85 protein-coding genes, 4 tRNA genes and 2 pseudogenes are annotated in these 99,297 nt (G+C 71.9%); 44 read left to right on the top strand and 47 right to left on the bottom strand.

The features are described from left to right. On the bottom strand, positions 1-784 hold a 784-nt coding region (locus ACL02U_RS16560; protein ID WP_412791597.1), incomplete at its 3' end, for a trypsin-like peptidase domain-containing protein. Positions 785-1,607: 823 nt separating this feature from the next. Between ACL02U_RS16560 and ACL02U_RS16555 the strand changes: the two genes are divergently transcribed. Further along, positions 1,608-2,087, top strand: coding sequence for a diadenosine tetraphosphate hydrolase (locus ACL02U_RS16555; protein WP_412791596.1), 480 nt, complete (start codon positions 1,608-1,610; stop codon positions 2,085-2,087). 378 nt (positions 2,088-2,465) lie between these two features. Then, complete coding sequence (locus tag ACL02U_RS16550) at positions 2,466-3,635, top strand: pyridoxal phosphate-dependent aminotransferase (protein WP_412791595.1); 1,170 nt, start codon at positions 2,466-2,468, stop codon at positions 3,633-3,635. A 387-nt stretch (positions 3,636-4,022) separates the two neighbouring features. Here ACL02U_RS16550 and ACL02U_RS16545 read toward each other — a convergent pair whose 3' ends face one another. Both ACL02U_RS16545 and ACL02U_RS16540 read right to left on the bottom strand, forming a co-directional pair. After that, positions 4,023-4,313 (bottom strand): type II toxin-antitoxin system RelE family toxin, encoded by a 291-nt coding sequence (locus ACL02U_RS16545; RefSeq protein WP_412791594.1) that lies wholly within the window; start codon positions 4,311-4,313, stop codon positions 4,023-4,025. Further along, positions 4,306-4,575, bottom strand: a complete 270-nt coding sequence (locus ACL02U_RS16540) for a type II toxin-antitoxin system Phd/YefM family antitoxin (RefSeq protein ID WP_412791593.1) — start codon at positions 4,573-4,575, stop codon at positions 4,306-4,308. Before ACL02U_RS16540 ends, ACL02U_RS16545 begins: the two co-directional genes overlap by 8 nt. Positions 4,576-4,672: 97 nt before the next feature. On the opposite strand from ACL02U_RS16540, the gene ACL02U_RS16535 reads away from it, so the two are divergent. The 3 genes and pseudogenes from ACL02U_RS16535 to ACL02U_RS16525 all read left to right on the top strand — a co-directional run. Next, positions 4,673-5,236: a prevent-host-death protein gene (locus ACL02U_RS16535; protein ID WP_412791592.1), complete on the top strand. Its 564-nt coding sequence runs from the start codon at positions 4,673-4,675 to the stop codon at positions 5,234-5,236. Further along, positions 5,233-5,658, top strand: coding sequence for a cytotoxic translational repressor of toxin-antitoxin stability system (locus tag ACL02U_RS16530; protein ID WP_412791591.1), 426 nt, complete (start codon positions 5,233-5,235; stop codon positions 5,656-5,658). The genes ACL02U_RS16535 and ACL02U_RS16530 overlap by 4 nt, the downstream gene beginning before the upstream one ends. Positions 5,659-5,903: 245 nt before the next feature. Continuing rightward, a pseudogene (locus tag ACL02U_RS16525) lies at positions 5,904-6,341 on the top strand (aminotransferase class I/II-fold pyridoxal phosphate-dependent enzyme); the annotation flags it as partial. A gap of 111 nt (positions 6,342-6,452) precedes the next feature. Here the strand turns inward: ACL02U_RS16525 and ACL02U_RS16520 are convergent. From ACL02U_RS16520 to dndD, 12 genes are all read right to left on the bottom strand, one after another. Then, complete coding sequence (locus ACL02U_RS16520) at positions 6,453-6,866, bottom strand: hypothetical protein (RefSeq protein ID WP_412791590.1); 414 nt, start codon at positions 6,864-6,866, stop codon at positions 6,453-6,455. A 57-nt stretch (positions 6,867-6,923) separates the two neighbouring features. After that, positions 6,924-9,320 (bottom strand): UvrD-helicase domain-containing protein, encoded by a 2,397-nt coding sequence (locus ACL02U_RS16515; protein WP_412791589.1) that lies wholly within the window; start codon positions 9,318-9,320, stop codon positions 6,924-6,926. Between the two features lie 52 nt (positions 9,321-9,372). Beyond that, complete coding sequence (locus tag ACL02U_RS16510) at positions 9,373-12,030, bottom strand: hypothetical protein (RefSeq protein WP_412791588.1); 2,658 nt, start codon at positions 12,028-12,030, stop codon at positions 9,373-9,375. 167 nt (positions 12,031-12,197) lie between these two features. Next, positions 12,198-12,662, bottom strand: a complete 465-nt coding sequence (locus ACL02U_RS16505) for a DNA phosphorothioation-associated protein 4 (protein ID WP_412791587.1) — start codon at positions 12,660-12,662, stop codon at positions 12,198-12,200. After that, a complete protein-coding gene (locus ACL02U_RS16500; protein ID WP_412791586.1) occupies positions 12,662-14,719 on the bottom strand; it encodes an AAA family ATPase in 2,058 nt (685 codons plus the stop codon). The genes ACL02U_RS16505 and ACL02U_RS16500 overlap by 1 nt, the downstream gene beginning before the upstream one ends. After that, positions 14,716-14,880 (bottom strand): hypothetical protein, encoded by a 165-nt coding sequence (locus tag ACL02U_RS16495; protein ID WP_190152738.1) that lies wholly within the window; start codon positions 14,878-14,880, stop codon positions 14,716-14,718. Before ACL02U_RS16495 ends, ACL02U_RS16500 begins: the two co-directional genes overlap by 4 nt. A 46-nt stretch (positions 14,881-14,926) precedes the next feature. Beyond that, complete coding sequence (locus ACL02U_RS16490) at positions 14,927-17,077, bottom strand: DEAD/DEAH box helicase family protein (protein ID WP_412791601.1); 2,151 nt, start codon at positions 17,075-17,077, stop codon at positions 14,927-14,929. Next, entirely contained in the window at positions 17,077-19,062 is a 1,986-nt protein-coding gene (locus ACL02U_RS16485; RefSeq protein WP_412791585.1) for a hypothetical protein, read from the bottom strand. The genes ACL02U_RS16490 and ACL02U_RS16485 overlap by 1 nt, the downstream gene beginning before the upstream one ends. A gap of 83 nt (positions 19,063-19,145) precedes the next feature. Further along, positions 19,146-21,377, bottom strand: a complete 2,232-nt coding sequence (locus ACL02U_RS16480; protein WP_412791584.1) for a hypothetical protein — start codon at positions 21,375-21,377, stop codon at positions 19,146-19,148. Between the two features lie 6 nt (positions 21,378-21,383). Further along, positions 21,384-22,124 carry a hypothetical protein gene (locus ACL02U_RS16475; RefSeq protein WP_412791583.1) on the bottom strand — a complete coding sequence of 247 codons (741 nt, stop codon included), beginning with the start codon at positions 22,122-22,124 and terminating at the stop codon, positions 21,384-21,386. Positions 22,125-22,617: 493 nt separating this feature from the next. After that, a complete protein-coding gene (gene dndE / locus ACL02U_RS16470) occupies positions 22,618-22,995 on the bottom strand; it encodes a DNA sulfur modification protein DndE (protein ID WP_412791582.1) in 378 nt (125 codons plus the stop codon). Continuing rightward, positions 22,985-24,967, bottom strand: a complete 1,983-nt coding sequence (gene dndD, locus ACL02U_RS16465) for a DNA sulfur modification protein DndD (RefSeq protein WP_412791581.1) — start codon at positions 24,965-24,967, stop codon at positions 22,985-22,987. Before dndD ends, dndE begins: the two co-directional genes overlap by 11 nt. Positions 24,968-25,040: 73 nt before the next feature. Between dndD and ACL02U_RS16460 the strand changes: the two genes are divergently transcribed. The 3 genes from ACL02U_RS16460 to ACL02U_RS16450 all read left to right on the top strand — a co-directional run bounded on the left by ACL02U_RS16460 (position 25,041) and on the right by ACL02U_RS16450 (position 28,478). Beyond that, complete coding sequence (locus tag ACL02U_RS16460; protein WP_412791600.1) at positions 25,041-25,934, top strand: carbohydrate ABC transporter permease; 894 nt, start codon at positions 25,041-25,043, stop codon at positions 25,932-25,934. Further along, on the top strand, positions 25,931-26,833 hold the full coding sequence (locus ACL02U_RS16455) for a carbohydrate ABC transporter permease (RefSeq protein WP_412791580.1): 903 nt from the start codon (positions 25,931-25,933) through the stop codon (positions 26,831-26,833). Before ACL02U_RS16460 ends, ACL02U_RS16455 begins: the two co-directional genes overlap by 4 nt. A gap of 190 nt (positions 26,834-27,023) precedes the next feature. After that, positions 27,024-28,478, top strand: coding sequence for a GH1 family beta-glucosidase (locus ACL02U_RS16450; protein WP_412791599.1), 1,455 nt, complete (start codon positions 27,024-27,026; stop codon positions 28,476-28,478). A gap of 291 nt (positions 28,479-28,769) precedes the next feature. Here ACL02U_RS16450 and ACL02U_RS16445 read toward each other — a convergent pair whose 3' ends face one another. The 3 genes from ACL02U_RS16445 to ACL02U_RS16435 all read right to left on the bottom strand — a co-directional run bounded on the left by ACL02U_RS16445 (position 28,770) and on the right by ACL02U_RS16435 (position 32,560). Next, positions 28,770-30,269: a cellulose binding domain-containing protein gene (locus tag ACL02U_RS16445; protein ID WP_412791579.1), complete on the bottom strand. Its 1,500-nt coding sequence runs from the start codon at positions 30,267-30,269 to the stop codon at positions 28,770-28,772. A 207-nt stretch (positions 30,270-30,476) separates the two neighbouring features. Beyond that, positions 30,477-31,856 (bottom strand): sensor histidine kinase, encoded by a 1,380-nt coding sequence (locus ACL02U_RS16440; RefSeq protein ID WP_412791578.1) that lies wholly within the window; start codon positions 31,854-31,856, stop codon positions 30,477-30,479. Beyond that, on the bottom strand, positions 31,853-32,560 hold the full coding sequence (locus ACL02U_RS16435; protein WP_412791577.1) for a response regulator transcription factor: 708 nt from the start codon (positions 32,558-32,560) through the stop codon (positions 31,853-31,855). The genes ACL02U_RS16440 and ACL02U_RS16435 overlap by 4 nt, the downstream gene beginning before the upstream one ends. Positions 32,561-32,758: 198 nt before the next feature. Here ACL02U_RS16435 and ACL02U_RS16430 point away from each other — a divergent pair, with 198 nt between their 5' ends. Further along, on the top strand, positions 32,759-33,295 hold the full coding sequence (locus ACL02U_RS16430) for a hypothetical protein (protein WP_412791576.1): 537 nt from the start codon (positions 32,759-32,761) through the stop codon (positions 33,293-33,295). Between the two features lie 145 nt (positions 33,296-33,440). Here ACL02U_RS16430 and ACL02U_RS16425 read toward each other — a convergent pair whose 3' ends face one another. Together ACL02U_RS16425 and ACL02U_RS16420 are read right to left on the bottom strand one after the other, a co-directional pair. Beyond that, entirely contained in the window at positions 33,441-34,310 is an 870-nt protein-coding gene (locus ACL02U_RS16425; RefSeq protein WP_412791575.1) for a spermidine synthase, read from the bottom strand. Positions 34,311-34,543: 233 nt separating this feature from the next. Further along, entirely contained in the window at positions 34,544-34,957 is a 414-nt protein-coding gene (locus ACL02U_RS16420) for a hypothetical protein (protein ID WP_412791574.1), read from the bottom strand. Between the two features lie 309 nt (positions 34,958-35,266). Between ACL02U_RS16420 and ACL02U_RS16415 the strand changes: the two genes are divergently transcribed. Continuing rightward, positions 35,267-36,817, top strand: a complete 1,551-nt coding sequence (locus tag ACL02U_RS16415) for a hypothetical protein (protein ID WP_412791573.1) — start codon at positions 35,267-35,269, stop codon at positions 36,815-36,817. A 231-nt stretch (positions 36,818-37,048) separates the two neighbouring features. On the opposite strand, the gene ACL02U_RS16410 is transcribed toward ACL02U_RS16415, so the two are convergent. Continuing rightward, a complete protein-coding gene (locus ACL02U_RS16410) occupies positions 37,049-37,645 on the bottom strand; it encodes a histidine phosphatase family protein (RefSeq protein ID WP_412791572.1) in 597 nt (198 codons plus the stop codon). Positions 37,646-37,845: 200 nt separating this feature from the next. Here ACL02U_RS16410 and ACL02U_RS16405 point away from each other — a divergent pair, with 200 nt between their 5' ends. From ACL02U_RS16405 to ACL02U_RS16375, 7 genes are all read left to right on the top strand, one after another. Then, a complete protein-coding gene (locus ACL02U_RS16405; RefSeq protein ID WP_412791571.1) occupies positions 37,846-38,835 on the top strand; it encodes a phosphatase PAP2 family protein in 990 nt (329 codons plus the stop codon). Further along, entirely contained in the window at positions 38,786-39,937 is a 1,152-nt protein-coding gene (locus ACL02U_RS16400) for a hypothetical protein (RefSeq protein WP_412791570.1), read from the top strand. Before ACL02U_RS16405 ends, ACL02U_RS16400 begins: the two co-directional genes overlap by 50 nt. Next, positions 39,928-41,520 carry a hypothetical protein gene (locus tag ACL02U_RS16395; RefSeq protein WP_412791569.1) on the top strand — a complete coding sequence of 531 codons (1,593 nt, stop codon included), beginning with the start codon at positions 39,928-39,930 and terminating at the stop codon, positions 41,518-41,520. Before ACL02U_RS16400 ends, ACL02U_RS16395 begins: the two co-directional genes overlap by 10 nt. Then, complete coding sequence (locus ACL02U_RS16390) at positions 41,517-42,860, top strand: AAA domain-containing protein (RefSeq protein ID WP_412791568.1); 1,344 nt, start codon at positions 41,517-41,519, stop codon at positions 42,858-42,860. The genes ACL02U_RS16395 and ACL02U_RS16390 overlap by 4 nt, the downstream gene beginning before the upstream one ends. A gap of 217 nt (positions 42,861-43,077) precedes the next feature. Next, a complete protein-coding gene (locus ACL02U_RS16385; protein ID WP_412791567.1) occupies positions 43,078-43,449 on the top strand; it encodes a hypothetical protein in 372 nt (123 codons plus the stop codon). A gap of 109 nt (positions 43,450-43,558) precedes the next feature. Then, positions 43,559-44,134, top strand: a complete 576-nt coding sequence (locus tag ACL02U_RS16380) for a bifunctional DNA primase/polymerase (protein WP_412791566.1) — start codon at positions 43,559-43,561, stop codon at positions 44,132-44,134. Next, positions 44,125-44,198: transfer RNA gene (locus ACL02U_RS16375), tRNA-Lys, on the top strand. The genes ACL02U_RS16380 and ACL02U_RS16375 overlap by 10 nt, the downstream gene beginning before the upstream one ends. 124 nt (positions 44,199-44,322) lie before the next feature. Here the strand turns inward: ACL02U_RS16375 and ACL02U_RS16370 are convergent. Then, complete coding sequence (locus ACL02U_RS16370) at positions 44,323-45,657, bottom strand: M6 family metalloprotease domain-containing protein (protein WP_412791565.1); 1,335 nt, start codon at positions 45,655-45,657, stop codon at positions 44,323-44,325. Between the two features lie 326 nt (positions 45,658-45,983). On the opposite strand from ACL02U_RS16370, the gene ACL02U_RS16365 reads away from it, so the two are divergent. Continuing rightward, positions 45,984-47,822 carry a putative bifunctional diguanylate cyclase/phosphodiesterase gene (locus tag ACL02U_RS16365; protein WP_412791564.1) on the top strand — a complete coding sequence of 613 codons (1,839 nt, stop codon included), beginning with the start codon at positions 45,984-45,986 and terminating at the stop codon, positions 47,820-47,822. A 114-nt stretch (positions 47,823-47,936) separates the two neighbouring features. On the opposite strand, the gene ACL02U_RS16360 is transcribed toward ACL02U_RS16365, so the two are convergent. The 3 genes from ACL02U_RS16360 to ACL02U_RS16350 all read right to left on the bottom strand — a co-directional run bounded on the left by ACL02U_RS16360 (position 47,937) and on the right by ACL02U_RS16350 (position 50,949). Next, positions 47,937-49,085 (bottom strand): LLM class flavin-dependent oxidoreductase, encoded by a 1,149-nt coding sequence (locus ACL02U_RS16360; protein WP_412791563.1) that lies wholly within the window; start codon positions 49,083-49,085, stop codon positions 47,937-47,939. Positions 49,086-49,414: 329 nt separating this feature from the next. Beyond that, positions 49,415-50,146 (bottom strand): decarboxylase, encoded by a 732-nt coding sequence (locus tag ACL02U_RS16355; RefSeq protein ID WP_412791562.1) that lies wholly within the window; start codon positions 50,144-50,146, stop codon positions 49,415-49,417. After that, on the bottom strand, positions 50,143-50,949 hold the full coding sequence (locus ACL02U_RS16350) for a decarboxylase (RefSeq protein ID WP_412791561.1): 807 nt from the start codon (positions 50,947-50,949) through the stop codon (positions 50,143-50,145). Before ACL02U_RS16350 ends, ACL02U_RS16355 begins: the two co-directional genes overlap by 4 nt. A 292-nt stretch (positions 50,950-51,241) precedes the next feature. On the opposite strand from ACL02U_RS16350, the gene ACL02U_RS16345 reads away from it, so the two are divergent. Together ACL02U_RS16345 and ACL02U_RS16340 are read left to right on the top strand one after the other, a co-directional pair. Continuing rightward, a complete protein-coding gene (locus tag ACL02U_RS16345) occupies positions 51,242-52,189 on the top strand; it encodes a D-2-hydroxyacid dehydrogenase (RefSeq protein ID WP_412791560.1) in 948 nt (315 codons plus the stop codon). Positions 52,190-52,208: 19 nt separating this feature from the next. Beyond that, entirely contained in the window at positions 52,209-53,615 is a 1,407-nt protein-coding gene (locus ACL02U_RS16340; RefSeq protein WP_412791559.1) for an amidase, read from the top strand. 63 nt (positions 53,616-53,678) lie between these two features. On the opposite strand, the gene ACL02U_RS16335 is transcribed toward ACL02U_RS16340, so the two are convergent. Next, the gene (locus ACL02U_RS16335; RefSeq protein ID WP_412791558.1) at positions 53,679-54,173 is read right to left on the bottom strand and encodes a DUF3830 family protein; all 495 of its coding nucleotides are present in this window, start codon (positions 54,171-54,173) and stop codon (positions 53,679-53,681) included. A 193-nt stretch (positions 54,174-54,366) separates the two neighbouring features. Between ACL02U_RS16335 and ehuB the strand changes: the two genes are divergently transcribed. From ehuB to ACL02U_RS16305, 6 genes are all read left to right on the top strand, one after another. Further along, a complete protein-coding gene (ehuB, locus tag ACL02U_RS16330; RefSeq protein ID WP_412791557.1) occupies positions 54,367-55,257 on the top strand; it encodes an ectoine/hydroxyectoine ABC transporter substrate-binding protein EhuB in 891 nt (296 codons plus the stop codon). A 15-nt stretch (positions 55,258-55,272) separates the two neighbouring features. Beyond that, positions 55,273-56,016 (top strand): ectoine/hydroxyectoine ABC transporter permease subunit EhuC, encoded by a 744-nt coding sequence (ehuC, locus tag ACL02U_RS16325; RefSeq protein WP_412791556.1) that lies wholly within the window; start codon positions 55,273-55,275, stop codon positions 56,014-56,016. Next, positions 56,013-56,657, top strand: a complete 645-nt coding sequence (gene ehuD / locus ACL02U_RS16320; RefSeq protein ID WP_412791555.1) for an ectoine/hydroxyectoine ABC transporter permease subunit EhuD — start codon at positions 56,013-56,015, stop codon at positions 56,655-56,657. Before ehuC ends, ehuD begins: the two co-directional genes overlap by 4 nt. Next, positions 56,647-57,474: an ectoine/hydroxyectoine ABC transporter ATP-binding protein EhuA gene (gene ehuA, locus ACL02U_RS16315; protein ID WP_412791554.1), complete on the top strand. Its 828-nt coding sequence runs from the start codon at positions 56,647-56,649 to the stop codon at positions 57,472-57,474. Before ehuD ends, ehuA begins: the two co-directional genes overlap by 11 nt. A gap of 195 nt (positions 57,475-57,669) precedes the next feature. Beyond that, the gene (locus ACL02U_RS16310; protein ID WP_412791553.1) at positions 57,670-58,428 is read left to right on the top strand and encodes an IclR family transcriptional regulator; all 759 of its coding nucleotides are present in this window, start codon (positions 57,670-57,672) and stop codon (positions 58,426-58,428) included. 222 nt (positions 58,429-58,650) lie between these two features. After that, positions 58,651-58,724: transfer RNA gene (locus ACL02U_RS16305), tRNA-Lys, on the top strand. Positions 58,725-58,794: 70 nt separating this feature from the next. On the opposite strand, the gene ACL02U_RS16300 is transcribed toward ACL02U_RS16305, so the two are convergent. The 3 genes from ACL02U_RS16300 to ACL02U_RS16290 form a co-directional block, all read right to left on the bottom strand. Next, a complete protein-coding gene (locus ACL02U_RS16300) occupies positions 58,795-59,412 on the bottom strand; it encodes a lytic polysaccharide monooxygenase (RefSeq protein WP_412791552.1) in 618 nt (205 codons plus the stop codon). 228 nt (positions 59,413-59,640) lie between these two features. After that, entirely contained in the window at positions 59,641-60,750 is a 1,110-nt protein-coding gene (locus ACL02U_RS16295; RefSeq protein ID WP_412791551.1) for an SPFH domain-containing protein, read from the bottom strand. A 53-nt stretch (positions 60,751-60,803) separates the two neighbouring features. Further along, on the bottom strand, positions 60,804-62,153 hold the full coding sequence (locus ACL02U_RS16290; RefSeq protein ID WP_412791550.1) for a peptidoglycan-binding protein: 1,350 nt from the start codon (positions 62,151-62,153) through the stop codon (positions 60,804-60,806). Positions 62,154-62,349: 196 nt separating this feature from the next. Between ACL02U_RS16290 and ACL02U_RS16285 the strand changes: the two genes are divergently transcribed. After that, positions 62,350-62,423 (top strand) — tRNA-Lys (locus ACL02U_RS16285). 459 nt (positions 62,424-62,882) lie between these two features. Here the strand turns inward: ACL02U_RS16285 and ACL02U_RS16280 are convergent. From ACL02U_RS16280 to ACL02U_RS16265, 4 genes are all read right to left on the bottom strand, one after another. After that, positions 62,883-63,542 (bottom strand): hypothetical protein, encoded by a 660-nt coding sequence (locus ACL02U_RS16280; RefSeq protein ID WP_412791549.1) that lies wholly within the window; start codon positions 63,540-63,542, stop codon positions 62,883-62,885. A gap of 234 nt (positions 63,543-63,776) precedes the next feature. Further along, the gene (locus tag ACL02U_RS16275; RefSeq protein WP_412791548.1) at positions 63,777-64,556 is read right to left on the bottom strand and encodes an HAD-IIA family hydrolase; all 780 of its coding nucleotides are present in this window, start codon (positions 64,554-64,556) and stop codon (positions 63,777-63,779) included. A gap of 233 nt (positions 64,557-64,789) precedes the next feature. Next, positions 64,790-65,761, bottom strand: a complete 972-nt coding sequence (locus ACL02U_RS16270) for a hypothetical protein (protein WP_412791547.1) — start codon at positions 65,759-65,761, stop codon at positions 64,790-64,792. A gap of 191 nt (positions 65,762-65,952) precedes the next feature. Next, positions 65,953-67,203, bottom strand: coding sequence for an ROK family transcriptional regulator (locus ACL02U_RS16265; protein WP_412791546.1), 1,251 nt, complete (start codon positions 67,201-67,203; stop codon positions 65,953-65,955). 47 nt (positions 67,204-67,250) lie between these two features. Here ACL02U_RS16265 and ACL02U_RS16260 point away from each other — a divergent pair, with 47 nt between their 5' ends. From ACL02U_RS16260 to ACL02U_RS16250, 3 genes are all read left to right on the top strand, one after another. After that, positions 67,251-68,351, top strand: coding sequence for a Gfo/Idh/MocA family oxidoreductase (locus ACL02U_RS16260; protein WP_412791545.1), 1,101 nt, complete (start codon positions 67,251-67,253; stop codon positions 68,349-68,351). Beyond that, positions 68,348-68,857, top strand: coding sequence for a heme-degrading domain-containing protein (locus ACL02U_RS16255; protein ID WP_412791544.1), 510 nt, complete (start codon positions 68,348-68,350; stop codon positions 68,855-68,857). Before ACL02U_RS16260 ends, ACL02U_RS16255 begins: the two co-directional genes overlap by 4 nt. A gap of 319 nt (positions 68,858-69,176) precedes the next feature. Beyond that, on the top strand, positions 69,177-70,043 hold the full coding sequence (locus tag ACL02U_RS16250) for an LLM class F420-dependent oxidoreductase (RefSeq protein ID WP_412791543.1): 867 nt from the start codon (positions 69,177-69,179) through the stop codon (positions 70,041-70,043). A 148-nt stretch (positions 70,044-70,191) separates the two neighbouring features. Here ACL02U_RS16250 and ACL02U_RS16245 read toward each other — a convergent pair whose 3' ends face one another. From ACL02U_RS16245 to ACL02U_RS16230, 4 genes are all read right to left on the bottom strand, one after another. Then, positions 70,192-71,049, bottom strand: coding sequence for a fumarylacetoacetate hydrolase family protein (locus tag ACL02U_RS16245; RefSeq protein WP_412791542.1), 858 nt, complete (start codon positions 71,047-71,049; stop codon positions 70,192-70,194). Between the two features lie 230 nt (positions 71,050-71,279). Continuing rightward, positions 71,280-72,020 carry a membrane protein insertase YidC gene (gene yidC / locus ACL02U_RS16240; protein ID WP_412791541.1) on the bottom strand — a complete coding sequence of 247 codons (741 nt, stop codon included), beginning with the start codon at positions 72,018-72,020 and terminating at the stop codon, positions 71,280-71,282. A 149-nt stretch (positions 72,021-72,169) separates the two neighbouring features. Further along, entirely contained in the window at positions 72,170-72,487 is a 318-nt protein-coding gene (locus ACL02U_RS16235) for a DUF6412 domain-containing protein (protein WP_412791540.1), read from the bottom strand. Between the two features lie 384 nt (positions 72,488-72,871). Continuing rightward, positions 72,872-73,465, bottom strand: coding sequence for a maltokinase N-terminal cap-like domain-containing protein (locus ACL02U_RS16230; protein ID WP_412791539.1), 594 nt, complete (start codon positions 73,463-73,465; stop codon positions 72,872-72,874). A 182-nt stretch (positions 73,466-73,647) separates the two neighbouring features. Between ACL02U_RS16230 and ACL02U_RS16225 the strand changes: the two genes are divergently transcribed. The 3 genes and pseudogenes from ACL02U_RS16225 (at position 73,648) to ACL02U_RS16215 (ending at position 75,780) form a co-directional block, all read left to right on the top strand. Further along, positions 73,648-74,661, top strand: coding sequence for an SEC-C domain-containing protein (locus tag ACL02U_RS16225; protein WP_412791538.1), 1,014 nt, complete (start codon positions 73,648-73,650; stop codon positions 74,659-74,661). Positions 74,662-74,719: 58 nt separating this feature from the next. Next, positions 74,720-75,075 (top strand): annotated as a pseudogene (locus ACL02U_RS16220) (hypothetical protein); the annotation flags it as partial. A 354-nt stretch (positions 75,076-75,429) separates the two neighbouring features. After that, a complete protein-coding gene (locus ACL02U_RS16215; RefSeq protein WP_412791537.1) occupies positions 75,430-75,780 on the top strand; it encodes a hypothetical protein in 351 nt (116 codons plus the stop codon). 162 nt (positions 75,781-75,942) lie between these two features. Here ACL02U_RS16215 and ACL02U_RS16210 read toward each other — a convergent pair whose 3' ends face one another. Beyond that, the gene (locus tag ACL02U_RS16210) at positions 75,943-77,100 is read right to left on the bottom strand and encodes a hypothetical protein (RefSeq protein WP_412791536.1); all 1,158 of its coding nucleotides are present in this window, start codon (positions 77,098-77,100) and stop codon (positions 75,943-75,945) included. A gap of 313 nt (positions 77,101-77,413) precedes the next feature. Here ACL02U_RS16210 and ACL02U_RS16205 point away from each other — a divergent pair, with 313 nt between their 5' ends. From ACL02U_RS16205 to ACL02U_RS16185, 5 genes are all read left to right on the top strand, one after another. After that, complete coding sequence (locus ACL02U_RS16205; protein WP_412791535.1) at positions 77,414-80,164, top strand: ATP-binding protein; 2,751 nt, start codon at positions 77,414-77,416, stop codon at positions 80,162-80,164. A gap of 751 nt (positions 80,165-80,915) precedes the next feature. Further along, positions 80,916-82,076, top strand: a complete 1,161-nt coding sequence (locus tag ACL02U_RS16200; protein ID WP_412791534.1) for a polyprenyl synthetase family protein — start codon at positions 80,916-80,918, stop codon at positions 82,074-82,076. A 237-nt stretch (positions 82,077-82,313) separates the two neighbouring features. Further along, complete coding sequence (locus ACL02U_RS16195; RefSeq protein ID WP_412791533.1) at positions 82,314-83,702, top strand: terpene synthase family protein; 1,389 nt, start codon at positions 82,314-82,316, stop codon at positions 83,700-83,702. Continuing rightward, a complete protein-coding gene (locus tag ACL02U_RS16190; RefSeq protein WP_412791532.1) occupies positions 83,699-85,072 on the top strand; it encodes a cytochrome P450 in 1,374 nt (457 codons plus the stop codon). Before ACL02U_RS16195 ends, ACL02U_RS16190 begins: the two co-directional genes overlap by 4 nt. A 72-nt stretch (positions 85,073-85,144) precedes the next feature. Beyond that, complete coding sequence (locus ACL02U_RS16185) at positions 85,145-85,447, top strand: hypothetical protein (protein ID WP_412791531.1); 303 nt, start codon at positions 85,145-85,147, stop codon at positions 85,445-85,447. Positions 85,448-85,624: 177 nt separating this feature from the next. On the opposite strand, the gene ACL02U_RS16180 is transcribed toward ACL02U_RS16185, so the two are convergent. Next, on the bottom strand, positions 85,625-87,001 hold the full coding sequence (locus ACL02U_RS16180) for a DUF445 domain-containing protein (RefSeq protein ID WP_412791530.1): 1,377 nt from the start codon (positions 86,999-87,001) through the stop codon (positions 85,625-85,627). A 146-nt stretch (positions 87,002-87,147) separates the two neighbouring features. Here ACL02U_RS16180 and ACL02U_RS16175 point away from each other — a divergent pair, with 146 nt between their 5' ends. Further along, a complete protein-coding gene (locus ACL02U_RS16175) occupies positions 87,148-88,479 on the top strand; it encodes an SGNH/GDSL hydrolase family protein (RefSeq protein WP_412791529.1) in 1,332 nt (443 codons plus the stop codon). 112 nt (positions 88,480-88,591) lie between these two features. Here ACL02U_RS16175 and ACL02U_RS16170 read toward each other — a convergent pair whose 3' ends face one another. From ACL02U_RS16170 to ACL02U_RS16155, 4 genes are all read right to left on the bottom strand, one after another. Then, positions 88,592-89,281, bottom strand: coding sequence for a DUF1707 SHOCT-like domain-containing protein (locus ACL02U_RS16170; protein WP_412791528.1), 690 nt, complete (start codon positions 89,279-89,281; stop codon positions 88,592-88,594). A gap of 186 nt (positions 89,282-89,467) precedes the next feature. Beyond that, positions 89,468-90,463, bottom strand: a complete 996-nt coding sequence (locus ACL02U_RS16165; RefSeq protein ID WP_412791527.1) for an ATP-binding cassette domain-containing protein — start codon at positions 90,461-90,463, stop codon at positions 89,468-89,470. After that, complete coding sequence (locus ACL02U_RS16160) at positions 90,460-91,302, bottom strand: ABC transporter permease (RefSeq protein WP_412791526.1); 843 nt, start codon at positions 91,300-91,302, stop codon at positions 90,460-90,462. The genes ACL02U_RS16165 and ACL02U_RS16160 overlap by 4 nt, the downstream gene beginning before the upstream one ends. Further along, positions 91,295-92,119 carry an ABC transporter permease gene (locus ACL02U_RS16155; RefSeq protein ID WP_412791525.1) on the bottom strand — a complete coding sequence of 275 codons (825 nt, stop codon included), beginning with the start codon at positions 92,117-92,119 and terminating at the stop codon, positions 91,295-91,297. The genes ACL02U_RS16160 and ACL02U_RS16155 overlap by 8 nt, the downstream gene beginning before the upstream one ends. Before the next feature lie 177 nt (positions 92,120-92,296). Between ACL02U_RS16155 and ACL02U_RS16150 the strand changes: the two genes are divergently transcribed. Beyond that, entirely contained in the window at positions 92,297-94,753 is a 2,457-nt protein-coding gene (locus ACL02U_RS16150; protein ID WP_412791524.1) for a transglycosylase domain-containing protein, read from the top strand. Between the two features lie 189 nt (positions 94,754-94,942). Here ACL02U_RS16150 and ACL02U_RS16145 read toward each other — a convergent pair whose 3' ends face one another. Both ACL02U_RS16145 and ACL02U_RS16140 read right to left on the bottom strand, forming a co-directional pair. Beyond that, positions 94,943-95,299: a GroES family chaperonin gene (locus ACL02U_RS16145; protein WP_412791523.1), complete on the bottom strand. Its 357-nt coding sequence runs from the start codon at positions 95,297-95,299 to the stop codon at positions 94,943-94,945. A 44-nt stretch (positions 95,300-95,343) separates the two neighbouring features. Beyond that, positions 95,344-95,682, bottom strand: coding sequence for a DUF3618 domain-containing protein (locus tag ACL02U_RS16140; protein ID WP_412791522.1), 339 nt, complete (start codon positions 95,680-95,682; stop codon positions 95,344-95,346). A 94-nt stretch (positions 95,683-95,776) separates the two neighbouring features. Here ACL02U_RS16140 and bcp point away from each other — a divergent pair, with 94 nt between their 5' ends. From bcp to ACL02U_RS16120, 4 genes are all read left to right on the top strand, one after another. Continuing rightward, positions 95,777-96,244 (top strand): thioredoxin-dependent thiol peroxidase, encoded by a 468-nt coding sequence (bcp, locus tag ACL02U_RS16135; RefSeq protein WP_412791521.1) that lies wholly within the window; start codon positions 95,777-95,779, stop codon positions 96,242-96,244. Positions 96,245-96,407: 163 nt separating this feature from the next. Then, complete coding sequence (locus tag ACL02U_RS16130) at positions 96,408-97,034, top strand: HNH endonuclease (RefSeq protein ID WP_412791520.1); 627 nt, start codon at positions 96,408-96,410, stop codon at positions 97,032-97,034. A gap of 56 nt (positions 97,035-97,090) precedes the next feature. Continuing rightward, positions 97,091-97,891, top strand: a complete 801-nt coding sequence (locus ACL02U_RS16125) for an HNH endonuclease (protein ID WP_412791598.1) — start codon at positions 97,091-97,093, stop codon at positions 97,889-97,891. A 10-nt stretch (positions 97,892-97,901) separates the two neighbouring features. Then, positions 97,902-97,977: transfer RNA gene (locus ACL02U_RS16120), tRNA-Leu, on the top strand. A 55-nt stretch (positions 97,978-98,032) separates the two neighbouring features. Here the strand turns inward: ACL02U_RS16120 and rdgB are convergent. Next, a complete protein-coding gene (gene rdgB / locus ACL02U_RS16115) occupies positions 98,033-98,635 on the bottom strand; it encodes an RdgB/HAM1 family non-canonical purine NTP pyrophosphatase (protein WP_412791519.1) in 603 nt (200 codons plus the stop codon). A gap of 119 nt (positions 98,636-98,754) precedes the next feature. Then, a complete protein-coding gene (locus tag ACL02U_RS16110; protein WP_412791518.1) occupies positions 98,755-99,165 on the bottom strand; it encodes a hypothetical protein in 411 nt (136 codons plus the stop codon). Between the last annotated feature and the right edge of the window lie 132 nt (positions 99,166-99,297).

Raw genomic sequence — 99,297 nt, 5'->3', positions numbered from 1 at the left:
CGATGGTCTCCTTGATAGCGCGCGCATTGAATGCCACCCCGAGATTGAGCTCTTGGGCGATCTTCACGTGATTCGCGTTGGCGACCTCGACCGGAAGCTGTGCGTGGCGGACCATCGTTGCTGAGATTATGCCAACGAGCACGATGCGAGTACCGATGGTCAGGCCGCCGACTCCGCTGCGGTAGGTCCCCTCGTTGAAGAGAAAGACTGGGCTTCCGCTACTGCCTCCGAACACGGACCCGTCAACGAGAAAGGCGGGGTCACCTCCCATGTCGAGGTCCAGCGGTGTTGCAGTGATGCCGCGCCGAACGATGGGCGTGAAGTGCTTCGGGTCTCGGTGGCCGTTGGGATACCCGATGAATGTGATCTCTTCGACGGCGTCTACATAGAGGTTCGCGACCTCCGTGGCCAGCAGGGACAGCGGGAGCGCCCTCATGAAGAGCTGCGTTCCGAACTGCTGGAGGATGCCTGCCAGTGGCAGGACAGCGATGTCGACAGCAGGGTTCGGATGTCCAAAACAGGCGGCGGGGGGCAAGGAGACCTCAGCTGCCTGCCCAAGGTTTGGCTCGTCGGCGTCCGGCTTGCGCGTTATGAAGTGCGCGGAGAGACGGGCCGCATTTGCTACGACATGTTTGTTGGTGACCAGAAGAGGGCACATGCTGCCATTCTCAAGATCGGCGAACAGGACGAAGCCCGTACCCGTTGAAGAGTTGCCCGAGGTCATAACGTTGTCTATGCGTACGGTTGAGAAGAGCAGCTGTCTGCCCGGAGTGTCCACATTCACGGCCGTAGCATCCCACCACCAGGGTGAAAATGTGGCCATGATCAGAAATATTTGCCGTTCCTCGCAGGCTCGACGCCCACGGTGGCAACTGTCAAGCGGTCGACCGTTGTCTGACATCAACGGCTGACACCAACAGGCACGTACATACGCGGTCAGTGCCAGCCTTGGACAGACCGTCACCCCAGCCGTCCCGCGGGTTGGACGATGTCGTCTACTCCCGATGATCGACCTGATAAGGATGAGGCCGGATCTCAAAGCCTGAAGGTGTATGAGCGCTGGGCCGTGTGTGGGCCGTCCGAGGGTGGCCAACGACGACAGATGACGCCAGTCGGCGACGGCCCCGTCCCCGCTCAGAGACGGTGCTTCCGGCGCCCGCGCAGGTGCTCATCGACGAAGCATTGTTGAGGAAGATCTGAGGGTCAAGCTACGCAAAGGGGCTCCTGACCTGCATCGAAGAACAAGTTCTCCGGTTCTTCCGGGGACTGGGCCTCAAGAGCGGGCGCCGCACCGGCGCAGCACTGCCCCTCAGACCGCACCTGTCCGACCCGAACAGCGTCCGGACGGCAGGAGCAGAGCGGCGCAGCCTGCTTGCGGGTTGGGCGATCCGGATCAGGACGACTGCGTGATGGCCGGTGTGGCCGAGTCGCACGACGAGGATGCGTTCTCCCTTGTTGGTTTGCGACTTCGAGAAGCCCGACGCACTGACGGCGAATCCTGAAGACGTCCGGGGCCGCTCCTCGCCCCGCTTGGTTCGTCCTTGAAGTGAGTGGGGACGGTGGGGAGCGAAGTGCAGGTCTTGATCACCTGCGGATAGGCTCGGGCCATGACCGGCGACTGGCGGATGGACCGGATCGGGGCTGCTCTTCGAGGCGAGAACCCCACTGTGCTGCGGCGGCTTGAGGCTGGCTTCGCGGCGATCGGCGACGTTCAGTTCCTGCCCGGGTACTCAGTTCTCCTCACGGACGAGCCGGGTGTTCAACGGCTGTCTGATCTGCCGAGGGCCAAGAGGCTGTCGTTTCTGTCCGGCATGGACCAGCTCGGAGAAGCGGTTGAGGGGGCCTGCCGACGGCTGGATCCCGGTTTCCGCCGGGTCAACCTGGAGATCCTCGGCAACACGGACCCGTTCTTGCATGCCCATGTTTGGCCGCGGTTTGAGTGGGAGCCGGCTGAGCTGGTGGGCGGGCCGGTGTGGCTGTATCCGCGTGAACGGTGGAGTGACGAGCGGTTCATGCTCGCTCCGCAGCACGATGTGCTGCGGGATGCGATCGGCAGCGAACTGGACCGGCTGCGGTCGATGCTCTGAGGGCCCGGGCCCTCGGACCTGAAGGTCGGCGGGCCCGGTGATCGGTGACCGTCGGTGGACGTCACGGAGTCCTTCGCAGTGGAACGATGTCGGGGATGGTCGTGGGGACGGTGGGGCGGACAGCTTCCGGGGTCGCCGGAAGCGCGACGATGGTGACCGGTTGCCGGCAGTACGGACTGCACGATCTGCGGGACGCGCTCCTGCGCGACATCTCCGCGAAGGCGGGCGTTCTCCAGGAACCTGCGGAGGAATCGGGAGAGCAGGACGCCGGTGCCCTTCGCCCCACCGGGGTGCCCGGTCCCCGCGATGGCAGAAGGGGCGATGCGCCAGGATGGTCCCCTCAGGCTCGACGGGCACCCTAGTGAGGACGGTGGGGACATGAGCACCAGGCCATTGCTGAACCGCAGGCTGGACGGGCTCGGGACGACGATCTTCGCGGAGATGTCGGCCCTGGCGACCGCGACCGGCGCGATCAACCTCGGCCAGGGCTTCCCCGACACCGACGGCCCGGAATCCGTGCGCGAGGCGGCGGTACGAGCGCTGCGGGACGGCCGCGGCAACCAGTACCCTCCGGGCCCCGGCGTTCCGGAGCTGCGCACCGCCGTCAGCGACCACCAGCAGCGCTTCTACGGCCTGACCGTCGATCCCGACACCGAGGTCCTGGTCACCGCCGGCGCGACGGAGGCGATCGCCGCGGCCATGCTCGCCCTGCTGGAGCCCGGCGACGAGGTGATCGCCTTCGAGCCCTACTACGACTCCTACGTCGCCTGCATCTCGATGGCCGGCGCGAAGCGCGTCCCGCTCACCCTCCGCGCCCCGTCCTTCCGCCCCGACCTGGACGAACTGCGGTCGAAGATCACCTCGCGCACCCGCCTCCTGCTCCTGAACACCCCGCACAACCCGACCGGGACCGTCCTCACCGCCGAGGAGAGCCGGGCGATCGCCGCCCTCGCCGTCGAGCACGACCTCCTCGTGGTCACCGACGAGGTGTACGAGCACCTGACCTTCGACGGCGCCCGGCACATCCCGCTCGCGACCCTCCCCGGCATGCGTGAGCGCACCGTCTCCGTCTCGTCCGCGGGCAAGACGTTCTCCTTCACCGGCTGGAAGGTCGGCTGGGTCACAGGGCCCCGGGAACTCGTCTCGGCCGTCCGCTCGGCCAAGCAGTTCCTGACGTATGTCGCCTCCGGGCCCTTCCAGTACGCCGTGGCCGAGGCCCTGCGCCTGCCCGACGCGTACTTCGCGGACTTCCGCGCGACCATGCTCGCCAGGCGGGACCTGCTCGCGAACGGCCTGGAACGGGCGGGCTTCAAGGTCTTCCGCCCGGCCGGCACCTACTTCATCACCACCGACATCCGCCCCCTCGGCGAAAGCGACGGCTTCGCCTTCTGCCGCACCCTGCCCGAACGCGCGGGCGTCGTGGCCATCCCCAACGCCGTCTTCTACGACCACCGTGAGCAGGGTGCGCCCTTCGTGCGGTTCGCCTTCTGCAAGCAGACGGCAGTGCTGGAGGAGGCCGCCTCCCGCCTCAAGACACTGGGTGCATAAGGCCCTGGACCATCGGGCTATTCCGTGTCCTTCGGGTGCCGCGGAGAGGCACACCAGGATCACAGTCGAGGTCTCCGGGCTGACCAGATAGCGGACCCGGCGGCCAATGGTGATCTCGTACTCCCACTGCTCCAGCTCGGAACCCTTCCTCCCTGGTGGCGTGCCTGCCTCGTAGGCCGCCTCCGCCCTGCTTCGGACGGGCCGTGGCAGCGGCGCGCCTGCTGGCGGTGGTACCCGAGGTGCGGGTCTTCGGGTCGGCCTTCGGAGCCATTCCTGCCTCCCTTCCCATCGGGTATGACAAATGTCGTACATCCAGCCGTGTCCTCGTGTCCCGGCTGGTCAAGCGCTCCGAATCGGACGACTCAGGCGCTCGCTGGCAGACGTTCCTCATGTGCTGACCCGGCGCCAGGAGTGCTCAGGTGTCGTGACGGTGGAGCGATGCCCGACGTGTACGACCCACACCACCAGCTCGCCGTTGTCGATTGTGTAGATCACGCGGTAATCGCCTACCCGTAGGCGGCGCCGGTCGGGCTGGGAGACGAGGGCCGTGGTGTTGAACCCCATCGGGTCGCTCTCCAGCTCAGTCAGCTTGGCCAGAATACGGAGGGCCATATCTCGCGGGACCTTGCGGAGTTCGGCCTGAGCCTCGGCCCGGAAGACGGTGCGGTACTCACTCACTGCGCGCCAGCGTCTCCCTCATGATGTCCTCGATCGGGATGCCGGGTGCCGGGTTGGTCATGCGCTCGTCGATGATCCGGTTGATCTCGCGCTCTTCCCACTCCTGGTACTTGCGCAGCACCTCGATGGACACCACGGCGGCGATCTGCTTACCGCGCCGGGTGATGACGGTAGGTACGTCGTCTCGGTCGGCCCGCTCCACGACCTCGGCCAGGTGTGCCCGGACATCGCGGATGGACTCTATGGGCATTGGCTGTGTCATGTGCCCAAGCGTACCGAGTGTCTCATGTGTACACAAAGGCACGCTGTAGCTCGGGGGTGTAGCCCTGTGGGCCCGCATGCGAATGAGTGTGTGAACGATGCTGCGCCGGGACGAGGCGGACGACCGGCGACTCCGGAGCAACCCCGCCTCCAGCGACCGTACCCACGTCACGTACGTGAAGTACTTGACGTACGTGACGGATGAGTGCACGCTGGAGACGTCGGGACGAGCAAGGAGGCAGGTCATGGCCGCGGTCCACTACGAGAGCTACACCCAGGCGCGCGCACACCTGAAGGACCTCCTCGACGCGGCCGACGAGGGACGGGTGGCGACGGTACGCCGTGACTCCGGGCACTCGGCGGTCGTGGACGTGGAGCGGCTGCGCCACTATCTGTCACTGGTGTGCCCCTCGAAGGCGGAGGTGGTCGCCGAGGCGGGCGGCTGGTCCGTCTTTATGTCCGGCCTGCCGCTGGCCGCCGACGGGGCCACCTTCGACGAAGCCATAGGGGAGATGGTCCAAGTCCTGCGCGAGTATGCCGAGGACTGGCAGGACCGGCTGCGGACCGCCCCCAACCACGCAGACAACTGGGGCCTGGTACAGCTGATCGCCCTCAGCGACGACGGACAGCTGCGCGACTGGCTGGTGGGTGCTCCACGGTGACCTGGCCCCAGCCCGACCGCGAGAACCATGACCGTTTCTGCCGTGCCGAGAAGTGGGAGCGCGTCCGGGACGCACGCGGGCGCACCGGTACACATCACGTGACCTACGAACTCACCCTGCACGACGGCCGGATCCTGCGGACCAGAATCTCGCACCCGGTGGACCGCACCGCGTACGGCGCCGCGATGTGGCGGCACATCCTGCGGGACCAACTGGACGTCACCGAGGACGAGTTCTGGGCCTGCGCACAGCAGGGCAAGCTGCCGGACCGAGGCGCTCCCGAGCCGCCGAGCGAGGCCCTTCCCGCTGACCTGGTGCATCTGCTCATCCACCGCGTGGGCGTTGGTGAGGACACCGTGGCGGGGATGACCAAGGAGGAGGCGGTCGCGAGACTCCAGAAGTACTGGACGGAAGGGGGCTGAGCCCCCGCCCTCGACGCCCTTCGTCAGCAGGCGTCTGCCTCGGGCTCCGGGCGCGGTCGGCTCCGTACCACTGCCGGCACACTCGGCGCCCGGGGGGCAGATGGTGTGGACAGTGCCGCGTCACCGAGCCCGTCGGTACGGCCGACAGACCCGACCGGACAGGGTGTGCGGCCCGCTCACCGCCAGTGCCGGAGATCCGCAGCGGGGCCTGCCGCACGACATGGGAACAGGTAGGCCAACGAGGTGTCGGCTGGGTCACGGCGAGCGGCCCGCTCGTCGCCGCCGTCCGGACGGCCAAGCAGTACCTGACGTACGTCAGCGCGGGCCCCTTCCAGTACGCGATCGCCGAAGCGCTGCGCCTGCCGGACGCGTACTTCGACGGCTTCCGCGCCGACCTGCGCCGCAAGCGCGACCTGCTCGGCGACGGCCTGCACGCGGCCGGGTTCACGGTCTACGAGCCCCAGGGCACGTACTTCATCACCACCGACATCGCTGCCTTCGGCGAGAAGGACACCTACGACTTCTGCCGCCGCCTCCCCGAACGCTGCGGCGTCGTCGCCGTCCTCAACTCCGTCTTCTACGACGACCCCGACGCCGGCCGCAGCCAGGTCCGCTTCACCTTCTGCAAGAAGGACGACGTTCTCGCCGAGGCCACCAGCCGCCTGCAACGCCTCGAGTCTTGATTCCGGCGTCGGCTGACTGGTGGGCTCGCATGTTGCGGTGTCGCGTATTCCCTGTCGCCGAGAGCTCGGTCTCGCGTTGAGTAACGTAAGGCCGAACTGCGGGCGGCACCCCTACTCCTCGTCGAGGAGGATGTTGGCGAGTTCTTCCACCTTCTCGGTGATGACCTGGAGCTTCTCAGCGTCCCGCGAGGTGTTCATGCGGCGGAGTGCGACCTCGGCCGCCTTGCTGCTACCGTCGCGAAACACGGCGTCGACGACTGCGGCAGCCGGAGTGCCGCGCTTGTAGAGAGTAATGACGGCGTACTGCTCACCGGGAATATCGGCAGGCAGGTGGGCGAGTCCGAGACCGTCGAGGCGTCGACTGATGCTGGCACGGACATGAACGCCGAGGCGGCCAGCTTGCTCTAGGTCACGCAGAAGCCACATGACGACGCGAAGAACGCCGCCTGACTCTTCGACGGCATGCCGCAGCTCCTCCCAGCTCTCGACCTGGCTGCCAGCGTCGACTGCGGTGAGGTCGAGCACAGGTGCAGCCATAAGAATCCCCCAAATTTGAAGCCAAAGAAAAATTCTAACTCTAGATTATCCTTGCGGATTTGATTCGTCCAGAGGGTAGCGCCGACCGGTCGATCGTTGGTTCTTCCGTTCAGTCTCTGGCTCCACAAGAAACGGGCTGGGATCACCATGCCAGGTGATGGTGAGGGCGTCACGGGCGCGCGTGGCGGCGACGAACAGCATCGAGCGGGCCTTGCGCAACTCCCGGCGGTAGCGTGTCGGATCCTCGGTGCGGTACCGGTCGATCGAGTCCATGCGCGGAACGAGCCTGTCGCTGGCGCCCACGATGACGAGGCGCTGGTACTCCAACCCCTTGAAGCGGGGCATAGTTCCCACGTGGATCTCGCCGTCACCGCGAGGGCCATCCGAGGTCAGCTGGGCGTAGCCGAAGCCCGATTTCGTGGCGAGGTGATAGATCACTTGGCTCACCTTGTCTCGGTCGGGGACCGCTACGGCGACCAGACCGCGGAAGTCGCGTGCCGCACCGCTTTCGTCGGTGGCAAGCTCGTCGCGCCAGGCACGCAAAGTGGAAGCGAGGCCGTCGAGTTCCTCCTCCCAGGTGGTGTAGCCGGAAAGCTTGGGGGCAGGCCCGTGCAGAACGGAGCGGTAGCCCGACAGTGTGTCGGTTCCGTCGTCGAGGTCGTCATATGTCTCGCCGGACATGACCGTCAGGGCATGGGCGAGGATCTCCTTCGTGGTGCGATAGCTCAGGGACAGTCGGGCGGAGCGACCTCTGACGTTGATTCCGAGAGAGCCGAGGGAGACATGGTTGTCGTAGACCCGTTGGTGCGTGTCGCCGGCGATGAACATGTCGTTGTCGCCGGGGGCGACCATGGCTCGCAGCATCTTCCAGTGTGCCGCGCGCAGGTCCTGTGCCTCGTCGACGACGATGTGCTTATAGCGGTACTTCAGGTCGCTCAGTGATGCCTCGGCGTCGCGATGGATCAGGTCGCGACCGCCGACCTGACCCTTGTACGCATGACGGGCCTGGATACGGGCGGCACGCTCCATCTCGTAGCGGGCGGCGCGTTCGGCGGCTTGGCCCCAGGTCTCGATGTCCTTCTTGTCGAGGCGGGCGGTGAACTCGTCGAGGATCTTCCAGACGGCGGCTCGTTCGGGGCGAGTGAGCGGGCGTCCACGACCGGCTCGGCGCGTCTGGAAATAGGCGGTGCGCGTGGCCACGGACTGGCCGAGGATGACCTGCTCCCACTCCTCGATGAGAAACTCGGGTTCCCAGGATCCCTGATGGCCGAGTTCGGCGAGCACAGTGCGCAGCTCGGCGAGGGCCGTGCGGTCATCGACGCGGCGCTTGACGCGGCCCGAGAGCGAGTTCTCGCTGACGACCTTGTAGGCGAGTTCGTCGATGTGTGCGATCTCCACGCGGGCGAGGAGATCAGGGTCCCCGATGAGATCGGTAAGGCGAGCCCGCAGGTCAGCCGTGAGGTTCTTGGTGAAAGTTGTCAGCAGGATGGGCTTGTCCCGGCCCGGCTTCAGCTGCCGCACGAGGTGGTGGATCCGATGCAGGGCGACGATGGTCTTGCCGGTGCCAGGGCCGCCGGAGACTCGGGCGGGGCCGTTGTAGTCGCGGTCGACCAGTCGAGCCTGGCTGGGGTGGAGGAACACCTTCCATGCCTGGAAATCGCCGTCTTCCAGGACTTTCTGCAGAGCGTCATCGACGGTGGTGACGGTGGTGCGGGCGAGGGCTGCGCCGAAGTCTCCGAGGTCAATCTGGTCGCTTGAGGCAACCGCAGCGGTGATCTCGGCACGTACTTCGTCCGGGCTCATTCCGGCGGCCAGGCCATACAGGACGTCCTGGGACAGCAGCGGTGCCCCCGCTACCAGGCGGTCGAGGTCGGCAGTGTCGGTGAGGGTGAGCGCGAGGTCGATGAGGGGTTCAGCGACGCCAAGTTCGCGGAGCAGCTGCCGGGAATGCCCGGCAAGCAGCACAGTTGCCGGGGCAGTCGGCTCGGCGTCGGGCTGTGCACCCCGTCTGGAGGCGGGGGCGGCCCCGGCCTCTGCGGCGGTGGTCGCGTCAGGTTCGGCCGGGACGAGTTGGATGCCGGCGCGGCGCAGGGCGCTTTCGCCGACGACGGAGAGGTCGACGAACTCGATCTCTCCGGAGACGCGGTTGATGGCGACGGATAGTTGCTCGTAGACGTCTCGACGGTGTCGAACCGCGATGACCAGCCAACTCTCATCCCCCGTCTCGTCCGTCCCGGTGCGGGTGAGCAAGGCGCGGTAGGAGTCGTCAATCCGAGCGGAGAAGATTTGTGAGTCGCCCTTGAGCGCCTTCAACTGCAGGCCGTTGCTGTGCGGGTTCTCCCGGAAGCGGTGGGAGAAATCGTAGAACTTGGCCTTCACCGAGCGGTCGAGCTTGTAAAGCTCTTGCTCGGCTTTCTGGTACAGGCTGAGCCGGGCAGTCATCAGGTGGCGCCTCCAGGTCGTCGATGGGATTACATGGCGTGCTGGCGCCTCTTCAGCTGCCGGGAACCGCGTCCGGGAGCAGGACGAGCAGCTCGTCGAACTGGGCGAGCCAGTCGACGGCGCTGCGGATGGTCCAGCCGGCGGCCCGGTAGGCGGCGTCGCGGCGCTCGGCTTCTGGGTCGGTGCGGCCGTGTTGCACTGCTGGGACGACGGCAACCTTGGCGGTGTCCTGATCCCAGGCGAAGTCGGCTTGCCATCCGCCTTCACCAAGCTCGAAACCGAAGACTGGGGCGGTCTTGCCCCGGTTGGCGACTGCCTGCGCGAGGCGAATCAGGTCGGCTTCGCTGCCCTCGTCGAGCAGTGGGATGATCTCCTCGTCCCACGCTGGGTCCCGAAACTCAGCCTCGGCGGGCTGCTTGGCCGCATTCTCAGTGTTGCCTGTTGTCTGCGGATCGGGCGCACTGTGCTGGGGAGTCGGCGCGCTGCTGAGCTCTCCTGCGGGCATTGCCGGGACGCTCAACTCTTCTCCCAGCGCGGCTGTACCGCTGAGCCCGGGCTCGTACTGCTCTCTCAATAGTTCCAGGATGTCCTTGTCGCCTCGAACTCGTAGGTGAGCGAGTACCTCATCCATGGTCGTCGCGTCTGCGAGACCAATGCGCCGGCCCAGAACTGCGGGCATGTCCTTCTCCGTGACCTGGCCGGACAGGGCCATGAGCCGCAGGGCTCGCTGCGTGTCCGTGAGGTTGAGTTCCGGTTCGTCAGCCAGGCGCAGTGCCTTGAGACGACCGTCCTTTGCCGCCACGAAGACGTAGTCCCCCTCGACCGCATCCATGCGTTCGAGCAGGGGGCGGATTGAACCGCAGCTGGGCTGGTTGCGCCAGACGAGTTGGATGTCACCGACGTCGTGGGACAGTTCCAATCGACCGCCGGGACTGAGGCCCAGGTGCGCTGCGAAGCCGGCCGGGATGGTGAACCCGGATCCGCGCAGGTGTTCGCCGTTCACGTCGAGTCGGTACCACCAGATGCCTTGGCCGGTTTGGAAACAGCGCCGGGTCTGTGCGACGTCGCGCCGCGGCTGGTAATCGGCCGTGCCGGTCTCGGTGGAGGCCGCTACGCGGATCCAGCCTCGCTTGAAGCGCTCGAATTCCGGAGCGGCGAGGTAGGCGCGCACGGACTTGTCAGAAACGTCGAACTGCGAGCAGAGCGAGGTGACGATGTCCTCGGACTTGGCTTCGCCACCGACGGATTCGAGTTCTCGGGTGATCATCTCTCGGATGCCGAGGTACTCGACACCGCCCCAACGCCGCAGGCCGTACAGATCCCGGTCGCGCCGCATGAAGCGATCGTCGGTCTGAATCTGGTTGCGCAGGCTGGCGAGCGCCGTTCCGTCGTCCAGGCGTGCCAGAAGGTCCTCCATCGCGAGAGGGCGCCCGACGAGCATGAGAACCGCTTCGGCCCGGTCGTTGACAGAGCGGCCCCAGGGCAGCAGGTGTCCTTCGGTGACGCGGAAGCCCTTGACCGCCAGTAGCCATTCTTCCGCGGCTGCCTCGCGAATGCCGAGTTGCCCTAGCAGCTCCACAACCTCGGCCCAGACCGGGGCCGACTCACTGCAGCAACGTGTCAGCTCTGCTCGCGTCTGTTCGATGCGCTCGTCGAGATCGCCCTCCACCAGCCAGCCGCTCGTCCAGGTGCGGTCGGGAAGCAGGGAGGCAATGAGCTGCCAGAGAGGACGGCCGAGAGCGGGGACGGCGAGTTCGTGGACCGGGTGGAGTTCGCGTAGTTCGGTCTCGGTGGCCACCGGTCCAAGAAGTTCCTGGACAGCGAGGAGGTGGCCGAGGAACGGCTGACCGGCGGCTGAGTGGAGCCACAGCTGGAGCTTCTTCTCCAGCTCAACCTGGATCTGCCGGGCTCGCTCCCGGCTCACCCCGAACTGCTCGCCGAGGGTCTCCAAGGAGGTTCGGTTCTGGCCGAAGGTACGTCCTGCCGCGACGGACAGCTGACGTTCGCCCCAGTCGTTGATGAGGGTCTCGAGCGCGTCGAGCGGCTCCTCCAACAGTGCCGACTCGGCTGCCGGACCAGCTTTCCCACCAGGCGTCGCTTCGCTCTGCTCATCTGCGTCCCGGGCAGAGGCGCTGCTCTCCTCTTCTGGGTGTTCCTGGGCCCAAGTTCGCAGGGTGTCAACGGCGGTGCGGATAGCGGGCGGTGCGTCGGCCGGGATCAGGCGTACCAGCATGTTTGTGAGAGCCCGGACGTCCTGGTCTGGCTCTGCGGTCGATTCGTCGTCGGAAGCGGCGGCGATAGGTTCCATCAGGTTCCGCCCGCCGATGAGGAAAGGCCGAAGGAGTGGCCGGACCAGCCGCGCGACTGCCTCAACACCTTCCTCGGTGCCTGCGTCCGAAGCCGCTTGCTCGATCGTGACCCGCAAGTCCGCTTCCTGGCCCTCTGGGCAGAAGCACAGGTTGGGGAGCGCCACGCCGAGGGTCAGGTGCGGCCAGTGGGCGCGCAGGGCCTGCGCAGCGCGGTGGGCCACTTCCTCGGCGCTGATGGTGGCCGTGACGTCGGTGAGCGACGTGTCGTTCCACCACGTTCCAGGCAGGCGGGGATCTTCCAGCAGCGGGCCCAGTTGACGTGGATCACCCCAGCGCAGGGCCGGCAGCAGGTCGACGAGCGCTATACAGAGGGGCGACTTGGATTCGATCGGGTCAGTCACGTGAGGATCCACATCTCGTGCGTTCGGGCGTGTTTCAGGTCAACGGTTGCCAACCAGCTGGGGCCGGAGCACGGACCGTGGCTCTGTGAGCTGCGAAAACTTGCAGCTCAACACCAGTAAGCGCGCGCTGCGGGGCGACCCGACGGGCCGCCCGCGGCGGCGTCCTGCTACCACTCCAGGGCGTCCAGCATGTCCTTGACGGGGTCGTCGTCCTGGTCAGGCGCCGGCGTGAGCGCCTCCAGCACGAGCGAACTGACGATCGCGACGAGGTCCCGGCTGCCCCGGGTGTTGATCTCGCCTTGGAGGAAGTGCAGCCCACCGTTGGCGTATTCCTCGAAGATCTTCAATCGGTCGGCGAGCCGGTCGTCACCCAGGATCTTCGCATCGTCGGGCACCTCGGCAGCGGCGATCAGGTCGATGAGCACATCGCCGTAGGGCCGGTTCTCAACGAGGGCATAGCGGATCATTTCACCCGACTTCTTGAACTCGACACGCCGTTCCTTCCTGCGGCCGAGAGCGGCGGCGAACAACAGCGCCTCGTAGTTGGCTCGGAAGGGACCGTCCTTGCCAGTGAGGAGGGCCAGCAACTGCTCGTGTTCGGCAGGGCGCCGGAACCGGATCTCAACGGCCATCAGGCAGTCACCTCTTCAAGGACGGTGTGGTTGAACTCGCCGTGTGAGACGTAGGGGAACTCACGACCGTGGATGGTGATGCTGTCCTCGTCTGCGTCCGAGTTCGTGGTGTATGAACGCAGCACATACATGCGCGATGCGGCCTGCCCGAGGTGTTCCAGCACCATGCCACGGGACTGGGACTTCGACAGCAGGGTGATGATCTGGGACGTCAGCTTCGGCAGCGACTCGGCGATGTCGTTCTGGTATGCCACATCGAGGTTCCCGAACGGAGCGTCCATGACGACGGGATACACTCCGCCACCCCCCAGGACAGTGTCTGTGGCCTTCTGCTTGCGGTCGTACGTCTCCTTCGTCAATTCGGAGACGGCGCCAACGAACGACAGGCCCAGGATCTGGTTCTCACCTGTACTGCGGGCCGCCGCGACGCCCGCCGAGTGATTGACGAGTTCAAGGGCGAAGGAGGTGGTCAGGCTGGGCGTGAAGGGCCTGATGCAGATTCGTCCGAAGACGCTTTTGACCTTGGCGTCGAGCTGCTGGCGGACCTCCTCGGTCTTCACTGCCAAGATCCTCTGGAATGCGTCGAGGACTTCGTCGACCAGCAGGACCTGACGCTGGATTCGCTTGGACTCCTCGTCCTGCACACGCGCCGAGTGGAACTGCCGCCGCACCTTTTCGATCTGCTCGTCCAGCTCCGTCAGCTGTGACTGGGCTTCCCGGTGCTGCTGCAGCGCGTCCAGGCGCTTTCGGTCGAACTCCTTGCGCCGCTCCTCCAGGCGCTGCACGTCCATCACGTCGACGCCCTCGAGCTCGCGGGCGATGTCGCTCATTTCAGCGTCGATCTGCTTGATCGACGCTTCGATGTCCTCGATGTCGGCAACGCACTCACGCAGTTTCGCGAGCAGATCAGCACGGGCCAGGGTGAGATCGGCGGTCTTGCCGCGCAGGTACATCCAGCGGCTCTCGACATCAGCGAGTCCTGCATTGTAGCGGCGTTCTTCCAACGCTATACGTGCTTCAGAGCCCTCGGGCAGGTCACGCCCGCACATGCACTGCCCGTCCTCGAGCAGGCCGTCGATGTAGTCACGCTGGATACCCGCGGGCAGTTCTCGGCGCTTGCGCATACCTTCGGCCAGGTCCAGCACCGTGCTGTCGATGCCGCCAGTGAACGCCAGGAAGCTGTTCTTGGCCAGGAGGTCCCGCTTTCGCTCCTGGCGCTCGATGCGCTTGGCCACCAGTTCATCGAGTCGGAACTTGAGTTTGGCCCGCTGACGCTGCAACGGAGCGGCCTTACCGTTGGCCAGAAGTGCTCGGTTCGCCGCCTCGACTTCGCGTTCATAGCCGGCAGCGTTTTCCGAGAGCTGGAGCAGCTCCTTGTGCACGTCGATCTTCTGCTGCTCCAGCCGGTCCTGCTCGGCGGTCAGCGCCTGCAGCCGCCCGTCGCCGTTGCTACCCACCTGACGGCTCAGCTTGCGGGAGGCGGCCGGCAGGTGGGTACCGATCGCACGTTCGATCTCTTCCAGGCCCATCAGGGTCTTGATCGCCTGCTGGACCTCATCCGTACGGTCGCCGGTGAACATTCGTTCCATGCGTTCACCGTTGAAGAAGTAGAACTGGCGCAGACCCTCGGGAAGAATCTTCTGGATACGGTCCTGACCGTTCTGGACCGTTGTGCTGGCTCCATGCTCGGATTGGGTGACAGTGAGCTTCGGGGTCAGCGCGCTCTGCACGTCGGCGTTCTTGGTTGTGGTGACCGCGCGGTGCACGGTGAAGTTCAGCCCCTCGTGCTCGAACTCAAGTTTCACCGAAGCGCTGACCAGTCCGCCGAAGGGGGTCTGCGCCCACGCGTGGTCGTTGATCACACGCTCTTGGCGCTCCACGTCGTCGGAGAAAGCGCCGTACAAGGCCCACGTGAAAGCATTGAGCAGGGTTGTCTTGCCGGCACCGTTCATGCCGAAGACGAGGACAGCGGGCTTGTCCTCTGAGACCTCGAGATCGAGCTTCTGAGTGCCGTGGAAGACACGGAAGTTTTCCAACGTGAGCTTGAGCAGTTTCATTTGGCCAGCTCCTTGGCGGCACGGACGATCTCATCGGTGAGCAGGGTCGGGTTCTTGACATGCAGGTGCTCACGTTCGAGTTGCCACACCTTGGCCACAAGCTTCCTGGCCTCTGGCGACAGGCCATCCATAATGTCCTTCAAGCTCTCCGTCGTTCCCATGACCTCTCTCCACACTTCGGGCTGTACTGGCGCTGCTTACATTGCTTCAGGTGTCCAAGAGCCCGTAGCGCAGGCGTAGCGGGCGCAGGATGTCCAGGGTGCGTGCCTCGTTGTCGGCGAGCCGAGCGAACTCAGTGACCCGTGTCAGCTCACGGGCGACCATTCGGCGTTCGGTCTCGTGCTGCAGATCGCCTGCTCCGTCCGGTGGGACGACGATGAAGTCAACGATGTCAGCGCGTTCCTTCCCAGGTGCCTTGCGCAGGACGCGACCTCGGCGCTGGATGAACTGCCGCGGATTGGAGGAGCTGGCGAGCAGGTAGGCAGTGCGTGCCGCCGGCACGTCGACGCCCTCGTCGAGGCACTTCATCGACAGCAGGACCTGAAGTTCTCTCCCTGCGGCGAATCGGTGCAGCAGATTCTGTCGCTCACCGCGCCTAGTTTCGGCGGTGTACGGAGCTGCAGGCATACGCAAGTCCTTGCCAACCAGGGACAGCGCCTGCTGAAGTTGGGTCGGCTCATCGATGTCGCCGGTCTCGTAGGCCAGGGGATGGCGACCCTCGGCGCAGTACAGCAGCTGGTACCAGTCGTCGCGGCGCGCAGTGATCTCACGGCGCAGGGCAGGCAGCTTGGCGCGTGCGTGCCCCAGGATGTTCGAGCGCTTGCGCAGGAGTTTGCCGAGCGGGCTGTCGTCGTCCGTATCGTCTGAGAAGCCTTGGGCCGCGATGATCCTGGCGATCTTCTCGGTCACCTCCGCATAGAGAAATGCCTCCTCGTCGTCCAGCTCGACCAGGACCGGAGTGTAGGTGTAGCGGCAGAGTGCGCCCGCGCGGATGGCGTCGCCGATGCCCATTTCGAAAACGACATCGCCAAAGTAGTCCGTTAGCGCGGCAGTGCCTAGGTCGTCGAACCAACGCTCCGGCGTGGCCGACAGCCCGAGCCGGTAGCCGGCTGAGGCGGGAAGCTTCTCTCGCAGGCGTTTGGCGCCAAGATTGTGGCACTCGTCCGCGATGACGAGCAGGCGACCGCGGTAGCGGGCCAGGATTCCCTGCAACGGGTCTGCAGCGAAGGTGGTGTTGGTGGTGACGATGACGCCGCCCTTTGCCGTCCCCAGCGCGAGGGCGTCGAGGAGTGACGAGGCTCTCCCGTACCAGCTAGTGGTGGACTCGTAGGCGCGGACCGGCTGCATGCCGAACCACGCAATGTCCTTTGACCACTGGTCGACCAAGTGCTGATAGGGGGCGATGACGAGGGTCAGCAGCGGTTCGTTGCGGCTGCGCAGCATGCGGGTCAACTGTGCTGCGGCGGACAGCGCAGTCAGCGTCTTGCCCGTGCCGGTGGCCATGCGCAGGATGCCGCGACCACCTTTGGCGAACCACCGCTTGACGGCCTGTTTCTGGTAGTCCCGCACGGTCAGCTCGCCGGGGATGACGAGCCGTCCGGATGCCTCCGGGCGGGGCAGGGTGATGACAGCACCGTCAATGGTCGGCAGCTCGGGCTCAGTCTGAGATGCGGTGCGGTTCGCGCACTCCTCGATGACTCCTTTTGCCGCCGCGGTGAAGTCGATCACCCGTAGCAGCGGGGTTCGATCGTCCCAGAGATCTTCGAAGTCCTGGCTGATCCGCACGGCGCGTGTGCTGTCTCCCGGCTCCCAGGTGCGGAATACCTCAATGGACTCAAAATTGCCGACCAGTCCTGGCATTGTCTCGTTGGCGCTGCCTTTGAAGGCCACCAGGTCGTGTCCGTCGCGGAAAATTCCGATCTTCTCGTGGTAGATACCGATCCTGTCGCCCGAGCTGATGTAGGCGAGCTTGATGTCGAGTCGGCCGTCCGCCACCAGCAGGCCGAGCTTGCCAAGCCCCTGGGCTGCCCGCGGGTCCTGAGTTGCCTGCTCGATGTCGCGCAGAGCCGCCTGCTCCAACACGGCACGCAACTCGTATCCGGCTTGTATCTGCTTCACGTCCTCTGCGTTGAGCTGCGGGGAAGCGACGATGCGCATCGTCCCGCCGCGAGCCGCGAAGTCATCTAGTCCCCGGCCGAGCACGGCCAGCACCGATGCGCTGAAGTATCCGACCGCCCGGTCGTAGGAGGTAGCAGCGGCCAGGGCGGGGACGTAGAAGTCGCGGGCGATGTCGCAGCGGTCGCTGCGATAGTCAGCGAGCAGATCGGCCGCGCGGAGCACGGAATCCTGTCTGTTCATCACAGCCCCATCAGATCGATCAGGTCGTCCGGTGACGGCCCATCATCATCAGGACTCTCAGCACTGCTGTTTGTCGAGGCCCGCTCGTCGTTCTCCTCACGCCGGACATCGCTGAGACGACGTACCACGCCGCCACGCGCAGTGAAGGGAGGGGAGGATGCGACCTGACGCACGCTGGATTCGTTGATGGTGAACTCGCGGGTCAGGATGGCGACCAGCTCATCTGTCGGAATCGAACCGTTAGCCAGGTCCACCTCCTCCGTGACGAGCTCCTTGATCGTGGTGTACGGGCGCAGTCCCCACTCGGTCAGCGCCCAGGAGTCCACGTCGCTCCGCACGAACCGTGAATCCTTGGGCAGCTGCGCTTTCAGCGAGCGGATGTTCACGTCGGAGCCCATACGCTCGACCAGCAGTTTCGAGTCCAGAGGATGACCGAGCTCGTTGAGCACGTTCCAAGCTCGGTCGTTGAGTGTCTCGCGCCGGGAACCGCTCCCGGCGGCGGAATCAGCAACAAGCGTGCGGGCAGGTGCCACAGAAGCACCGCTGGAAAGGGATTCGTCAGGCAGCTCCCAGCCGTCAGCTCGCGCGACTGCAGCGAGGATGCGTGCCATCAGCGTCCGCAACGGTTCGGGGAACTCGTCGCTGTCGCGCAGCAGATCGGCCAGCTGCTCGCCACGTCGATGCTCGCAGGCGAACTCGCGGAGCTGCTCGAGTACGTCAATCAACTCCGGCGTCGTCGCATCGTCAGACTGCGCGGGAGTCGGGAGAGAGTCCCCGTACCTCTGAGTAGGCAACCCACTCAGAGCCTCTTCCAGGGAAGCTGCTTCGGTGGCAGTCCGCGGCGGAGCGAGTACGTAGTCGCCCTCCACCGCTGAGGCGCCCGTCTGATCAGTGACGGGCTGGGAGGTTCCGTCGAGTTCGACCTGGCGGTCGTCTACCAGCCGCAACCCGCAGTAGCGAATCCACTCCTCTGTGGCCTTGAGGGACTCGCTAGTGCCTTCGAGTAGCCGCCTGGTTGCGGCCCAGGACAAGCACTCTCCCGCTTCTAGGTCAAGTGTGTCTCGGGTGAGCTTGCGCATTTCCTCAAGTGAGCCGCTGAACAGCCACTCTCCATCCATGCTCCCGGACCAGTGAAGAGCGACCAACAGCTCCAACACCACCACGTTGCTGCCCGGCAGCTTGACCGCGAGCCAAGGATGTTGCTCAAGCAGGTCGCTGCGTGTGACGGGGGCCACTGTAGCGGTGCTGAACAGCTTCAAGGCAGAACGGATCCCGGCGGAGTCCAAGGCTGCGGTCTCCAGCTGCTGGGGCAGTTCGTCAAGCAACCGTGTCATCCACGGCCGCATGGTTCGGTAGCGCGCGGCAAGCTCGTCGACCGGCAACGGGGACACTGCACACAGATGCAGGGTGATTAGATCTTGCTGTCGAGCGTCCAGACCGACGAACCACTCACAGATCGCGGTGTCCGGCTCTGCGCTCGAACTTGATCCTGCTGCTGCCGGCACCGGGGACTCCTCGGTTCGATCCCGCTGCGGGAACGTGACACCCGCGCGCACGAGAGCGGCGAGTACTTCGCGCTTTATCTCGATGCGGACCTTCGGCAGGTTGAGGATGTCCATCGCGGCCAGTTGCCCCACTTCGCCCAGCGTCCTGCCGCCCGCCGCTTCCAGCACTTCCAGCACCCTTACGTCCAACGCCAACTCCGCCGTCGGCATGTCCTTAGGCAGAAACGGAAGCAGGAGGAGCAACTGCTTCTCATCCAGCAGCACTGCACCACTGCCCCAGCACAGGAAAGACGCGAACAAATCGAAGACGTCGTCCATGTACGGACGCCGCGAGCTTGTCTCTTCCGGCGTCTCACGCAGCCACCACTGCGCTGGCCCTCCCAGCCTCTGGAGTGCTAGCAACTCCTCGGGCGCCAGCTGGTCCAGCCACGGCAGCACGACCTGCCACGTCGACGTGGGCGACGAGAACGAGGGCGACATCTTTCCTACCTTTTACGTGCCAGCGGAACATCTACCGGGGTCGGCGACGAAGACTGAAACGGCCCCCGCCGCCGAACCGCGGCTCACTCATCAAGCAGGTCGTCCACACTGGTCACCGGCTCATCCTCAGCTCCCTCTGCGCTACCCGCGAGGTTCTCGGCATCGCCAGCAGCATCGTCCGGCTGCTGCGCGGGCACTTCTTCCTGGGCGAACTGAGCCAGCCAGCTCTTGTACGGCTCGTCGGTGCCGTAGAACCACTCCTTGAGCGCGCGTCCGAGCGCAGCACGAGCCGTCTTCTCCGCCTCGGGCCGCAGCTTCGTGTCGATGGCCTCGGGCCTGCCGGTCTTAAGCGCCTTGAACTGCTGGTCTTGGCACAGTCCCAGGTAGAGGCCGCGTGCTGTGCTGAGCATGTCCTCATACACCGCCCGATTCACGACCCATGGAGCCATGTGAGCCCATGCCTCAGGCGTGTCCAGCACCTGGAGCCAGAAGTACCGGAAGTAGACCGCCTGCGGGGTGTCCATATTGGCGATCTGGTTCAGAGGGTGGCTGACCTCGGTCTTATTGAATGCGAGCCGACGGTCCTTGGCCTTACCTGATTCCAAGGCGAAGTAGGCGTTCCACGCTGCCACAAGCGCATCAGCGAACTGCGGGAGCTCGTTGAGATCGGCACCGCCTGGCTGCTTCTTGCGCAGCTCCCACAGCGACCCGAGGGTCATCATCATGCCCAGCTGGCAGGCATGCGTATTGAACACCGCGTACGCGGCCTTCGACTTCTTGAGCGCACCAGTGCGTCCGGAGTCCAGATAAGCCTGAGCCCGGTAGGTCTCGAAATCCTCTTCGCGACCCTTCAACGCCTCCCAGGCGCGGATCACGTCGGACTTAGTCGCCTTCGCACCCGCGGCCTTCTTCTCCAGGTAGTGCTCGTAGCTGTCTCGCAGCGTCCAGAACACGCCCACTCCGCCGAACAGAGCGTCGTGGGCGAGAGACAGACCCGTGTCATCGACATGCCACTCATCCTTCGACTGCGTCAGCGCCTTGGCGTGGGCAGCGTAGGGGGCGGTCTGCGAGAGGAGGGTGAGGATGGCCCGCCCCCAAGTAGCCGCGAACCGATCGCTGATGACGTCCAGCTGCCCCAGGGGAAACTCGGTGTTACCGATCTTTTCCCGTTGGTAAGTGAAGCCGCCATCCTCGAACTGATCAGGGAAAAGACTGAGGACGTCCAGCTGTTCCTGCATGAAGGTGTCCAGATCCGTCTGGCTGAGCCGGCCTCCGAACTTCTGCGCGACGTTGTTCAGGTACTTCGGGGGCCCGAAGACGCAACGGTCCACGGCAAATTTGAGGAGGTGGATGTTGGTCAGCACCGACCACCTGGCCGGCCGGGTGGAGTTCACCTCCGGGTTGTCGTACTCGACAGCGTAGATGGGCAGCAGAGAATCACTGGTGTCGTTGCGCAGCTCGCTGAGCATGCGACGGGTCAGCACGTTGCTCAGTTCAGCGTCGGACAGCAAGATGATCCGCGACTCGGAGGGCGGACGCGCTTCCTTGTTGACGTCGACAAAGAGCTTACGGGCTGCCTCATGGGGTTTTGCCTGCTCGCCCGTCTCTTCAGGGAACCAGCACACCGTCACTGGAACCTCTATACGGCTCAGGTCTACATCGCCGAAGTCGCGGAGGGCCTGGATGACCTGATTCTCGTAGAAGGAACGGAAGCGTCCGCCTACCCCGGAGTTCTGCCAGCTCTTGGTCATGGTGCGCTCCACCGCCAGCAGGGCCATGGCACGGTGCTGGCCGTCAAGGACCACGAGCTGCGCCTTGGTATCGTCCCACCACAACTTGCCGAGGTTCGCCGAGTGGAGGCGGTCGTCAGCACCGACCAGACGCTGGACGCGGAAAGACACGCCCGCCTGCTCCTGCTGCCAGCGGGCACCGTCGTCCTCAACCACGGCCTGCTGGCCGAGAGACTCGAAGAACGAAGGGCGCTTGCTGCGGAAGGGCAGTAGGACCGCGACGATCGGGGGAAAGAACGCTGGCCCAGTGGGCTTGAGATCCAACAGGTAGGGGATGAGGTTTACCGCGACCCGGTGGTCGTCCAGATCGCGTTGCAGGAGCTGGTTGAAGTCCAGGTCACCTGCTTCCATGACCTCACGGACCGGCGCGAGGCTCTTGGTGAGCCGCCGCTCGGGATCGTTGGTCTCCTCGCCAAGTCGGGCCTTGGTCATGATGTAGTCCACGCGGCCGGCCGGCGTGGCGAAGGTGCCCCACGTCCCCTGGACGTAGTTATGGAAGGTGAGTTTGGTTCCTGAGCCGAACATCGTGTCCTACTGCCTTCCGAGAATCGGCGCGTACAGCCGGTGGAGCAGCCATTCGGCTGACTCTGCGGTGTTTCGCAGATGCTTGATGGTCACAGTGTTGTCCGCTTGGTCGCCTAGGTCGATGACCCAGGCTTCGAGGTGGCCCATGGCCATATTGCGAGCGGCTGCCCGCGCGCCGAAGGTCTTTCCCTTCATCCGGACGGCCTCCGCGTCCTCAGGGTGTTCACGCAGCCAGTCGTACGCCTTGGTGAAGTCACGGCGGTGGGTGCGTAGGCGCTCGCGCAGATTTTCAGCGACACCGATGTACAGCGGCGAGGAAAACACCGGGGCCGCCATCTCCAAGATGGTGGCCATCACCCGCCGTCTTTCCTCACTGCCCAAGGAGTCCATGAGTATCGCGAGACGCTTGTCCTCCTCCACAGAGGCAGCGTGGCTTCCCTCGTCCGGATCACGCAGGGGAGTGTCGAGTTCGAGCTCGCCCTCCCATGCGGCGCCGTACGAACCGCGCCCGCGCAGAGCGATGGGCAACGGCTCGTAGTAGCCAGCGTACTTTCTGAGCAAGCGCAGGAAGCCCTCAATCGCCTGATCACCCTCCGGGCTGGGCTTCATCTTCCAGTCGTGCGGACTAGCTCGAAAGCTCACGTACCAGGCGTACAGCCCAGGGGTCTCAGGCGCCTGGTCGACGTCCAGCATGGAGTAGTGGCTATGCGAAAGAGCATTGGTCAAAGCCGGAAATCCCTTGCTCATGCCGCGCTTCTGGACCCGCTCACCCGGGCTGAGCGCCAATCGGGCTGGAGTGCAGGCTACGAGCCGGTGGTCGAAAGTGCAGGTCGAGTGGCGAGGTAGACGACTATCGAAGGGTGCTGCGCATGAACCCGGGACACACTGACGGCACTCCGATCAGTGACCGGTTGACTACCACGCGGGGCGCAGCAAAAGATCTTGCAGCCTGTGCGCACTCGTGATCAGTCCTCCCCCGACGCGAAGGCGTCCCCGCGGCTTGCGCCTACAGCCTTTTGTGAAAAATTATCGTAAGCGACACCACTGACACGCGGGGACCCATCGGATGGTTCCCCCTCTGTACGGCACTCGCGGGATTACAGCGCGGTGGGCGGGTGCGAGACCAGCCTGGGCCCAGCAGCGCTGGGTGAGCATCGCTTGCTCACATGCGATCGGCCCAGGGCAGAAGGCTGTGGTGCCGCCTTTTGCCCTGGGCCGGTCATGTGCCCGCAAGTGGGGTCTAATCGCAGGCCGAGCCGACGAGCTCACGGATCGTGCGGATCTCCTGATTACCAGAGAGGTAGCCGATGCCGCGGTGCAGATGGATCGTCAGCATTCGACTCAAGGACTCGTCCGTCAGCGGTTCGCCGTCGACCGCGCAGCGCTGCCGCAGCAGTGCGAGGTAGATGTCCCCGTACGTGCCCGCGAAGGTTTTCCAGGACATCTCGACGTTCGAGTCCGTAATGATCTCCTTGACCAAGGGGGCAGAAGGCTCACGCAGGGACATGGCCAGCGCCCAGCGGCAGAGGACGTTCCAGTTCTTGATCCCGGTGGTGCGCTTGAGCCAGACCAGCTGATCACGCGCTGGCTGGGACAGTCGGATGGTCTCAAGCGACATGCGCTGCTCCGGAGGTCCACCAGTAGCCCGGCTGCACGGATGTGGTGAACGTAGTGTCGTCGTGAACGAGGGTGTAGGTGTGAGCGAGCGAGGACTTGAGGCGGCCTAGAAGCCGCTCGTCGATCTCCTCATCAGTTGACAGCAGCAGGACCTGGTGGCTGGCATGAGGGAAGTAGCGGTCCACCAGGTGCTCGCGATGCCGACTGTCGAGTCGCCCAAGGGGGGTGTCAATGACACTGGGAAGCCAGTTGCCGGCCACACGTGCGAGACCCCACACCAGGGAGACCGCCAGTAGTTGGCGCTCGCCGGCGCTGAGGCGTCCGGGGTCAAGAGGCTCGCCATCGGTATCGATCAGGGTCAGCCGGTAACGGTCCGTGTCCATGCGCAGGTCGCTGACAAGACCTCGCTTACGCATCAGCTTGGAGAAACTGTCCAGGACCGCGACTTCGAGCCTGTTGATGTGCCGATTCAGCAGAGCGGCACCAAACTTGTCGAGGACGGCACGCTGTCGGTCGCAGTAGGCGATGACGCGTGCCACTTCCTCGGCCTTGACCAAGGTCTTAACCCGCGCTTCGTGGGCTCGTTGCAGCTCGGCAGTCAGCGCCTCGCGACGGCCCTTGCTGGTGCTGTGCGCCGCGAGGGCACTGTCGAGGTCTGCCTCCAGCTGGTGAACCCGACGCAGTGCCTGTTCCCGCTCAGCAATCCGGGTGGCGATTTGCTTCTCATCCGGGACGCCGGCCAGTTGCCGGTCCAGCGCCTCGGCCGTAGCTGCTTGCTCTGCGGCTTGAGCGCGCAGCTCCCTTCCACGTCGCAGCTCATGAGCCAGGACCTGGCCGATGCCTGCTAGCTGGGCATACCCGTCAGGCGTGAGCTCGAGAATGCGCTCGGCACTTCCGGCGAGCTCGCGCTCGCTGCGGTCCCGCTCCAAGTGGGCGCGGAAGACATGCAGATCATCGGTGGACAGGAGCCCATTCAGCCGGTCAAGGATGTCACCGTCGCGGTCAGCGAGGACGCCAAGAATCTGGGCCGATTCATCGGCCTGTTGTTCGGCGATCGCCTGCTTGTGGGCAGCATTGAGCTGGTCGCCCACGAGCAACAGCGGCAGGGGGCCAGCGGCGAGGTCAACCAGGGCTGCCTCAGTGGCCGCGAGGGCCTTGGCGACGTCCTTACGGCGGTTCTCCAGTTCACGGCGGCGTTCGTAGAGCTCTCCGCCGTCCTGCTGGAAGGAATACTCGGCGTTGTCCAGGACCACCTTGGCCGCGTCAAGGCGGGACCGCAGCTCGGCGACCTTTGCGTTGGTGGCGTCGACCTCCTCTTGGATGGTGTCGTGCCGGGCTTCCAGGGCGCGGATATGGGCGACCGTCTCTTGTTCCTCGCCGGTGAGTTTCTGGCGGCGCTGCAGTGCAAGAAGATCGGTGCGCAACTGCTGGACGGTGTTCACGCCAAGCAGGGAGTGCACAGCGGACTCAATGACAGCAGAGGCGCGGTCCGGGTCGGCGAGGGATTCAATCTTTTCCCCGTCGAAGAAGAAGAGGGAACCAATCTCCAGGGGAAGCAGGTCCTCCACGTGGTCGGCCCAGCTTTCGCTGATGGCCTTGCTGAAGTTGCCGTCGACGAGCACATTGACGTACTCGTGCAAAGACTTGCCGCTGGTGGCCCACTTGCGGCACACCTTGTAGACGCGCTCCTCGCCTTCGACTGTGATGGCGAACTCAAGCTCGATCTCAGCACCGGTGGCGGGGTCGGCCTGGCGGTTGATGCACTCTCGCAGGTAAGTCTCGTACGGGCGGCCCCCAGCCCCCCCCCCCCCCCCCCCCCACCCCCCCCCACCCCCCCCCCCCCCCCCCCCCCCCCCCCTCCCCCCCCCCCCCCCCCCCCCCCCCCCCCCCCCCCCCCCCCCCCCCCCCCCCCCACCCCCCCCACCCCCCCCCCCCCCCCCCCCCCCTCTCCTCCCCCCCCCCCCCCCCCCCACCCCCCCCCCCCCCCCCCGCCGCGCTCACGGTCGCGGCGGTCCGGCTCACGGAGGAGACTCCCGGCGCAGCCGGCTGTACCGCTGGGACATGAAGGCGTCGCCGTACGTGTTCATCTCCCCCTTCTTCCTGATCTTCGGCGCCTTCTCGCTGGTGCCGCTGCTCTACACCGCCTGGTACTCGCTGCACCACGTGCAGCTGTCGAGTCTGGACCAGCAGACCTGGGCGGGACTGGACAACTACGCCAACCTCTTCTCCTCGGAGTTCTTCTGGAACGCCCTGGAGAACACCTTCACCATCGGCCTGATCTCCACCGTCCCGCAGCTGATGGCGGCGATCTGGCTGGCGCACATGCTGAACTACCGGCTGCGCGGCTCGACCGTCTGGCGCGTGGTGATGCTCACCCCGTACGCCACCTCGGTGGCCGCCGCGACCCTGGTCTTCACGCTGCTCTACGCGCCCGAGAGCGGCATGTTCAACTGGATCCTCGACTCGATCGGCCTGCACCCGGTCAACTGGCGTGAGTCCGACTGGGGTTCGCAGCTCGCGGTGTCCTCCATCGTCGTGTGGCGGTGGACCGGCTACAACGCGCTCATCTACCTGGCGGCCATGCAGGCGATCCCGGCCGACCTGTACGAGTCGGCGGCGATCGACGGCGCCAACCGCTGGCAGCAGTTCCGGAACGTGACGGTCCCGATGCTGCGGCCGACGATCCTGTTCACGATCGTCGTCTCCACCATCGGCGCGACCCAGCTCTTCGGCGAGCCGCTGCTGTTCGGCGGGGTCAGCGGCACCAAGGGCGGCTCCGAGCACCAGTACCAGACGCTCGGTCTGTACATGTACGACCAGGGCTGGATCATCGGCAACCTCGGCAAGGCCTCCGCCATCGCCTGGTCGATGTTCCTGATCCTGTTGATCGTGGCCGCGGTCAACATGCTGCTCACCCGACGGCTGAGGAAGTCCCAATGACCACCAGTGATGTGACGCTGCCGCGCCAGAAGGCCCGCGGCGGCCGCAAGGCCGACCGGCGCCGGGTGATGGGCGCGGGCAAGCAGATGCACGCCGGGCCGGTCACCTACGTCGTCCTGGCAGTCTTCGCGTTGATCTCGCTCGCCCCGCTGGTGTGGACGGCCGTCGCGGCCTCCCGCACCAACACCCGGCTGGCGCAGACCCCGCCACCGCTGTGGTTCGGCGGCAACCTGTTCAAGAACCTGGGAACCGCCTGGGACCAGGCGGGTCTCGGCAAGGCCATGTTCAACAGCATCTTCGTGGCGGGCACCATCACCGCCGGCACGGTGCTGTTCTCCACGCTCGCCGGGTTCGCCTTCGCCAAGCTGAAGTTCCGGTTCTCCTCGACGCTGCTGCTGGTGACGATCGGCACCATGATGATCCCGCCGCAGCTCGCCGTCGTGCCGCTGTACCTGTGGATGACCGACCTGGGCTGGGCCAACCACCTGCAGACCGTCATCCTGCCGACCCTGGTCAGCGCCTTCGGTACGTTCTTCATGCGGCAGTACCTGGTCCAGGCGCTGCCCGGCGAACTGATCGAGGCGGGGCGGGTCGACGGCGCGAGCAGCCTGCGGATCGTGTGGCACATCGTCTTCCCGGCGGCGCGTCCCGCGATGGCGGTGCTCGGACTGCTGACCTTCGTGATGGCCTGGAACGACTTCCTGTGGCCCATCATCGCCCTGACCGGCCAGAACCCGACCGTCCAGGTCGCCCTGAACCAGCTCGGTACCGGCTACATCCCGGACGACTCGGTGATCATGGCGGGTGCGCTGCTCGGCACGCTGCCCCTGCTGGTCGCCTTCCTGCTGTTCGGCAAGCAGATCGTGGGCGGCATCATGCAGGGCGCGGTGAAGGGCTGACCCGCCGGACGCTCCGCCTTCGTCCAGGGGGCCGGGTCAGCGCCGCCCCGGCCCTCACCACCGCCCGCCCCGCGCGCACCGCGCGCGCCGGGCACCCCCCATCCACCCGCCAACTCATCGGTCCTCCACGACCGCATATGGGAGCGCTTCCATGCCTGACCCCTCGAATCCGGTGACCTCGGTGACCTCGATGAACCCGGCGCCCTCGGTGCAACCGGCGAACCCGGCGAACCCGGTGACCTTCCCCCCTGCCTTCCTCTGGGGCGCCGCGACCTCCGCCTACCAGATCGAGGGAGCGGTGCGGGAGGGCGGCCGGACCCCGTCGATCTGGGACACCTTCAGCCACACGCCGGGGAAGACGCTCGGCGGCGAGACCGGTGACATCGCTGTCGACCACTACCACCGCTACCGCGAGGACGTGGCCCTGATGAAGGAGCTGGGGCTGAACGCCTACCGCTTCTCCGTCTCCTGGTCGCGCGTCCAGCCGACCGGCCGCGGCCCCGCCGTCCAGGTGGGCCTGGACTTCTACCGCCGCCTGGTGGACGAGCTGCTGTCGCAGGGCATCAAACCCGCCGTCACCCTCTACCACTGGGACCTGCCGCAGGAGCTGGAGGACGCCGGCGGCTGGCCTGAGCGCGACACCGCGCTGCGGTTCGCCGAGTACGCGCAGATCGTCGGCGAGGCGCTCGGTGACCGGGTGGAGAACTGGATCACGCTCAACGAGCCGTGGTGCAGCGCCTTCCTCGGCTACGCCTCCGGCGTGCACGCGCCGGGCCGCACCGAGCCCGCGGCCTCCCTGCGTGCCGCGCACCACCTCAACCTGGGGCACGGCCTCGCGGCCCAGGCGCTGCGCGCGGTGATGCCGGTCCGCAACTCGATCGCGGTCAGCCTGAACTCCGCCGTGGTGCGGCCGCTGTCCCAGGACCCGGCGGACCTGGCGGCCGCCCGCAGGATCGACGACCTGGCCAACGGCGTCTTCCACGGCCCGCTGCTGCACGGCGCCTACCCGGAGACGCTGTTCGCCTCGACCTCCTCGCTGACGGACTGGTCGTTCGTCCACGAGGGCGACCTGGCCGCGATCCACCAGCCGCTGGACGCGCTGGGCCTGAACTACTACACGCCCGCGCTCGTCTCGGCGGGAGACCCGGGCCGCGAGGGACCGCGCGCCGACGGCCACGGTGCCAGCGACCACTCCCCCTGGCCGGGCGCCGAGGACGTGGCGTTCCACCAGACGCCCGGCGACCGCACCGAGATGGGCTGGACCATCGACCCGACGGGTCTGCACGAGCTGATCATGCGCTACCACCGGGAGGCCCCCGGACTGCCCCTGTACGTCACGGAGAACGGCGCCGCCTACGACGACGAACCGAACGCCGACGGCAGCGTCCACGACCCGGAGCGGATCGCGTACCTGCACGGCCACCTCTCCGCGGTCCGCCGCGCCCTCACCGACGGCGCGGACGTCCGCGGCTACTACCTGTGGTCCCTGATGGACAACTTCGAATGGGCCTACGGATACGGCAAGAGGTTCGGCGCGGTGTACGTCGACTACGCGACGCTCGCCCGCACGCCGAAGTCGAGCGCGCGGTGGTACGGGGAGGCCGCGCGTACGGGCTCGCTGCCGGCCCCCGGGCAGCGGGGCTAGCACCGGGCACCACTGCGCAGGGGTGTTCCGAACCGCGGGCGCGGCACGCGCAGGGGAGCGTGCCGCGCCCGTCCGCGCCGCCCGCGTGCCGCGCGTCGCAGGGGGCGTGCCCGTCCGGCCGGCCTGCGCGCACACGCCGGCGCCCCGGCCGGGTGGGGGGATTGCCGGCCGGGGCGCGTCCCCGTTGGCGTGGGGGGCTGCGGGGGTGCGGGGGGCTGCGGGGGTGCTGGTGTGCGGGACGGCCGCGGCGGTTGCGGGCTGTCGCTCGCAGGTCGCCGGTCGCCGGTCGCGTCAGTCGATGGCGCCGAAGGCCTTGGAGAAGGCGAACGGCTGCTGGGTGATCGAGCTGCACGTGGGGTCGGCGGAGGACTTGGCGCCGCCCGCGCACTGCTTGTCCCGGGTCGCGGACCACATGGACAGCCAGCCGAGGCCCTTGGAGCGGGCGAAGTCCACCAGCTGGGTGGCGTCGTCGACCCGGAAGACCTCGGAGGAGACGTCGTTGACGCCGATCATCGGCGTGACCGCGACCTTCTTCCAGGCGGCGCCGTCGCTCAGCCCCAGCACGCTCTTGATCTGGGCCTGGGTGGCGGTGGCGGCCTGGATGGCGTAGGTGCCCATGTCACCGCTGTAGGAGGCGCCGTAGTCCATGGCCATGATGTTGACGGCGCCGATCCGGACGCCGTTCCGCTCGGCGTTGGCCAGCAGGTCCACGCCGGCCTGGGTGAGGCCCTCCGGCATCACCGGCAGGGTGAAGGAGACGTTCAGGTCCGGGTGCTGCCGCTGGAGTGCGGCGACGGCCTGCGCACGGCGGGTGTTGGCGGCCGTGTTCGGCAGCGCGGCGCCCTCGATGTCGAAGTCGACCCTGGTGAGCTTGTAGGCGTCCACGACCTTGCCGTAGGCCGCCGCCACCGCGTCCGCGGAGGAGCAGGTGGTGGCGAGTTCGGAACCGAACGCGCCGCCGAAGGAGACCCGCACGTCGCCGCCCTCGGCACGCAGCGCGCCGATCTGGGAGGCCACGCGGTCGCTGGAGAGGTCGCTGACCCCGCCCCACTTGGGGGTGCAGCCGCCGCCGTCGGTGACGAAGGCCAGGTTGTAGTTCTTCACGCCGGTCTGGTCCGCGCTGGCCAGCAGGTCGAAGGCCGGGTAGAGGGACGTGTCGACGTACGGGGCGAAGCCGGCCGCGCCGGTGGTGCCGGTGCCGGTTCCACCGCTCTGCGAGGGGGACGGCGAGGCGGTCGGGGTGGCCGAGCCGGTCGGAGTGGCGGAGCCGGTCGGGGTGGACGCGGTCGGGGTCGGCGTGGCGGACGAGGTGGGGGCCGGCGTCGGGGACTGGGTCGGGCGGCCGCTCGGCTCGGGCGTGGCGCCGCCGTCGGTGGAGCAGTCGGCGCCGTCGATGCGGCAGGACGAGGGGTCACCGGTCCCGTTGACGACGAAACCGACGGTGACCGACTCGCCGGGGGCGAGTCCGTCGGTGTCCCAGCCGGGAGGCGTCACGGTGACGTGTCCGCCGCTCACGCTGGACGTGCCGTTCCACAGGGAGCTGAGGGTGGAGCCGGACGGCAGGTCGAACTCCAGCTTCCAGTCCTGCTCCGGACCGCCGCTGTTGTTGGTCACGACGTACTGGGCGGTGTAGCCGGTCGACCAGTCGCTGGTCCTGGTGTACGCGGCGTCGATGCCGGCGGCCTGCGCGGTGCCGGTGAGCAGGACGGCGCCGCCGCCCACGACGGCTGCGGCCACCAGTCCGCCGATCGCCTTGCTCCTGCCGCTGACCTTGCGCCGGTGCGTGCTCATCGCGTGCCTGCCTTCGCTGTTCACGGGGACCCCCGAAGCGCCCGGCCGGGGTCCGCGGGGGGTGGGGTGAGGCAGCACGCTAGCGATCCGGAACCCGGCAAACCGCCCGATACGGACCGGGGTCGGGGTTCTTAGGGCGCGCTTAAGGAAGGGATCGGAGCCGGTTAAAGGTCGAGACCAGTGGGCGAGGTCCGCGGCTGCACACGGTCACGTCACCACCGCGCGCCGGCGCCGCCGCACCGCCCCCCGGTGGCCCCTGCGGCCGGAGGCCCGCTCGCGCCCGTCGAGCTGGATCCAGATCCGCACCTCGGTACCGCCCAGCACCGACCTGCCGAGGCGTACGTCCCCGCCGGTCGCCTCGGCCAGCCGCCTCACGATGTCCAGACCGAGCCCCGTCGAACCGTCGCTGCCGGAACCCCGGCCCCGCGCCATCGCGGCCGCGGGGTCGGGTATGCCCGGCCCGGCGTCCGAGACCAGCACGATCACCGCGTCCTCACCGTTGTGCAGGTCGACGGCGAAGGCCGTGCCCTCGGCGGTGTGCCGGAACACGTTGCCGAGGAGGGCGTCCAGGGCGGCGGCCAGGTCGGCGCGGGCCACGGGGGCGCGCACCGGCCGGTCCACGCCTGCCAGCCGCCACTTGCGGCCCTCGTCCTCGGCCAGCGCCGACCAGAACTCCATCCGCTCCCGGACCACTTCGGCGGCGTCGCAGCCGGCCCCCGCACCGGCCGCCGCGGTCTGCGGCCGGGCGTCCCGCGCGGTGCGGATGATGGTGTCGACCTCCCGCTCCAACTGCTCGACCGCGGCCCTGGTCTGCTCGGCGGCGGGGCCGTCGCCGAGCGAGGCGGCGTTCAGCCGGAGCACGGTCAGCGGGGTGCGCAGCCGATGGGAGAGGTCCGCCGCCAGTTCGCGCTCGTTGGCCAGCAGTTGGACGACCTGGTCGGCCATCGCGTTGAACGCCGAGGCCGCCAGCCGCAGTTCGGTCGGGCCGTCCTCCGGAACCCGGGCGCCCAGCTTGCCCTCGCCCAGTTCCTCGGCCCCTTCGACCAGCCGCCGGGCGGGCCGCACCATCCGGACGCCCAGCCGGTCGGCGACCGCGACGGACCCGACGACGAGGGCGGCCCCGACCGCGGCGAGCACCGCCCAGGCCGTGCCCACGCCGTTGCTGACCTCGGCCTCGGGGACGTACACCTCGACGACGGCCGTCGAACCGGAACCGAGTGCGACCGGCTCCAGCAGGGCAAAGCCGCCCGGCACCTCGGCGGTGGAGGCGCGGCCCAGTCTCCGCACGGTCGCGACGTCCTCCTCGGCGGCGCGCCGCCGCCCGAGGTCGACGCCGGGCCGTCCGTCGCCCGCGGGCAGGTGCACGGCCATGCCGGCGTCCGCACCGGCCGAGGCGACGACCCGTTCGAGCTGGTCGCGGTCGGTGGTGATCGCGAGGGCCGGTACGACGGCCGCGGCCTGGCGCTCCGCCTTGGAGAAGGCGCGGTCGCGGGCCATCTCCTTGACGACGAGTCCGAGCGGGACGGCGAACGCGACCACCACCATGGTGGTGACCGCCAGGCAGACCTTGACCAGCGCCCATCTCATCGCGTCGGCTCGCCCTCCGCCGGCGGGTCGAGCTTCACGCCGACCCCGCGCAGGGTGTGCAGATAGCGGGGCCGGGCGGCGGTCTCCCCCAGCTTCCGCCGCAGCCACGACAGGTGGACGTCGATGGTCTGGTCGTCCCCGTAGGACTGCTGCCACACCTCGGCGAGCAGTTCCCGGCGCGGCACCACGACGCCCGGCCGGCGCGCCAGGAAGGCGAGCAGGTCGAACTCCCGCCGGGTCAGGTCGAGTCGTATGCCGTCCAGTTCGGCCTGGCGGCGCCGCGGGTCGACGGTCAGCCCGCCGACCCGCAGGACCGCGGGCGGCGCGGACCCGCCCGCGGCCGGCCGGGACCGGCGGAGGACGGCCGCCATGCGCGCCGAGAGGTGCTCCACGGAGAACGGCTTGGTGAGGTAGTCGTCCGCGCCGGCGTTCAGCAGCCTCACGATCTCCGCCTCGTCGTCCCGTGCGGTCGCGATGATCACCGGCACGTCGGTGATGCCGCGCAGCATCTTCAGCGCCTCGGAGCCGTCCAGATCGGGCAGTCCGAGGTCCAGGACGACGACGTCGAAACGGAAGTGGGCGACCTCGCGCAGCGCCTCGAGCGCCGTGCCGACGCTGCGCACGGTGTGCGAGGCGTCGGTCAGGTGGCGGATGAGCGCCGAGCGCACGAACTGGTCGTCCTCGACCACGAGCACACTTGCCATGCGCCGCACCGTACGCCATGCGCTCGGCCCGCAGCCCGCGCCTGTGGACAACTCCTGCGCTGTGGACGAGCCGTGCGGGCGACGGCGGGCGGGGGCCCGAGTGCCCGGGACCGGAAGCGGAACACGGGGGACCGACGCCGGAAGCGGAACACCGGGAAAGGTGCGCGGCACGGCGGGTGTGCGGCAGTATGGCCCGCGATGCGCAGAGGACTCCTGCACGTGCTCGCGTGGTCGCTCGCCACCGGCGCGGCGGCCACGCTGTCGTGGTGGGGCGTGCACACGGTGATGGCGGGAACGGCGTACGACCCGCCGCGGGCTCTGCCGATCACCGCGGCCGAGGCGGCCGCCCGGGTGTCCGCGCCGCCGACCGGGCCGACCGCGCCCGCCTCACCGTCCGCCACGGCCACCGGCCCTTCGCCGGAACCGCACCGGACCACGGCGCCGGCGGCGTCGCCCGCCGCTTCGGAGCCGCCGCCCACCGGCCCCGCTCCTTCGCCCTCGGCCGCTGCCTCGGGCCGGGTCAGGAGCTACGACACCGACGGCGGCCGCGCGGTCTTCGACCTCGGGTCGGTGAGCGCGTCCCTGGTGTCGGCCACCCCCGGGTCCGGCTGGTCCATGCAGGTGTGGAAGACGGAGTCCTGGATCCGGGTGGAGTTCAGTTCGGGCGCGGACCGGGTGTCGGTGTTCTGCACCTGGCACGACGGTCCGCCGCGGGTGGAGATCGGGAACTACTGAGCCGGACGGCCGCGGAGAACCGCGCCGCCCGCCTCGCGGCCCCGGCGCCACGACGGTGGCCGCAGGACCGGGACCGCCGCGGCGCCGGGGTCTCGGCGCCCGCGGTGGAGTCCCCTCGGGTCGCCGTTCCCGCGCCGGGCGGCACTCAGCGGAACAGGGAGGGCGGCGGGGCCGGGGAGTCGACGGCCGCCGCGTCCGTGACGGCCACTGCGCCACCGGTGAAGTCGGTGAGCGCCCTGCCGTGTTCGACCCGTCCGGGGTGCGGATCGGAGGCCGCCAGCCGGGTCAGTTCGGCGACCGGCAGCGGCAGGTCGGAGGCGAGGAGCACGGCGTTGCCGAAGCGCTTGCCGCGCAGCATCGACGGGTCCGCGACGAGGGCGAGGGCGGTGAACCGGGAGGCGGCGGTGGCGATCTGGCCGCGCAGGTGCGCCAGCGGGGGCCCGTCGGCGAGGTTGGCTGCGTAGAGCCCGCCCGGGCGCAGCGCCCTGCGCACCTCGTCGAGGAACTCGGCGGAGGTCAGGTGGGCCGGGGTGCGGGTGCCGCTGAACACGTCGGCGATGAGGAGGTCGGCCCAGCCGTCGGGCACCTTGGCCAGCCCCTCCCGGGCATCGGCGGACCGCACCCGGATGCGCGCCGCGGGTTCCAGGGGCAGTTCGCGGCGGACCAGTCGGACGAGAGCGGCGTCCCGCTCGACGACCTGCTGGGTGGAGCGGGGGCGGGTGGCGGCCGTGTAGCGGGCGAGGGTGAGGGCGCCGCCGCCGAGGTGCACGGCGCGGATCGGCCGGCCGGGCGGGGCTGCCAGGTCGACGACGTGGCCGAGGCGCCGCTGGTACTCGAAGGAGAGGTACGCCGGATCGTCCAGGTCGACGTGCGACTGCGGCGCCCCGTCGACGAGCAGGGTCCAGGCCCGCGCCCGGTCCGGGTCGGGTATCAGCTCGGCGAGCCCGCCGTCGACGTTCTCCACGACGGGCGCGGCGGCGGCCGACCGGCGCCGGGGTTTCCTGGACTTTCCCATCCGGCCATTATCGGGTCGGGCGCCCCGTTCGGCGCTCGCGACGTGCACGGCCGCCCCGGCACGAGCCCGGCCGGCACGAGCCCGGCCGCCCGGCCCGGCGGCCGCTTGCCGGTTCCGCCCGGCAGTCGGGCCCGGCCGCCGGTCACGGGCCGGGCGGCGGTTGCCCGGCCCGGCGGCCGTCGCCGGGCCGATGGCGCGATCGACGCCGGGCCGATGGCGCGATCGTCGCCGGCTCAGCGGCAGTTGTCGGCCACCTCGATCAGCCGGGCCGCCTCGTCCAGTGCCGCCCGCAGCTCCGCCGGGTCGGTCGCCGGGTCCGCCTCGCCCGGCGCGACCAGCCAGTCGGAGCCCTCGACCGGCGGCTCGGGGGTCGCCCGCCGTCCGCGTCCGTCGGTCCGGGTGCAGGTACTGCCCGGTACGTCCCAGCCGGCCGCGGTGCCGGGCGGGACCAGGAAGCCGAGGGTGTCGCGGTCGTCGTCGTGCAGGACCGGGCCGACCGCCTCGCCGGCCCCCCGGCGCAGGATGTCCACGGCTTCCAGGCCCTGCCGCGTCGGTACGGTCACGAGCTCGCACTCCCTCGGCGGCTCGCCGCGGTCCTGGCCCGGCGAGTGCCTCGGCAGCACCGGCACCGGACGAGGGTGGGACATACGGCTGATCTCCATCCCGGCCTCCACCACGGAATCCCCTGAACACCTGACAACACCTGTCGCGACTGTGCGCTCCGAAGGGTTCAACGCACGGCGGTGTCAACGGCTACGGCGGAAGTCCGCCGCAAAGGATGGCAGTTCATGGCAGATCGTGGATGAGATATCCGGTTTGTAGCCAAACACTGCGTGGCGGAACGACCACAGAAGGTACGTTCATGCCGCCGGAACCCGGGGTGCTCTCGCCGGTCCACAGGTCGTTTCGACCCCGTATCCGGCCTGGTTCGACGGTTCGCACGAGAGGACCCGGCCATGGCGTCGTCAACGGTGGCCTCATCACACCCTCATCAGCCGCCCCGCCCCAATCTGGCCTTCCGGCGGCTACGGGGCCGGCGCTCCCCCGCCGAGTTCGCCGCACTGGTGCGGCGGGCGGCCCGAGAGATCGGCGAGCGGGTGAGCTGCGACGCGCGCTACATCGGCCGGGTGGAGGCAGGCGAGATCCGCTGCCCGAACTACGCCTACGAGCGGGTGTTCCTGCACATGTTCCCGGGACGCACGCTCACGGACCTCGGCTTCGCGCCGCGTTCCTCGGTCCGCGGCCGCCGGGCCCGCCCCGGTGAGACGGAGCCGGGGTCCGGACCGTATGCACTGCCGGGTCCGCGCGACCCCGGGGAGCCGGGCACTCCGCCGGCACCGCAGGGCCCGCCGCGCGACCCGCGGCATCCGCACGGCCAGGACCGGCCGCCCTACGGGCACCACCCGCACCACCCGCACTACCTGCCCTACCAGCACCACCCGCACCATCCGCACGGCCTGTACGACAGGGACGACAACGACGAGGAGAGCGACGTGCTGCGTCGCGCATTCATGACCGGCTCGGGCGCCACGGTGGCCGCCGCCTCGCTGGGCCCGCTCGGGCCCGCCGTCGGCGCCGAGGCCGCGGCCCGGCCCGCACGCCGCGCCGGGGCGAGCGAGGTGAGCGCCCTGGAGGAAGCCGTCCGCAGGATCCGCCTGCTCGACGACCGGCACGGCGCGGACGGCCTGTACCGTCGCGCGGCGGCGCCCCTGCGCGCCGCGTACGCGCTGCTGGACGCAGGCGCCACCCGTCAGGCGACCGCCGACCGGCTGCACTCCGGCGCCGGCGAACTGGCCATCTCCGTGGGCTGGCTGGCCCACGACTCGGGCCGCTTCGACGACGCGCGCTCGCACTACGCCGAGGCGCTCGCGACCGCGCGGATGACCGGTGACGCCGCGCTGGAGGCGCACGCCTTCTGCAACACGGCGTTCCTCGCCCGCGACGCGGGGCGCCCGCGTGAGGCGCTGCGGGCCGCGCAGGCCGCGCAGCGCGTCGCGCGCCCCCTGGGCTCGGCCCGGCTGATGTCCCTGCTCGCGATGCGCGAGGCGGGCGGCTGGGCCGCGCTCGCCGACCGCGCGGGCTGCGAGCAGGCGCTGACCCGCGCGCAGGCCCTCTTCGGCCGGGGCGCCTCGGACCGCGACCCCGAGTGGATGAGCTTCTACGGCGAGGCCGAGTTGGAGGTGCTCCAGGCGCAGTGCTGGTCCACGCTGGGCGACTGGCGGCGGGCGGCGCTGCACGCGCGGCGGGCGGCGCAGCCGCAGGACCCGCACTTCACCCGGAACACCGCGCTGTACACGGCGGAGCTCGCGGACGACCTGGCGCGCGGGGGGCGGCCCGACGAGGCCGCCGCGGCGGGTATGCGGGTACTGGACCTGCTGGGCGACGTTCAGTCCTCGCGGATCCAGGGCATGCTCGCGGGCACGGCCCGGGTGCTGCTGCCGCACCGGCGGGCGTCCGGGGTGTCGGCCTTCCTGGAACGGCACGCCTCGTCGCCGCGCACGGCCTGAGCCGCGGCTCCCGGCCGCCAACCGCGGCCCTTCCGCCCCCCGCCTCAACGGTCGCCGCGCCTGGCCCCCGCCTCGGCCCTCGCCGCGCCTCGCCCCGCGCAGCACCGGGACGGCCACCCGCGCGACGGGCCACCACCGCCGGTCACACCGCCGGTCACACCGCCGCCACCGGGCCGCCTGGCGCCACCGTCCCGACGCGGCGCTCCGCCCCGCCGGCGCCCGTCCCGGCCGCTAGGGAGTCAGGTGCCCCAGGTCGTTCCAGGTCTCCAGGGCCGGCTCGCCGTAGGCCCAGCCGAGCACCGACAGGGACGTCGGGTTGAGGCGTATCCGGGCCGCGAAGTCCAGCGGCATGCCGAGCCAGCGGGCGCCGATCGAGCGCAGGATGTGGCCGTGGGCGAAGACCAGCACGTCCCGGTCGGCGGAGCGGGCCCAGGACACCACCTCGTCGGCCCGGGCGGCCACCTCGGCGAGGGACTCCCCGTCCGGGACGCCGTCGCGCCAGATGAGCCAGCCGGGGCGCCGTTCCTGGATCTCGGCGGGCGTCAGGCCCTCGTACCCGCCGTAGTCCCACTCCAGCAGCGCGTCCCAGGTCGCCGCGCGGTCCGCGAACCCGGCGAGCGAACAGGTCTCCCGCGCGCGGACCAGAGGGCTGGTGCGGACCTCGGCGTCCATCAGCCCCTCGAACGGTGCGCGGTGCAGTCGCTCGCCGAGCAGCTTGGCGCCGCGCCGCCCCTCCTCCAGGAGGGGTACGTCGGTCCTGCCGGTGTGCTTGCCGGACAGCGACCACTGGGTCTGTCCGTGCCGGGCCAGCAGGATGCGCGGTGCCATGTGCGACCTTCCGGGTGACAGGGAGGAGAACGACGGGGGAACCGTTCCATCATCGCGCACGCTGGTCAGGGGCAACCCGGGGGGCGGCGCTCGCGTCTCACAGGGCCGGGGGCGCCCTCGGGAACAGCCCGGGGACGCCGTAAGGTGGCAGGTCCGCGCGACCGGCGCCGCAGCGACAACGAAGGGGGAGGGCGGATCGGATGCCACCGACCGAGACACCGGGCATCGAGGAAGCCCCGCGGGCCCGGCTGCGCTGGTGGGCCGAACTGCCGCTGATCCTGCTGGTGTACGGCTGCTACTCGGCCGGGCGGCTGCTGGTGCGCGGCGACGTGTCCGAGGCGGTCGGCCACGGCCTGGCGATCCTGCGGATCGAGCAGTTCCTGCACATCGACGCCGAGCATCCGCTGAACCGCCTGTTCACCCGGGCCGCCTGGCTCGGGGTGCCGGCCGACTTCTGGTACGCCTCGCTGCACTACCTGGTCACCCCGCTCATCCTGGTGTGGCTGTTCAGGTCGCGCGCCTGGGACTACCGCCGGGCCCGGACCTGGCTGATGACCTCGACCTTCATCGGGCTGATCGGCTTCACGCTGCTGCCCACCTGCCCGCCGCGGCTGCTGGCCGGCGCGCACGGCTTCGTGGACTCGATGGCCCAGTACAGCTCCTACGGCTGGTGGGGCGGCTCCGCGAGCGCACCGCGCGGCATGGGCGGTATGACCAACCAGTACGCGGCCATGCCGAGCCTGCACGTCGGCTGGGCACTGTGGTGCGGGGTCATGATGTGGCGGCACGGCGGCACCCGCGCGGCGAAGGTCGCCGGCGTCGTCTACCCGCTGACCACCGCGCTGGTGGTGATGGGCACCGCCAACCACTACCTGCTGGACGCGGTCGCGGGCGTCGCCGTGATGGGCGTCGGCCTGCTGCTGGCGCCGTGGGTGATGCGCGCCCTGGACCGCGGGCGCGGGTGGCTGGGAGCGTGGGTGCCGTTGCTGCGGCCGGGCACCGGGACGGTCGGCGCGCCAGGGGCCGCGGCCGTCTCCCGGGACGGCGGGGACCCGAATGTCAGTGTCGGATGCCAGACTTCCCCGGGTGAGCGATTCCCACGGCAGCGCGATGCACGGCCCGGCACCGGAGCGGAGCCCGGTGCCAGCCCCGCGGAGGCGGGAGACGGCGCTCCGGCACCGGCTCGCTGAGCTGCGCGGACCCGACGTACCGGCCAAGGCCCTGGACGCGCGCGCCCTCGCGGCGCTCGCCGCGAACCCCGGATGCGACAGACGCGCCGTCCTCGACGGCGCCGGGGTGGACAAGGCCGCGCTGGCGGGCGCGCTGGGCACGCCCTCGGCGTTCGGGCAGTCCCAGTTCGCGCTCACCCGGGGCAACGCCTTCGAGGCGCGGGTGAAGGCGGACGGCGGTGCGGAGCTGCTGAGGCTGGTCCGCGAACGGCTGGATCCCCGGGCCGAACCGCCGGAGCGGGCACGGGTTCCCGATCTGTCCGCGTCGGGTCCCGAGGGCCGCACGGCGCGCACCGCGCTCGCGCTGCGCGAGGCCGTGGCGGCGGGCGGCTGGACGCTGCTGGACCACCCGATGCTCGCGCTGGACGTGGCAGGGGCCCCCGCGTTCCTGGAGCCGGACGCGGTGGTCGTGCACCCGGACGGCGGCTGGACGGTCGTGGAGATCAAGTCGTTCCCGATGCTGGACGGCTCGGCGGACCCGGCGAAGGTGGGAGCGGCCGCCCGGCAGGCCGCCGTCTACGTGCTGGCGCTGGAGCAGGTGGCCGCCCGCCTCGACCCGCCGCCGCGGGTGCGCCACCGGGTGCTCCTGGTGTGCCCCAGGGACTTCTCCAACCTGCCCACCGCCTCCGCCGTCGACGTGCGCAAGCAGCGCGCGGTCACCAGGCGGCAACTGGCCCGCCTCGCCCGCCTGGAGGACATCGCCGAGGCGCTGCCCGAGGGGACCTGCTTCTCCCCCGAACAGCCCGCGCAGCGGCTCACGGCCGCCGTCGAGTCGGTCCCGGCGGCGTACGCGCCGGAGTGCCTGGCCACCTGCGAGCTGGCCTTCCACTGCCGGGACCGGGCCCGCGCGGACGGCGCGGTGACCTCGCTGGGCCGTTCGGTCCGCGCCGAGCTGGGCGGTCTGACCCGGGTCGGTGACGTCCTGGCGGCGGCTCGCGGGGAGGCCGGGGACCCCGCGGACCCGGCGGTGGCCGCGCTGCGCCGGGCGGCGGCCCTGCGGGCGGAGGCCCTGAGCGGTGCCGTTCCGGCGGCCGCGGCGACCGGGGAGGCGGTATGTCCCTGATCACCGGCCTGGCCCGGCTGGAGGCGGTCGCCGCCGGGCGCGCCCTGCCCCTGACCACGGTCCGCCACCGCCACCTGTCCGACCGTCCGCTGGTGCTGGTGCCGCTGACCACGGCGGGCGAGGCGGGCGCGCCGCTCGGCGCGCTGGTCGGCACCGAGCGGGACGCGCCGCGGTTGCTCGTCGTACCGCAGCCGCGTGACCGCGAGCGCAGGTTCGCGTTCCTGTCCGAGCTGGCCGACGCGGTGCTGCCGTACGTCGACGCGCACGCCGGGGCCGTGGAGCCCGCCGAGCGGACCGAGACCGATCCGGAGACCGGCAGACGGGTCAGGGTGGAGGTCGAGCTGTGCGCGGACGCACCGCAGTTGATCGTGCCGAGCAGCGCGGGCGTAGACCTGGTCCGGCTGCTCGGCCGGTCGATGCGGTTCCGGCGGACGGCGGAGCAGGACCCGGAGGCCCTGCATCCGGCACCGCCGCGGGTGCCGCTGCTGGGGCGGTGGCTCACCCACTTCGGCGAGCGGGCCCGGGTACCCGGTTCCTCGCTGCTGCTTCCCCTGACCGAGGTGCTGGCGCGGCACTGGGCGACCGGCCAGTCCGGGCTGGAGGACCAGCACCTGGGCGCACTGCTGGCGTGGATCGACCCCCCGGACGGCGTCCCGGGGGCGCAGGCGGCGCTGCGCGCCGAACTCGCCCGGGACGACGCGGGGCAGCTGCTGTGCCCGCCCGCCGGCCCGGCCACCGATCCCGCCTTCGACAACCGGCTGCTCGCGCCGGCCGTCGAGCGCTACGACCGGGCGCGTACCGCTCTCGCCGCCGCCGAGGACGGACCGGAGGCGGACGCCCGGCTGGGCGCCCTCGCCGACGCGGAGCAGGAGATCCGGGAACTGGTGCGCAGCCGCACCCAGCCCACCTGGGAGAAGGTCTGGCAGGGCCTGGACCTGCTGCGGGCGCTGCCCGAGGGCGGGCATGTGGCCCAGCGGTGGACGCGCGACCGCTGGTCGTTCACCGGCCACCGCGACCGGGTGCTGGCGGGCGAGCCCCCGCAGCCGCGCCACGACGACGCCGTCACCGCGGCGAGCAAGCTCGCCGCCCGCGAGCGCGAACAGGCCCGGCTGGAGGCCCAGGAGGCGCTGGACGATCCCCTGGTGATGGCCGGGCGGCGGCTGGCCGGCGAGGCGTTCGCGGGAGAGGTCACCGACGTGGTCATGGCCTACAGCGAGAGCCGGCGGCCCAGCCCGCGGCCGCTGGTCACGGTCCGCACCGACGACCGGCCCCGTCTCGGCGGGCGGGCCAGGGTCTACCGGTCCCTGGACGGGAAGCCGCAGGCGGCCGAGTACGCGGGGCAGGAGGAGGACGGCGCTCTGGTGGTGCTGCGCATCGTCGACCGGATGGGCCGCGGCAAGGAGCCGGCGGAGGGCTCGGTGCCGGTGAAGGGCGACCGGGTCTGCTTCACGCTGTTCGAGCACGAGCAGCGCGGCGGCGCGAAGCTGCCGGAGCCGGAGGACACGCCGTGGACGCACGGCGGGCCGCCCGGGGAGCGGCCGCCGGAGCCGGCCGACGCGGTGACCGGGGAGGACGTGCTGTGACGGCGGCCGAGACGGACTTCGATCCGGGGGCCGCGGCCACCCGGGCCACGGACGCGATCCTGGCGGACACCCTGCACAGCCCGCACCGCGGCGTCGTCGTCGACTCACCGCCGGGCGCCGGGAAGTCCACCCTGGTGGTGCGGGCGGCGCTGGAACTGGCCAGCGCCGGCCGCCCGCTGATGGTGGTGGCGCAGACCAACGCGCAGGTCGACGATCTGGTGCTGCGGCTCGCGGAGAAGGACCCGGAACTACCGGTGGGGCGCCTGCACAGCAGCGACGCCGACCCGTACGACCGGGCGCTGGACGGCCTGCCGCAGGTGCGGACCTCGGCGAAGGCGGCCGATCTGGCGGGGCTGCCGGTGGTGGTGTCCACCGCGGCGAAGTGGGCGCACGTCAGGGTGGACGAGCCCTGGCGGCACGCGATCGTCGACGAGGCGTACCAGATGCGGTCGGACGGTCTGCTCTCCGTGGCCGGACTGTTCGAACGGGCGCTGTTCGTGGGCGACCCGGGCCAGCTCGACCCGTTCGCGATCGTGGGCAGCGAGCAGTGGGCGGGCCTGGCGTACGATCCGTCGGCGTCCGCGGTGACGACCCTGCTCGCGCACAATCCCGGACTTCCCCAGCACCGGCTGCCGGTGTCGTGGCGGCTGCCGGCGTCGGCGGCTCCGCTGGTGTCGGACGCCTTCTACCCGTACACGCCCTTCCGCAGCGGTACCGGGCACGGCGACCGCCGGCTCTCCTTCGCCGTCCCCTCGGACGGCTCCGGTCCGGACCGGGTGATCGACGAGGCGGCCGTCTCGGGCTGGGGTCTGCTGGAGCTGCCGGCGCGGCACACCCCGCGCACCGACCCGGAGGCGGTGCGGGCGGTGGCGGCGGTCGTGCGCAGACTGCTGGACAGGGGCGGTGCGTCGGTGTCGGAGCGCTCGGCGGAGCCGGCCCCGCTGACCGCCGACCGGATCGCCGTGGGCACCGCCCACCGAGACCAGGCGGCGGCGGTGCGGGCGGCGCTCGCCGAGCTGGGCGCGGGCGGGGTCGCCGTCGACACGGCGAACCGGCTCCAGGGCCGGGAGTTCGAGGTGACGGTGGTCCTGCACCCGCTGTCCGGCCGCCCGGACGCCACCGCGTTCCATCTGGAGACCGGGCGGCTGTGCGTCCTGGCCTCCCGGCACCGCCACGCCTGCATCGTCGTGTGCCGTGCGGGCGTGGGCGAACTGCTCGACGACTACCCGTCGACCGAGCCGGTGCAGCTCGGTACGGTCATGAAGTTCCCGGACGGGTGGGAGGCGAACCACGCGGTGCTGGCGCGGCTCGGGGAACATCGCGTCGTCTGGAGGCCTTGATATTCCGGGGGCGCACGGTGCGGCCGAGGCCCCCTTGCGCCGACGCGGGAGAATGGAAGGCGGTCCGCCCTCCGCCGGGCGGCCGACCGGGGCCCTGACGGGCCCGAGCGGGCGGCCGGACGGCCCGGACCCCGGTGGCCCGCACACCGCCGGCGCCCGGTTCCCCGACTCCCGACCACGACCCCGACGCACCCGACCGTTTCAAGGAGGACCTGATATGGCGGAGCCCACGCCGCGTCCCCACGAGCCGCGGCTACGCCCCGCGCCCCTGCTGTTCGAGCCCGCGGCCGCGGCCGCGGACCCGGAGCACTTCTTCGACCTGGAGTCGATCGACGATCCGCGGGCGCTGCTGGCGCGGGCGACCGAGCTGACCCTCGCGTTCCGCGCGGCGACCGACCGGGCCGTGGAGTTCCAGGCCATCGCCGCGGCCCAGCTCGCCGATCCGCGGCGGTTCGACAGGCTGACGGCGGCGGACATCGCCGAGCGGGCCGAGTGGACCGAGGACTACGCGACGCGGATGGTCGAGTTCGGGCGGGACCTGCTCAGGAGCGGCGAGGGCGCCGCTGCGGGCTACGTGGATCCGGTCTGATCCGCCCGGCATATGCCGGGCGGGCACGATACCCCTTCTCCCGGCGGCACGTCCCGGATTCCCGCAACTCTGCGGAGGCATCCGCTCACGGCAGGTAGATGTAGACGGCATGAGCAGTATGTGCCATGTCACCCAGGTCACCCGCGACGGCGCCGCCTGGCTCGCCTCCGCAGGAACGTATCCGCGCAGCACGCTCGCGCTGTGGGAGGAGCAGCCGAACGCCCCGCTCGTACTGCCCTGCGGCTCCGTCTTCGACGTGGTCGGCGTGCCCGCGCTGTTCGGCCGCCGCATGCTGGACCGGCTGTGGAACGAGGGACCGGGCTCGGGCCCGGTGGCCGTGCTGCGGGGGCGGGTGCTGCTGTTCGCCGCTCCGGGCACCGCCCAGCGGCTGCCGTCGCTGCTGGACTGGGAGGAGTGGGGCGGCCGGGACCGTGCGGCCGCCGTCCCGCCCCTGCTGTGCCACGGCACCGGTGACGCGGTGACGGTGCCGGCCCTCGCCGGGGAGGCCGCGGCCGGCTCGGCGAGCCGCTGGCTGGTCGCCCCGGACACCCGCCGCCCCTGGCTGCCGGGGCCGGAGGTGCTGCTCTGGGCGGCCGTCCGGGCGGCCCGTGCGGCCGTGCGGATATCGATTTCACGCCCCACCGGGCAGGATGCTAAGGTCTACGACGTCAGCAGGCGCCGCTAGCTCAGTTGGTTAGAGCAGCTGACTCTTAATCAGCGGGTCCGGGGTTCGAGTCCCTGGCGGCGCACTTGTCGGTCGAGGGCCGGTTCGCAGGGATGCGGACCGGCCCTCGGTCGTTGTCCGCGCCACCGGCGCCCCCCGCGCCGGGCGCGGCCTCCGCGCCCGCCCGGCGCGCGGGGAGGGGCGACCGGTCAGGGGGAGGTCGCGCCCGGCGTGATCCGCACCGTCCACGCGCCCGACGGCGTCCGCCCCTGCACCTGCACCCGTACGCCCTCCCCGGGCACCGTGAAGCTCTCACCGAGGCCGACCGGGGCGTCCGCGAGCGGCGGGTAGACCGAGTCGCCCCAGCAGGCCTCGCCGTGCGGGTGGGCGTCGATCACCTCGACCGGTCCGGCACCGGACCGGGTGGAGCTGCGCACCCGGTACACGAGGATGCCGCTCCGGCAGGCGGCCCGGTCATTGCCGAGGCGGCCTCGCGCCTCGAGCGCCAGCACCCGGTGCGGGCCGGTGCGGACCACGGCGAGTTTGGTCCCGCCGCCCAGGCCGAAGGCCGGGACGCCCGTCGGGCCGGTCACCGGCACGTTCGGTCCGGCGGCCAGGGGCTCCAGGGTCAGGCGGGTCGAGCCGGTCCCGGGCACGCACACCACCTGGCGGGGGTCAAGCCAGCCCAGCTTCCACTTGTGCCAGCCGAACAGTTCCGGCGCCAGCCCGAACTGGCTGCCCATCAGGTCCCAGTCGCCGACGTAGGTGTCCCAGTCGCCCTTGCCGTCGACCGGACGGTGGTAGAGGTCGGGCAGGTCGAAGACGTGGCCGGTCTCGTGGGCGAGGACCAGGCGGTCCGGCGGGTGCTTCTCGAAGACGGTGACCACCCTCCGCAGGGGGGTGCCGTCCACCTGCAGCGGCCGGCCCAGGTTGACCACCTTCGTGGCGTCCGAGTCGACACCGGGGGCGTCCGGGTCGGCGACGAGGTAGACGATGTCGTAGCGGGAGAAGTCGACGTAGGGGTCGCTGACGGCGAGGGCGTCGCGCAGATAGGCGGCACGGTGCACCGCGTCCCAGTCCCGCCGTATGACGTACGCCGTGGAAGGTCTCGGCATCCGGATCCACCGGTGCAGGGGATGCGGGCGCAGCGTGAAGCGCCCGTAGGAGGCGCGGGCGAAGTAGCGGCTGGTGGCCGGGAAGTGGTCGGCCGCCAGCTCGGCCGGGGTGGTGACCGGCGCCGCGTCCGGGAAGGACAGGAAGACCATCACCGCGTCCAGCGGGCGGATCGGCCGGGGATACGCGGCGTTCCAGGTGTCCAGTCCCTCCGAGTGGTGGGCGGCGGTGCGGGACAGCGCGCAGGGCTCCGCCGAAAAGGGCTCGGCGACCGAGGGCGCGCTGATCAGGGAGGTCGCGGCGAGCGCCGACATGACGGTGAACACGGCCGCGGTGCCGCGCAGCCGGGACCTGGGCAGCGCGGCACCCGGCCGTCCGATGCGCCCGGCGGCCGCACGAGCGAGTCCCTTCAGGGGCAGCTGACGCGGCAACGGGGCCTCCGGGTGCGGTTGGGGATCACCGCACCCAGCTTGGGCGAGCTTATGGTGGTATGCCCTGTTTATCTGATCCGGACGTGTGAGGGATCCGACAGGATTCCGAGACGCGGGCGACCGCGCGACACCCCCGAAGCGCTTACAGAACGTCACAACTGGTCGAGGGTGGGGAGAACCCGCCCAGCAGCGGGCAGAAACGATCCGGTGGGACCGGCCGCCGACCGGCGGCCGCGGCCCGACGGCTGGAAGGGGCCCGTGCCAGCCTCTATGATCGGCACACTTTCCGGCACGGACAGAGATCGAGTGCACTGCGGGAGCGAGCGGTGAGCGGAACCTCCGAAGGACCGACGCCCGCGGCAGACCTCGACCGGTCGGCCGTCACGGAGCGTGAAGCCGTCACAGCCACCGGTACTACCGGAATCCCTCCCTCCGTCGCTCCGGCGTACCGCTCCGCCTTCACCGCCGCCCCGCTGGCGATGGCCGTGGTCGACCAGGAGGGCATGGTCACCGAGGCCAACGACGCCTTCGGCAGGCTGTTCGGCGCCGAGCCGGTCGCGCTCGCCGGGCGGGCCGCCGCCGACCTGGTCGAGCTCGCCGCCGACGACCGCACCTGGCACGCCTACCGGGAACTGCTGCGGGGCCGCCGGGCGACGGTGCGCTGCACCCGGCGGCTGAAGCAGTCCACCGACCGCACCCGCTGGGTCCAGGTCACCGTCTCACCGCTCGCCGGCGACGGGCCCGGACTGCTGCTGTCGGCCGCCGACATCAGCGCCCGCCGCGAACTCCAGGACCGGCTGCGGCACGTGGAGTTGCACGATCCGGTGACCCGGCTGCCGAACCGCACCCTGTTCTTCGAGCGGCTGTCGGCCGCCCTGGACCCGGAGGCGTACACACTGGGCGGCACCGGCCGGGTCGGCCTGTGCTACCTGGACCTGGACGGTTTCCGCGCGGTCAACGACAGCCTCGGCCACCGCGTCGGCGACCGACTGCTGGCGGCCGTGGCAGAGCGGCTGACCCGCTGCGCGGACCAGGCCGGCCACGGCAGGGCCGGCGCGCCGCTGGTCGCCCGGCTGGGCGGGGACGAGTTCGCGCTGCTGGTCGAGGACTCCACCGGCACCGAGCAGCTCGCGGACCTGGCGGAGTCGGCGCTGACCGCCCTTCAGGAGCCCTTCGACCTGGCCGGCCGGCGGCTGTCGCTGTCCGCGTCGATCGGCGTCGTCGAGCGGCACGCGGCCGGCACCTCGGCGACCGGCCTGATGCAGGCCGCCGACACGACGCTGTACTGGGCCAAGGCCGACGGCAAGGCCCGCTGGACACTGTTCGACCCCGAACGCAACGCCCACCTGATGACCCGCCAGGCCCTGGCCGCCGGACTGCGTCCGGCCATCGAGCGGGGCGAGTTCGTGCTGGAGTACCAGCCGCTGGTCGGTATGGCGGACGGCCGGGTGGGCGGGGTCGAGGCGCTGGTGCGCTGGAACCATCCGCGGTTCGGACTGCTCCCGCCGAATCGGTTCATCCCGCTGGCGGAGGAGGACGGCTCGATCGTTCCGCTCGGCCGGTGGATTCTGGACACGGCCTGCCACCAGGCGCGCCGCTGGCAGGTGGACCACCCCGACGAGTCACCCCTCTTCGTCAGCGTCAACGTGGCCGTCCGCCAGCTCTGGGACTCCGACCTCGTGGCGGACGTGGCGCAGACCCTGGCGGAGACGGGCCTGTCCCCCCGGCTGCTGCAACTGGAACTCACCGAGTCCGCGGTGATGGGCTCCGCGGGCCGCCCGCTGCAGACGCTCCAGGCCCTCAGCGACATGGGCGTGGGAATCGCCATCGACGACTTCGGCACCGGCTACTCGAACCTGGCCTACCTCAGCCGGCTGCCGGTCAAGGCGCTGAAACTGGACGGCTCCTTCGTCCGCGGCTTCCAGTTCGACGGCGGTGAGGCGCAGCCCAGCCCGGCGGACGAGGTCATCGTCGAGGCGATGATCCAGCTGGCCCACCGGCTGGGCCTGACCGTCACCGCCGAGTGCGTGGAGACGCCGGCCCAGGAGAACCGGCTGCGCGCCATCGGCTGCGACACCGGGCAGGGCTGGCTGTACTCGCGGCCGGTCCCACCGGACGGCATCTCCGGACTGCTGGGCGACACGCTCCCCTGCCCCCAGCGGTGAACCGCCCGCGGCGGTGGACCGCCCCCGGCCACGACCTGTCCGGCACGGAGCGGATGACCGCCCCCCGGGACCGGGATCCGGACCGGCGGACCGGGACCGGGACCGGGACCGGGATCAGCCGGCCGCCGGGAGGCCGTAGGCGTCGGCGATGAGCTGGTAGGAGCGCAGCCGTGTCTCGCCGCTGTGCGCGTTGCCGGTGAGCATCAGCTCGTCGGCGCCGGTGCGCTTGTGGAGGGCGTCGAGACCGCTGCGGACCTCCTCCGCGGTGCCGTGCACGACGTTCGCGCTCCAGGAGGCGACGAACTCCTCCTCCGCCGGGCTGAAGACGTGCGCCTCGGCCTCCTCCGGCGACGGCACCAGACCCGGGCGGCCCCTGCGCAGCCGCAGCATGTTCAGGGCGGCCGCCCGCACCTGGCGCCCGGCCTCCCGCTCCTCGTCGGTGGCGAGGGCGGCGACGCCGATGAGGGCGTAGGGCTCGGCGAGCACCGTGGACGGCCGGAAGGACTCCCGGTACAGGTCGAGCGCGGGGACGGTGTTCTGCGCGGAGAAGTGGTGGGCGAAGGCGAAGGGCAGGCCGAGCGTTCCGGCGAGCCTGGCGCTGAACCCGGAGGAGCCGAGCAGCCAGATCGGCGGGCGGTGCACCGACTGGACACCGCCGGGAGAGGTGGCCTGGACCGGGCCGGGCACGGCGTGGACGCGCCGGTAGGGGTGGCCGTCGGGGAAGTCGTCGTCGAGGAACCGGGTCAGCTCGGCGAGCTGCTGCGGGAAGTCGTCGGCGCCCTCGTGCAGCCGTTCGGTGCGGCGCAGGGCGGCGGCCGTGGCACCGTCCGTGCCGGGCGCCCGGCCGAGACCGAGGTCGACGCGGCCGGGGGCGAGGGCCTCCAGGGTGCCGAACTGCTCGGCGATGACCAGCGGGGCGTGGTTGGGCAGCATCACCCCGCCCGAGCCGAGCCGGATGCGCTCGGTGCGGGCGGCGAGGTGGGCCAGGATCACCGCGGGTGAGGACGAGGCGACACCGGGCATGGAGTGGTGCTCCGCCACCCAGTAGCGGTGGAAGCCGCGGGACTCGGTCAGGCGGGCGAGGTCGACGCTGGTGCGCAGGGCGTCGGTGGCGGTGCGTCCGGCGCCGACCGTGACCAGGTCCAGCACCGAGAGCGGTACGGGTGCGCCGCCCCGGGCCGTGCCCCGGATGCCGTCCGCCGCGCCGCGGCTGCCGTCCGCCGGGGCCCGGCGCTCCTCGCCGGTGGGGTCGTCTGCGGCCACGGTGGTGCCTCCTGCGTCGTACGGCGTGCTGTCCTCGCGTGACCAACCGGACGGCGCCCCCGTCTATTCCGGGGACCGGGCAACGGGCACCGGCCCGCTCGCCCCGCGCACCGCACCCCGAACCCCGGACTGCCGGGCGCCGGGCCCCGGGCGCCGCGCTCCGGGGCACCGCGCTCCGGTCGCCGGTCGCCGGTCGCCGGTCGCCGGTCGCCGGTCGCCGGTCGGAGCGTCCGTTGGCACCGGCGTCCGACGGACGGTCGGCGGCCTCCGGGAGTCGGCGGTCGGCGGCCTCCGGTGGTCGGTGGTCGGCGGCGGTCGCCCGCGGCCGCTCAGGCCTGGACGAGCGGCTCCCGCAGGAACAGCGCGCCCAGCTCGGGGGCGTTCACCCTCCGGTCCACCAGCCGCAGCCCTTCCCACACCGTGACCTGGTTCGCGGTGAGGACCGGTTTGCCGAGCTCCTTCTCCAGCTGCGGCAGGTGCCCGGCGGTGTGCAGGGCCGTGTCCGGCAGCAGCACCGCCTCCGCGTCCGGCCGGTCCGCCTCCCGGGCCAGCGCCAGCACCTGCTCCCCGCCCCAGGTGCCGACCTCCGCCGCGGTGATGATGCCGGCCCCGCACACCCCGGTCACCTCCGCGCCGGCGGCCCGCAGGAAGTCGGCGAACAGCCGTGCCACGTCGTCCGGGTAGGTGGCGCCGACCGCGACCCGGCGCACCCTCAGCTCCGCCACCGCGTGGGCGAAGGCGAACGAGGTCGACGAGGCGGGCATGCCGGCCGCCCGGGCGAGGGAGCGCACCTGTTCGTGGGCGCCGTCCCAGCCGCGCACGAAGCTGCCGCTGGTGCACGCCCACACCACCGACTCGGCCCCGGACCGCCGCAGCTCCTCGACCCCTGCGGCGAGCCGCTCCGGGGCGCCCATCCGGAGCAGCGCGTCCACCCGATGGGCATCCTCGCCGATGTCCGTGTGGACCAGGTCCAGCCGGATGTCACTGCCGAGGAGCTGCTCGATCCGCGGATAGTCGTCCTCTCCCGAGTGTCCCGGGTAGAGGAATCCGAGTGCTGTCATGTCCACCCTTCCTGCTGCTCTCCGTCGTGAACCCGCGGCCGCGGCGGCTCGGAGGGCCACATGCGCGCCGACTCGTCCAGCAGAGCCTGGTACGGCCCCACTGCCCCGGTACCCAGCCGGCGCAGCGCCGCCCACATCGTGACCTGGTTGGCCGACAGGACCGGCATCCGCAGCTCGGCCTCCAACTGGGGGATCACGTCGTAGGTGGGCAGGTTGGTGCAGCTCAGGAAGAGGGCGTCGGCCCCGCCGACCGCCACCGCCTGCCGCGCCATCTCGACCACGTCCCGGTAGGGCACCTTCCAGATGTGCCGCGTCAGGCCCATGAACACGCACCCCGTCACGGTGACGCCGGCCTGTGCCATGTAGTCCTCCAGCGCCCGGGTCACCGAGACGGTGTACGGGGTGACCAGCGCGACCCGCCGGGCGCCGATTTCGGCGAGGGCCTCCAGCAGCGCTCCGGAGGTGGTCACCGAGGGCACCGCACCCGCCTGGACCATCGCCTCGCACATCAGCCGCTCCCCGGCGATCCCGTCGACGAAGCTGCCGGAGGCGCAGGCGTAGGCGACGACCTCGGGCGTGACCTCGACCAGGGTGTGCACCGCGCGGCTCAGCGTCTGGTGCTCGCTGACCAGCCGGGCCAGGTCGAGACCGACCTCGACCGGCACGTACGGCGTCCGGGTGAGATGGAGCGAGACGTCGTCCGGGGTCCAGCGCCACAGCTCCCGGTCGAGAGCGAAGTCGAAGGGGGCGACGACACCGACTCCGCGCTGGGGGCGGGGGCCGCCGAGAAAAGTGACGTCCATGGCAGACACCGCCTGACGGTGAGGTGGGGAGGGTGCAAACCTTCACGAAAGCGCCCGTGTTGACGAAGGTAGGTTGGGGTGCGAGCGTGGTCAATCCGCGCATCTCAGACACCCTGTTCTCGAGCCGGTTTCCGCCCCCACGAGTCGACATCCGTCCCACGCGAAACACTGTTCACAGCAGTCCGCCGCCCTCCTCGGAGCGGCGCCCGCCCCGCGGTGGGCGCCTTCCCCCGGGCGGGCCCCGCCTCCGCCGCCAGCACCACCCCGCCGACCTCCCGGAGCACTGCCGCCCATGGCCGTCCCCACCCTGCTCGTCCTCGACGCCGACCCCCCTCCCCGGCTCGGCCGGCTGACCGGCCGAGCCCGCGTCGTGCACACCGACGAGGCGCACCTCGCCGAGCGGCTTCCCGACGCCGACATCCTGCTGATCTGGGACTTCACCTCGCAGGCGGTGCGCGCGGCCTGGCCCGGCGAGGGCCCGCGACCGGGCTGGGTGCACACCGCGAGTGCGGGCGTGGACCATCTGATGTGCCCGGAACTCGCGTCCTCCGACACGGTGGTCACCAACGCGCGCGGCGTCTTCGACCAGCCGATCGCCGAGTACGTCGCCGCCCTCGTGCTGTGTTTGGCGAAGGATCTGCCGCGCACCTGGGAGCTCCAGCAGCGGCGGGAGTGGCGGCACCGCGAGACGCAGCGGGTGGCCGGAACTCGTGCCTGTGTGGTGGGCTCCGGGCCGATCGGCCAGGCGATCGCCCGCACCCTGGGGGCGCTCGGTGTCACGGCTGCCGTGGTGGGTCGCACCGCGCGCGCCGGTGTCCACGGTCCCGACGACCTCGACCGGCTGCTGGCCCGTGCCGACTGGGTGATCTCGGCGGCCCCGCTGACCGAGCGGACGCGGGGCATGTTCGACGCGCGGCGTTTCGCACTGATGACTCCCTCGGCCCGGTTCGTCAACGTCGGCCGCGGGCAGCTCGTGGACGAGGAGGCGCTCGCCGAGGCGCTGCGCGGGCGGAGCATCGCCGGCGCGGCCCTGGACGTCTTCACCGCCGAGCCCCTCGGCCCGGACAGCCCCCTGTGGCGGGTGCCGGGCCTGCTGGTCTCCCCGCACATGAGCGGCGACACGATCGGGTGGCGGGACGAACTGGGTGAGCAGTTCCTGGAGTTGTACGAGCGCTGGGTGGCGGGCAGGCCCCTGGTGAACGTGGTCGACAAGAAGCGCGGGTACGTACCCGGGCACTGACGCCTCAGGGAGGGTGTGCATGACACAGCTCACCGAGCTGACCGCCGCACGGCTCGTCGAGGGCTACCGCAAGGGCGAGTTCGATCCGGTGCAGGCGGCCCGTGCGGCCCTGGAGCGGGCCGAGGCGGTGCAGCCCCGGGTGAACGCGTTCGTCCGGCTGCTCGCCGAGGAGGCCCTGGACCAGGCGCGGGCGTCCGCGGACCGCTGGCGGCGCGGCGAACCCGCCGGGCCGCTCGACGGCGTCCCGGTCACCGTGAAGGACATCCTGCTGCTGCGCGGCCATCCGACGCTGAAGGGTTCCAGGACCGTCCCCGAGCAGGGCGACTGGGACGAGGACGCACCCTCGGTGGCGCGGCTGCGCGAGCAGGGCGCCGTCCTGATCGGCAAGACGACGACGCCCGAGTTCGGCTGGAAGGCCGTCACCGACTCCCCGCTGTCCGGCGTCACCGGCAACCCGTACGACCCGGCCCGCACCGCGGGCGGCTCCAGCGGCGGCAGCGCGGCGGCGGTGGCACTGGGCGCGGCCCCGGTGTCGCTGGGCACGGACGGCGGCGGCAGCGTGCGCATCCCGGCGTCCTTCTGCGGCGTCTTCGGGCTCAAGCCGACCTACGGCAGGGTCCCGGTGTATCCGGCGAGCGCCTTCGGCACGCTGGCGCACGTCGGGCCGATGGCCCGGGACGCGGCGGACGCGGCGCTGCTGATGGACGCGATCGGCGTCCCGGACTCCCGGGACTGGTCGGCGCTCGGGCCGGCCGCCGCGCCGTACACGCAGGCGCTGGCGGAGGGCGTGCACGGACTGCGGGTGGCGTACTCGCCCTCGCTCGGCGGCCAGGTCGCCGTGCAGCCGGCCGTCGCGACGGCGGTGCGGCGGGCGGTGGAGCGGCTCGCCGGGCTCGGTGCCTACGTCGAGGAGACCGACCCGGACGTCACCGAGCCGCTGGACGCCTTCCACACGCTGTGGTTCAGCGGGGCCGCCCGGCTGACCCAGCACTTCGGGCCGCACCAGCGCGAGCTGCTGGACCCTGGGCTGCGCGAGGTGTGCGCGCTCGGCGCCCGGTACAGCGCGCTGGACTACCTGGCGGCGGTGGACGTGCGGATGGACCTGGGCCGGCGGATGGGCCGCTTCCACGAGACCTACGACCTGCTGCTCACCCCGACCGTGCCGATCACGGCGTTCGAGGCGGGCGTGGAGGTGCCGCGCGGTTCGGGGCACCGGCGCTGGACGGGCTGGACTCCGTTCACCTACCCCTTCAACATGACGCAGCAGCCCGCGGCCACGGTCCCGGTGGGCGTGGACGCGGACGGGCTGCCGGTCGGTCTGCAGATCGTCGCGGCGCGGCACCGCGACGACCTGGTGCTGCGGACGGCGCACGCGCTGTACACGTCGGGGGCGGCCTCCTCGGCCCTCGCGCCCGCCGACCGCTGAGCACCCCTCCCCCGCCCGGCGCCGTCGGCGCGGCGGGCGGGGGAGCAGTCGGAGGCGAGGGGCTCAGGCGCGCCGGAAGGCGAGGGTCTCCCCCGCCGCTCCGGAGCGCCAGAGGTCGTTGCAGGCCTCGGCCATGACGGACAGTCCGTCCACGACCTGGCCCCAGACGATGCCGGGCACCCAGCCCACGTCCCCGTTCATGAGCAGGTTGTTGCGCTCGTAGAACAGGGCCAGGTCCACGACGGTCGTCCCGGCGCGGACCTCGCGGTCGTAGCCGTACGCCTTCGTGCCGAGCTGGGTCCCGCCGAAGGAGAAGTAGCACAGGTCGCCGGGGATGGGGGTGACGGTGGGGTTCTCCAACGGCGGTTCGTCGTCGGCGAAGGGAGGGAACAGGGCGTAGATCTCGTTGCGGGCGTACTTGGCGTGGTAGACGTCGCCGGCCAGCGGCAGCGCGTCCCACACCGCCGCGCAGGTCAACGGGGCACGGTCGTCGAGCAGTTTGGCGGTGCAGCGGACCCCTCGCGCGGCGAGGGAGACCTCCAGGTAGCGATCGGCCATGCAGAGGGCCTTCCCCCGCCCGACCGGTCCCCATTCCTCCCGTACCTCCATCGAAAGAGAAAGAGAAGATCACGTTCCGGACACTGTTGGGTCACATCCGCGAAGTGGACCGCATAGCTGACGGGGATCGGGCAGATGCCACCACTGGCCTTATTGGCTCAACGGCAAGGCTCTCTCTGGAGGTCGAGTGTCCATGTCCCAGTTCCCCAACCTGTCCCGCCGCGGCTTTCTCACCAGAAGTGCGGCCGTCGGCGGCCTGGTCGCCGTCCCCGGACTACTGACCGCCTGCAGCAAGACCGACAGCAAGGGCTCGAAGCTGGAGCAGCTCAAGAAGCAGGGCTACGTGAAGGTGGCCTACGCCAACGAGGCCCCGTACGGCTACAAGGAGGACGGGCAGCTCAAGGGTGAGGCGCCGACCCTGCACCGGGAGATATTCAAGGCCCTCGGCGTCGACGAGCTGCGCCCCACCTTCTCCGAGTGGGACGGACTGATCCCCGGTCTGCAGGCCGGCAAGTACGACGTGATCAGCGCCGGTATGGCGATCATCCCGGACCGCTGCGAGAAGGCGCTGTTCTCCGAGCCCGAGTTCGTCTCGCCCACCGCCATGATGGTCAAGCAGGGCAACCCGAAGAACCTGTCCGACCTGGCGTCGGCGAAGAAGGCCGGCATCACCGTGGGGGTGATGTCGGGCGCGGTCGAGAAGAGCTACGCCACCGGCGCCGGGATCTCCGAGGGCAACATCAAGACCGTGCAGAAGCCGCAGGACGGCGCGGACGCGGTCAAGGGCGGCCGGATCGACGCCTTCCTGCTGACCAGCATCTCGCTGAACTGGCTGGCCAAGAACAACAGCGGCCTGGAGGTCACCGAGGCGTTCATCCCGGAGCTGGACGGCAAGAAGCAGTACAGCCCGGGCGGCGCCGTCTTCCGCAAGGGCACGGAGGACCTGCGGGACGCCTTCAACCGCGAGCTGAAGAAGATCACCTCGGACCCGGACCGGTACGTGCAGCTCATCGGCCAGTACGGCTTCGGCAAGGAGACCATCCCGCCGGCGGACCTGAAGACCGCCGACCTGTGCAAGGGCTGACGAGGGCCCCTGCGCATGGGTGACTTCTTCTCATACTTCTTCGACCACATCTCCCAGGTGTGGTCGGGGCTGGGGGTGACGGTCGAGGCCACGGTCCTCGGCGGCGTCGTCGCCCTCGCCCTGTCGTTCGCCTTCGGCTTCATGGCGAACAGCAGGCCCGTGCTGGTGCGGGGGGTGTCGCGGGTGATCGTGGAGTTCTTCCGCGGCACCTCGCTGTACGTGCAGCTGTTCTGGCTGTACTACGCCTTCCCGCTGCTGACCGGGTACCAGCTCAGCCCCCTGTTCTGCGGTGTGGTCGCCTTCGGCATGAACTACGGCGCGTACGGTTCGGAGGTCGTACGCGGCGCGCTGAACGCGGTCCCGAGGGCGCAGTGGGAGGCGGCGGTCGCGCTGAACATGTCCTCGCTGCAGCGGATGCGGCGGGTGATCCTGCCGCAGGCGTGGGTGCAGATGATCCCGCCGTTCACCAACCTGCTGATCCAGCTGCTGAAGGCGACCCCGCTGCTGTGGCTGATCACGGCCGCCGAACTGACCACGGTGGTGCAGCACTTCCGGGACCGCACCGGCGAGACCACCTGGGCGTACCTGACGCTGCTGGTGATCTACTTCATCCTCGCCTACGCCCTCACCCTGCTGATGAACGCCCTGGAGCGGCACGCCAAGGTCCGGCTGGGCCAGCGCCCGGGCGGCCGCGGCCTGCTGCGCTCCCGTAGCGCCGGGTCGGCGGGCAAGTCCGAGATGGCGGGAGGCGCGCTGTGAACTACCAGTGGGACTGGGACGCCGTCCGGGACTCGCTGCCGTACCTGCTGGACGGCTTCAGGATCACGCTGCTGGCCACGGTCCTCGGCACCCTGGTGGCCGCCGTGCTCGGGCTGGTCGTCGCCGTGCTGGGGCGGGTGCCGTCCCGGCTGGTCACCGTGCCGGTGCGCGCGCTCACCGAGTTCGTGCGCTCCACGCCGATGCTGGTGCAGCTCGTCGGCGCGTACGCGATCTTCAACACGATCCAGCCGCTGACCATCGGCATCGCCGTGCTCGGCATCCACTACGCCTCCTACATGTCGGAGGTGTACCGGGCCGGCATCGACGCCGTGCCGAAGGGCCAGTGGGAGGCCTGCCGGGCGCTGTCGATGTCGCCGCGGCGCACCTGGCAGGCGGTGATCCTGCCGCAGGCGGTGCGCAACGTGCTGCCCGCGCTGGGCAACTACGGCATCGCGATGTTCAAGGAGACCCCGTTCCTGGCCGTGATCACGGTCATGGAGATGGTCGCCCAGGCGCGGGAGTACGGGGCGAACCACTTCGTCTACGCCGAGGTGTTCACCCTGGCCGGCCTGATCTTCCTGGTGGCCAGCTACCCGACCTCGCTGCTGATGAGAAAACTGGAGAGGCGCCTTGGCCACTGACCCCCTGCAGAAGACGACCGCCGACCCGGCGGACGCGGTGCCGGACGCACCCGCCGACCTGGTGCGCTTCGACAACGTGGTCAAGCGCTTCGGCGACCACACGGTCCTCGACCGCCTGGACTTCGCCGTGCAGCGCGGCGAGCACGTGACGCTGATCGGGCCGAGCGGATCGGGCAAGACGACCATCCTGCGGCTGCTGATGACCCTGGAGCGGGTCAGCGACGGCGTGATCTGGGTGGACGGGCAGCCGCTGTCCCACATGCCCGGCGCCGACGGCAAGCTGAGGACGGCCAACGAGAAGCACCTGCGCCAGGTCCGCAAGAAGATCGGCATGGTGTTCCAGCAGTTCAACCTGTTCCCGAACATGAAGGTGCTGCAGAACATCACCGAGGCGCCGGTCAACGTGCTGGGCATCGGCCGCGACGAGGCCGAGCAGCGGGCGCGGGAACTGCTCGACCTGGTCGGGCTCGCCGACAAGGTCGACGCCCACCCCTCGCAGCTGTCCGGCGGACAGCAGCAGCGGGTGGCGATCGCCCGGGCGCTCGCCATGCGCCCGGAGATCCTGCTGCTGGACGAGGTGACCTCGGCGCTCGACCCGGAACTGGTGGCCGGGGTGCTGGACCTCCTCCGGGAGATCGCGCACACCACGGACATCACCATGCTCTGCGTCACCCACGAGATGAACTTCGCCCGCGACATCTCGGATCAGGTGATGATGTTCGACGCGGGGAAGGTGATCGAGTCCGGGGCCCCGGAGAAGATCTTCGGTGACCCCGACCACGAGCGCACCCGGTCGTTCCTGAGCGCTGTTCTGTAATTGCACGGCGTGCCCTGATCGTCACTCCAGGTCGGCGCGCCGGGTGATGCCCCGGACATATGCCGGAGTGCCAGCGCCGCAGATGGGGGAGCCGCGATCTCGCCAACGCCCCCTCCACGAAGGCCTTTTGCCGGTTATCGTGGAGGGGGTCCGTTGTCCGGATCACGGCCAGGAAGCGACCGCAGGGGGACCACCGTGGCGCTGATGCACGAGCCGACCACGCCGTACCGCTCGGCCCAGGACGCCCTGCGCGTCCTGGAGTCGGTGGCCCGGCACACCACCGGCGTCACCGGCGCCGACCTCGCCCGGCAGACCGGCCTCGGGCCGGAGCGGCTGACCGCGCTGCTGCGGATGCTGCGCCGGGAGGGGTACGTCGAGCAGAGCGCCGACGGCACCCACACCGCGGGCGAGGCACTCGCCCGCCTCGGCGCCGCGCACGGCCACGACCGGGCCCTGCGCGCACAGCTCCAGAACACCCTGGACCGGCTGCGCGACTCCGTCGGCGCGGCCGTCTACATCAGCCGGTACGTCGACGGCGAGGTCAAGGTCACCCAGTACGCCGCCGGCCCCGCCACGCCCGCGGTCCACGAGTGGGTGGACTTCCGCTGCTCCGCGCACGCCACCGCGGTCGGCAAGAGCCTGCTCACCCAGCTCGACCACAACGGGCGCCGCGACCACCTCTCCCGGCACCGGATGGCCCGCCTCACCTCGCGCACCATCACCAGCGACAGGCTGCTGCTGTCCCGGCTGGAGGCGCAGCCGCCCACCGTGCCGGTGCTGGACCTCCAGGAGTACGCGATCGGCACGGTCTGCGCGGCCGTCCCGATCACGGCGGGCTCGTCCGTGGGCTGCCTGGCCCTGTCGCTGCCGGTGGAGCACGCGCACCGGCTGCGCCGCGCGGCGGACACCCTGAACCGCAGCGCGGCGCCGGTACTGCTGTCGCTGGCGATCTGAGAACCGCCGCGCGAGCGCCGGGCGGCAGTCGGGGCGGCGGACGCCGGGCGACGGCCAAGGCGGCGGTTGCCGGGCGACGGCCAAGGCGGCGGACGCCGGGCGGTCGCCGGGCGGCGGACGCCGGATCGGGGCGGGGGCCGGTGGTCGGGAGCACCCCCGAGAACCGGGTAGTATTTTCTGCGTCGCCTCCGCGCGGAGAAGTGCGCGGACGGCGGGAGTCATGCGCCGCTAGCTCAGTTGGTTAGAGCAGCTGACTCTTAATCAGCGGGTCCGGGGTTCGAGTCCCTGGCGGCGCACCGGTGAGGGGCCTCTCGTGGAAGCGGGAGGCCCCTCGGCGTTGTCACTCCGCGGTCGACCCCGTGCGGCTCAGAAGGTGACGTCGGAGCAGGCGTAGAAGGCGTTGCCGGTGTCCGCGATCGTCCAGACCGCGAGGATCACGTGGTGCCCGCTCAGCCCGGACGGCAGCGTGCCGGTGTGGGAGGCGGTGGAGCCGGGCCGCTGACCGCCGTAGGGCACCGTGAGGAACGGGGTCGGGTCGAGGTCCGAGCGGGACAGGAGATGGTCCTGGTTCCAGCCCTGCTTGGTGACGAAGTACCGGAAGTCGGTGGTGGCGTGCCGGGCGGTGAACCGCCAGTGGAAGGTGTAGCTCTGGCCGCCCGTCAGCGGGGTGGTCGGCCAGGCGTCGCCCGAGGGCGTCCGCGGCTGGTCGAGGGAGGCGAAGCGGGCGTTGTTGCCCGAGCAGATCCGCCCGTCGGCGGGGCCGCCGAGCGGGAAGCCCTTGGGGCCCTCGACGCTCTGCGGCTCCCACTGGATTCCGCCGCAGCCGCTGACGGTCCCGTCGGCGCACAGCTTCTGCCGGCTGATCGGGGAGTCGGTGTAGCCGTGCCCGCTGGCGCCGCCGGTGGAGAGCACGAGGGCCGCGGTGGTGGCGAGGCCCACCACCGCGGCGTACAGCCTGGTCTTTCTCCTGGTCGTTCTGCGCATGATGCCGCTCCTGGAGAACGTGGGGGAGTTCACTGAGCCGTGCATTAGGTCTAGACCAAGTGGCAGCGTATGGGCGCCAGTTGAACATGTCCAGACCAATCGCAGGGCGAGCGGGACGGCGGCCTCCGCCCCGCCGCGCCCCGCCCCGCCCCGCAGCGCCCGGCTCCCCAGGCACCCGCCGGGTGCGGCCCCGCCCGCCCCGGCCCGCACGGCCGGACCCCGGGTCCGTCAGGGCGCCTGCTCGCCCCGCCCCGAGCAGAACGCCACCGTCAGGTCCTTCACCAGCGCCTTCCGCTCGTAGTCGTCCAGATCGACCAGCCCGCGCACGGTCAGCCGGGTCACCGTGTCCTCCACCGAGTCGACGACCGAGGTCAGCACGCTGGCCCGGTGCCGGGCGTCCAGCGCGGCCACCCGGCGGCGCTGCATCACCGCGGCGACCTCGGGGGCGTACTCCACCCGCACCGGCCGCACCGAGAACACCTCCAACCCGATCGGCGCGGTGTCCGCCACCACCATCCGGGTCAGCGCCTCCGCCGCCGCGTCCGTCGACGCCCGCCCGGCACCCACCGGCTCCACCGGCACCCGGGCCAGCGCCGCCTCCACGCACTCGCGCAGATAGGTCTCGTGGTCCTCGACGCCCAGCACCGCCCGCGCGGTGTCCCGCACCCGCCAGGCCACCAGCACCACCACCCGCAGCCCGACCCCGCTCGCGTCGGCCGCCGGCATCGGCTCGCTGCGCCAGTGCCGCAGCCGGACGTCGACCCGGCGGCGCAGCAGCAGCGGGTTGACCCAGAGCAGCCCGGTGCGCCGCACCGTCCCCCGGTAGCGGCCGAACAGGCCCAGCACCCAGGCCCGGCCGGTGCGCCCCCGGGCCAGCCCGCCGAAGCCGAACAGGCCGACGGCGCCCGCCCCGGCGTACGCGGCCCACTGTGCGGGACCGAGCCCGGCGCCGGCCGGAACCGGCAGCCGCAGCGCCTGCGCGGCGAGCGGCGGCAGCAGCCCCGCCCACCACGTGGCGGCGGCGCAGCCGGCCGCCCCGCACACCCCGGCCAGCACACCGGCCGCGCCGGGCAGCACCCCGGCGGGCCGCTCCGCCAGGTCCGGATCGACCTGCGGGGAGCGGCGGGCCGCGGCGGCCGGGCGGCGCACCCGGGGCTGCTCGCCGGTGCCCTGCCGGCTGCCCACCACGGCGGGCGCGAGCGGCACCGGCTCGGGGTCGGGTTGGTCACGGAAGAGCAGGTGGACGGGGATCTCGGTGGTCGACTCGTTCCGGATGAGCCGGGCGGCCCGGCCCGGGCCCTCCGGTTCGGGTGTCGGGGTCGTGCTCGTGGTGGTCATGCGTGCCTCCAGCCTCCGCGCCAGATGCGTCACAGTCAGTGGGGAGCGGCGGGTCACGAGAACAGCCGCCGCCAGGTCTCCGGTCCGGGGTAGCCGTCCGCCGCGCTGCCCCGCCAGCCCTGGGCGCGCTGGAAGGCCTCCACGTTGCGCCGGTCCGCCTCGCTCCAGTGCGGACCGGGCCCGGTCCGGTAGTGCGTGCCGAAGCCCTTCTTCACCAGCTGCCTCCCCAGCCGGGTGACGTGGCCGTTGCTCGCTCCGTGCCGGAAGGCGCCCCGGCCGGGGAAGGCCGGGACCCGGGCGGGAGCGGCGGACGTGCCCGCAGGGACGTCCCGGCCCTTGCCGCCGACCAGCAGCGACCAGGTGTGCGGCCCGGGCAGTCCGTCCGCCTCCGCGCCCCTCCAGCCCTGGGCCCGCTGGAACGCCTGCACGGCGCGGCGGTCGGCGTCCGACCACCGCGGGCCGGGGCCGCTGCGGTAGGAGCCGCCCGCGCCCCGCTTCACCAGCATCTGCCCCATCAGGGTGACGTAGCGGTTGTTCGCCCCCGGGCCGAAGTACGCCCGGCCCGGGAACGGGGTCACCGCAGCGGCCGGTTCCGGCTTGTGGGCGGCCGGCGGACCCGCCTCGCCGCTCCCACCGCCCGCGGTGCCGGCGCTGCCGGCGCTGCCGGCGGCATCGGCGCCGGCAGCGGCCAGGCCCTTGTAGCGGTAGGGGACGTACCCGTCGGTGTGGCTCCAGTAGGGGTAGGGGGTGGACTGGCGGCGCGTGGCGGGGCTGGTCTGCTCGTAGGCGGTGTAGTAGGTGTGCGTGTAGTCGGTCCAGCCGCCGAAGATGACGACGTGGGAGCCCGCATGGGGGTCGGCCGCGTTGTGGAACAGCAGGATGTCGCCCGGCTCGAGCTCCTCGCGGGAGATGCGCTCCCCGTACCCGCCCAGGGTGCCCGTCCACTCGTTCCCGGGCAGGTCCCAGGCCATCGACACGAAGCCCGAGCAGTCCTGCCGGTAACCGTCCGACCAGTACTTCGTCATGCTGTACGGCACCTTGGCCGCGACCCACTCCTTGGCCCTCCGGATGATCTCCGCCCGGGTGGTGGTGCGCAGCTGGTCCGCCTGGTCGGTCTGGGCGGGCCGGCCGGCGGGCCCGTGCAGCGGGGCCGCGCCGCCCTGCGGGGTGTCGGGCTCGTCACCCGCGGGCACGCCCGGCCGGTCCGGGTGGTGCGGGACGGCGGCGGCCGGGGCGGCATGGGCGGCGGCGAGCACGGTGGAGGTGGCGGCGGCCACGATCAGGGCGCGGTGCGCCGGCGGGCGGGATGCCCCGGGGAGCGAGGGCGCACGGCGCCGGTGCGTGCATCCGGGGCAGTCGCAGTCACTCGTGGGATCGATGTCCTCGAAGACCGGAGTCTCCATGAGATACCCCTCACACTCCAGTCGGGATTGTCCACTTCTGTGCACGTTGATCAGTTTCTCAACTGTCATCCCGGTGCGCATGCTGACGGTCCGAATGATGTACGCGGGGCCGGACGGGCCCGCCCGGCCCGCCCGGCCCCGCCGTCGGCGGTCGGAGGCACCGTCCCAGGTCATGTAGAGTGAGCGACGTCAGCAGGCGCCGCTAGCTCAGTTGGTTAGAGCAGCTGACTCTTAATCAGCGGGTCCGGGGTTCGAGTCCCTGGCGGCGCACCGACACGAAGGCCCTCCGCCGAGCGGGGGGCCTTCGGCGTGCGTGTCCCCGCGGGCGGCCCGGAGCACGGTTCGGCACACGGTGCGGCACCTTCGCCGGAGGGCGGAGGGCCGCGTCCCCCTCGCGGCCGCAGGAGCGGTCCGGCACCCGCCGGCGCCGCACCGCGCCGGCCTGCCGAACCCGGCGCCTCCCCCGGCCGCGCCCGGCGCCCCACTCCCCCGCCCCACCGGTCCCGGTCGGGCAGGCCGACACGACCAGGTTCGCCCGGTAGCTGTCGCTCACCCGGTCGAAGGGGGCCGGCCGACGGCGGCCATGTCACCGGTGGCGGTCGGGAAGGCCCCCGGCCGCGCGGCGGTCACCTCGTTCCCCCATGTCCACACCGGGAGGAGGAGTACCGCCCGGACCACCCAGGGGAGCAGGCGCCCGGTAATCCGGGTGCTCGCGGTCGGCCACCGCGCTCAGTCCGTCCCGCGGTCCCGGCGAACACTGCGCACGGCCACCGCCACGGCGGCGACCCCCGCCAGCACCAGCCCGATCACGGCGTGCACCGTGCCGGGACCGTGCACGCGGGCCTCGGCGGCGACGAGGCGGGCCGCACCGCCGCCGCCCGCGCGGACCGGCGCGACGGGGGAAGCGGACGCGGCCGCGGACGCGCGGCCCGGCGCGGGTGCGGGCGGGAAAGCGGGGACGCGCGGAGAAGAGGGCGCGGCCGGGAAAGCGGGCGCGGGCGGAGAAGAGGGCGCGCGCGGAGAAGAGGGCGCGGGTGGGCGGGCGGTGGCCGTGGGCTTCCCCACCACCTGGACGGTGCCCCTGACGGTGTTCTCCCCGCAGGTGATCCGCAGGTCGTAGGAGCCGGGCCGCAGTGCGGAGCGGACCCGGGACTCTCCGGTGAGGCGGCCGCCGACGCCGGTGAGGTGGGCCTCGGCCACGAACGCCGGGGACACCGCCAGCCCGGTCCGGCCGGTGCAGCCCCGCACCGTGAGCGCCACGTCGGTTCCGGGGGCCGGAGAGGACGGGACCACCGCGACACCTCCGCCGTCCGCCGCGTACACCGCCGGGCCGAGCACGGTCAGCGCGGCCGCCGCCGACGCGCAGAGAGTGGCCTTGAGTCGACCCATGGTGAACCTCCCGATACTCGGAGGCTCCTCCCCGGGCCCGGCACCCGCATCCGGTGGCGAGGTGCCGCTGCTCCATCCGGGCGCGCCGTCCCCGCCGGTGGGCGCGCCGTCCCCGCCGGTGGACCTCGACCGGCCGCGGGACCGGCGCTCCCGGTCACCGCCGGAGGACCGGACCCGGTCGCCCTCGGAGGACCGGACCCGGTCGCCGGACGGCCGCTCCCGGTCGCCGCCGCCTCAGACCAGGTCGAGCAGGTCGGCGATGGAGTCCACGACGGTCGACGGCCGGTACGGGAAGTTCTCCACCTGCTCGGGCCGGGTCAGCCCGGTGAGCACCAGGAAGGTCTGCATGCCCGCCTCCATGCCGGCCAGCACGTCGGTGTCCATGCGGTCACCGATCATCGCGCTGGTCTCGGAGTGGGCGCCCAGGGCGTTGAGGCCGGTGCGCATCATCAGCGGGTTCGGCTTGCCCGCGAAGTAGGGCTGCTTGCCGGTCGCCTTGGTGATGAGCGCGGCCACCGCACCGGTGGCGGGCAGCGGGCCCTCGGTGGACGGGCCGGTCTCGTCGGGGTTGGTGCAGATGAAACGGGCGCCCGCGTTGATCAGCCGGACGGCCTTGGTCATCGCCTCGAAGGAATAGGTGCGGGTCTCGCCCAGGACGACGTAGTCCGGCTCGTGGTCGGTGAGGATGTAGCCGATGTCGTGCAGCGCGGTGGTCAGCCCGGCCTCGCCGATGACGTACGCGCTGCCGCCGGGGCGCTGGTCGTCGAGGAACTTCGCGGTCGCCAGGGCCGAGGTCCAGATGTTCTCGATCGGCACGTCCAGGCCCATGCGGTCCAGACGGGCGTGCAGGTCGCGCGGGGTGTAGATCGAGTTGTTGGTCAGCACCAGGAAGGGCCTGCCGGAATCGCGAAGCCTCTTCAGGAAGGCGTCCGCGCCGGGGATGGGGACACCCTCGTGGATCAGGACCCCGTCCATGTCGGTGAGCCACGACTCGATGGGCTTGCGTTCTGCCATGTGCTGCGTCTCCTGGCGACGTGGGCCCGGCCGCACTCGGTACCGGACCGGACTACCGGACTGGGGCGCCGGAACCACGGCGTACCGACGCCCCACAGCCTAGATGAACTCCGCGGGGCGTCCGCGGAGACGGGAACCGGACCTCCCGGACCGAGACCTCCCGGTCGGGGGCGGCGCCGGGGGCGGGGCCCGATCGCTCGGATGGTCCACGCAGGGGATCGCCGCGCGCCGCCTCAGCGGCTCCGCCGCCTCCACCGGACGAGCAGCAGTGCGGCGCCGCCGAGGAGCAGCAGGCCCGCGCCGGTGGCGGCGAGGGCGCGGTGGAAGGAGCGGAGGCCGGTGCCGGCGAGCTCGGCGGGGAGGGACGGAGCGGCCGGCTCGGCGGTGGCGGCCGGATCGGTCGGCGCGGTGCCGGTGGTGCGGGAGGGGGCAGTACCCGGGGACGTGCCGGGGGCGGATTCCTTTCCCGTTCCGGGGACCGTGCCGGTACCGGTGTCCGCGTCCCCGCCGGTGTCGGTGCCCGTGTCCGTGTCCGTGCCCGTGCCCGTGCCCGTGTCCGTGCCGGGGCCCTGTCCGGTCCGGATCGTGAAGCGGTACGCGCCGGACTGACCGACCCATTCGCCGTCGTCGCCGTCCCGCTGGACGGCGGAGGCGTTCGCCGTGACCTCGTTCGGCACGGCGTCCGCGGTGAACGCCAGCCGCACCTTCACGGTGACCGTCCGGTGCGGTCCGACGGTGAACCCGCGGAACCGGTCCGGCTCCGCGCTTCCCCCGCCGGCATCGGCGCCACCGGGGTCGCCGGTGGCGCCGCGGCCGCCCACGGCGTCGGCGAAGACGCCGACGAGTTCGTCCTCGTCGGTCTCCGTGAAGCGCACGAGGTGTGCCCGGGGACCGTCGTAGAACTCCAGCCGGGCCTGCTCGGGCCGCAGTGCTCGCCGCCCGTCGGCGAGGACGACGACCGGGTGGATGCGGGCGCAGGCTCCCGCGGTGGTGTTCGTGAGCTGCACGTACCACGTGCCGTAGCCGCCGCCGGCCCGGTAGCTTCCGGGCCCGCCGGTGATCCGGGTGCGGATCGGGAAGTCCCGCGCACCGGACGGGGCGACGCAGGCAGGGAGGGGGGCCGCGCGCGGCGGGGCGGCGGAGGGCCCGGGCAGCAGCAGGGCGACCGCGGCGAGGCTGAGAGGCAGTGGCGTCCACAGTGGCATGACACCGGGACCCTTCCCGGCCGAGGACCCGGAGCCGCGCCCCGGGCTCGCGAGTGCCTCGGCCGGGTGAGGAACCCTGCCTGATTGGCGGACGGCCGGCACGCTCGGGGCGCGGTTCTCCGCAGGCGGCGCAGGGGCGGAGCCGGGGCACCGCGCCCCGGACCGCTGCGGGGCACCGCCGGGCGGGTCGCCTATCCCTGCGGCCGCCCGAACACCGCGCCCAGCACCAGTTGCGCCGCCCCCACCGCGACGCCGAACTCCCCGCCGCCGGCGATCCGCACCGGCACCGAGTCCTGGGCCCTCCCCTGCCTGCGCACGCGGTCCCGCACCACCGCGTCGACCTCGCGGACGAAGACCTCGGGCGCCGCCGCCACCGTGCGGCCTCCCAGCAGCACCAGGTCGATGTCGAGCAGCCCCACCAGGTTGGCCGCGCCCACGCCGAGCACCCGGGCCGCCTCCGGCAGGTCGCCGCGGGCCACGGCCGCCAGGCACAGCGCCTCGATGCAGCCGCGGTTCCCGCACCCGCACACCGGCCCGTCCAGCCGAATGACCTGGTGGCCGAACTCCCCCGCCCCGGTCCGCGCCCCGCGGTGCACCGAACCGCCGATCACCAGGCCGGCGCCGAGCCCCGTCCCGAGGTGCAGATAGGCGAACGACCGCCCGGTGCCGCCCTGGCCGGCCTCTCCGTCCGGCTCCCCCGCCACCGCCGGCCCGAGCGCCGCCGCGTTGGTGTCCTTGTCGACGAGGACCGGCACCCCGAGTCGGGCGGCCACCGCGTCCCGCAGCGGGAAGCCGTCCCACTCGGGAAACCCGGTGACCCGGTGCAGCACGCCCCGGACATGGTCGAGCGGCCCCGGCAGCGCGACACCGACACCCAGCAGCGTGCCGCCCGCACCCGGCCGACCACCGGGCTCCGGCGGCGTACCGGCGCCCGGCGGCGTACCGGCGCCCGGCGGCGTACCGGCGCCCGGTGGGGCGCCGCCGCCCGGCGGGGCATCGGCGCGCAGTTGCGCCAGGAGTGGTGCGACCTCCCGCTCCAGCGCCGAGACCACCCGCCGCGCTCCCTCCCCGGGCCGCAGGTCGAGCGGCGCGCAGCGCTCGCCGACCACGGTCCCGCGCAGGTCGACCAGCACGGCGCGCAGCTCGTCCCGGTCCAGATGCACGCCGACGGCATGCCCCGCCTCCGGCACCAGCCGCAGCAGGGTCCGTGGTTTGCCGCCCGTGGACGCGCGCCGCCCGGCCTCCGCGGCGAGCCCCTGCTCCCGCAACCTGGCCGTGATCTTGCTGACCGCCTGCGGGGTGAGTCCGGTCCGCTCGGCGAGTTCGAGGCGGCTGATGCCGTCCGCGCCCGCCGCGCGCAGCAGGTCGAGCACCAGCGCGGCGTTGTGGCTGCGCAGGGCCGGCAGGTCGGCGCCCCCGTTCATCCTGTTCACGCCACCCATTGTCCCCCGCACTTGCGCTTTGGCAACAGCGTTGCGAAAGTGAGGGCATGACTGGTACACCCCTCGGCGCCTCCTCCGGTCCGCCCCTGCGCGCGGGCCTGGTCGGCTACGGCCTGGCCGGCTCCGTCTTCCACGCCCCGCTGATCGCCGCCACCGAGGGCCTCGCGCTGGACACCGTGGTCACCTCCCGCCCCGAGCGGCAGGAGCAGGCCCGTGCCGAGCACCCGGGCGTCCGCGTCGTCTCCACCGCGGACGAACTGCTGAAGCGGGCCGACTCGCTGGACCTGGTCGTCATCGCCTCCCCCAACCGGACCCACGTGGCGCTCGCCACCGCCGCGCTGGAGGCGGGCCTCCCGGTCGTGGTCGACAAGCCGCTCGCGGGCACGGCGGCCGAGGCGCGCGAGCTGGCGGCCCTCGCCGAGCAGCACGGACTGCTGCTTTCCGTCTTCCAGAACCGCCGTTGGGACAGCGACTTCCTGACCCTGCGCCGGCTCGTCGCCGACGGCGAACTGGGCGACGTGTGGCGTTTCGAGTCCCGCTTCGAGCGCTGGCGGCCGCAGCTGAAGGGCGGCTGGCGCGAGTCCGGTGACCCGGCCGAGATCGGCGGCCTGCTGTACGACCTCGGCAGCCACGTCGTCGACCAGGCCCTGGTCCTGTTCGGGCCGGTCACCCGGGTGTACGCCGAGTCGGTGATCCGCCGCCCGGACGCGCGGGCCGACGACGACACCTTCATCGCGCTGACGCACGCCGACGGCGTCCGCTCCCACCTCCACGTCTCCTCGACCGCGGCCCAGCTCGGTCCGCGCTTCCGGGTCCTCGGTTCGCGGGCCGGCTACGTCAAGTACGGCCTCGACCCGCAGGAGGCGGCCCTGCGCGAGGGCGCCCGCCCCGGCGCCGCGGGCACCTGGGGAGCGGAGCCCGAGGAGGCGTGGGGCCGGATCGGCTCCGGGGAGTCCCCGGTGACCGGCGGCGGTCGGCCCGTGCCGTCCCTGCCCGGCGACTATCCCGCCTACTACACGGCGGTCGCCGAGGCCCTCGTCGGCGCCGGCCCCAACCCGGTGACCGCCCTGGAGGCGGCCGCCGCACTGGACGTCCTGGAGGCGGCCCGCCGCTCGGCCCGGGAGCAGACGGCGGTGAGCCTGCGTTGACCGGTTCCGAACCGACGCCCCGTTTCCGCCCCGAGCTCACGCCGGGCATCGAGGAACTCGAGGCCCAGGAACGCCGCCTGGTCTTCCGGCGGTTCACCCACGACGACGCGTGGGCGCTCGGCTCGCTGCTGGTGCGGCTGGCCGGGGAGCGGCAGGCGCCGGTCGCCATCGACATCCACCGCGCCGGCCAGCAGCTCTTCCACGCCGCGCTGCCCGGGTCCACCCCCGACAACGACGCCTGGATCCGGCGCAAGCGCCGGGTGGTGGAGCGCTACTGCGCCTCCTCCTACCTGGTCGGCACCCGCTTCCGGGCCAAGGGCGGCAGCTTCGAGGAGTCCTCCCGGCTCGACCCGGACTCCTACGCGGCACACGGCGGCTCGTTCCCGATCCGGGTCGCGGACGTCGGAGTGGTCGGTGCGGTGACGGTGTCCGGACTGCCGCAACTCCAGGACCACCGGCTGGTGGTGGAAGCGCTGGAGCGGTTCCTCGCACCGGAACGGGACTGACCGGGCGGCCGTAACCCGGTGACCGCTCGCCTGGCGGCCACTCCCCCGGCGGTCGCTCCCCGACGGCCGCTGCCCGGCGTCGGCTCCCCGGGGCGTGCGGACCGGCAGTCCCTGGATGCGGTCCCGGAGGTGGTACCGGGAGGCGGTCCCGGAGGTGGTACCGGGAGGCGGTCCCGGAAGGCCGTCCGCCAACCGATCCCGCCAGGTGGTCCCGCCAAGGGGGCCCGCCAGGGGGCCGCGCGGAATGCACGGGGCGTCCACTCCGGTTGGCACTGCCGTACGCGCATGATCGCAGCGTGGTCCGGAAGGAGCGCCACCCGTGGGCACACCCGTCGCAGAGGACATCGGCCGGTACGGCATCTGGAGCAGCGCACTCCGCGCGGAGGATCCCGAGGGGAGCCGGGAACGCGCGGAGGCGGCCGCCGAGTTGGAGGAACTGGGCTTCGGCGCCCTGTGGCTGGGCGGCTCCGCTTCGGTCGGGCACGCGGCACCGCTGCTCGACGCCACCGACCGGATCACCGTCGCCACCAGCATCCAGAGCATCTGGCAGCACGCGGCCGCGGACACCGCCGCCCTCCTAGCCGAGTTGGAGGCCGCTCACCCGGGCCGCTTCCTGCTCGGCCTGGGCGTCAGCCACGCCAAGCTCACCGACCGGTACCGGCGCCCGTACACGGCGATGAAGGACCATCTCGACGCCCTCGACGCGGCGGGCGTCCCCGCCGGGCGCCGGGTGCTGGCCGCGCTCGGCCCGAGGATGCTGGAGCTGGCCCGCGACCGGGCGGCGGGTGCGATCCCGTACCTGGTCACCCCCGGGCACACCGCGGGGGCCCGCGAGGTCCTGGGTGAGGGCCCGCTGCTCGCCCCCGAGTTCAAGGTGGTCCCGGAGGCCGATCCGGCCCGTGCCCGCGAGGTCGCCCGCGGCTACCTGGGGCGCTACCTGGAACTCCCGAACTACACCAGGAGCCTGCTGCGGCTCGGGTTCAGCGAGGACGACCTCGCGGGCGGCGGCAGCGACCGCCTCGTCGACGCCGTGTTCGCCTGGGGCGACGACTCCGCGATCCGCGCACGGATCAAGGAGTTCCTGGCCGCGGGCGCCGATCATGTGGCGCTCCAGGTGGTGGACGGATCCCCGCAGAACGCCCTGCCGCGGGCAGGCTGGCGCCGGCTCGCCGCACTGCTGGCCTGACGCGCACCGGCGGGCCCCGCCCCGCCCTACGCCACCCCGCCGGCTGCCCCGCCGCGCCCCGCGCTCCCCGCCCGGCCGCGCACCGGCGACGGGGCTGGGCGGGGGCGACGGGGCTGGGCGGGGGCGCGGGTGCGGGTGCGGGTGGGGCTCACGCGTCCTTGAACTGCTGACGCTGTCGCCCGAGCCCGCCGATCTCCAGCTCGACCACGTCCCCGGCCCGCAGGTACGGCTTCGGCTCCGGCTGGCCCATGGCCACCCCGGCCGGGGTACCGGTGTTGACGACGTCACCCGGGTACAGCGTCATGAAGTGGCTCAGATAGCGCACCACCTCGCCGACCGGGAAGATCTGCTCGGCCGTCGTCCCGTCCTGCCTCAACTCCCCGTTCACCCACAGCCGCAGCCGCAGGTTCTGCGGGTCGGGTACCTCCTCGGCGGTGACCAGCCAGGGCCCGAGCGGGTTGAACGTCTCGCAGTTCTTGCCCTTGTCCCAGGTGCCGCCCCGCTCGATCTGGAACTCCCGCTCGGACACGTCGTGCGCGACCGTGTATCCCGCGACGTGGGCGAGCGCCTCCTCGGCGGAGCCGAGGTAGCGGGCGGTACGGCCGATGACGACGGCCAGCTCGACCTCCCAGTCGGTCCTGGTGGAACCGCGCGGGACGAGCACGGTGTCGTGCGGGCCGACCACCGTGTCCGGCGCCTTGAAGAACACCACCGGCTCGGTGGGCGGCCGCGCTCCGGTCTCCCGAGCGTGGTCGTGGTAGTTCAGCCCGATGCACACGATCTTGCCGATGCTCCCCAGCGGCGGCCCCACGCGCAGCCCGGTCGCGTCCAGCTCCGGAAGCTCCCCCGCCTCGACCGCCGCACGGATGCGGCCCAGGGCCGCGTCGTCGGCGAGCAGCGCACCGTCGACGTCCGGCACCACGCCCGCCAGGTCCCGCAGGGTCCCTTCGGCGTCGAGCAGCGCGGGCCGCTCCGACCCCGCCGTACCGACTCGCAGCAGCTTCATGGACTCACGTCTCCCTCGATCGCGGGCGTCCGGCCGAGGAACGCGACCGGGATGCGGCCGAGGCGCGACCATCGGAGGACTTGGCCGATCCTCCAAGGCCGCGGTCCACTCCGCAAGACCCCGTTCACGTACTGGACCGCAGGGTGGTGCGCGGGTGCCGCTGTTGCCCGACCGTCCCCCGGCTCGGGAGGCGCGCTCCCGACCGCACCGCCGGCCGCGGTACGCCGGTTTCAGCCGCGGTACAGCACGGCGCGCTCCACCGCGGTCCATGCCGCGCTCGTCACCACGTACAGCGCGGCGGCCAGCGGTACGACGGCGACGGTCACGAGAGTGAAGAAGGGAAGGAACGGCGTGACCCCGGAGAGCGCACGGAGCCCGGGTACGGGCGGCTCGCCGCCCCCCGCCTCCGCGCCGGGGCCGTCCACGGCCGCGGAGGCCCTGGCCCGCCGGTATCCGAACACCGCGACGACACCGGTGACGGCGAACAACCCCACGTACACCAGCCCCGCCGGTCCGAAGAGCCCGCCGTCCGCGAGGGCATCGGACCACCGGCCGCCGAGCGGCGCGGCGAACAACCGGTGCGCCAGCAGTCCGCCGCCCCGTCCCCCGCCGTCCGCCGCGCCCGAGAAGATCCGGTAGAGCACGAAGAACGCCGGCAGTTGCAGCAGGCCGGGCAGCAGGCCGGAGAGCGGGGACACCCTCTCCTCGGCGTGCAGGTCCCGTACCGACTGCTGCAGGCGCCCGGGGTCCTTCGCGTACCTCCGGCGCAGTTCGGCGATCCGGGGCCGCAGCGCCGCACGGGCCCGCTGCCCCCGCGCCGCGGCCCGGGACAGCGGGTGCACGAGGAGTCGGACGAGCAGGGTGAACAGGACGATCGCGGCGGCGGTCGCGGAGGCGTGGAAGAGGGGCTGAAGCAGCTCGGCGAGCTGTTCGACGAGTCGGGCGAAGACGGTCAGGGGTGAGGCGGACATGGGTGGTGGAGCCCTCCGGGGTCACGTCGACCGTGGTACGCGGGCACGGCTGGTGCAGGGCGTACGCACGGGCATGGCGAACATGGCGGCGTGACGACCCGCGACGGTTCACGGACGGGACGGAGAGGTTCGAGCGTGACCTACGTGTCCTACGTGCCCTGCGCGGTGGTCGCCGGGGGAACGGCTCCGGGTGCCCTGGGCCGGCGGCGGCCGGGCGCGTCGGGATCGCGCTGGGGCAGGAAAGCGGTGCGGCGCGCCCGCTCGCGTATCGCCGTACGCACGCGGGTCGGCGGCACCGCGGGCACGCACCGCGCGCTGAGCAGCACGCAGACGACGAGCGCGGACCCGGCGGCGGCGGTCGCGGCGAGCGCGACGGTGAGCGAGAGGCCGCCGGTGTCCAGCAGACCGGCCAGGAGGACGAGGAGCAGCAGCACAGGGGCCGGCCGCAGCACGCTCACGCGCATCATCGAACGCTCCCCCCTCTGCTCTACGCGCCGCCCCGTACCGCCCACTTCCCGGTACCTCGGCGGGCCGCGCCGCCCGGATCTCATCCGGATCGTCCCGCACCCGGCACTCCTACAACGCCGGGCACGGCGGGGTTGGTTCCGCCCCCTGGCACATTTCGCCGCATCCACCGGGCACCGCCTCCCGGCCGGCGGGCAGCGTTCCCGGGCCGTGAGCGGAAAGCCCGCGGCGGCAACCGGACCACCACGCGCGGCCGACCGGTCCCCTCCGCTCCACGACCGGTACACCCGCCACCGGCGCGCCCCCGCCACCTGTACACACCGCTGTTGCGGCTGCCGACCGTATGCCTGCCACCGGCCGTACACCTGTCGCCGGTCGTGCGGCTGTCACCGGTGGGCCGGCAGGAGCGCGGCGAACACGGCACGGGCCTCCTCCCCCTGCGCGGTACGCCACCCGGCGACCACCTGCGCAGCGGCCCCGGCCGGGGCGGGTGCCGCGGGGTCCAGGACACGGACGAAGTGCGGCGCGAGCCCGTCGACGGCAGCGTCGCCGGCCGGGGCGCGGACCGCGACGGAGGGGTCGGGTGTGTCCGACACGCTCTGCATCTGCGGCTCGGCGAGACCGCGGAGGAGTTCCCGCGTCCGGTCGAGCAGCACCGGGTCCCGGGTCCCGTCGTAGATCCACCGCTTTCCGAGGACCCCGTGCTCGGACGTGCCGACGAGGGCCGCCTCCGCGCCGTCGAGGGGCGCACCGCGGTAGGTCAGCGGCACCTGGTAGGCGACCGGCAGGTCACCGGACCCGTCGAGGACGACCATGAACTCCATCCCGACCTCGCCGTGCGGATCGTCCAGCCGGAATCCGCCCGCCCTGGACAGCACCGGGGCGCCGGGCCCGCCGGAGTACCAGGAGCAGGTGGGCAGCCAGGTGGTGAGGAGTTCCAGCTTGGTGGGGGTCAACGTGGTGCGATGGATGATCGACATGCTGGGGAGGATAGATCCGCGGCCCGAGCCCCGTCTCGGCACTTTGCCCACGACCGGATGCGGTCCGCGGAGTCCGGCACCGCATCCGGCCGGTGAACCGTCCCCGCGGGTGGCGCCGGCGGCCGGTTCCGGGCCCTACGGCGGTCTCACCTTCGGCACCGACGGGCAGTACGGTGTCGTGCATGCGCCCCGACACGCCCGCCGAGAACGTCGATCACACCGCCGAAGCGGCACGCCTGGAGCGGACCGCCGACCGCTACCCGGAGGACGCGGAGTCCCTGCTGCTGCGGGCCGCGGCCCACCTGGAGGTGGGTGGCGACCGTCCGGCCGCTACAGCCCTCTACGACCGCCTGCTGTCCGCCGCCGACGGTCTGGAGAACCCGCACCTGGTCCGCGCCCTCAAGGCGGCGAACCTCTGGGAGTACGGGCACGAGGCGGAGGCCCGGGCGATCATCGGCGGCATCCGCACGGCCGCTCCGCGCGACCCCGCCCCCTGGGTGATCATCGCCGAGGCGCTGGAAGCCCACGACGAGTTGGAGGCGGCGCAGGAGACGTTCACCGACGGCGCCCGTCTCCTCCTGGCGGACGTGCCCGAGCCGCCCTACGCCACGCACCCCCTTCTCTTCGGCAGGCACCGGGTGCGCCGGATGCTGGGCCTCGACCACGACGACTGGGACGCCCTCGCCGACTCCCTCAACACGGCCCCGGTCTCCCTGGACGAGCTCCACGACCCGAACCGCGTCTGGTCGCTGGGCTCGGACAACCCCGCCGAGCTGGAGGCGGAGATCTCCCGCCTGCGAGCGGAACTGGGTACCTACCGCGAGGCCCTCTCCCGTCCCTTCCCGGTCGCCATACTCCACTGGCCGGCCGAGGAACTGGCGGAACTGGTCGCCGACCACCCCGCGCTCGCCGCCGAGTACCCCTCCTACGAGGAGCACCTGGCGACCACCGAGCGCTCCCTGCGCGAACTGGCCGCCTCCGGCACCCAGAACCTGGGCATCGTGACCGGCACGGTGCCGTCCTACGAGGCCTTCGCCGCCTCCGAGGGCTCCGCCCCCGCCGACGCCACGCTGCTCCCGCAGTACGCGACCACCCTCGCCTCGCGCGGCCGCGCCGTTTCCTGGCCGCCTCAGCGAAGCGCGAAGTGCTGGTGCGGATCCGGGCAGTCGTACGGCGACTGCCACGGCTCCGCCTAGCGATCCCGGCGGTCACGTCTCCGCGGGCACGACCGAACGCGAACAGATGGGACGAGTCGTGGACCGGCCACTGCTCTTCCTCGACGTGGCCGGGCCCCTCAACCCCTGTGCGGCCGAGCCGGAGAGGCGCCCCGCCGGCTGCACCACGCTCAGAGTGCCCGAGGCGGTGGGGTTGCGGAGGCGCCCGGCGCATCCCCACTCCGGCGGGGGCCTCTGCGGGTGTGGCTCAACCCGGAGCACGGGCGGGCCCTGCTCCGGTTGGACCACGAGTCGTGCTGGGCCACCAGGTGGATGGGCGACGCCAACCGGTGGATCGCCCCGGTGCTCAATCTGCCCGAACTACCCTTCGTCGACTTCGAAGACGCTCTGCTGCGAGAGCGACCGGACGGAGTCCACTGGAAGACCGCTCCTTTGAGCTCGTAACAGGATCATGATCGTGTTACGAGCTCCATGTGACCTGCGAGTCGCTCTCCCACGCAGCCATGGTGACGTGAACTGATGACTGACGTCACGCCAAGGTCGCGATTTGGCCATGTCTACGGGACCCAGCGTCGACGTGGCCCGAGCTCGCGTGTGCGCCGTGCGGTCCTGGCGATCTGGGCGCCGGGGGTGGCAGGATGCCGGGGGTGACCACATGCCGAAGGGCCGATGCCGCGTAGACGGCCTGGCGCCCTGCGCGCCCCGCAACAGGGGCCTCGCGTCCGGGAGGAGCCGCCGCCGAGTCGGATCCACGGGCTCTCAGCCCGTACCAGCCTGGCGATACATCGAGTGGAGCGCTCCTCGGGCGACTACTACGTCTTCCCCGGCGCCACCGCTCACGCGCTGCGGCGCTATCGGGCGTTCCTGGAGCCGTCGGGACGGCGGCCCTTGTACCCCCAGGACGCGCACTGCTCTTGCCGCGGCTGTTCCTTGGACGATGTGCGGCACGCCCGCGACGTCCTCGAGGAGGTTCTGCAGCGGCTGCCCTCGCGGTCCCGCGCCGAGCTGAAGCGCCGGGTGGCGCGCCTGGACGCCGGCTACCTGGAGCGCACCCTGCCCGACCCGTTCGCCGAGCGCAGGCAGTGGCGTGCCGACCTCTGGTGGCGCCGCCGCCTCACGGTGGGCGGGGAGTCCACGTGAGGTGTCGTGGTCCCGCCCGTGGTTGAGGGACCGTGCCGGGTGTTGTCGGAGAGTGCGACACATCCGCGGCGGGTGTGGCACTCTGCCGCACCCGTCCCCGGCCCCCGGAGTCCGTTGGGGTTCTTCGGGGCGGCCCTGGAGTGCGGGTCGGTGGGGAGAGGGTCAGGGGCTCAGTTGCAGCTGCCAGGCGGACAGGGACCAGACCTCGTAGATTCCCGGGCCGGGCAACTCCGCGGTGGCCTCGTGGCGCCCTTCACCGCTCAGCAGCTCATGTCCGACGGAGAACTCCTCGGTGAGCCGCGTCACCGAGAACGGGCCGCGGCCCCGGTGGGAGAAGGCGAGCGTGCCGGGGTCGCCGTCGTAGCGGAAGACGAACGGCCCCTTGGAGTCAAGTGCGCGTCCGGTCAGTGTCACCGGCTCGGACTGCAGCCAGACCTTCCAGGGGCCGGGTGCGTCGAGGCGGAGCCGGACGTGTGCGGTGCCGTCGGCCGGCACGGGGACCACCGCGCGCCGCACGCCGTCCGTCAGTCCGATCCGCCGGCGGTGCCGCCACCCGTCCCGGTCGATCAGGTGGGCCTCGCCTGCGCCGCGTGCCAGGCGAATCAGCAGCAGTACGGGGGCGGCAGGATCCGGCCGGAGGAGTTCCAGCCTCGTGTTGCCGCGCCCCTCGGCTCGCTGGGCGGCAGGTGTCGCCGAGGGCCAGTGCCGATAGGACACCGGGGAGGTTCCGCCGGACGACGGCCGGCGCACGGCACGGCCGCGGTCGGCCGTGCCGCGCGGGCGGGGCGCCCCGCGTGCGGCCCGGCGCCGCTGTGGAGCAGGCCGCTGTGCGCCCGCCGGCGCCGGGCCGGCGAGGGCGAACGGGGGCGACCCGTCGGCGAGCCGTGCGGCATCCGCCGCACAGACGGGTATCGCCCGGGCCACCCCGCCGGGAGGTGCCCAGCGCACCCGCGTCGCGGCCGGCCCGTGGCGCGGGTCGAAGTGGCACGGCTCGGACCGCTCGGGCAGCGGGCGGCCCTCGGCCCTCGCCCGCGCGCAGGCCAGTGCCCGGCGGCCGTCCTGCAGCGCGCGGAGCACCGTCTCGTCGTCCTGTCGACCGCGACTCGCGGCGGCACCCCGTTTGGCCTGCTCGTAGCAGTCCAGGGCGTGCCCGTAGTCGGCCAGTACCGCGGGGTCGGACGTGTCGCGCAGGGAGATGGAGTCGCAGTCGGCGAGCGCCTCACCGAAAGCGGTGATCTGCTCGTCCAGAAGCGCCGCATCCGGCCCGCGGGTGCGGCGGAGGAACCGCGGCAGCCCTCGCCCGCGCCGCGTCTCGGCCACCGTCGGGTTCCCTTCGTTCCGTGTGACGGGCGGGTCGACGACGACACCGGCCGGGGCGGGCACGCATGCACGCGAGGATTCTCACGGGCGCCGCCGCGCCCGGGGGACGCACCTCGGCCACGCCCGGGGAAGCTGAAGTGTACCGCCGGCGGGCGGTGGCGGCAGAAGGACAAGAGGACTTGGCCGTATGTATCTCGCCAACCGCGCTGTGGCCGATACGCTACCCCGATGGGTAGCGTCCGCGGCATTCTGATGGGTCGTCACCAGTGCGGGGCATGAGGCCGAACGCCTCGGGGCCGGAGGGGGATGTTCGATGACGGACGGGGCCGCCGACGACGTGACGGCAGCCGAGGGCGGAGTGGGCCTGGCCCGGGCGAGGCACCGGGCAGCGCTGGAGCGGGACGCCGAGACGGCAGCCGCCCGGCGGGCCCTGGACGACCTGCTCGGGCAGGGACTGGACAGCACGCAGCGGATGCCGCGCGGCGGTCTGCTGGCGTTCACCGGGGAGCCCGGCACGGGCAAGACGACGATGCTGGCCGAGATTCGTCGCCTGGCAGGCGAGGGCGGGTGCACCGTGATGTCCGCCCGCGGCGGCGAGCAGGAGCAGAGCCTGGCCTTCCACACGGTGCGGCAGCTCCTCCAGCCGGTGCTGGCCTCCTGCCCGCCCGAGGAGCGGCGTGAGCTGCTGGGCGACTGGTACGGCATCGTCGGCCCGTGTGTCGGACTCTGCCCCGTCCAGGAGGGTGCCGGGCCGGACCCGCAGGGCGCGCAGGACGGGCTGGACTGGGTGGTCACGCACCTGGCGGTCCAGCACGGGCCGCTGGCCCTCTTCGTGGACGACGCCCACTGGTCGGATCCGGAGTCGCTGTCCTGGCTGGCCGCGTTCGCCGCGCGGATCGAGGAGCTGCCCGTCCTGCTGGTGCTGGCCTACCGCGCGGACGACCTGCCGCCCGAGATGGCGGCCATCGACCGGCTCGCCGGCCGGCAGAAGCTCCGCCCCATCCCGCTGGCGCCGCTGTCACCCACGGCGGTCTCGGCGCTGGTCGAGGACGCCCTCGGCACCACCGCCGACGACGCCTTCTGCCGTGAGGTCTGGTCGGTCACCGGCGGCAACCCCTTCGCGGCGGTGGAGCTGACGGCCACCGTGCGCGAGCAGGGGCTGTCACCCGTGCGGGAGAACGCGGCGCGGCTGCGACACCTGGCCGCGACCACGGCCGAGCACGGAGTCGCCGAACGGCTGAACCGGATGGGGAACGCCGCGGTCCGCCTGGCGTGGGCGATCGCGGTGCTCGGTACGGAGGCGACGCCGAACCTGGCCGCGTCGGTCGCCGCGCTCCCGTCCGCGGAGGCGGACGACGCGGTCGGCCTGCTGCGGGGCGAACGCCTGCTCAAGGTGAACGGCACACTGGAGTTCACCCACCCGCTGATCGGCGAGGCCGTGTACCGGGCGATCCCGGCGGCGATGCGGGTCGCGCTGCACGGCAAGGCCGCCTGGGAACTCGTCGAGGCGGGACGCGGTCCCACCGCAGCGGCCCGGCACCTGCTGGAGACCCACCCCGAGGGTGACCCGTGGGTGGTGGAGCAGTTGCGCCAGGCGGCCCGCGAGTACCTGCGCACCGCCGCCCCCGACGCGGCACGGCGCTCGCTGGTACGGGCCCTGCGCGAGCCTCCGCCGGACCGGCTGCGGGCCACGGTGCTGTACGAACTCGGCCGCCCGGCGATGCTGCACGATCCGGCCGCCGCGGTGAACCATCTGCAGGCGGCGCTGGCCGAACCCGCCCAGACCCCGGAACTCCACGAGGGCATCATCATCCGGCTGGCGCGGGCCCTGGCGTACGGCGACCGGCTGTCCGAGGCGCTGCGCCTGCTGGAGGAGGAGGCCGCCCGGGCGCCCCGTTCGCAGGTGCTGCTGCGGCTGCAGGCCGAGCAGTTCATGATGGCGGCGTTCTCCTCCCGGGAGCAGAACGACCCGGCCCGCTCCCGCCGGCTGGCCCAGCTGGCGCAGCGGCTGACCGGCCGCGACGCGACCGAGCGCTACCTGTACGGACTGCGGGCCTGGGACGCCATGGTGCGCGGCGAACCGGCCGAGGTCGCCGTCCAGTTCGCGGAGAAGGCCCTCGCCCGCGGCATGAACTGGACCGACGAGCACTGGGGTTTCGAGGTCCCCGCGCTGACCGCCCTCACCTTCCTGCACTGCGACCGGCCCGACCGCGCCGAGGAACTGTGCGCCGACGGGGTGGCGCAGTTCGAGGCGCAGGGGTGGCGCGGCGCCCCGCTGGCCTTCGGGTACACCTGTCTGGCCTACATACGCTTCCGCCGCGGTCTGCTGCCGGACGCGGAGGACTTCGCCCGCGCCGGCCTGCGCCTCGCGGAGCGGGTGGGCCCGACCGCCCCGGTGCACTGGTACGCGGTCGGCACCCTGATCGAGATCCTGCTGGCCCGGGGGCAGGCCCGGACCGCCGAGGAGCTGGCCGGGGCCAACCGGTTCTGCGAGCCCTTCCCGTCGGCCGTGACGCTCCCCGACGCCCGGACCGTGCGGGGGCAGCTCCTGCTGGCCCGCGGCATGGCCAAGGAGGCCGCCGACAGCCTGACCGAGGCCGGGCAGCGGCTGGACGACAGCGGTATGCACAATCCGGGCTGGTGCCCCTGGCTGCCGCAGCTCGCCCTCGCCTGCCGCGGCACCGACCCCCAGCAGGCGGAGGAGCTGGCGCAACGGGCGATCAAGCGTGCCGTGCGCTTCGGCGCGGCCTCCGCGGTGGGCCGCGCGCTGCACGCGGCGGGCAGGGTGGCCGAGGGCCGGGAGAGCATCTCCCGGCTGCGGCGTGCGGTGTCCCAGTTGGAGGAGTCGCCGGCCGCCTACGACCTGGCCTGCGCCCGGGTGGACCTCGGTGCCGCACTGCGTCGCGCGGGCCGGCCGCAGGAGGCCGCCGAACACCTGTACCGGGGCATCGAGGGCGCCGTGGCCTGCGGTGCGGACGCGACCGCGGCACAGGCCCGCGACGAGCTGGCCGCCGCCGGGCTGCGTCCCCGTCGGCTGGGCCCGGACCGGGTCCGGGACCGCTGATCCGCACTCCGCCCGTGGAACGATCCCGCCGCGCTCGGGCGGGCCGGCCTCGGCGGGTGCGCGCACCCGGGAGCGAACCCGCCCCGATGGCCGCGCCGACCTCGGCGGCACGCGCACCCCGAGCACGCGCACCCCGAGCACGCGCACCCCGAGCACGCGCACCCCGAGCACGCGCACCCCGGGGACGAGCCCACCGCGGGCGCCCGGCGGGCACCGCCGAAGGCCACTGAACCCGGCCGCACCGCCACGGAGTTCCGGTGTGCACGCACCGTCGGCGGCGACCGGGCTCCCCGGCGCCGCGCGGCACGGGCACCCCCGCCGGGCGGGTGTCCGCCGCCTGCACCGCGGAGGCCGGGGCGCGGCACGTGAGGGGGATGGCGGGGCACGTGGGGGCGGTACGGCGGCGAAGGGGGCGCGGCAGGGATGCGCGCCGGGGCGGCTGCACGCAATCGTGCGCGGGGGCGAGCGGTATCCGGCAGGCGGGCGCACGCGGACGCCCGCGTGCGCCCGGGGTCCGCAGACGGCTCCGAGTGGCCCTGCCGTGCGCCCGTCCGTGACCCCTGCTGCGAATGAGGGCGATCTCGGGGTTTGTTCAGCCGTCAACAGGTCAAGACTGTTCCCGGGTGCTTCCGGAGCACGGGGGGGCGCATCACCGCGCGCGTGCTCCACTGCGTCCTGGCCGGTCCGCCGGCCGCGGGGACAGGCGCGTGCAGGTACGTCCTCGATACCGCTACGGGTAGCTGGGGGTTTGATGCGGGCCGCTGCCTCACGCACACCGCTGTCGTCGTCCGACGGCGCCGGGGCGTCCGACGGCGCCGGGGACGGGGCGCCGGCGCGTTCCGCACCCGGCCCGGACACGGCGGAGATCCGCCGGGCGGTGGACGCCGTACTGGGTGAGTTCCTGGACCGGAAACTGCACGCCACGCAGCCCGCCCGCCCGGCGGAACTGATCGAGGCGCTGCGGGACTTCGTGTTCTCCGGTGGCAAGCGGATCCGTCCGGTGCTGTGCGTGTGCGGCTGGTACGCCGCGGGCGGCGGCGGGGACCCCGGGCCGGTGCTGAGGGCGGCGGCGTCCCTGGAGCTCTTCCAGGCGTTCGCGCTCGTCCACGACGACCTCATGGACGCGAGCCGCACCCGTCGCGGCCGGCAGAGCGCGCACCGTCTGCTGGCCGACCTCCACCGGCGCCGGGGCGGCGCCGGCGACGCGGACCGGTTCGGGGCGAACGCCGCCCTGCTGCTCGGGGACCTCGCGCTGGTCTGGTCGGACGAACTGCTGCACACCGCCGACCTGGAACCCGGACCGCGGGCGGACGCCTGGGCCGTACTGGACGTCATGCGCACGGAGGTGATGTCCGGCCAGTACCTGGACCTGCTCGGCACCGGCCGACCGGTCGACGACGTCGAGCGCGCCCTCACCGTGGTCCGCTACAAGAGCGCGAAGTACTCCGTGGAACGGCCGCTCCATCTCGGCGTCGCCCTGGCCGGGGGCGGCGAACGGGCCGAGCGGACCCGGAAGGCGTGCACCGCCTACGCCCTCCCGCTCGGTGAGGCCTTCCAACTGCGCGACGACCTGCTGGGCGTCTTCGGCGACCCGGAGCGGACGGGCAAACCGGCCGTGGACGACCTGCGCGAGGGCAAGGCGACCGTACTGATGGCCCTTGCCCTCAGCCGTGCCACGCCGGCCCAACTCGGCCTGCTGCGCACCCTGGTGGGTGATCCCGAGCTGGACGATCGGCAGGCCGCGGCCGTGCGGGAGGTGCTGGAGGAAAGTGGCGCCCGGCACGAGGTGGAGCGCATGATCACCTCCCGGTGCCGCCGGGCGGTGGCGGTCCTGGACACCGCGTTGTTCCCGCCGCCGGTCGCCGGGGCGCTGCGGCGCCTGGCCAGGGAGGTCTGCACGAGGAGCGGGTGACCGGCCGGCACCCGCGGACCGGGCCGCACGGCCCGGGAGGAGGCCGCGCCCAGGCCGTTCCGGGGCCTGTTCGAGGGTCGTCCGAGGCCGCTCCCGGGACACTCCGGGCGCCGGCCCGCGGACGTTCCCGGGCTCACCCGAAGGGCGATGCGCGAGGGCGTTCACGATGACGTTCCGAAGGGCGGAGGACGTTCCGCAGGACGTTCCGAAGCCGTTCCCGAGACAGAGGAGTGCGTTGTGTACGGCAATGCGACGGACCACAGTGCGAAACCCGCCCGCGGCACCTCGGCGGGCGGGCTCACCCTGGTCGACACGGCACCGGTCGCCGCGAACCGCGACCGCGCGGAGGACGCCGAGGAGTTCCACCTGCCCGAACTGCCCCGGCTGCTGCCGTTCGCCTATCACCCGAAGGCCGCCCAGATCGAGTTCCAGTCCAACCGCTGGGTGCGCCGCTTCCTCTCGGACTGCTTCGCCGGCGAGGAGGCCCTGCTGGCCTTCCTGCGGCAGCGCAACGGCTTCTACGGGCCGCTCACCGTGCCCACCACCACCGAGGAACGCGCGCAGAACATAGCGGACTTCTACCACTTCGTGACCGTCGTGGACGACGCGACGGCGGACCGGTCGGCGCCGGGGGTCGGCCACCGGCAGGTCCGCGAGACCTTCGAGCGCATCCTCGCCGACTTCGGCGCCGACACCGCCACGGGCACGGGCTCAGGCACGGGCACGGGCTCAGGCACCGGCACGGGCACGGGCACCGGCACGGAGACCAACGCCGGTACCGGCACCGGCACCGCGGCGGCGGCACCGTACGCGCGGGCGGCCTCCGACCTGTGGCAGCGGATCGGCACCGCGCTGCCCTCGGCCCAGACCGGGCGGTTCCGGTCCAGTCTCGAGGTCTTCCTGCGCGGAGCCGCCGCCGAGCTGCCCTACCGGTTGACCGGGACGGTGCCGGACCTCGACACCTACCTGTCGCTGCGCAGCGACAGCTTCGGCTTCGCGTTCATGCTGCTGCTCACCGAGTACGCGCATGGCATCGACATGACCGAGCGGACCGGCACACCCGAGTTCACCGTGCTGCACGCGCACGCCGTAAGGCAGTTGATCCTCGTCAACGACGTGCTTTCCTGGCGGCGGGAGTACGCGCTGCGGGACTCCCTGAACGCCGTCCGGGTGCTGCGCCGCCACGACGGCCTCGGCCTCCAGCAGGCGGTGGACGCACTCTGCCGGAAGATCGAGCACCACGAGAGGGCCTATGTCGCCGCCCGGGACGCGATCCGCACGGGTCCGCTCGGCGCCGACGCGGACGTGCTGACGTACCTGGACGCCCTCGACCATCTGATCGGCGGCAGCCAGGAGTTCGAGTACCTCACCCCGCGCTACTTCGGTGACGGCTACGTGTGGGACGGCACCACCTCGGGGTGGCTCAGCCTCACCGCCCCCGTCGCCCGCTTCCGGCCCCACCCCCGCGACACGGGCGAAGCACCCCACCCGTCCGGCGCCGACGGGGAGTCCGGCACGGGCGGCACGGGCGGCACGGGCGGTACGGGCGGTACGGGCGGCACAGGCGGGGAGCGGCCGGACCGGCCGGAGGCCGTGCCGGCCGGTTCGCGGGAGGTGGCGCGGTGACGGCGGCGCCCGAGGCCAGCACGCGGCCCCGCCCCGCCACCACGGGCGTCGCACCCGGCGGGCTCCCCCTGCTCGGCCACGCACTCCGGCTGCGCAACAGCCCGCTGGACTTCCTCGCCTCGCTGCCCGCCCACGGGGACCTGGTGGAGGTCCGTCTCGGCCCGCGTCGCGCCTACCTGGCCTGCCACCCGGAGGTCGTGCTGCAGGTCCTGCACCAGGCTCGCCTCTTCGACAAGGGCGGCCCGCTCTTCGACAAGCTGCGGCTGCTCACCGGCAACGGGCTGGTCTCCTCGCCCTGGGAGGAGCACCGGCGGCACCGGCGGCTGATGCAGCCCGCGTTCCGAGCCGACCGGATGGACGGCTACGCCGCGCTGATGAGCGAGGAGATCGAGAGCATGCTCGGCTCCTGGCGGGCCGGCACCGCGCTGGACGTCGGTGAGGCGCTGCGCTCGCTGACCGCGCGGATCACGGTCCGCACACTGTTCTCCGGGCAGATCGACGACCGCGCCGTCGCGGAGGTGCAGCGGCTGCTGCCGGTGTTCACCGAGGGCCTGTACCGGCGGATGGTCGCGCCGCTCGGATGGACGGACCTGCTGCCCACCCCGGAGAACCGGCGCTTCACCCGGGCGCGGGTGCGGATGCGCGCCGTGATCGGCCGGGCCGTGCGGGACCACCTCGCCTCGGGGGAGGACCGCGGCGACCTGCTCTCGCTCCTGGCGGACCTGACCGACGAGGAGATCCACGACCAGGTCATGACGGTGCTGCTGGGCGGCACCGAGACCACCGCCTCCGCCCTCGGCTGGGCGTTCCACTGCCTGAGCGCGAATCCGGAGGCGGAACGGCGGCTGCACGAGGAGGTGGACACGGTGCTCGGCGGCCGGTCCCCCGGCCTGGAGGACGTGCCGCGCCTGGACTTCACCCGGCGCGTCCTGACCGAGGTACTGCGGTTGTATCCGCCGGCCTGGCTGCTGACCCGCGTCACCACCGGGGAGGCCGAACTCGTGGGTCGCCGGTTGCCGCCCGGCACGCTGGTGCTGTTCAGCCCCTACTCGCTCGGCCGCGATCCGGCGTCGTTCCCCGATCCGGAGCGCTTCGACCCCGACCGGTGGCTGCCCGAGCGGGCACGCTCGGTGCCGCGCGGTGCGCTGGTCCCGTTCGGGGCGGGCAGCCGCAAGTGCATCGGCGACGACTTCGGCCTGGTGGAGGCGACCCTGGTGGTGGCGGCCGTCGCCGCACGCCTGCGGCTGGTCCCCCGGCCGGGGACACGGGTGCGCCCCGTTCCCCGGGCCGCGCTGGCCACCGGACCGCTGCCGATGACGCCGGTGCCGCGCGGCCCCGGCGGAGTCCGCGCCGAAGGTGCCGAGCGATAGCCTCCGGGGTGGAGGCGCGTGCCGGTTCCGCGGCGCGCGCCGGATCCGCTCGGAAGGCAGAAGGAGGCCGACATGGCCGGGGTTCCCAGCACGGTGGTCGCGGCGAGCGGGCTCGTCGGCGGGTACGGCGTGGCCCGGTGGACGGGGAGGCGGCAGCTCGGCGGGGTGGTGCTCGCAGCCGCGGGGGCAACCGCGGCGCAGCAGTGGCGACGGCAGGCGGGCGGTCCGGCGGCGGCCGCGTTGACGGGCGCGTACCTCGCCGCCTTCGCCGGATCGCACCCGCTGGCCCGGAAGGTGGGCGCCTGGCCGGCCGTCCTCGGGGTCACCTCGGCCGTGGCCCTCGCGTCCTGGGCCGTCGCCGACCGCAGGGCCTGACCTCCCGGACCGCGAGGAAGGCCGCCACCGCGGCAGCACGGCGGCGGTCCGGGCGCCCCGGGAGGTCCGTGGTGATCGTGCGGGCGGCTCCGGCGACCGGGGGCGCTGCTGCCGGCCACGAGCCAGGGCCCCGGAGGGCGGCGCGCGCACCGCGCCCGGGCCCGTACGACCGCCGGCTCACGCCCCCAGCGCCTGGGACACGGCGTAGATCAGCAGTCCGGCCAGCGAGCCGACCACCGTGCCGTTGATCCGGATGAACTGCAGATCACGGCCGATGTGGGCCTCGATCTTGCGGGTCGTGTGCTCCGCGTCCCAGCCCGCCACCGTGTCGGTGATCAGCGAGGTGATCTCCCGGCGGTAGGTGGTCACGACGTGCACGGCCGCGCCCTCCACCCAGGCGTCGACCTTGCCCTGCATCTTCGGCTCCTGCGCCATCCGGGAGCCCAGCGACAGCAGGGAGGACCGGACCCGCAGCCGCAGTTCGCTGCGCTCGTCGCCCGCCGCGGAGACGATCATGGAGCGGACGGCGGTCCAGGCGGAGGCGATGAGGTCCTGGACCTCTCCGCGGCCGAGCACCTCCCCCTTGAGCCGTTCGATCCGCGCCCGGGTCTCGGTGTCGGACTGGAGATCGGCGGCGAAGTCGGTGAGGAAGCGGTCCAGGGCTCCGCGCGCCGGATGGGAGGGCATGTCCCGCATCTCCGCGCAGAAGCGCAGCAGTTCCCGGTACACCCGCTCACCGACCTTCCGGTCGACGAACCGCGGCGTCCAGCCGGGAGCGCCGCCCTGGACGGCGTCCATCACCGAGTCGGAGTGCAGGACCAGCCAGTCGTGGGCCCGGCCGACCACCAGGTCCACGACCCGCCGGTGGCCGCCGTCCGCGACGACCTTCTCCAGCATCTTGCCGAGGCCGGGCCCGATCTCCCGGGCGTTCGCCCGGCGGGTCACCGCCTCCCCGACGACCGCCTGCACGTCGGAGTCGCGCAGCACGGCCAGGGCCCCCCGCAGCGCGGTCGACAGCTCCGCCGTGACCCGGTCGGCGTGCTCCGGCTCGGCCAGCCACGCGCCGAGCCGGCTGCCGATGCCGACGGCGCGCAACCGCTGCCGCACGACGGCCTCGGACAGGAAGTTCTCCCCGACGAACTCCCCCAGCGAGACACCCAGCTGGTCCTTCTTGGTGGGGATGATCGCGGTGTGCGGGATGGGCAGGCCGAGAGGGCGGCGGAAGAGAGCGGTGACCGCGAACCAGTCGGCGAGCGCGCCGACCATGCCGGCCTCGGCGGCAGCGGCCACGTACGCCGCCCAGGTACCCGCGCCGGCGTGCCGGCCCCACTCGGCGAGGACGTACACCAGGGCCACGCCGAGCAGCAGACCGGTCGCCGTGAGCTTCATCCGGCGCACGCCGCGGCGCCTCGCCTCGTCGGCGGGGGTGAACGCGGTCATGGCCCGCGCGGCACCCCGAGCACCCGTCCCGGCCGCGGCTCCGGCCCCGGTGCCCGTCCCGCCCTGCTTCGCCCGCTCCATCGGCTCCCTCCGATCGCCTGGTCCCGCACCCATTGTCCTTTTCCGGTGCCCTTCTTCCCCGCCATGACCTACTCCCGGGACGGAAAGAAGGTTCCCGCCGCCCCCGGCAACCGCTTCTGACATGATCGGGGCGTCGGCTCCGGAGCCTCCCGCTCCCCGACCGAGGGGACACGCACCGCATGACCAAGGCGCACGGCCGGGTTCTGCTCGCCGCACTCTTCGCCCTCGTGCTGAGCGTGTCCGCCGCGCTGTACGCGGCCGCCACCCTCCTGGGCGGCACCCGCGACGGCGCCCGACCGCCCGGCGCGGCACCGCACGGCACCGCCGCCCCCGCGTCCACCGGCCGGTGGGTCAGCTCCTGGGCCGCCGCCCCGTCCGGCCCCGAACCCGGCACCGCCACCACCGGTACGGCCGGCCGCTCGGTGCGCAACGTCGTGCACACCGGCATCGGCGGGACGAGCGCCCGCATCACCCTGTCCAACCTCTACGGCACCCGCCCCCTGGTGATCAGCCACGCCACCGTCGCCGAGGCCGCCGGCAGCGCCACCGCCGCGGCGGACCCGGCGACCCTGCGCCCCGTCACCTTCCACGGCGCCGCACGCGTCGTCATCCCCGCCGGGCAGCAGGCCGTCAGCGACCCCGCGCCGCTGCCCGTCCCACCCGACACGGACATGCTGGTCACCACCTACTCCCCCACCTCCTCCGGCCCCGTCACCTACCACCGCGACGCCCGCCAGACCTCCTACCTCGCCGACGGTGACCGCACCGCGGACACCACCGCCGCCGCCTACACCCGCACCACCGACCACTGGCGCTACCTCACCGCGCTGGACGTCCTCAGCGGCGGCGCGGACGGCACCGTCGTCGTCCTCGGCGACTCCATCACCGACGGCCTCACCGCCACCCCGGACACCAACCGGCGCTGGACCGACGTCCTGGCGCGGCGGCTGCGCACCTCCACCGGCGCCGACGGGCGAGCGCACCGCTACGGCGTCGCCAACGAGGGCGTCAGCGGCAACCGCGTCCTCACCGACGGGCCCGGGCACCCCCCGGACAACCCCAGCGCCCTGACCCGGTTCGACCGGGACGTCCTCGGCCGCAGCAACGCACGGGCCGTCGTCATCGTCCTCGGCGTCAACGACCTGCTGCGCGCCTCACCGCCCCCCGCGCCGGAAACCGTCCTCAGCGGGCTGCGCACCCTGGTCCGGCGGGCACACGCCCGGGGGCTGCGCGCCGTCGGGGCGACGATCATGCCGTTCGGGGGCCACGCCGACTACACCGGCCCCCGGGAAGAGGCCCGCCTGCGGATCAACGCCGCGATCCGGGCGGGCGGCGTCTTCGACGCGGTGGTCGACTTCGACCGGGCACTGCGCGACCCCGACGACCCGCACAGGCTGCTTCCCGCCTACGACCACGGCGACCACCTGCACCCCAGCGACAGCGGCTACCGCAGGATGGGCGAGGTGTTCGACCCGGCCGTCCTGCGCGGGAGGGCACCGGCAGCGCTCTGAGGCCCGCGCGGGCGGACCGTACGGCCGTATCGTGCGGGCGACCCACGCCGCGGACGCGTCGCCGCCTCCGCCACCGCCGCCCGCGCCTCCTCCCCGCCGGCCGCCGGCACGGCTAATCCCCCCGCCGCCGCTCCTCGCGTTCCTCCAGCTCCCGGCGCCGCTCCTCCTTGAGCCGGCGCTTGTCGGCCCGCGGAAGCTTCCGCTCCACATCGACCCCGCCCCAGAAGGCGAAGCCGTTGACGACCACCCGCGGCGCGCCGGGATCGACCGGCGCCTCCGGCTCGCTGTCGTCGAAGCCGCCCATCACGCCCACACCGCCGACGACGACCTCCACCCCCGGCGGTACCGTGATTTGCACCCCGCCCATGATCGCCACACAGTTGATCACGACCTCGCGGGCCGCGAAGTTCGCCTCCCGCAGGTCGATCTGCCCACCGCCCATCAGCGCGAAGCAGGTGAACCGCCTCGGCACCGTCCAGCGCCCCCGGCGCTGGAACCCGGACATCAGGGCGACACCTCCCGAGGACGTCCCCTCACCACCGACGATCCGTTCCGCCCAACCCCCCGCGGCAGCAGGCTCCTTGGTCATCGAAACCCGCTGCCGGCCGGGATCGGGCAGATCCCGCGTCAGCGGCGCCAGCTCACCGTAGGTACGCGCCCGGTAGGCGGATTCCAGCCGCTCATCGAACTCGGCCATGTCCAGCCGCCCGTCGGCGACGGCGTCGCGGAGGACCCCCGCGACACGCTCGCGGTCGGCGTCGGAGGCACGGAGTTCCAGTTCCGGCTCTGCGTCGTCGCTCATGGGCAGCAGCCTACGAGTCCGCAGCGCCGCGCACTACGCGGCCTGCCGATCCGCCACCGACCGGCACCGCACAGCCCCACCGGACCGGCACCGCACGACCCCCACCGGACCGGCACCGCACACCCCTACCTGACGGCCGCCCCCGCCGCCCGCCGCCCGCCGCCCGCCGCCCGCCGCCCGCTTGCACTACGCGCTCGCCCGGTCGGTGTACATCCGCGCGATCACCGCCTCGATGTCCGGCTCCCGCACGGACAGGTCCACCAGCGGGCAGTCCCGCGCGATCCGCGCCACCAGCGGCGCAGCCGACTCCGACGCCGGGAACGCCAACCACTGCCGCGGCCCCTCCACCCGCACCACCCGGGCCGGCGCCGGCACCTCGATCGGCGGCGACTCCCGCTCCAGATCGACGACCAGGATCCGCTCGGCCTCCCCCGCCCGGTGCAGACCCGCGAGCGCGCCGTCGTACACCAGCCGGCCCTGGTCGATGACCATCACCCGGCTGCACAACTGCTCGATGTCCTGCAGGTCGTGCGTGGTCAGCAGCACCGTCACGGCCCGCTCCGCGTTCAACTCCCGCAGGAAGTCGCGCACCCGGGACTTGGACACCACGTCCAGCCCGATCGTCGGCTCGTCCAGGTAGAGCACCTCCGGATCGTGCAGCAGCGCCGCGGCGATGTCGCCCCGCATCCGCTGCCCCAGCGACAACTGCCGCACCGGCGTCTCCAGCAGGCCCCCCAACCCCAGCCGTTCCACCAGCCGGTCCAGGTTCTCCCGGTACCGCGCCTCGGGGATGCGGTACATGCGGCGCATCAGCCGGTACGAGTCGATCAGCGGCAGATCCCACCACAGCGTCGTGCGCTGACCGAACACCACCCCGATCCGGTGCGCGAGCCGGACCCGCTCCCGCGCCGGATCGATGCCCGCCACCCGCAACCTGCCGCCGCTCGGCGTCAGGATGCCCGTCAGCATCTTCACGGTCGTGGACTTCCCGGCACCGTTCGGACCGATGTAGCCCACCATCTCCCCGCGCCCCACCGTGAAGGACAGCGAGTCCACGGCCCGCACCCGCCGCCGCTCCCGCCGCAGGAAACCGGCCCTGCGGCGCACCTCGAAGACCTTCTCCACCCGCTCCAGCTCGATGAACGGCGCACCCGCGCCACCACCCGCCACCACCGTCGTCAACTCCCCGTGCTCCGATAGGCGCGCAGCCCCGCCCGCCACGCCAGACCAGCCGGCACCCAGCAGGCCGCCGCCACCGCGGGCGACGCGAACGCCACCCACTCCGGCAGCCCCAGCGGCATCGGCACCCCCAGGACATAGCTCGCCGGCAGCCAGTTCACGAAGGCCAGCGGCAGCACGAACACCACCCCGCGCACCACCTCCCGAGCGAACAGCGTCGGCGGGTACTGCAGCAGCGTCGTACCGCCGTAGGTGAACGCGTTCTGCACCTCCGAGGCGTCCTGCGCCACGAACTGGAACGCCGCCCCCGCCACGAACACCGCACCGAAGATCACCGCACCGGAGGCCACCACCACCGGCATCAGCAGCAGCTTCGGCACCGTCCACACCACGTCCAGCGCCGACAGCGACCAGCCCAGCACCACCACCCCCTGCGCGATCCGGCCCAGCCGGCGCAACCCGAACCGGTCGGCCGCCATCTGCGCCAGCACCGGCGCCGGACGCACCAGCAGCGTGTCCAGCGTGCCGTCCCGCACCCGCCGGCCCAGCCGGTCCATGGAACCGATCGCCAGATCCGCCAGCCCGAACGCCGTCCCGGACAGCCCGTAGAGGAACGCCACCTGCGGCAGGTCGTACCCGCCGAGCACCTCCACCCGGGAGAACATCAGCAGGATCGCCACGAAGTCCAGCCCCGTCGCGAGGAAGTTGCCCACCGCCGTCAGCACGAACGACGTCCGGTACGCCATCGCGGACCGGACCCACATCCCGGCGATCAGCAGGTACGCCCGCAGCCCCGACCTCACCCGCGAAACCCCGGCCCCGCGGGACACCGCCTCAGCCACCCTGCACCACCACCCTGCGCGCCGCCGCACCCTGCAACAACCGCCCCGCGGCCAGCAGGGCCACCGCCCAGGCCGCCTGGAACGCGTACGTCCGCCACACGTCGGCATGCCCCAGCAGCACGTCCGCCGGCGCCTGCAGCAGCGACGACCACGGCAGCACCCGCACGACCCGCCCCAACAGGCCCGGGAACACGTTCAGCGGCAGCAGCATCCCCGAGCAGAAGAAGCCCAGGATCCACGCCATCTGCGCCACCCCGGCACCGTCCATCAGCCAGAACGTGCACAGCGCCACCAGGTAGCGGATCCCGAACCCGACCACCATCGACAGCAGCACCGCCACCAGGAAGGCCGCCCAGGTCCCCGCCGACGCGGGCAGCGCGGCCCGGAAGAACAGCGCACCGAGCGCGAACGGCACCACCCCCCGGCCCAGCAACTGGAAGAGGGAACGGCCCAGATCGGCCGCGAGCCACCACAACTGCAGATCGGCCGGCCGGTACAGGTCGATCGCCACGTCGCCGGTGCGGATGCGCTCCATCAGCTCCTCCTCCACACCGCCCCCACCGATCGCGAGCGTGGACAGCATCGCCTGGCCCAGCCAGACGTACGCGACCGCCTGCCCCCGGTCGTAGCCGCCCAGGTGCGGACGCTGGTCCCACAGGGCGAGGTAGACGTACACCAGCACCACCCCGAAGACGGTGTTGGTGAACACCCCGGCCGCCGTCGCCGCACGATACGTCGCATACCGGCGGAAATACCCCGCCGCAACGGCCGCGTACAACCGCCCCGCACCCACCCGCCACCGCCTCCCCCGCACCATGGCACCGAAGCGCAGGAGCCTAGCCCCCGCCGCACCGCGACCGCCACGCCTTTTCCGCCGCCGACGCGTGCCGCGGCAGGGAACGGAACGCGGGGTGCGAGAGTCTTCGACAGGGGGCACACCAGGCGTACGGGGACGTACGGAACGTACGAGGCGAATCAGGAGTCCGAGCGCGACATGAGCGACCAGCCGCAGCCGCAGCCGCCGACCGAAGACGCGGCGGAGAGCGGCAAGAAGAAGACCGTGCGGCCCCGGCGCACCGGCTGGCGCCGGCTGATCCCCGGCTGGCGGACGGTACTCGGCACCCTCCTCGCCGGCGCGCTGCTGCTCATCGGCCTGTTCTTCCTCGGCTACTCACTGGTCCAGATCCCGCCGGCCAACGCGCTCGCGACCAAGCAGGCCAACGTGTACCTGTACGCCGACGGCACCGAGATCGCCCGCTCCGGCGAGGTCAACCGGGAGAACGTCCCCCTCTCCCGGATCTCCCTCGACGCCCGGCACGCCGTCCTCGCCGCCGAGGACCGCGACTTCTACACCGAGTCCGCGGTCGACCCCAAGGCCATGGTCCGCGCCGGCTGGAAGACCGCCACCGGCAAGGGCAAGCAGTCCGGCTCCACCATCACCCAGCAGTACGTCAAGAACTACTACCTGGGCCAGGAGCAGACCGTCACCCGCAAGGTGAAGGAGTTCTTCATCGCGATCAAACTGGACCGCGAGAAGAGCAAGGACGACATCCTGCAGGGCTACCTCAACACCAGCTTCTTCGGCCGCAGCTCCTACGGCATCCAGGCGGCCGCGCACGCCTACTACGGCGTCGACGCCATCGACCTGACCGCCGCCCAGGGCGCCTACCTCGCCTCCCTGCTGAACGCGCCCAGCGAGTACGACGTCGTCGCCCACCCGGAGAACCGGGCCACCGCCGAGGCCCGCTGGAACTACGTCCTCGACGGCATGGTCAAGGAGGACTGGCTCAGCCCCGCCCAGCGCGCGGGACTCACCTTCCCCGCACCACGGCAGGCCACCGTGCCCACCGGCCTGTCCGGGCAGCGCGGCTACCTCGTCGACGCGATCGACGACTACCTGGCGGACCACCGGATCGTCGACGCCGACGCCCTGGGCACCGGCGGCTACCGCATCACCACCACCCTGCAGAAGAGCAAGCAGGACGCGTTCGTCTCCGCCGTCGACGACCGGCTGATGTCCCGACTGGACCCCGCCAGGCACCCGCGCGACAGGGACGTCCGCGCCGGCGGCGCCGCCGTCGACCCCAGAACCGGCAAGGTCGTGGCCATGTACGGCGGCGTCGACTACGTCAAGCAGTACACGAACAACGCCACCCGAGGCGACTTCCAGGTCGGCTCCACCTTCAAACCGTTCGTGTTCGCCGCGGCCGTGCAGAACGGCTCAACCACCCAGGACGGCCGCCCCATCACCCCGAACACCCGCTACGACGGCACCAGCAGCCGCTACGTCGAGGGCTGGAACGGCTCCCCCTACCACCCGGAGAACGAGGACGGCGTCTCCTACGGCGACATCACCGTCCGCACCGCCACCGAGAAGTCCGTCAACGCCGTCTACGCCCAGATGGCCGTCGACGTCGGCCCGGCACGGGTCAAGCAGACCGCGATCGACCTCGGCATCCCCGCCGACACCGAGGACCTGCACCCCTACCCGTCCATCGCCCTGGGCACCGCCACCGCCGGCGTCCTCGACATGGCCGAGGCGTACGCGACCCTCGCCAACCACGGCCGGCACGGCACCTACACGATGATCGAGAAGGTCAGCAGGAACGGCACCCGGATCCCGCTGCCGCTCGGCGAGGAGACCCAGGCCGTCAGCCGGGAGGCCGCCGACACCACCACGTCGATGCTCCGGACCGTCGTGGAGAGCGGCACCGCGACCGCCGCGCAGGCCGCGGGCCGCCCCGCCGCCGGCAAGACCGGCACCGCCGAGGAGGACACGGCCGCCTGGTTCGCCGGCTACACCCCCGAACTCGCCGCGGTCGTCTCGGTGATGGGCCAGGACCCGGACACCGCGCAGCACGTCTCCCTGCGGACCGCGCTCGGGCTGCCCCGCATCAACGGCGGCGGCGCACCCACCGAGATCTGGGCCCGGTTCACCCGGGAGGCACTCAGGGACCAGCCGGTCACCGAATTCGACCTCGAACTCCAGGAAGGCGCCGACCTGCCCGAGGCGCCCGACACCGAACCCGCACCGCACCGGCCCGGCACCGGCCACACCGACGGCACCCGCGACGGCGACGGGATCGGGGACGGCGACGGGGGCGGCGCGACCGGTTCCACCGCCGGAGGCCGGGACACCGGAGGCCGGAACGCCGGAGGCCGGAACGCCGGAGGCCGGGACACCGGAGGCCGGAACGCCGGAGGTACCGCCGGCGGGCGGACACCGGGCCGCGCGGGCGGCACCACCGGCGGCGACGGCACCACCGCGAACGGCGACGGGACGGGCCCGGGCGGGACCGGCGGGGCCGGAGGCATCGGCCAGAACACCGTCACCGGCGGAGCGGACAGCGGCACCACCACCAACGGCGGAGCCGAGGGCGGAGGCAGCGACGACAGGGGCGACGGCACCGGCACCGGCACCACCACCGGAGGCCCGCCCCTGAGTCGCTGACCCGGCGGACCGCACCCCCTCAACCAGGGCCGACCCGGCAAGCAAACCGGCAAACCGGCAAACCTGCACACCGGCCACCGGGCGAACGGGCAGGCACGCGAACCCGGCGAGCGTGCGAACCGGCGAGGAGGTACCGAAAGCCGAGGGGGGCCAGCGGCCGCGGCCACCAGCCCCCTGCGTACCCCGGAATCAGAGATAGAGGCCGGTCGAGTCCTGCGAACCCTCGAACCGGTCCGCGGCCACCGCGTGCAGATCCCGCTCGCGCATCAGCACGTACGCGACACCGCGCACCTCGACCTCGGCCCGGTCCTCCGGATCGAACAGCACCCGGTCGCCCGGCTCCACGGTCCGCACGTTCTGCCCCACGGCCACCACCACGGCCCACGCCAGCCTGCGGCCCACGGCCGCGGTCGCCGGGATCAGGATGCCGCCGCCGGAACGCCGCTCGCCCTCGCTGGTGTCCTGGCGGACGAGGACGCGGTCGTGCAGCATCCGGATGGGCAGCTTGTCGTGCTGGGCACTGTGCTCGTTTCTGTTGGCGCTCACGCCACCGAACCTACCTGCCCGGAGCCGATCCGTACGCGTCCGGGTCAGCGCCGGCGCCTGCGGGAGCCCGCGACGAGGAGCCCGACGACACCGACCGCGAGCAGCGCGGCGGGCACCACCCGCTCCATCCGGGGCGACCCCTCCTCGTCGAGGAACTGCCCCTTCACCTGCGTGACCACCCGATTCACCTGGACGTACGCCCGGCCGACCGTGTGATCGAGGTTGGCCACCGCCCTGGCCTTGGCATCCCCGACGAGCGTCTTCGGATGCACCCGCACCCCGATCTCGTCGAGCGTCTCGGCCAGCACTTCACGGCGGCGCCTGATGTCCGCCTCGATCTGCGCCGGGTTTCTGGTGTCCGCCCTGTCCGACGTGTCCGCCACCGTACGGCCTCCGAAGTCTCCTGATGCTTGTTCTGGACAGTCTGTCAGTTCCGCCCGCCGCCGCACGGCCAGGACCCCCGGTTACGCTGGATCGATGAGCGAGCGACTCCAGCCCGGGGACGTGGCCCCCGCCTTCACCCTGCCCGACGCCGACGGCAACGAGGTGTCCCTGGCCGACCACAAGGGCCGCAAGGTCATCGTCTACTTCTACCCCGCGGCCCTCACCCCGGGCTGCACCAAACAGGCCTGCGACTTCACGGACAACCTGGACCTGCTGGCCGGCGCCGGGTACGACGTCATCGGCGTCTCCCCCGACAAGCCGGAGAAGCTGGCGAAGTTCCGTGAGAAGGAGAACCTCAGGGTCACCCTCCTCGCCGACCCGGACAAGACGGTCACCGAGGCCTACGGCGCCTACGGCGAGAAGAAGAACTACGGCAAGACGTACCTGGGCGTCATCCGCTCCACCGTCGTCGTCGACGAGGACGGCAAGGTCGAACGCGCCCTCTACAACGTCCGGGCGACCGGCCACGTAGCCAAGATCATCAAGGACCTCGGTATCTGAGCCCCGCCCCACCACCCGCGCCCCGCGGTCACCCGAACGGCCCGCACCGGAACCCGGAACCCCCGGACCCCGGCGCGGGCCGCGCCGCACCCCGGCGTGACCACGCGACGACCGGATCGTTACTCCGTACGGGCAGCGAACACGCGGCCGGGGCGGAGGGGACATGCGTGGCACATACACCCGCGAACTGCTGAGGCAAGCAGCGCACGAGACGCAGCACATCGACGATGCTGTCCGTTGGTGCGGTGGCACACCGACTCCAAGCAGCAGGCGCTACCTGCGGAAGAAGATGGCCGAGGCAGGTGTGGACATCTCGCATCTCACCTCGAACCAGGTCCGCCACTCGGAAGAGCGGCTGCGCGCGGCCGTGGCGGCCTCGACCAGCATCAAGGACGTTGTTCGCCGCCTCGGCGTCAGCCAGGTCGGGGGCAACCAGGCGCACATCGGTCGCCGTGTCGTCGCACTCGGAATCGACACCTCCCACTTCACGTCAACGACCAGGGGACGTCCGAAGGGATCGCTCGGCCCTCTGCTCGGGCTGCGTAGTCCCGAGGACGGCAGGGTCCCCGGCAAGCGGCTGCTGCGTGAACTCAGTCGTGCCGGGGTCCCCGAAGCCTGCGCGGCCTGCGGCATCGGCCCGGAGTGGAACGGCAAACCACTCCGCCTGGAGGTCGACCACATCAGTGGTGAATGGTGGGACAACCGGCGGGAGAACCTGCGACTACTGTGCCCCAACTGCCATGCCACGACTGATACGTACCGGGGACGCGGGAAGCGGAGGGTGGCGTGAGAACGACGAACTACTCCCGGGACGTCCTGACGAAGACGGCGGCCGTCTCCACGAGCATGGTGGATCTCATGCGGCGGCTGGGAACCCCGTTGGGCTGCGCTCCGCAACGCTACCTGCGTCGCAGGCTCGAGCATTACGGCATCGACGTCGCGCACTTCGTCGAGGAGCCGCTCCCGCCCCGGCAGAGGCGCTCCTACACCCGTGAACTGCTGGAAGAAGCCGCGGCCCGGTCGCACAGCATCCGTGAGATGTTCGACTACATGGGACACCCTCCCGAGGACTGCCCCTACAGCCTGGTCAGGAAGCGGCTGGACCAATTCGGCATCGACACATCGCATTTCCTCCGCGATCGCAGACGGAGCCTCGAAGACATCGCCCCGGATGCCCTCGCCTCGGCGGCAGCCCAGGTCACCAGCGTCGCCGGGCTGCTCAGGAGGCTCGGCTACCGCGAGACGAACCGCGCCGCCCGTGCCCGGATCAGCCGCACTCTGGAGGCCCACAGCATCTCCACGGCTCACTTCACGGGGCAGGGGCACTCTCGCGGCGCCGCATCTCCGCACCGGAAGTCACCCGACCAGATCCTGAGCCGACGGAAGCCGGGGTCGAACCGCACCAAGACCGCACTCCTGCGGCGCGCCCTCGACGAGCAGGGTGTGCCCCGCGTCTGCGCCGAGTGCGGCATCGACGACATCTGGCGGGGAAGGCGCCTGGTCCTGGAGATCGATCACATCAATGGGGATCGGCTGGACAACCGTCGGGGCAACCTCCGGTATCTCTGCCCGTCCTGCCACAGCCAGACGGAGACCTATGCTCGTGGAGCTCACCGCACGCTGCCGTTACATGGGCCGGTACAGTAGACGGCGCTGCGGGCCCGTACCCCAGCAGGCCGAGAGGGCGCCGGTTTAGATCCGGTGTGTCGTGGGTTCGAGTCCCACCGGGCCCACGAGATCCAGGGGCCTGACGCCTTGGCATACAGGGCGTCAGGCCCTTTGCTCGCGTCAGCCCAGCAGTTCCCTGACCGCCGGGGCCAGGGCGCGGAAGGCCTTGCCTCGGTGGCTGATCGCGTTCTTCTCCTCGGGGGCCAGTTCGGCGCAGGTGCGGCTCTCGCCGTCGGGCTGGAGGATCGGGTCGTAGCCGAAGCCGTTGGTCCCGGTGGGGGCGTGCCGCAGGACGCCGTTCAGTCGGCCTTCGACCACGCGGTGGGTGCCGTCGGGGAGGGCGAGTGCCGCGGCGCAGGCGAAGTGGGCCGTGCGGTGTTCCTCGGCGATGTCGGCGAGCTGGGCCAGCAGGAGTTGCAGGTTGGCTTGGTCGTCGCCGTGGCGGCCGGCCCAGCGGGCGGAGAAGACGCCGGGGGCGCCGCCGAGGACGTCCACGCAGAGTCCGGAGTCGTCGGCGACGGCGGGCAGGCCGGTTGCCCGGGCGAGGGCGTGTGCTTTGAGCAGGGCGTTCTCGGCGAAGGTGACGCCGGTCTCCTTGACGTCGGGGATGTCGGGGTAGGCGTCGGCGCCGACCAGGTCGTGCGGGAGGCCGGCTTCGGCGAGGATGGCCCTCAGCTCGGTGACCTTTCCGGCGTTGCGGGTGGCGAGGATCAGGCGGGTCATGGTGTCCAGTATCCCGGCGGCCGGTTGTCGCTCGTCACGGCGTCGGCGGTCGGTGGGCGCTCGTCACGGCGTCGGTGGCCGGCGGGCGCTCGTCACGGCGTCGGTGGTCGGTCGGGGCGTCACGGTGTGCAGACCTTGGTGAGTTCGCCGGCGGCGTCGGTGACCGGGCCGAGGTCGGGGCTGGTGTCGCCGTTGTCGACGTCGGTGCGGACGTGGTCGACGGCGGTGCGGAGGTCGGTGACGGCGTTTTCCACGTCGGCGTCGTCGGTCTGGTCGCGGATGCGGTCGAGGTCGGTGTCTATGGTGTCGAGGGTGGTGTTGATCCGGCGGGGGTCGCCGGAGGTGTTCTCCACTGCCTGTTGGAGCCGGGTGACGCTGTCGGCGATGGTGTCGGCGGTCCGGACGCAGTCGAGGGTCCGGTCGACGGCGTCGCAGCCGGTGGCGAGGCCGGCGGTGGTGAGGATCGCGGCGGTGACGGCGGCGGCGATGGTGGTGCGGCGGCCTCGACGTGGGTGTCGGCTCCCGGCCATGGCTGTCTTCCTCCCCTGGGTCAGGACTGTGAGGCCCCCGTGCGGTATTCGTACTGACGCGCGTGGAGGGGGGGGGGGGGGGGGGGACCCCCCCCCCCCCCCCTTTTTTTTTTTTTCCTCCTCCTTCTCCTT

Source organism: Streptomyces sp. MS06 (genome assembly GCF_047200655.1).
GTDB lineage: Bacteria > Actinomycetota > Actinomycetes > Streptomycetales > Streptomycetaceae > Streptomyces.
Note: the sequence above shows the minus strand (reverse complement) of the source record. Positions and strands in the feature narration are given on the sequence as shown.

What these genes read in the sequence shown, in the direction of transcription:
- ACL02U_RS16225 (WP_412791538.1), top strand. Translation starts at nt 73,648, where the DNA reads ATGCGCCCCGACACGCCCGCCGAGAACGTCGATCACACCGCCGAAGCG.
- ACL02U_RS16180 (WP_412791530.1), bottom strand. Translation starts at nt 87,001, where the DNA reads ATGGGTGCGGGACCAGGCGATCGGAGGGAGCCGATGGAGCGGGCGAAG.
- ACL02U_RS16555 (WP_412791596.1), top strand. Translation starts at nt 1,608, where the DNA reads ATGACCGGCGACTGGCGGATGGACCGGATCGGGGCTGCTCTTCGAGGC.
- ACL02U_RS16275 (WP_412791548.1), bottom strand. Translation starts at nt 64,556, where the DNA reads ATGGCAGAACGCAAGCCCATCGAGTCGTGGCTCACCGACATGGACGGG.
- ACL02U_RS16505 (WP_412791587.1), bottom strand. Translation starts at nt 12,662, where the DNA reads ATGGCCGTTGAGATCCGGTTCCGGCGCCCTGCCGAACACGAGCAGTTG.
- dndE (WP_412791582.1), bottom strand. Translation starts at nt 22,995, where the DNA reads ATGTCGCTTGAGACCATCCGACTGTCCCAGCCAGCGCGTGATCAGCTG.
- ACL02U_RS16155 (WP_412791525.1), bottom strand. Translation starts at nt 92,119, where the DNA reads ATGGTGCGGGGGAGGCGGTGGCGGGTGGGTGCGGGGCGGTTGTACGCG.
- ACL02U_RS16265 (WP_412791546.1), bottom strand. Translation starts at nt 67,203, where the DNA reads ATGGGTGGCGTGAACAGGATGAACGGGGGCGCCGACCTGCCGGCCCTG.
- rdgB (WP_412791519.1), bottom strand. Translation starts at nt 98,635, where the DNA reads ATGACCCGCCTGATCCTCGCCACCCGCAACGCCGGAAAGGTCACCGAG.
- ACL02U_RS16440 (WP_412791578.1), bottom strand. Translation starts at nt 31,856, where the DNA reads ATGAGATGGGCGCTGGTCAAGGTCTGCCTGGCGGTCACCACCATGGTG.
- ACL02U_RS16230 (WP_412791539.1), bottom strand. Translation starts at nt 73,465, where the DNA reads ATGTCGATCATCCATCGCACCACGTTGACCCCCACCAAGCTGGAACTC.
- ehuC (WP_412791556.1), top strand. Translation starts at nt 55,273, where the DNA reads ATGGGTGACTTCTTCTCATACTTCTTCGACCACATCTCCCAGGTGTGG.
- ACL02U_RS16550 (WP_412791595.1), top strand. Translation starts at nt 2,466, where the DNA reads ATGAGCACCAGGCCATTGCTGAACCGCAGGCTGGACGGGCTCGGGACG.
- ACL02U_RS16170 (WP_412791528.1), bottom strand. Translation starts at nt 89,281, where the DNA reads ATGAGCGACGACGCAGAGCCGGAACTGGAACTCCGTGCCTCCGACGCC.
- ACL02U_RS16420 (WP_412791574.1), bottom strand. Translation starts at nt 34,957, where the DNA reads ATGTCCCACCCTCGTCCGGTGCCGGTGCTGCCGAGGCACTCGCCGGGC.
- ACL02U_RS16480 (WP_412791584.1), bottom strand. Translation starts at nt 21,377, where the DNA reads ATGTTCGGCTCAGGAACCAAACTCACCTTCCATAACTACGTCCAGGGG.
- ACL02U_RS16515 (WP_412791589.1), bottom strand. Translation starts at nt 9,320, where the DNA reads ATGACTGCCCGGCTCAGCCTGTACCAGAAAGCCGAGCAAGAGCTTTAC.
- ACL02U_RS16535 (WP_412791592.1), top strand. Translation starts at nt 4,673, where the DNA reads ATGCTGCGCCGGGACGAGGCGGACGACCGGCGACTCCGGAGCAACCCC.
- ACL02U_RS16150 (WP_412791524.1), top strand. Translation starts at nt 92,297, where the DNA reads ATGAGCGACCAGCCGCAGCCGCAGCCGCCGACCGAAGACGCGGCGGAG.
- ACL02U_RS16340 (WP_412791559.1), top strand. Translation starts at nt 52,209, where the DNA reads ATGACACAGCTCACCGAGCTGACCGCCGCACGGCTCGTCGAGGGCTAC.
- ACL02U_RS16445 (WP_412791579.1), bottom strand. Translation starts at nt 30,269, where the DNA reads ATGAGCACGCACCGGCGCAAGGTCAGCGGCAGGAGCAAGGCGATCGGC.
- yidC (WP_412791541.1), bottom strand. Translation starts at nt 72,020, where the DNA reads ATGTCCGCCTCACCCCTGACCGTCTTCGCCCGACTCGTCGAACAGCTC.
- ACL02U_RS16395 (WP_412791569.1), top strand. Translation starts at nt 39,928, where the DNA reads ATGTCCCTGATCACCGGCCTGGCCCGGCTGGAGGCGGTCGCCGCCGGG.
- ACL02U_RS16385 (WP_412791567.1), top strand. Translation starts at nt 43,078, where the DNA reads ATGGCGGAGCCCACGCCGCGTCCCCACGAGCCGCGGCTACGCCCCGCG.
- ACL02U_RS16350 (WP_412791561.1), bottom strand. Translation starts at nt 50,949, where the DNA reads ATGGACGTCACTTTTCTCGGCGGCCCCCGCCCCCAGCGCGGAGTCGGT.
- ACL02U_RS16245 (WP_412791542.1), bottom strand. Translation starts at nt 71,049, where the DNA reads ATGAAGCTGCTGCGAGTCGGTACGGCGGGGTCGGAGCGGCCCGCGCTG.
- ACL02U_RS16125 (WP_412791598.1), top strand. Translation starts at nt 97,091, where the DNA reads ATGGTGGATCTCATGCGGCGGCTGGGAACCCCGTTGGGCTGCGCTCCG.
- ACL02U_RS16260 (WP_412791545.1), top strand. Translation starts at nt 67,251, where the DNA reads ATGACTGGTACACCCCTCGGCGCCTCCTCCGGTCCGCCCCTGCGCGCG.
- ACL02U_RS16415 (WP_412791573.1), top strand. Translation starts at nt 35,267, where the DNA reads ATGGCGTCGTCAACGGTGGCCTCATCACACCCTCATCAGCCGCCCCGC.
- ACL02U_RS16205 (WP_412791535.1), top strand. Translation starts at nt 77,414, where the DNA reads ATGACGGACGGGGCCGCCGACGACGTGACGGCAGCCGAGGGCGGAGTG.
- ACL02U_RS16235 (WP_412791540.1), bottom strand. Translation starts at nt 72,487, where the DNA reads ATGATGCGCGTGAGCGTGCTGCGGCCGGCCCCTGTGCTGCTGCTCCTC.
- ACL02U_RS16410 (WP_412791572.1), bottom strand. Translation starts at nt 37,645, where the DNA reads ATGGCACCGCGCATCCTGCTGGCCCGGCACGGACAGACCCAGTGGTCG.
- ACL02U_RS16540 (WP_412791593.1), bottom strand. Translation starts at nt 4,575, where the DNA reads ATGACACAGCCAATGCCCATAGAGTCCATCCGCGATGTCCGGGCACAC.
- ACL02U_RS16485 (WP_412791585.1), bottom strand. Translation starts at nt 19,062, where the DNA reads ATGTCGCCCTCGTTCTCGTCGCCCACGTCGACGTGGCAGGTCGTGCTG.
- ACL02U_RS16345 (WP_412791560.1), top strand. Translation starts at nt 51,242, where the DNA reads ATGGCCGTCCCCACCCTGCTCGTCCTCGACGCCGACCCCCCTCCCCGG.
- ACL02U_RS16500 (WP_412791586.1), bottom strand. Translation starts at nt 14,719, where the DNA reads ATGAAACTGCTCAAGCTCACGTTGGAAAACTTCCGTGTCTTCCACGGC.
- ACL02U_RS16295 (WP_412791551.1), bottom strand. Translation starts at nt 60,750, where the DNA reads ATGACCACCACGAGCACGACCCCGACACCCGAACCGGAGGGCCCGGGC.
- ACL02U_RS16455 (WP_412791580.1), top strand. Translation starts at nt 25,931, where the DNA reads ATGACCACCAGTGATGTGACGCTGCCGCGCCAGAAGGCCCGCGGCGGC.
- ehuB (WP_412791557.1), top strand. Translation starts at nt 54,367, where the DNA reads ATGTCCCAGTTCCCCAACCTGTCCCGCCGCGGCTTTCTCACCAGAAGT.
- ACL02U_RS16450 (WP_412791599.1), top strand. Translation starts at nt 27,024, where the DNA reads ATGAACCCGGCGCCCTCGGTGCAACCGGCGAACCCGGCGAACCCGGTG.
- ACL02U_RS16380 (WP_412791566.1), top strand. Translation starts at nt 43,559, where the DNA reads ATGAGCAGTATGTGCCATGTCACCCAGGTCACCCGCGACGGCGCCGCC.
- ACL02U_RS16495 (WP_190152738.1), bottom strand. Translation starts at nt 14,880, where the DNA reads ATGGGAACGACGGAGAGCTTGAAGGACATTATGGATGGCCTGTCGCCA.
- ACL02U_RS16270 (WP_412791547.1), bottom strand. Translation starts at nt 65,761, where the DNA reads ATGCCACTGTGGACGCCACTGCCTCTCAGCCTCGCCGCGGTCGCCCTG.
- ACL02U_RS16280 (WP_412791549.1), bottom strand. Translation starts at nt 63,542, where the DNA reads ATGGGTCGACTCAAGGCCACTCTCTGCGCGTCGGCGGCGGCCGCGCTG.
- ACL02U_RS16475 (WP_412791583.1), bottom strand. Translation starts at nt 22,124, where the DNA reads ATGAGCAAGGGATTTCCGGCTTTGACCAATGCTCTTTCGCATAGCCAC.
- ACL02U_RS16290 (WP_412791550.1), bottom strand. Translation starts at nt 62,153, where the DNA reads ATGGAGACTCCGGTCTTCGAGGACATCGATCCCACGAGTGACTGCGAC.
- ACL02U_RS16200 (WP_412791534.1), top strand. Translation starts at nt 80,916, where the DNA reads ATGCGGGCCGCTGCCTCACGCACACCGCTGTCGTCGTCCGACGGCGCC.
- ACL02U_RS16425 (WP_412791575.1), bottom strand. Translation starts at nt 34,310, where the DNA reads ATGGGAAAGTCCAGGAAACCCCGGCGCCGGTCGGCCGCCGCCGCGCCC.
- ACL02U_RS16130 (WP_412791520.1), top strand. Translation starts at nt 96,408, where the DNA reads ATGCGTGGCACATACACCCGCGAACTGCTGAGGCAAGCAGCGCACGAG.
- ACL02U_RS16300 (WP_412791552.1), bottom strand. Translation starts at nt 59,412, where the DNA reads ATGCGCAGAACGACCAGGAGAAAGACCAGGCTGTACGCCGCGGTGGTG.
- ACL02U_RS16430 (WP_412791576.1), top strand. Translation starts at nt 32,759, where the DNA reads ATGCGCAGAGGACTCCTGCACGTGCTCGCGTGGTCGCTCGCCACCGGC.
- ACL02U_RS16435 (WP_412791577.1), bottom strand. Translation starts at nt 32,560, where the DNA reads ATGGCAAGTGTGCTCGTGGTCGAGGACGACCAGTTCGTGCGCTCGGCG.
- ACL02U_RS16335 (WP_412791558.1), bottom strand. Translation starts at nt 54,173, where the DNA reads ATGGCCGATCGCTACCTGGAGGTCTCCCTCGCCGCGCGAGGGGTCCGC.
- ACL02U_RS16185 (WP_412791531.1), top strand. Translation starts at nt 85,145, where the DNA reads ATGGCCGGGGTTCCCAGCACGGTGGTCGCGGCGAGCGGGCTCGTCGGC.
- ACL02U_RS16405 (WP_412791571.1), top strand. Translation starts at nt 37,846, where the DNA reads ATGCCACCGACCGAGACACCGGGCATCGAGGAAGCCCCGCGGGCCCGG.
- bcp (WP_412791521.1), top strand. Translation starts at nt 95,777, where the DNA reads ATGAGCGAGCGACTCCAGCCCGGGGACGTGGCCCCCGCCTTCACCCTG.
- ACL02U_RS16110 (WP_412791518.1), bottom strand. Translation starts at nt 99,165, where the DNA reads ATGGCCGGGAGCCGACACCCACGTCGAGGCCGCCGCACCACCATCGCC.
- ACL02U_RS16355 (WP_412791562.1), bottom strand. Translation starts at nt 50,146, where the DNA reads ATGACAGCACTCGGATTCCTCTACCCGGGACACTCGGGAGAGGACGAC.
- ACL02U_RS16490 (WP_412791601.1), bottom strand. Translation starts at nt 17,077, where the DNA reads ATGAACAGACAGGATTCCGTGCTCCGCGCGGCCGATCTGCTCGCTGAC.
- ACL02U_RS16175 (WP_412791529.1), top strand. Translation starts at nt 87,148, where the DNA reads ATGACCAAGGCGCACGGCCGGGTTCTGCTCGCCGCACTCTTCGCCCTC.